This is a genomic window from Paraeggerthella sp. Marseille-Q4926 (genome assembly GCF_916618935.1).
Lineage (GTDB): Bacteria > Actinomycetota > Coriobacteriia > Coriobacteriales > Eggerthellaceae > Paraeggerthella > Paraeggerthella hominis.
Genome location: NZ_CAKAKF010000003.1, coordinates 172,086 through 285,335, shown reverse-complemented (window position 1 = coordinate 285,335; position 113,250 = coordinate 172,086). Strand labels below are relative to the sequence as shown.

The following is a 113,250-nucleotide window of genomic DNA, read 5'->3' as shown; positions in this document are numbered from 1 at the left end:
CGACGCAGGGGAGGAGCCGCGCCATGGTTCGCGAGAGGCAGCGTTACAGGGTGTTCGACCGCGGGGCCTTGATAGCCGAGGGGACCGCGAGCGAGTGCGCGGCGGCCGCGGGCCTCAAGCCGCGCACGGTCCAGGCGTACGCGGCCGATCCCCGGCGCTCGCCGAGGTGGCGCGTGGAGCACGTCAAGGGAGGCGGCGCTCTACCCGATGAAATGCGACAGGATTCCCAGTCCGAACACGTCTGCCGCCGAATGCGCGATGAAAAACGGCGCTAGGTTCTTGTCTTTCGACCGCCTGTAGATCAGGTAGACGGCTCCTCCGAACACGAGGCCGATTCCCAATGCAGGCATTAACCCTTGGTAGGTATGGAAGCTTGCGCGCACGAGCAACGAGAACGGCACGGCCCACTTCAGGTGCCTGGGCCTCACCGCGAGGCAGATGCCTAGGAAGTACAGCTCTTCGTACGCTCCGTTGAGCGCGGCGTGCAAGACCCTGGAAACGGGTTCGCTCCAGAAAAAAGATCCGATCGGGTTCGGGAACTGGATCGCCTCGCGGATCGACCCCGCAACGACCATGTAGGCATCGAAGGCGAGCGAGCCGATTAGAAACACGAACGCAGCGCAGAGGACCGCTCTGAGATCGAGCTTGATGCGCCATGCCTTGAAATCGAAGTTCCTGGCTCGCAGGTACAGCAGGGCGATCGCCAGCAACCCCGATTGGACGGCGATGGCGTTGTAGTTGTCCGCGACGGAGAACGAGATGTTGCCTTCGACCGTCGCCGTCCCTTGCGAAAGGCCCAAGAGCGACATAGTGGACGAGAGGATCGCCCAGCCGAATAGGATAACGGTGAGCGAGAGGATATCGAACCACTCGAGATAGCGAACTTTCTCCTTTTTCGTTTTGCGAATGAGCGTCAAGGCCGCCTCCTTCTGACTGCTTTGCATCGATGAGCTCGTCCGTTTTCCGGGAGAGGGGGATGATGATACCCGCCTATCGAATTTCGTCAAGGGGAGGCGACGTTTTTCGCATGTTCGTCGACAGTGATAATTTATGCGATAAAATATCAAGCACACTTGTTCGATCGGATTCCGGAGGCAGATTTGGACCACGACATATTCGTCATGCGGGCATGCGTCGCGTCTTACTTGCGGCATATAAAGACGATGGACGACGAGATACGCGAGATCGAGTCGAGGATAAGGGACGTGCGGTCGCGGCTCGTGTCCATGGGGGCGTCGTTCGAAGGCTCCCGATCCGGCGGATGCGGGGACAGGCTGGGCGAGGGCGTCGCGCGCATCATGGAGCTGGAGGCGGAGTGGTCGGACCGCGTGTCGGCATGCTATGCGGAGATAGCCGCCGCCCAGGACATGTGCGATCCGCACCACGTGGGCAGGTGGGCCATGTGGATGCACGTGGTCGAGGGGCGGACGTGGGCCTACGTCGGGCGCGTGATCGGATACAGCGAGCGCCAGGCTCGCACCATCGGCGACGCCGGGGCGCGCGACCTGTACCGCTTGATCCCGGAGACGTTCCGGCGCGACGAGTTCCCCAACGCCGCGCCGATAGAAACGCTGCCGCCCATTGCCGTCTGATCCTGATAGTCTGATATAAGCGAGACGCAACCGAACAGCCGTCCATTAGGGGCGGCTTTTTTATCGCCGAGACAGGGAGGCAGCAATGGTATCCGTCGAAGAGGTAATCGCAATCGCGTTGCAATACGACACCGCCATCAGCCGCGCCATGCTGCGGGCATGCGGCGTACCGGTTCCGCATGCCCGTCCGCGCATCGGCTCCATCGTCGCTGTCGACGCCTACGACGGCATGGGCGAGTGCTTCGCGAACAACGAGTCTCCGATGGACGGGCGATAGGGGATGGAGGTGCGCCGATGATAATTCACAGGGGTTTCCATACGATGAACGAGCGAGTCGATGCCATGGAAGCGACGGGGCATGTCGAAGCCTAACCCGCGCCGAGCCAACGGAGCCAGAAGGGACGCGCTGCGCAAGCGCGTGGCGGCGATGGGATTGCCGTGCCATATATGCGGGCTTCCCATCGACTACTCGCTCGCGACCTACGTCGATCCGACGGACGGGAAGACCAAGCGCCACCCGATGTCGTTCGAGCTTGACGAGCTCGTGCCGGTGTCCAAGGGCGGCAACCCGCTCGACATCTCGAACGTCGCTCCTGCGCATAGGATATGCAATCAAAAGAGAGGCAACAAGACGCTTAGGAAGCCTCCGGAGCCGACGGCCGACAGGCTCCCGAAGTCGAGGGAGTGGTGACCCAGGGGGGACCCCCTCCCCTTCGTCCGAAGCCACCCTAGCGGCACAGGGCTAATATCCCCCCGCGATTCTTTTCCGCACCAGGTTTTTGATCTTTTAGCCCGAAAGGAGGGGTTTCCGGATGCCAGAGGGCGGATGCATGACGCTTGCGGCCCTCGCAGAGGGTACTGACGACCTCGAGATGCTGAAATGCCTCCGACTAGGGATAGCAAGGCAGCTGGAGGAAACCCAGTCAGGACGCGACATAGCGGCTCTCTCAAAGCAATTCATGGATATTACCAAGGAGATACGCGCATTGGAGAAGGCGCAGCCGAAAAAAGACAGGAGGACGGCTTTGGATGAAGCGAGGAACAAGCGCAAGAAAGCGCCAGCTAAGAGGAAACCAAGATCCGCGAATTAGGGTTTCTGACGATTACGCCTACACGTACGGAGGCGATGCGGCGGAGATGGCCGGCGCCTACGGACTTACTCCCGACCCTTGGCAGCAAACCGTGCTGGATGACTGGCTCGCATACGACGATGACGGCACATACGCGCACGACACTTGCGGGCTGGCCGTTCCGCGCCAGAACGGGAAGAACGGCACTCTTGAAGTTCGTGAACTGTACGGGGCTGCTGTGGAGGGCGAGAAGATACTGCACACCGCACACGAGGTGAAGACGGCCCGCAAGGCATTCCTGCGCCTGTGCTCATTCTTCGAGAACGAGAGCGAATATCCAGAACTTGCCGAAATCGTGAAAGCCATCCGCAAGACGAACGGGCAGGAGGCCATCGAGTTGACGAACGGAGGCTCGATAGAGTTCTCTGCCCGCTCGAAGGGCGCAGCGCGCGGCTTCACCGTGGACGTAGTTGTGTGCGACGAGGCGCAGGAGCTCACCGACGACCAGTTGGAGGCTCTGATGCCAACCAGTTCGGCTGGCCCGTTGCAGAACTCGCAACTCATTCTTTTAGGAACGCCGCCCGGTCCAACCACCAATGGGGACGTATTCCCGCGAACGCGGAGAAACGCGCTGTCGAGCGAGCACGGCGGCACGAACTGGATCGAATGGTCGGTTGACGAAATCGGCGATGTATCCGACGAATCAAGGTGGGAGGAAACCAATCCCGCTCTCGGCTACCGGCTAACGCGAAAGGCGGTCGAAAAGGAGCTGAAAACGATGTCGCCAGACGGGTTCGCGCGCGAGAGGCTTGGTTGGTGGGCGAGCGACATGGCAAACGGGTGCTTCGACCCTTCCGAATGGGACGCGCTCAAAGTCGACTTCACCGACGAGGAGATAGCAGAGCAGGCTTCCTGGAAGCGAGCCTACGGCGTGAAGTTCTCGGCGGACGGAAAGCGCGCGGCAATCGCGATCGCGATATGGAAAAGGGGAGCCACGCCCCATGTAGAGGTGCTCGAGCATGGATCGACGGAGAACGGGATACAGTGGGCTGAAGATTGGCTGACGCCTCGGTGCGGGAAGGTCAGCACGACCGTCATAGACGGCAAGGCAAACGCGCTCGACCTGTACAACCGGCTCCTAGCCGGCGGCGTGGTCAAGAGAGCGCTGGACCCCGCGAAACCGGAAACGGTCACGGCGGCGTCGTCCATGTTCCTGAACGCCGTCACGGAAGGATCCATGACGCACATCGGGCAACCTGCGCTCGACGATGCGGTCAAGGCGGCGGAGAAGCGCGAGATAGGCAAAGGCGGAGGCTTCGGCTTCCAGCCGGGAAACGAGACCGACATCACCCCGCTCGAGGCCGCGTGCCTCGCTCTGTGGGGCGTGAGAACCACGAAAAGAGACCCTAGCAGAAAGGCGGTGGTCGGCTGATGGCTACGACGAGAGCGGCGTTCCAGAAGCCGCGATTCGCGCCCGATTTCCCGTACCAGGACGTGTTCGACGACCTATGGGGCATCTGGCGCAAGCACATCCTCGGCAACCAGAAGAAGAACAAGTACTACGAGGCGAAGAACACCCTGCAAGACCTGGGACTGTCGATCCCGCCTCCGCTCAAGGACGTGGAGACCGTCGTGGGATGGCCGCAGAAGGCCGTGGAGGCCCTCGCCGTGCGATCTCGCTTCGACGGGTTCGAGGCGAACGACGAGACGGCCGCCGCCATCCTCGACAGGGTGTCCGAGCAATCTGGGCTGAAACGAAAATACCGCATGGCCGTCACGTCCGAGCTGGTCTACTGCTTCTCGGCCGTAACCATATCGCGCGGCGACGTCGATGCTGGCGAGCCGGAGGTGATAATCGGGCTCCATTCGGCGGAATCGTCCGCTGCTCGCTGGGATTACCGCAAGAACCGCATCAAGTACGGCTTCACCATCGTGGATTACACTGACAAGGGAAAGGCGTGCGAGATCAACCTGTACGTCGACGACGCGATAGTCAACGCGAGGGCCACTCGGTCGGGCGTTTGGGATTACTCGGTTTCCGAGCACGAGATGGGACGGCCGCTCATGGAGGTCCTGGCGTACCGGCCGACCGAGGCGCGCCCGTTCGGGCAGTCGCGCATCACGCGCGCCGTGCGCTCGATCACCGACAGCGCCGTGCGCGAGGCGCTGCGCACCGAGGTGAGCGCCGAGTTCTTCACGGCTCCGCAAAAGTACCTGCTCGGCGTGAGCAAGGAGGAGGCTTTCGCAGAGGTTTCCAAGTGGGAGGCCTACATCGGATCGATCTTCACCATCGGCAGGGATTCGGAGGGCGACGTCCCGCAGTTCGGGCAGCTCGCACAAGGATCAATGCAGCCGCACGTCGACTACATGCGAAGCCTCGCCGCAAGGTTCAGCGGAGAGACGAACGTGGCGATAAGCCAGCTCGGCGTCATCCACGACAACCCGTCGAGCGCGGAGGCGATCTACGCGGCGAACGAGCCGCTCATCATGGAGGCGGACGACCTCAACGACGGAAACGGCGAGGCTCTGCGGAACATCGCCCGCATGGTGGTGGCAGCCGTGCTCGACAAGCCGCTCGAAAAGCTCACAGAGGACGAGCGCAGCATCACGCCGATATTCCGCAACCCGGCGATGCCGAGCATCGTCTCCCAGGCAGACGCTATGGTGAAGATCGCGTCCGTCGCGCCTTGGATCGCCGAAACCGACGTGTTCCTCGAACAGCTCGGGTTCGACGAGGGCACGCGTCGCCGCCTGATGGACGACAGGAACAAAGCTGCGTCGGCTAACGCGATCAGCGATATCTTCGCCGTCAATAAGCCGTCGCAGAACGAGCCTACGGTGGTGGAGTAAATGTATTCCATCCCGCTTTCGTACATTCAGGAGTTCTCCGACGCGGTCGACGAGGTGAGCTACAGGGCGAAGAGTCGGCTCGTCGCCGCGCTTGCAGCCGTTGACATGAGCGACCCGCAGGCAGCGCGCGCTCAAATCGCCGACATCATGGAGCGCATCGTTGGCGCGTCCGACGTGCTGGCATCAACTATGGCGGCTTCCTTCTACGACGGAATCCGCGAGTACCAGACAGGTGAGAAGCTTGGCGCTTCGACCGACAGCGGGCGCGACCCCGAGTCGACTAGGAACGCGACCTACGGCATCACCTCGAAGCTGGCGGAGACGCCTGAAATAAAAGTTGTGGAAGCCATTCTTCTGCAGCGCGTCGGATACGAGATACAGCGTTCCGTTGGCCGCACGATGTTCCTGAACGGAGAGCGCGACGCCAGGAAGCCGAAGTACGCTCGAATACCCTTGGGCGGCGATTCGTGCGAGTTCTGCCGAATGCTGGCATCGCGCGGCTTCGCGTACAGATCAGAGCTGACCGCCGGCAAGCTCGACCCCGACCACTACCACGACGGATGCAGGTGCCGCGTCGTGTGCTCATGGGACAAAGACCCCGCCATCGAGGGGTTCGACCCAGCAGAGTACGATGACAAGGCGTGGGGCCAGTACGGCGGCGACGCGGAATCGTTTGCGCGGAAGGACCATTCGCAGCATCGGCAGCACCAGAAGGAGAAGAGGCGCAACCGTTACACGGAAGACGGCAAGCTGAAAGCCGGATACTCCGGCCAGCGCATCGATAAGCAGGCCGCATATACCGAAGCCGACCGCAAGAAGACGGCGGTACGCGCAGCAGCCGAGCGAGGAAACGCGCAGCGCGTCAAGAAGCGCAAATAGCGACCGCCCTCGGCAAGGCGTTGAACTGCATCGGACATACCTAGGAATCAAGCACCCGCATGGGTGCTTTTTTCATGCCCTGAACCGGGCGACAGCAAAGCGGAGCCGCATGGCGACGCGAACCAAGCGCGCCGCATGGCGCAGGAAGGATGGTCATCATGGCCGAAGACAACATCACAACGATCGAACCGACAGAGCCGACGCAGAACGGCGACGGAGGCACCGAGCCGCAGGGCGCAGGCGCTCCGGCAGCCGACACGACCGACTGGAAGGCGGAGGCCCGCAAATGGGAGAAGAGGGCGAAGGCGAGCGCGAAGCAGCAGGACGGCAGCAAGACGACCGACGAGGAGCTTGCCAGCATCCGAGCCGAGCTCGACGCTATGAGGGCCGAGCGCGACCAGAAGGCGTGGCTCGCCGAAGTGTCCGAGGAAACCGGCGTCTCCGCAGACCTCGTCAGAGGAGCGACCAAGGAGGAGATGAAGGCGCACGCAGAGGCCATCGCGAAAGCGTACAAGAAGCCCTCCGCGCCGTCCGGCCAGTCCGACACCCGCAAGGGAGGCGACGGCAACGGCCCGAAGATGACCAAGCAGGAGATCCTTGCGATCAAGAACAGCAAGGAGAGAAAAGCCGCGATCGCGGAGAACATCGATTTGTTCAAATAAACCGAAAGGATGATGAAAAATGGCAGACGCAAACCTCAGCACCGCGTCCCGCGTCCTCGACATCGAGTTCGCCAGCAAGTTCGAGCAGGGCGTGACCGCGTTCATGACGGTGTTCGGCATCGAGACGCCGCAGACGCTCACCGCCGGGACCCAGATCCAGATGTACACCGTGGAGGGATCCCTGTCCGAAGCCGAGGTAACTCCCGGCGACGACATCCCTCTGTCCAAGTACGAGCACAAGAAGGTAGGAGATCCGTACGCTGTGAAGCTCAAGTCCTACCGCAAGGCCACCACCAAGCAGGACATCCTGAAGTACGGGTTCGACGCCGCCGTCGAGAAGACCGACAAGAAGATGATCCAGGACATCCAGGGCGGGCTGCGCAAGGACTTCTTCGCGTTCCTGAAGGCGGGGACCGGCACCGCGACCGGCAAGACGTTCCAGGCTGCGATCGCGAACACCTGGGGCGCGCTCACCAAAGCGCTCAACGAGAAGGACGAGAACGGCACGCCGGTGTTCTTCGTCAACCCGCTCGACGTCGCCGAGTACCTCGGAGCCTCGACGATCAACAACATCGAGACCGCGTTCGGCTTCACCTACCTCAAGAACTTCCTCGGCATCGGAGACTGCATCCTCGACGCGAACCAGGCGAAGGGAACCGTCTGCGCGACGCCTAAGGAGAACATCAACGTCTACGCCGTCGACTTCGCCGCGCTGGGCGAGGCTGGCTTCAGCTACCAGTTCGACGAGTCCGGCTTCATCGGCGTCCACCACGAGCCCAAGTACACCAACGGCACGGCCGAGACCTACGCCGACACCGGCGTGCTCCTGTTCCCGGAGGTAGCGAACTACATCGTCAAGGGCGCCATCGAGGCGGGCGTCTAATCATGGCCAAACTGCGAGTGATCAAGTGCTTCACCGACAATACCCTAAACGACAAGAAGGGCGGCGTCCGCTGGGAGGGCGAAGTGTTCGATGCGCCCGCCAACCGCGCTAAGGCGCTCATCGAAGCCGGCAAGGTCGAGGAGGTAAAAACCGAGCATGTCAACAAGCCCGACGAGAAGGTCGAGAAAGAGGAGTAAGGAGGTGCCGCTGGCATGGAGGCTTACGCGAGCGTAGAAGATCTCCAAGCGCGCTGGCGACCTCTTTCGAGCGGTGACGAGAAGGCGCGCGCGGAGCAGAAGCTGAAGGACGCGTCCCTCGTCGTCGCCGACGAGTGCCGGAGATTCGGCGTTGAGCTGGATATCGACGATGAGCTGACGAAGGACGCGCTCTCGCTCACCGTATGCGAGATGGTGAAGCGAGCGATGATGTCGCATGTCGACCAGGCTCCGATAACGCAGGGCGGCGTGACCGTTGGGCCGTTCAGCCAGTCCCTAACCTACGCGAACCCGACCGGCGACCTTTACCTGACGTCTGCGGAGAGGCGAAGGCTCGGCATCGGCCGCCAGAGCGCCGGATTCGTCCACCCGTGGGGTGATGCGTGATGCTCCATGGAACCACGGTGATCGTCGAAACCAAGGCGCAAGCAGGGAAAGACTCCCATGGGAACCCCGTCTACGACGTCGCGGTAGAGACCGTCGGCAACGTCCTGGCGGCCGTCGGCCCCACGTCCTCCATCGGAGAGTCAAACCGTCCGGAGGGCGTGTCCGTCGCCTACACGCTGTACTTCCCGAAATCCTACGGCGGCAGCTTGGAGAAGGCGCGGGTGTGGGTCTACGGAGAATGGTTCGATGTCATCGGCGACCCACGCCCGTGGCTCGACCCAGAGCCTCCCGGCGACTGGAACAGAGAAGTGGAGGTGACGGCGACCCATGGCTGATATAAGCGGCCTCAAGATCAACGGGCAAGCTGCGCGCGAGATCATGAAGATGCCGGCCGTGAGGGCGGACCTCGTGGCGAGAGGGCAGCGCATCGCGCGCAACGCCGAGGGCATGAGCGAGAGCGGGAACGCTCGCTACGGCGTCGTGGCGAAGAACCTGGAGGTTTCGGCGCACGTTTTCGTGCAGACCGCAGACGCCGCATCAATCGCGTCGAACGCGAAGCACAACTCCCTCGTGAAGTCAGTCGATGCGGGAAAGGGGTGATGCCATGCCTTACGACATCGAGGCTGCGCTCGTCGCATGGATAGCCGCGAACACCGGATGGGACGCTGCAACGGAGGTCCCGAACCCGCGCCCGGAGCGCTTCGTGTCGATCGAGCGCACCGGCGGAGGGGTGACAGGCGTCGTCTTGGACAACCCTGCCGTCGCCATCCAATGCTGGGCGCAGACGAGAGCGGAGGCGGCGGAGATGGCGTGCAGCATCCGCGACATGCTGCCGTCGTTCAAGCGCGAGGCGAACGTCAGGGCGGTTTCCATCAACTCGATTGCGAGCTTCCCGGCTGCCGATTCGCCACGTTACCAGATAGTCGCGGACATAAAAACGGTTTAGCCGCTCTCTTCGGGCGGCTTATCAGCATAGGAGGATGAGATATGGCGCAAAACGCTGAAAACGTGCACATTCCGAAGCCCAAAGTAGGAGGATCCGTGTACTCGGCCGACCGAGGGACAAATGTGCCGACCGACGCATCAACGGCGCTGCAGGAAGGGTTCAACAGCCTCGGCTACATCCACGAGGACGGCATCACGGAGGCCATCAACGGCGACACGGAGGGATTCAAAGCGTTCGGAGGAGACGAGGTCGCCGTCGTCAGGACCGATCACGAGGTGACGTACGCGTTCCACCCGATCGAGACGAACAAGCACGCGCTGGCAGAGCGGTACGGGCAGGACAACGTGACGGTCGACAGTAAAGGCAACATCGCCGTGCTGGTGAACAGCAAGCAGTCCGCCGCGCGATCCTACGTGTTCGAGGTGCTCCTTTCCGAGACCATGGTGGAGCGGACCGTCGTCCCTCGCGGGAAGGTCATCGAGGTCGGAGAGATGAAGTACTCCGGATCCGAGCCTCTCGGATCCGAGATCAAGATCAAGGCACTTCCGGACGAGCAGGGAAACAAGGCGTACAAGTACTACGCCGAAATCGAGGAGGAGAGCGCGTAATGGCGACGAACGGCAAAGCAAAGGCGAACGAAACGCCCGTAACCGTAAACGTAAAGGGAATCGACGTTACGGTCGACAAAGAGGTGATGAACGACATCGAGGTAGTGGAGCTTCTCGGAGAGATGCAGGACGGCAACATCTTCGCGTTCCCGAAGCTGTGCAAGCGCGTCTTCGGCGACCAGTACCCGAAGGTGAAGAACGCGCTCGCGAACAAGGCGGGAGTGACTACGGCCACGTCCATGACCGGGTTCTTCAACGAGCTCATGGCGAAGATGAACGAGGGAGAGGCAAAAAACTGATCTTCTTCGCCGAGGTGCGCCGCAAGTACCCGGACGAGCTTAGAGCCGACCTCCAGAGGTACTACGGCGTCTGCATCGACGACGTGGGAGGGAGCGTGTCGGTCAGGCATGCGGCGTCTCTGTCCCGCAGCCTGCCGAGAGGCTCGCTCACTTTGGCGAAGATCAACCCGGAAACGCAGTGGACGGACGCCGAGTGGATGCTCTTCAACCTGCTCAACTCGTGGCGCGACAAGGACGGCCAACTTGTCCCGCCTTGGAGGGAGGCTCCTAAGAAGCGCTCCGCGTCCATGACGCAGGAAGAGTACGAGAGAAGGCTGTCGATGCCGAGGAAGGAGGCTCGCGATGGCAAGCGAATTGGCTAGCGCGTACGTCGCGCTGTACCCGAAGCTGAAGAAGGCGAACATCGCCGCGCAGCTGAAATCAGTCGACGCGAGCAGCGCCGGGGACTCGGTCGGCAAGTCGTTCGGAGGAAGCTTCGGAGGAGCGGCGGCAACGGCGGCAAAAGCAGGGCTCGCAGCGCTCGTGGCAGCGGCTGCTGCCGCCGTCGCCGGCGTCGCAAAGGTTGCCGGATCCGCGCTCGAAAGCTACGCATCCTACGAGCAGCTGGTTGGAGGCGTCGACACGCTGTTCAAGGAGAGCAGCGGGAAGCTCCAGGCTTACGCTGCCGGCGCGTACAAGACGGCCGGCATGAGCGCGAACCAGTACATGGAGCAGGCTACGTCGTTCAGCGCGTCGCTGCTGCAGAGCCTCGGCGGCGACACCAACGCCGCCGTCGAGTACGCGAACATGGCGATCACCGACATGTCGGACAACGCGAACAAGGTGGGCACCGACATGGGGCGCATCACCGACGCGTACCAAGGCTTCGCGAAGCAGAACTTCACGATGCTCGACAACCTCAAGCTAGGCTACGGAGGAACAAAGGAGGAGATGCAGCGCCTGCTCGACGATGCCGAGAAGATATCGGGAATCAAGTACGACATCTCTTCCTACGCCGACATCGTGGAAGCCATCCACGTGGTGCAGCAGGAGATGGGCATCACAGGCACCACCGCGCAGGAGGCCGCAGCCACCATTGAAGGATCTGTTGCGATGGCGAAAGCCGCCTACTCGAACTGGCTCACCGGGCTTGCCGACGAGAACGCCGACCTCGAAGCGCTGACCGGCCAGCTTGTCGATTCCGTCGTCACGGCCGCTGGGAACATAATCCCGAGGCTCGGTCGCATCCTAGGGACGGCCTTGGGTTCGATACCGCAGCTCGTCGCAAAAGTAGGTCCGGAGCTTGCTGCGTCGCTGGGGACGATGTTCTCGACCGCGTTCGAGACCGTGAAGGGCTCGCTTCCGCAAGGAATGCAGGATTCCATCGCGGCGGCGACAGGGTCGCTGCAGGAAGCGTTCGGCCCGATCGTGTCGGAGATAGGCGAGAAACTCCCGTCGGCCATCGCGACGGCGCAAGAGTGGATAGGACGCCTCGTCGACGCGTTCGCCCCTGTAGCAGCTCAGTTCGCGGGGACGCTGGCGGCAGCGTTCTCGACCGCGTCGACGCTTCTCGAGAGCCTCGGAAGCGCCATAGGCCAGTGGGTGATCCCGGCATTGGAGCAGCTTGCTCCGATGATCGGCGACTTTCTCGGGGCAGCGCAGCGCATGTACGAGGCGCTTCAGCCTGTCGCCGACTTCCTCGGCACCGTGCTCGGGGCAGCCCTGTCGCTGGTCGTCGCCCTCTTCGGAGGAATCGTGCAGGCCGCCACATTCGCCATCGACGCGTTCACCGGGTTCGTCGAGTTCCTTGCAGGATTGCCTGAATCGGTGAACCAGTTCGTGACGAACGTCGGCGCTTTCTTCTCGCAGCTCCCTATGCTCGTCAAGTCGTGGCTCGACCAGGCGGTCGCAGACGCGGTCGCATGGGCGTCCTCGATGGCGGCGCAGGCCGTGGCGGCAGGATCATGGTTCGTGAGCAGCGTCGTGTCGTTCTTTGCCGGGCTTCCAGGATCGGTGTCGGGATTCCTCTCGTCTGCTGTATCTGCTGCAGCGTCGTGGGCGGCGTCGATGGCGAGCCAGGCGGCGACGGCAGGATCCCAGTTCGTCGGAAACGTGATCTCTTTCGTATCGAGCCTTCCTGGAAAGGTCGCCGGGTTCGCCGGGCAGATGGCGTCAGCAGCCGGCGACATGGTACGAGGGATGGTGTCGGGCGTCCGCGACGCAGCGGGTGCTGTTTGGGACGCCATCGTAAACGTGTGCTCCGGTGCGCTCGACGCCGTGAAGAGCTTCTTCGGCATCGCGTCGCCGTCAAAGGTCATGAAGGCGACCTTCAAATGGGTGCCGCTCGGAGCTGCGGATGGCATCGACGCCGCCGCCGGATCGGTCGCAAAGTCGATGGCCGCGATGGGAGTCGGTACCGTGAGCGCCGCTGCGAAAGTAGCAGACGCGATCGCTGCGCCGTTCTCGAACATGGCGATCTCGGCCCCGAGGCTGTCATCGCCCGGCTATGCGGCATCGAGCGGGATGGCAATCTCGGCAAACAAGAACGGCTCGCTCACGAAAGAAGACGTGTACGACGCGATGGTAGCCGCTATCGGCTCGGCAGGAGGCGGCGAGGTCGCCGTGTACGTCGACGGAAAGAAGCTGGCGTCTTCTATCGCCAAACCCATGGGCGTCGAGCTTGCCAGGGCGGAAAACCTGGGGAGGTGGTAGAGGATGGAGGCTATAAACCCTAAAAACAGAATCATAGTCGGAGGCGTCGACCTGTTCGAGCGGTTCGGCATGGTGATGTCCGACGACTGCACGCTGTCCCCTCCGGCTCCGAAGACCTACCTGGTCGACGTTCCGGGCGGCAGCGGGTCGATAGACCTCACCGAGGCGATGACGGGCGACGTCGCGTACGGGGCCAGGAAGCAGTCGTTCGTGTTCGGCGTCATCGAGCCGGAGATGTTCGAGCGGATCAAGACGGAGGCGTCGAACTTCCTCCACGGGCGGAGGCTCGATTACTCGCTGACGATGGACCCGGGGTACACCTACCATGGCCGCTTCTCGATAGACGAGTACTACAGCAAGGCGCATATCGGCTACTTCAAGGTCGACGTCGAGGCCGACCCGTGGAAAACCAAGGGGACGCAGACGTACCGCCTCGACGCGAGCGGAGGCAGGATGTTCCGCTTCGAGTGCGGGCGGCGTCCCGTGCGCCCGACGATCGAATGCTCGCATCCTTGCAGGATCGAGTTCGGCGGGAAGGCGCAGACCGTCCCGGCCGGGACGTGGAGGCTCAACGACGTGCTGTTCGAGCAAGGGTGGAACGAGATGTACGTCAACAGCTTCGAGGTGATCAACACGTGCTGGTTCGAGCTCGCCGAGGGAGAGGGGCACGCGACGACGTGGAACGCGGCCGGGTCGATGAGGTGGGACGAGCTGCGCGCGCTCAACGGGCAGGGCCTCATGCGCTCGAAGACGTGGGAGGACATGGCGGGGTCCCGCTGGAGCGACGAGAGCGGGACGAGATGGGCGGAGCTTCGCTACAAGACGCCGCTCGGAGACGAGACGGAGGCGTTCGTATCATACGATTGGAGTGATCTGTAAATGGCAACGGCCAATTTGGGATTAGAGGAGATAAACGGATCCGACTACATCGATCCGGCTGTTTTCAACCGAAACAGCAATAAGATCGACAAGCTCGGCAAGAAGTACGTCGTGGACAGCGGGAAGTCGGGCGAATGGGAATGGGAGAAGTGGAGCGACGGCACCGCCGTGTGCCGCATCCGCCGCAAGACGTTCCCGTCCCATGCGTTCGGCGGATGGGGCGAGCTGTGGGCGACGTCAGCCATGAGGTTCTCGGCGTACCCGTTCAACTTCGCCGAGGTGCCGTCCGTGAAGATAGAGTTCGAGGGCTGCGACAGCTCCGGCAACTGGCCGTTCGTCTCCAAGACGAGCGAGTCGACGACGAGCCAGTCGCCCGCGTTCTGCCTGTACTCCGCCATGCAGGAGACGGTGACGAACCCGAAGTTCTCCATCGAAGCGAGGGGCAGGGTCTAGATGTGGCGCGTCAAGTACGGCGGGCAGTACCTCCACGACCCCGTGGGGGACGAGCACGCGCTCACCGACATCCGCATGGGGATGGAGGCGAACGCGGCGGGATGGTGCGAGTTCACGATCCCCGAGGGCCATCCTCTGAAGAGCATGTTGAAGGACAGGGACAGGTCGAACCCCGTCGAGGTGTGGCTCGACGACGAGATGCTGTGGGCGGGGTTCGTCTACGAGAGGAGCAGCGACTTCCTGCTCTCGGGCAGGGTGTCGTGCAAAGGCGAGCTCGCCTACCTCGGCGACGTGCTGGTGCGACCGTACTCGACTGTCCCGGGAAAGCAGCCCCTCACGGCTCCGAGCTCCGTCGACGGGTACTTCTCATGGCTCATCGAACAGTACAACGAGCGCGTGGACTCATCGCGCCGGTTCGTCGTCGGGGTCAACAACGGGGCGGCGCTTGACAGGAACAACCACATACTTCGGGAATCCTCGCAGCTTCCCACGGTGTCGAGCGAGATACAGGACAAGCTGATCGAGCGGCTCGGAGGGTACCTGTTCGTCAGGCGAAGCGGAGGCGTCCGCTACATCGACTACCTGGCCGAGTGCTCAGACGTCAACGCCCAGGTGATCGACTTCGGGGAGAACCTGCTCGACTTCGCGCGCACCGACACGACCAATGGGCTGTTCACCGCCGTCCGGCCCGAGGGGAAAGACGGGCTGACGCTCGAGTCCATGCCGGACGGAACGTACCCGAAGGACGCCGCCTTCTGCAAGGAAGGAGACGTCCTGGTCCACAGGGAGGCGGCGGAGCGCTACGGCGTCATCGAGATGCAGTACTCGAACCCCGACGCCGGGACCGTGGAGGGGCTGTGCGATTCGGCGGCGACCGCGCTGCGCCCGCACGTGGAGCCGAAGACGACCATCGAGGCGAAGCTCGTCGACATGGCTATGATGGCGGTCGGGAGGTTCAAGCCGCTCAGGGTCGGGGAGCTCGTGCGCGTGAGGTCGAGGCCGCACGGGTTCGACGGGTACATGCTCGTGTCGAAGATCGAGCCTGACCTGCTCGACCCGTCGCGGTCGGTCTACACGCTCGGAACGACGTTCGACTCCCTCACCGGGGAGACGAACAGGCAGATACGCAGGCTCAACGCGTCCATCAACTCCGCGTACGACGCCATGGCCCCCATCGGGCAGGCGGCCAAGGACGCGGCCGAGAAGGCGGAGGCCGTCGACAAGATCGCCAAGGACGCGGCCGAGAAGGCGGAGGCCGTCGACAAGATCGCCAAGGACGCGGCCGGCTTGGCTCAAAGCGCCCTCGACGCTCTGGCGGACCTGCACGGCGCCTACGTGCACATCAGGTTCTCCGCAAGCCCAGACGGCGTCCCTATGACCGAGGCCCCGCAGGCCGACACCGCCTACATGGGCATATGCTCGAACGGATCTCCAGACGGCCCCGCGGACCCGGACGCCTACTCGTGGGCGCGCACGCTTGGATCCAGCGGCGAGGACGGCGTGCCCGGCGCTCCTGGAGCGGACGGCGCTCCGAGCTACCTGCACGTCAAGTGGTCGGAATCGCCCACGGGCGACCCCATGTCCGAGACGCCCGGCCCCTACATGGGCACGTGCGTGGATTCGACCGAGGCCGATCCGATCGACCCGGCGCTCTACACCTGGACCAGGATCAAGGGCGACAAGGGCGACCGTGGAGAGCGGGGGCTTCAAGGCTTGCAGGGCGAAGACGGCGCGCAGGGCATGCCTGGCAAGCCCGGTGCGGACGGCAAGCCTGGCGTGTCGAGCTATACCCATATAGCCTATTCGAACAGCGCGGACGGAACCGTTGATTTCAGCTTGAACGAAAGCGACCGCGCCTATATAGGAATGTACGTCGATAGCGTGCAGGAAGACAGCAGCACCCCATCCAAGTACGCATGGAGCAAGATAAAGGGCGCTGACGGCGCGAACGGAACGCCCGGAAAGCCGGGAGAGGACGGAAAGACGCCGTACCTCCATATAGCATACGCTAACAGCGCAGACGGCACGTCCGGCTTCTCGACGACGGACAGCACGGGAAAGCTGTATATAGGCCAGTACACGGACCATGCGCAAGCGGACAGCTCAACTCCGTCTATGTACGCATGGACTAAGATAAAGGGAGAGCAAGGCCCGCAGGGAAAGCCGGGAGCAAACGGGCAAGACGGAGCAGACGGAAAGACGCTGTACGGTACGTGTTCAACTGCTGCTGCGACGGCTGCGAAGGCGGTTTCCGACGTGGCGGGTTTCTCGCTGTACCCAGGGGCGGCCGTCGCCGTCACGTTCTCGCATTCCAACACGGCGAGCCTGCCGACGCTCGACGTGAACGGATCGGGCGCGAAGCGGATCATGATAAACGGAGCGAACGCTGCTTTCTGGGTTCCCGGCTCAACCGTGCCGTTCGTGTACGACGGAACCGCCTGGCAGGCGTGCAACGCGCCGATCTACGGATCGACCGCGACGATCGGCAGCCCGTCGGGCGGCAACGTGTACGTGGACGGAGACAGCGTCTCGGTGAGGCAGGGCACCACCGTGCTCGCGCGCCTCAAAGCGGGGCTCCTGGAGCTTGCGGCCAACTCTGCGAACGCGGTCATCAAGCTCTGCGGCGGCAAGGGGGCGATAGCCTACTACGCGGGCACCGACCAGCTGGCGGTCATGGCCCCAGGCTCGATCGCGCTCGCCGCCTGCCGGACGCTCTCCGACGGGACCGTGCAGCCCTACGACTCCGGCGTCTCGTGCAACAGAAGCGGCGTGCTCCTGAAGGGGGCCGTGGAGGCGTCGGGCACCTTCAGGCTCAACGGCGGCAACATGGCCGACTTCGTGGTGGCCCAGGGCACGAGCGGCATCTGGCGGTGGCGCAAGTGGGCGTCGGGGTTCGCCGAGTGCTGGGGCGCAACGTCCACGCCGACGTCCACGAACATGCAGTGGGGCGGCATGACGTACGACGGGACGATGCGCGGAGGCCACGCCCTCCCGTTCGCCCTTACGAATCTCGTGCATGCAGACGTCGTCATCGAGGACCCGGGCGGCGGAGCGTTCTGGCCCGGCGTGCACACGGTGTTCGGAGACAAAGCCCCGAAGTTCTTCGTCCTGAGCGTCGGCAACTACTCGAGAACGGTGTACCTGCACTACTACGTTACCGGAACATGGAGGTGATGGGCATGGCCGGCATGAGGATCGTCGACGAGAACGGGAACGAGATAGCCAACCCCGACCTGTCGGCCGGGACGCTGTCCCCGACCATAGTCGTCAGGAAGGGAGCCGTCCCGCCCGACGACGTGGAGAAGTTCGCGTGGGCGGACGACGACTACGAGGAGGTCGCGGTGTACGTCGAGCGGGCGGGCGCTCCAGGGCTGGCGAACGGCTCTGCGAGCATCGAGGACTTGATGGTTGCGGTCGCCGAGCTCGGCGCTCTCGTAGCGGGCGAATAAGCAGGAAAGGACAGGAGGAATCATCATGATCAAGGTTTACTACAGCCTGGTGAAGAACGGCAAGTGGGCAATCGAGAACGTCCCTGCGCTCTGGCGAGGCGGCGTGCAATCGCTCCTGGACGCAGACGAGGCCGCAGAGGACGAGGAAGCGGCCGGATAGGTCCTGTTCGCTCGAACGCAAAACCACACCGGAAAATCGACGAGGCAAGCCCTGCTGGGCTTTTCAAAGCAAAACGAGACAAGGAGAGACAAGCAATGGAGAATCTGCTGATAGCGACGGTCCTGTGCATGGCGCTGGACGTCGCGACCGGAGTGGCGGGGGCCGTCAAGGCCGGCGCGCTGAAAAGCGGGAAGATGCGGGAGGGGCTGTGGCACAAGGCCGGGTTCTTCGGCCTCATCGCGCTCGCGTACCTCTTGGAGTTCGCCGCGAGCGTGGCCGATCTCGGCATATCGGTTCCGGCTGTGAGCGCGGTGTGCGTGTTCGTCATCCTGACCGAAGTCGTGAGCATCGTCGAGAACCTGTGCGTGCTCAACCCCGACATCAGGGACAGCCCCGTCGGTAAGACGCTCGCATCGCCTGGCGGGGAGGCGGGAGAGAAGGAGGAGTAGGATGGACTGGGAAGGCCTGAACGCAGACGTGGAGATGATCCTGCCGCGCAGCTTCACCCGCGGCAGGCACGGCTCCATCCAGGCGGTCACGATCCACCACATGGCGGGCGACCTGAGCATCGAGGACTGCTACAGGACGTGGCTCGACAGCTCGACGTCGGCCCACTACGCCGTGCAGTCGGACGGCACGGTCGGTCAGCTCGTAAACGACTGGGACACCGCCTGGGCGTGCGGAAACGACTGGGCGAACCCGAACACGGTAAGCGTCGAGCACGCCAACGACGGCAGCTGGCCGTGGACGGTCGGCGAGGCAGCGCTGGAGGCTGGGGCGCACCTCGTGGCGGCTATATGCCGAAAGTACGGGCTCGGCCGCCCGGAGTGGATGGCCAACGTGTTCCCTCACAGCCACTGGTCGGCGACGCTCTGTCCCGGCGAGCTGGCCGGGTCGCAGAACGCGGAGTACATGCGCCGCGCCGGCGAGTGGTACGACAGGATGGCCGGGGCGTCCGGCGAATGGGTGCGCGACGGGAAGGGCTGGTGGTACAGGCGGGCGGACGGCTCCTGGCCTGCCGGAGAATGGCTCGCGCTCGACGCGTGGTACCGCTTCGGCGCGGACGGATACGCGCTCACCGGCTGGCAGCTTGTCGACGGCAAGTGGTACCTGTTCGGCGACGACTGCCGCATGCTAACCGGCTGGCAGAGCGTCGGCGGCAAGCGGTACTACCTGACCGGCTCCGGGGCCATGGCCACGGGATGGGCGGAGGTGGACGGAGCATGGTACTACCTGGACGCGTCGGGCGCGATGCGGACCGGATGGCTGCTCGACGGCGGCAAGTGGTACTGGCTCGACGAGTCGGGGGCGATGGCGCGCTCGACGTGCCGAAGCATCGACGGAGAATGGTACGCTTTCGGGGCATCCGGCGCGATGATCCAGGGAACCGTGAACGTCGAAGGGTCGGGCGCTCTCGATCTCGACCGATGACATCAATTACCAGTGTCCAGAGCATACGTTCGCATGGTAAGATGATGATGTCGGTATGACATCACGCTATTTTCTCTAAGGGCGCCGCGTAAACGGCGCTCGGTTTCCAAGACGTTATGGCCTTCCCGCACAAACGGGGAGGTGGGTTCCTTTCGGGCGCATCCTTCGTGGCGCGCCCTCTTTTTTTGCGTTTGGGGTTCGATTTACGGGCTTGATAAGCCCTGTGCGGCGGCCACCGGGCACGCCGCGACGCGGTCGCTCGGGTCGTCGGAACATGCAGCCGCCTCCATGTAATCGGCTAGAGCGTAGCAGCGTTTCTTCTTCATCTTCTTCATTTCGGTCTCCTTTTCGACGCTTTCCCATATCCTTCGCATATCCTAAGTTGGCGTTTTTGCGAGCTTTTCTAGCATTGGCGAATCTAAAACACCAGTTGGTAGCATACCTAGCGTATTGAGAATTAAAGAGTTATACTTCTCAATTCGTTGCATGCAACGACGGGAGCGAGGGGTAGCGCGCGGCGGGCGGGGGCCTGCATGCGAGCTCCCGTCCGCCGCGCCAAGGGCGCGGCTCCGTCGACACGATGAGAATGGAATGCCATGTCCCGGAGCGGGGATCAGAGCGCGAACGTAGAACCGAACGTTGAAGCGAAGCCGAATCAGGAGGGCGCGGAGGTTGCTGCACCCGCAGGCGCGCGCGGCCAAACGGGGTCGACCGATTCCGACGCGCCCGTGCAGTTGGCGGTGTTCGATTTCGACGGTACGAGCATTGACGGCAACTCCCCGGTCTTGCTGGTTGCCCATCTCATGAAGCTGGGCCTTCTGCGCAAGCGCGTGGTCTCGCGCATCCTGCTATGGGCGGCTGCCTACAAGCTGCGCCTTCCGCAGAACGAGGCGCGCGTGCGCGGGCTGGTGTTCACGGCTTTCGAGGGCTGGCCTGCCAAGAAAGTCGACGCGTTTCTGGCCGACTTCTACGACCACAGCATTGCGCCGATTTTCCGTCCGCAGGCCGATGCCGCCATGCGCGCCCATGCGGAAGCGGGCGACGTGGTGCTGGTGGTTTCCGCCACCTTCGAACCCATTATCCTGCGCGCCATGGAGCACCACCCCTTCGCGCACCAGGTGTCCACGCGCATGTGCGTTGCTCCTGACGGCACCTACGAGCGCCGCGTGGAGGGGCTTCCGGTCGAAGGCGAGGAGAAGCTGGCCGCGGTGCAGCGCTTCGGCGACGAGCATTTCGGCCCCGGCAAGTGGGAGCTGGCTGCCGCGTACGGCGACCATCATTCCGACCGCGTGGTTTTGGGCGCCGCGAAACAGGCGTTCGCCGTCACGCCGGACCGCCCGCTCACCCGTACGGCGCGCGCGTGCGGATGGAGCATCCTCGACTGGTAGCCTCTCGGGTTTCGGCATTTTCGGTTTGCCCGCCCCTTGATTCTCAGCCGCAGTGTTTTTGGGTTTTGAGTGCATGCCGCGCCGCATGCGTCTCTATCGGGTAAAATGTGACCTCAACATAGTCATTTTTGCGCACGATGTGCAGATACCATACGCAAAGGAGGTTGGGTACATGCTCGAGAACGACGCGAACAGCTCGCCCAGCCAAAACGACGAGCACGATAATTCATCCAGCGAGTACCTTCGCCGAGCCGCGCAGGCTTGCGCAGCGGGCGATGCGGTGCTGGGGATGCACCTGTACCTTGCCGCTTTCGAGCAGGCGCGCCGCACCGACGGCACGGCGCCCGACGAGGCGGCGCTCGAAGGCCTCAAGCAGGCGTGGGCGCTTGCCTGCGCGCTCAAGGAGCGCTCGATTGCCGAGTACGTGTTCGAGCGGCTGGAGCCGTACCTGTCTTCCGACGAAACGGTCTCCTGCGCCGAGCAGCTGCAGGGCCTGGCTCTCGACAAGCTGCAGGAGTTCGGCCTTTCACGCGAGGACTTGGAGGACATGACGGACCTCATCTCGCAGGACTTTCTGGGCCTTGACGGCGCGCGCTTGCTGCGCGTCGAGCACGTGACCGCCCCGGCGCAGCGCGCCGGGAAGGCGAAGGACGTTCCCGAAGCGGCCGTGCCCGCCGAAAAGGATGCGTCGGCGGGTTCCGAAGACGCATCTTCTTCCGGCGAGGCCGAAGCGGCGTCGGAGGAAAGCGCGGATGCGACCGGCCATGACGCCGACAGCGCGGCCGTTCTTTCCACGCTCGAGCGCATCACGTATCGAGAGCTGGTGGGATACGATCGAACAGTGGCGCTCATGCGCGATTTCGGGGTGGGTATGCAGGGCGACCCCCAGTTCCAAGAGCTGGTCAGGCAGCTGAACGCGCGGCACGGGCTGGATCGCATGCCTGCCGCCGACGCGCTGCTGTTCCGCTCGCCAGCGCGCGAGGACGCGAACCGGTTCATGGTTGCCACGCTAGGCGAGCTGGGCTTGCCTGCGCTGCGCATGCGCATGGAGGAGAACCTGCAGGGCATGCCCGTCCTGTGCGTGATGGCCCAGGCTGATCGCCAGCCTCAGTTGAACGCGGCTCGCAACGCCTTCGAAGGCGCGGGCGTTCTGCTGCTGGAGGATCTTGACCTGTGGGCGTCGCCGGTGTCCGAGCCTGCGGGGGACGATCTCGGCGGCTTCCTCATGGCAAGTTTGTCCCGCGGCGCGCGCGAGGCCATCAACCTCATACGCTCGGCTGTCGAGAACCCCGACGTGTTCGTGCTGGCGTCTGCGTCCGAAGCGGGGGAGATCGAACCGTTCTTCTACGATCTTCTAGAGCCGCTGTCCATCGTCGACATCGATTTTCCCACGGCGTCGGAGCGCGCGGACATCTGGATGGAGATCGCGCGCGAGCATCCTTCGCTGCGCGGCGTCGACCAGGCGGCCCTCGTGCGCTATTCGGCCCAGATGCCTCGCTACGACATCTACATGGCGGCGCGGGAGGCCGTGGAGGAAGCCTACAAGGCGAGCCTTATGGCGCGGCGCTACGTGCCGGTGACGGCGGACAATCTGTTCGACAAGATGGCGGCCTACCAGCCGCTCGATTCGGAGGAATACCGTGCGCTCGAAAACGCGGTGATCAGCGATTTTCGCCGCGACCTCGAGCACTTGGAGGACCTGCTGAAAGGGGAAGAGGGATAATCGATGGACATCACGCGACGCTGCGATTACGCTTGCAGGATACTTCGTGCCGCTTATAAAAGCGGCGACGCTTACGTGTCGGTGTCCGATATCGCCGAAGACGAGGACATCCCTTACGCGTTCGCGCGCAGCATTCAGCATGACTTGGTCAAGGGCGGGCTTATCAAAACGGTGCGCGGAGCGCGCGGCGGCCTGGCTCTCAATTGCGATCCTGCGGAGGTCACGCTGCTCGAGGTCCTGGAGGCTATCCAGGGTCCGGTGAGCGTGTCGTTGTGCGTGCTGGACCCCGAGTATTGCGAGAAGCAGAAATCCTGTGCGTACAACAAGCTGTGGCAGGGCGCGGATCGCCTGCTCAACGATTACTTCGGCTCCATTACGCTCAAGGATTTGATCGAGTTGGGGGCAACGCATCCCGTGGTGGAGGCGGCTCTTGCGAAGGCTCGCGGCAAGGAGGCTCCCGCGCATGCGCCCGCCGACGCTCGGCCCGAGGCGTGCAGGGTGGCAAGCTGCTCGGTTTCCTGCGCTCATCTGACCGTCGAGGCTCCGGACGACGCGAACCCGGAAAGCCCGCAGCCGTGCGCGTAGCGGGTTTCGATTCGCCTTCGTGGCCCGCCGATGCTCCCTTAGCTCGCGAGGCGTTCGAGGCCAAGGTTCGCGAAGAGGGCGCGCTGCGCTATCGGGAGCTGCCTTGGCGCTATCTGGACGATCCCTACGCGGTTTTGGTTTCGGAGGTCATGCTTCAACAGACGCAAGTGACGCGCGTGCTGAAGCATTGGGAGCGCTGGATGTCGCTGTTTCCCACGGTCGACGCGCTGGCTGCGGCCGGCACCGCCGATGTTCTGGCGCAATGGCAGGGGCTTGGCTACAACCGGCGCGCCCTTGCTCTCAAGCGCGCGTGCGAGGAATGCTCCGCCACCCATGGCGGCGCCCTTCCCGACACGGCCGAACAGCTGCAGCAGCTTCCCGGCATCGGCCCGGCTACGGCGGCCGGCGTCATGGCGTTCGCGTTCGGCAAGCCTTCGATCTACATTGAGACGAACGTGCGCACGGTGTTTCTGCATGAGGTGTTCCCCCAGCGCGACAAGGTGTCCGATCGGGAATTGACGCCGCTCGTGGCCGCTACGTGCCCGCAAGACGATGCGCGCGCCTGGTACTACGCGCTTCTGGATTACGGCGCGCATCTGAAAACGCTTGTCGCCAACCCCTCGCGGCGCAGCGCCCATTACGCGCGGCAATCGACGTTCGACGGGTCGCGCCGTCAGAAGCGCGCCGAGCTGGTGCGCGTGGTGTTGGCCGAGCCGGGCATCGGCTTCGACGATCTGGCCGCTCGCCTGGATGCGTTCGAGCGCGCGGCGGGCCGCGACGGCGTGGATGCCGAGACGTTCGAGTCTATCGTAAACGACCTGGTGCGAGAAGGGTTCTTCCGCCAAGAAGAAGGCGTCTTCCGGGCGTAGCGCGCGGTCCGCTAAAAGACGGGCGCGCGAGCGGGTCTCTGTGGTAAAATACCTCAATCCCGTGGGGGAGTAGTCGGCGCCGTACGGCGTGGCTGGGTCAACATACTGCTTCGGACGAAGCTGGCCAGCATTAAATGACAAGACTCGCGGTGTGACGAAGGCGTCGCACCGTGCATTTCCGCAACCGGCGCGCGCCGGTATTTTTATGCCCTGATGCGGGGAAGAGGCCGCACGGGGTTTGCTGGGGTCGAAGGCGGACGAGAGGATTGCGCTGTGGGTTTTGTCGAATTGCTGCTGGTGGGCGTAGGTTTGTCCATGGACGCGTTTGCGGTTTCCGTGTGCAAGGGGCTGTGCATGAAGCGCCTGAACATGCGTCAGGCGTTGGTGATCGCGTTGTTCTTCGGAGGGTTCCAGGCGCTCATGCCGCTGATCGGCTGGGCGTTGGGCACCCAGTTCGAGCAGTTCATCACGCCGGTCGATCATTGGATCGCGTTCGGGCTTTTGCTGATCATCGGCGCGAAGATGCTGTGGGACTCGTTTCACGGCGACGATGACGAGCAGCTGTCCTGCGCGGTGGACGGGCGGCTTGACCTGCGCGAACTAACGATGATGGCGGTGGCTACCAGCATCGATGCCTTGGCCGTGGGCATCACGTTCGCGTTTCTGCGCGTTGACATCGTGGCTTCGGTGGTCGTCATCGGCGTGACCACGTTCGCGCTTTCCCTTGTCGGCGTTGCCGTTGGGCACCGCTTCGGCGCGCGCTACGAAAAAACGGCCACCATCGCAGGCGGCGTGGTCCTCATTCTCATCGGCCTGAAAATCCTGCTCGAGCACCTGGGAATACTGGCGTTCTAGCCCCTAGGGCTAGCGAGGAGCCATCCTGGCGCCGCGCCGCAAAACGCCGGAGCGAGGGGACTGAGAGATCCTTGGAGCAAAGCGACGGTCTCTCAGCCCCTCGCTCCGGCGTTTCGCGGCAGCTATCCGATCGGGTAGCTGCCGAGCACCTTCACTTCGCGCAGCTTGAGGCGCAGGCAGTTGAGCGCGGTTTGCACGGGCAGGTCGTTCACGCTGCCTTCCAGGTCCACGAAGAACATGTATTCGCCAAGCGCCTGTTTGGTGGGCCGGGACTGGATCTTGGTCAGGTTGATGCCCGCGTAGGCGAACTCGGACAGGATCATGAGCAGCGCGCCCGCCTTGTCCGCTTGCAGAAACAGCGCGAGCGAGGTCTTGAAGCGCTCTCCCTCGAAAACCGGCGGATGCCCCTGGCGGCCGATGAGCGCGAACGAGGTTTGGTTGCCGTAGTGGTCCTCGATGCCCGCCTCGGCCACGCGCGCTCCGTACAGCTGCGCAGCGAACGAGTTGCCGATGCCGGCCACTTCGGGATCGGATGCGGCTAGGCGCGCGCTTTCCGCGGTGGAGGACGTGGTGATGGTGGCGCGCCCCGGAAGCTGCTCGTTCAGGTAGCGTCGGCATTGCGCGAGGCCTTGCGGATGCGAGGCAACCGTCTTGATGCGCGCAAGGTCGCTTTCGGGATGCACCAGCAAGCAGTGGTGGATGTCGAGCACTTCTTCGCCGAGGATCGTGGCCGAGCTGCGAAACGCGAAGTTGTCGAGCGTGGCCGTCACCGGACCTTCGAGGGCGTTTTCCATGGCTACGACGCCGTAGGTGCAGCGGCCACGATCCACGCAGTCGAACACCTCGCTGAAAGACGGGCATTCCACCAGGTTCGGCTCGTCGATTCCCAGGCGCGCGGCAAAGGACCGCGCGGCCTCGTCGCTGTACGTTCCGGCGGGTCCCAGGTAGGCGAAAGAAGCTTCTGTCAGCGTCATATTGAATCCTTCTAGTTCTCAGGCTCTCATTGCATATCGTGTGCTATCATACCCGTTTTGCGACGGGAGAAGTGGTGCACGACAAGAAACCGAACGGTCGCTTACATCGATTTACGGCTGGTTTCTTGCGTCGGACTGTTTGCATAGCGGGGGGCGAAACCCGGCAAATGCTGCATCAAAATGCAAGCATGAGCCGAAATGGTGAATACTGTTTGTTACGGCTTCGGACGGCGGTAACACTTTCGCGCCATTTGCGGGTTAAACGTTGCGCTCGCGCACCTTTTCTCCATTTTTGCATAACCGTCGTGGAGAATGCATAAGCAGGTAAGCAAGACGAGAAGCACCTGAGGAGGTGTGCACATGGGAAAAGAGGCCACCGTATCTGAGTTTCAGGATATGCTGGCGGCTCGAGGAGTAAGCCGCCGCGATTTCATGAAGCTTTGCGGCGCGGTCGCAGTTGCCGCCGGGCTGTCCGAACTGGCTGCTCCGAAGATAGCGCAGGCTCTCGAAAAATCCGTGATCGGCGCAACGAAGGGTAAGTTGTACCCGGTCATTTGGATCGAAGGCGCGTCGTGCACGGGTTGTACTGAGTCGTTCGCCCAGGTTGAGACGCCGAGCGCGGCTACGATCGTGCTCGAGATGATCTCGCTCAACTATTCCGAGACGCTTTCGGCCGCTGCCGGTCATTCCGTCGAAGAGGCGAAGGCGCAGACGATCGAAGCTGGCAACTACATCCTTATCTACGAGGGAGCTGTGCTGGAGGGATGGGGCGGCCAGGCTCTGCGCGTCGCCGATGCTCCGGGCACGCATCATCTGGAGGAGGCTGCCGCGAATGCCAACGCGGTCATCGCGCTGGGATCTTGCGCGGTCAACGGCGGCTGGATGGGCGCGCATCCCAATTCCGCGGGCGCCTTGGGCGTTCAGCAGTATCTGGAGAAGGCCGGCATCAACGTTCCGGTGGTGAACATCCCCGGCTGCCCGGCCAACCCCGAGTGGCTCGTGTCGGTTTTGGTGGACGTCGTCCTCATGGACAACACGCTGCCCGCGCTTGACAGCCAGAACAAGCCCGTCGGCATCTTCGGCCAGACCATTCACGACAACTGCGAGCGTCGCGGCCATTTCGAGAACGGCGAGTTCGTGTACCAGTTCGGTTCCAAGGAAGAAGCCATGGGCTACTGCCTGTACCCGCTGGGATGCCGTGGTCCCCAGACGAAGTCCAACTGCGGCGTCGTGCTGTGGAACGACCGTCGTAGCTGGTGCGTCCAGGCCGGTTCTCCCTGCATCGGATGCTGCGAGGCCAACCCCAACGATCCGGGCCAGAACTGGGTCGAGGTCAACACCCCGTTCTACAAGCGCCATCGCGACCTGCGCATCGGCGACTGGATGGTCCAGCCCGGCACCATCGCTTTGGGCATCACCTGCTTCCTGGCGGGCGCCCTGGTCGTGCACGGCTTCGGCATGAAGCTGTCCGGACGCATGGACGGCGGCGCGGACTTCGAGAAGGTGCGCGCTTGGGATGCCAAGCACCCCGACAAGTCCATCGGCAAGTACGACGATAAGGAAGGGAGGTAAGCCTACATGACCCGTTCAGTCATCGACCCGGTCACCCGTATCGAGGGCCATCTCCGCATCGAGATGGAAGTCGAGAACGGCAAGGTCTCCGACGCTTGGGTGTCCGGCGGCTGCTTCCGCGGTATGGAGCTCGTCGTGCAGAACCGCACGCCCGAAGATGCGGCGCAGATCGTGCAGCGCATCTGCGGCGTGTGCCCGGTGTCGCACGCTCACGCGTCCGCCATTGCCGCCGAAAAGGCTTACGGCATCAAGATCTCGAACAATGCGCGCATCATCCGCAACCTGATCGAGGGCGCGCAGTTCCTGCACAGCCACATCCTGTGGTTCTACAACCTGGCTGCGCTCGACTACGTGAACCCGCTCAACGCGCTCAAGGCCGATGCGGCCGACGCGTACGATTTGGCGCAGGCTGCCGGCACGTCCATCAACAGCGACTTCAACGTGTTGAAGGAGCGCCTGACGAACTTCGCCGACAACGGCCAGCTGTCCATCTTCTCGGGCAACTGGTTCGACGCCGAGGACGGCACCGCCTATCAGCTGCCGCCCGAGCTCGACCTCATCTGCACCGCCCATTATCTTGAGGCGCTGACCATGCAGGCGAAGGCTTCGCAGGTTTCCGCTTTGCTGGGCGGCAAGATGCCGCACGTCATGACGATCATCCCCGGCGGCACCGCATTCGTGCCCACCGATCAGAAGCTCGACGACCTCAAGGGCCTCGTCGACGAGATCTACACCTGGGTTGCCACCACCATGATCCCGGACACCTTGGCTATCGCTCCGTACTACATGGATGCGCTCACCTGGGGCAAGGGCTGCGGTCGCTACATCGCTTGGGGCGTGTTCGAGAACAAGAGCATGGAGATGGCGGATCGCTATCTGCCCATGGGCGTCGTCGACGACAAGCTCAACCTGTCCGACGTTCAGGAAAACCTCATCACCGAGTACATGGGCCGTTCCTGGTACAAGGGCGACGCGACCATGACGTCTCCGTACTTCGTTACGGAGCCGGAGTACACGTCCTACGACGTGAACGACCGCTACACGTGGGTCAAGTGCCCCGCGTACGACGGCAAGGCTTACGAGGCCGGCGGACTTTCCCGTATCTTGGCTGCGTACAAGCGCAACGTGCCGTTCGTCAAGGAGCACGTCGACGGTCTGCTCGAAGCGCTGGGCGCTCCCGGCCAGATCGGCGTTGCCCAGTCCACGCTCGGCCGTACCGCCGTTCGTCAGATCGAGACGCTCTACATCGCCGGCCTCATGAAGGAATGGACCGACGAGCTGGTCGAGGCCGTTAAGAGCGGCGACAGCGAGTACTTCCGCGAGCCCGCCACCATCACCGGCGCCGGCTCGGGCTTCTGGGAGGCTCCGCGCGGCGCGCTCTATCACAGCGAGACCGTCAAGGACGGCAAGATCGATGGTTACCAGATCATCATCCCGTCCACGTGGAACCTGGCTCCCATGAACGGCAACGGCGAGAAGGGCCCGCTGGAGCAGGCGCTTATCGGCGTGCCCGTGGGCGATGTGGAAAAGCCGATCAACGCTTTGCGCACGGTTCACAGCTTCGACCCCTGCACGGCATGCGCGGTGCACGTCACCGAGCCGGCCACGGGCAAGAGCTTCGAAACCGTCACGAGCCCGTGGGGGGTGAAGTAACATGGCGCACTTGGCACATTATCGCGAAGCGCATCCGATGCCCTTCGTCATCACGCACTGGATCAACCTGGTTGCGATGGTCCTGTTGATCGTCACCGGCTTCGCTATCCACTTCCCGTTCTGGCCGCTCTTCATGGGCATTGCCCGCGGCGTGCATGTGTTCTGCGGCTTCGTGCTGTTCATCAACTGCATCGTGCGCGTGCTGATGGCGTTCTTCGTCAAGTCCGCTCCGGACGGCGGTACGCGCTATCAGGTTACGGACTACAAGACGTGGCTGCCGCAGGCTGACAACCGTCACCAGTTGGGCGCGTGGATCAAGTACTACCTGTTCCTGAAGAAGGACCATCCGCTGGGCGCCAAGCTGGGCGTGCCGCAGAAGATCAGCTACCTGATGATCCCGATCCTTATCATCGTCATGTTCTACACAGGCCTTGCCCTGTGGGCTCCTACGATGAACCTCGGGTTCTTCGCGGCTGGCACCGACCTGGTGGGCGGCCTCATGTCGATGCGCATCATCCACTACTTCATGATGTACATCTTCATCTGCTTCATGCTCATCCACATGTACCTGGCCAACATCGAGGGTATTTCCCCGACGCTGCTCATGTTCTTCTGGAAAGAGCACGGCGGCTTGGTCTACGATCCCGAGAAGCATACGATCGTGGGCGAGGACGACCTGCATCACAAAGAGAAGGCGTAAGCGCTCTTTGTCGAAAGCGGTATGACGTACGAACCGGGCCGGATCCCTCGAGGGGTCCGGCCCGGTTTTTTCATCGGTGGCGGGCTTCTCGCGTGTGCGTGCTCGTCCTTGTGCTTGCGCTTACCGCGCGGCTTCGATGAAGCGGACGAAGGCGTCTGCCTGTCGTTCCAGGTAAGGAGCGGACGCGTCCAGCTTGAGGACGCCGTCTTGGGCTTGCGAGCCAACGTGCGGTATGCAGAGGCGGGGCTTGTTCATGACGCGCGCGTTGAGGTAGTTCAGCATGCCGGCAAGCTGCTCTTGCGCATGCTCGGCGCCGCTCATGCCGATGCTGGCTCCTGAAAGGGCTACGGGCTTGCCTACGATGACCGGCCCCTCCGTTGCGCTGACCGGCCGCGAGAGCCAATCGAGGAGGTTTTTGAGCGGCCCGGGAATAGCGTGGTTGTATTCGGGGCTGAACAGCCACACGCCGTCGGCGTCGCGAACGGCTTGCCGTACGCGAGCGATGGCAGGAGGCTCGGGGTGCTCGGAGTCTTCGTTCATAAAGGGGACGTCGTCCCAGTTCAGAATAGTGAACGTTACGTCGGGGCGTCGCTGTTTCAGCAGTTCGCCCGCCGCCTGCGCAACTTGGAGATTGTAGCTGCCCACGCGTCTCGACCCTACGATGGCAAGTACGTTCATGTGCTCTCCTTCCGCTTTGCCGGACCCTCCCGTAGAAGGGTGCTTCCTAGACTATAATGGCAGGGAATCATCGAGGTTTCGAAAAGGATACCGAACTGTGGCTGAATTAACCGAAGAGCAAATCGCGCAAGAAGAGAAGTTCTTGGAAGGCGTGCCCCGCGTCAACGTGGGCGCGTTGTTCCTTCCTCCCATCTGGGGGCCGGCGCACGGCATGTGGGCCACCATCCTGTTCTACCCCCTCTGGCTGTTCGCGGACAACACGTTCTATGCGGCGTTCGCGCAGCGCACGCCCTTGGCCATCGGCGTTGCGGTTCTGGTGCTGCTGACGTTGACGGCCGGGACGGTGGCGTTTTCCATCGTGGCTCAGCCGTTCGCTGCGCATCGGGCGGCCAAGCGGGGCGTCGACAAGGAAGCGTACTTGAAGCGCGAGCGCGTTTGGGCTGTTGCGAGCATGATCATTGGGCTGTGCATGCTGGCTGCGGCGACGTACTACAACCTGGTCGTGCGTCCGACGATAGGGGCGTGACGGCTGTGATGGCGGATGATGCTGCGAAGGGCTGCGACGACGCCCGCGCTTTACGTTCCATCGCGGTTCTGTGCGTGGGCAACAAGCTCATGCTCGACGACGGCGTGGGGCCTGCCGTATACGAGGAGCTGATCGAGCGCTACGAGATTCCCCAGAACGTGCAGCTGTTCGATTTAGGGTGCCTCAGCCTTGACATGCTCGATTCCGTTCGCGCGTTCGACATGATCATCACGGTGGACGCCGTGGACGGCACCGATGCCGAGCCGGGCACGGTGTTTCGCTTCGAGCCCGATGCCATGGCGCGCCGAAGCGGAGCCAGCGCATCGCTGCACGATCTCAAGTTGATCGACCTGTTCGATTCGGCTGCGCTGCTGGGATACCGGGCGGAAGGCCTGTGCTTGGGCATGCAGGTGGAGAACGCCTCGCCTGCCGTGGTGACCATCGGGCTGACGCCGCGCGTGCATGCGGCCCTGCCGCTTCTGGTGGAGACCGTGGCGGGGGAGCTTGCGCGCTTGGGCTCGCCGCTTTCCCCGAAGGCGTCCCGGTAACGCTCCTTTCTTGCGTGCATCGCTGCGGGGTGGCGGCGCGTCAACGCGGCATCTTCGATTCGGTGACGGTCGCCTGGTGCTTCTCCTGCGCGCAAGCATGCGCGCTATCGTTTTCGAGAAACGGTAGGATCGCGCGCTGCGCGGTTAGAAGGAGATGCACGTCTATGCTTATTCACACGATCAGCGCGTACGAAACTTCGGCAGAGGATTTTTTCGGTCGTTTGGCCGACTGGCGGGTCGATATGCTGCTTGATACGCGCCTGAAGAACACGAACCAGCTTTCCGGTTTCACTAAACGCGATGACTTGGCGTTTTTTGCTGACAAAGTGGCGCATGCGCAGTATGCGCACGACAAGCTGTTCGCTCCGGCTCCCACTATGCTCGAGCGCTACCTCAACGGCAACATAGGGTGGGAAGCTTACGCGAGCGCCTATCGAGCCGACATGGAAAAGCGTGCGGCGGTCGCGCGGTTCTTCGAGCGGTACGGCGATTTCGAATCGGTTGCGCTTGTCGGCACGGCTACGCGCAAGCGCCGCTCCCATGCCGAAGTGCTTGCGGACATGCTTCGGGAGGCTTTGGAATCGTAGGCGCCCATGCGCCGTTCGGTTTGGCGCGGAAAGGGTGCGGTTCTGGGGTCGGCGTGCGGATCGGTCCCGACGGCTGCACCCCTCTGCCGCTTCATCCAATCCGTCTTCTTGTAAAGCTAGCACTTGCTTGGTATTATACTAGCAAGTGCTAGTTTTACTTGAGGGGAGATCATCATGCCGGAAGGCAAGCGGGTCGCGCCGACGCGCGACCGGATACTCGACGAGGCGTTCGAGCTTTTCGCCGATCGCGGGTTCCATGCGGTTTCCGTTCGGGACATCGCGGCGGCCGCGGGCATCAAGGACGCGTCGCTGTACAACCATTTTCCTGGAAAGCAAGCCCTGTTCGACGCGATCATCGCGCGCGAGCTCGACCGTTTGCGCGCGATGTTCCAGCCGAAGGGCGTCCTGTTCGACGTCGAGGACGACCCGCGGGAATACGACCCGTCCGATCCCCGTGCGCTTGAGAGGCAGGTGCATGAATCCGTCAGGCCGTTTTTCGAAGATGCTTCGCTGCGGCAGCTGCGTCGCCTGCTCGTTATCAGCCAGTTCGAGAGCGAGGACGCTGCGCAGGCGTACCGCCTTGTGTTCATCGAGCGCCCGCTTGCCTTGCAGCGGTCGGCTTTCGAACATGGAATGGCAACGGGGACCCTGCTGCGCGACGACGCCGCACGGATGGCACTGGAGTTTCAAGGCCCGGTGTTTCTCATGCTGCATGCTGGCATGACCTGGGACGAAGCGAAACCGAAGGTGAGCGCGCTCCTGGCGTCGTTCCTGCGGCGCTACGGCGCGGCGGGGAAGGCTCCTGCGGGCGCCGCTGCGCCTTCGGGTTCTTCGGAAGCAGCTGATGAAAGAGGACGCTCATGACGTGCTTGGTGGCATACGCATCTCAAACCGGGTTCACGCGCGCGTACGCCGAGTGGATCGCGGACGATCTGGAATGCCGGGCCGTTGCGTACGGTCAGGCGACCGACGAAGACGTGGCGGCGTGCGACGTGGTGGTCATGGGAGGGTGGTTCCATGCGGCCTCGCTTGCCGGAGGATCGTGGCTGAAGCGCATGCGCAAGGCTCATCCGAACGTCCGCTTCGTCGTGTTTGGCGTGGGCGCGACTCCTGTAGAGTGGACCGATCAGGTGGAAGAGGGCTTGGCCCGCGCGCTGCCTTCGCCGGACTTCGACGACGTGCCGCGCTTCTACCTGCGCGGAGGCTTCGACTACGCCAAGCTGGGCCTACGCGACAAGCTTATGATGAAGCTGTTTCTCAAGGCTCAGGAGAAGGCGGCGCAAAGCGACGAGCGAGCCGCTGCGATGCTGGAGGGCATGCGCGAGGGCTTCGACGGCACCGATCGGGATGCCATCGTCCCCGTGGTTGCCTGCGCGAGGTCGCTGCTGGACGAGGCGGTGCGACCGTAGCGCCGCTCCGTGCGGTGCGCGCGCTGCACGCTGTGCCACGCCGACGCGGGATTGCCCATCGTGGCGCTTAGCCGGCCGCCGTACAATGGGTCGGACGGAAAGGAGCGCGCGACATGGTTCGATACGATGCGGCTATCGCGGATGCGATGATGGTGAACGTAACGGCTCAAAAAGAGCTCGAGAGCCTGGAGATATTCGAAGCCGAGCGGGGGCGCGTGGCGTTTCGGCTCGACGTGCCGCAGGAGGTGTTGAACTATCACGGCACCATCCACGGCGGCTTTTTGGCGACGTTGTGCGAGATCGCCGCAGGCATGGTCGCGTATTCGTGCCGCGTGAGCAACGTGGCGTTGACGAGCTCGGTCAACTTCGTCAAAGCGGTGGGGGCCGGCTCCCTTGTCGTAAGGGCGAAGACGTCCCACGAGGGTCGCAGCACGGTGATCGCGCATTGCCGGGCCGAAACGCCCGAGGGGCGGTTGGTGTGCGAGGCCACGTTCACGCTGTTCGTGCTCGGGCCGCTTGAGCGGGCATAGCGGTCCGAGCATCCGGGCGCTACCCCAAGAGGAGCGCGATCTTCTCCATGCGCTCGGCTATCGGCACGCCGAAGGGGCATCGGGGCTCGCAGGCGCGGCAGGCAATGCAGTCCGCAGCCGTGGCGTCGAGGGCATCGTAGTGCGCCTTGACCGATGCAGGGGCCTCGCCTTGGACGGTCGCCAGGTCGTAGAGCTTGTTCGCCATGGCTATGTCGATGCCGGAGGGGCAGGGGGCGCAATGCCCGCAGTAGGTGCACTGGCCGTAGTAGGCATGCTTGGGGGCGCTTGCCAGAACGGTCGCGTAATCCTTTTGGGCGTCGCTCGCGGTTTCGTAGCGCACGGCGTCGGCAACGTGCGCTGGCGTGTCGAATCCGGCTAGGATGCTGGCTGCGGCGGGTCGGGTGAGCGCGTAGTGGATGCACTGGATGGGCGTGAGGGCCACGCCGAACGGCGAAGCCTCGGCGCTGAACAGGCGCCCCCCTGCGTATCCTTTCATGATGGTAAGCCCCACGCCTTCCCGTTCGCAAAGCGCGTAGAGCTCGGCTCGAACGGGGTCCATGCCTTCGAGCGCGTCGTCGTAGTCGAAGGCGAATGCCGTTTCCAGGCTGGTCGTGGCTGGCAAAAGGTCGAAAGCCGGGTTCACGCTGAACATGATGACCTCGATCTTGCCCGAGCGCGCCGCCGCTTGCGCCACGTCGGGGCGATGCGTGGACAGGCCGATATGGCCGATGACGCCGCTTTCCTGGAGCTCGTGCACATAGGAGAAGAACGGTCCGTTCATGATCTGGTCGAACTCGGCAAGGTCGTCCACGTAATGGATCATGCCCACTTCCACGTGATCGGTTGCCAGGCGCGCGAGTAGGTCTTCGAAGGCGTTGCGCGCAAGGTCGAGGTCGCGCGTGCGCACGTACTGCCCGTTTTGCCAGGTGGATCCAATGTGACCTTGGATGATCCACCGATCCCGGTTGCCTGCGATGGCCTTTCCCAGGTTGCTGCGCACGGCGGGCTCGGCCATCCAGCAGTCCAGGATGTTGATGCCGGCCTGCATGCAGGCGTCGACGACGGCTTGCACCTCGCTGGCGGACTTGCGCTCCATCCACTCCGCTCCGAACCCGATCTCGCTCGCTTCCAAGCCGGTGTTGCCCAGTTTGCGATAGCGCATGTGGTTTCCCCCTTGTTGCTCGATTCCTTTTCGGGCGTCGTTTCCCGTCCGCCCGAGCCTACGCTTTGCCGCAGTTGGGGCACAGGTCGCAGATGAAGCACTCGCCGCATTTCGGCCGCCGTGCGATGCAGGTTTCGCGGCCGAACAGCACCCACTGGTGGTTGATGGGACCCCACCATTCGCGAGGATACAGCTTGAGCAGCGCGTCCTCGGTTTTCGCGGGCGTGTCGGCGGAGGGTCCTGCAAGCTTGAGCTTGTGCGCGATTCGGAACACGTGCGTGTCCACGGCGATGCCTTCGACAATGCCGAACGCCTCGTTGAGCACGACGTTCGCGGTTTTGCGGCCCACTCCGGGAAGCTTCTGCAGCTCGTCGATGTCGCGCGGGATCTGGCCGCCGTACTCGGACACCACCAGCTGCGCGCACTTGACCACGTTCGCAGCTTTCGTGCGGTAGAACCCGATGGTGCGGATGATCTCTTCGACGTCGGCTGGATTGGCGGACGCCAGGTCGGCTACGGTGGGGTAGCGTTCCCAAAGCGCCGGCGTTACCTTGTTGACGCCCTTGTCGGTGGTTTGGGCGGACAGCAGCACGGCGATGGTCAGCTTGAACGGGTCGCCCCAGTAATGCAGCGCGCATTCGGCGGCGGGGTAGTGCTCGTTCATGCGCTGCGCGATTTCGATGGCGCGCTCGCGTTTCGCTTTCACGGTTTCGCGGGGCAAGGGATCCTCCTTTGCAGGATGCGATTCGGATGCGGTCAAGTATAGTGAACTTTCGGGTTGGTGTCTGCTTGCAAGACGGGCTGCGGGTGTTTTCGGCTTCGCTGGCCGGCTGGTTTCGAGATCGTGTCAAATCGAACGAGTTTTGCTGGTCCTCAATCAAGAATAAAGCGAGTGCGCAAGTCTTTGACCAGGCATGATAAAAAACGTCCTTCGATCATTTTGCTCAGGAAGGCGAAAAACCGCCGCAAAACTCGCTCGATTTGGCAGCGGCTCGATCCGCCGGTGCAAACTGCCTGTTCGCGGAGCGGACGAATCGAAGGCGAGGGAGCGGCTTGCGGCTTGCGTCGATGTTCTTTGTTCGGTTGCGGCCGGTTGCCCGCGCCTTCCGCGCGGGCTTTAAGGTACACTGGTCGACGCTCGTGCGCGCGCTGTGCGACGGGCGCATACGCAACAAAGCTGCAAGCCGCCCATCGCGGCTTTTCGTGCTGCTCGGATAGAGAAAAGGGAACGACCATGCTCATCGACTCGCTCACGTTCGCATTGGAGAAATCCGGGTGCCTCGACGCGTTTTGGGACAAGCTGGACGCGGGCGAGGACGGCGCGCTCGGCGTGGCGAACTCGGCGCGCCCCTTCCTGATTGCCGCCCGTTTCGCGCACAAGCCGCAAACGACCCTGGTCGTGGTGGCGGGCGAAGACGCGGCGGTGTCGTTCGCGCGCAGCGTGGCGGCTTATCTGGGCGACGAGCGCGTCGTCCGCTTTCCCGAGCGAACCGACTATCCGTTCAATCCCAAGCCCAGCGACGCGAGCATCGTGGCGCGTCGCATGGAGGCCGTGCATGCGCTTTCGACCGGACGGCCGGTCGTGGTGGTGGCAAGCGCCCGTTCGCTCGTGCGCATGCTGGCTCCGGCCGGCTCGTCGGTTGCAACGCCGGTTGTGTTCGAGGCCGGGAAGGAACTGGGCGCTATGGAGGGCGCCGACGCGGCGGGCATCGCTTCCTTCGAGGACGTGGCGCTCGCTTTGGAGGAGCGCGGGTACCGCAACACCGGCGAGCTTGACGGGCCGGGCACCTTCGCCGTTCGCGGGGGCACGATCGACGTGTACCCGGGAAACCTGGTGTACCCGGTTCGGTTGGACTTCTTCGGCGACGAGCTGGACGAGGTGCGGCGCATCGTGCCCTCCACGGGCCAGACCATTCAGGCGCTTGCGCGCGTGGAGGCGTATCCCGTGATGGAGTTCTCGTGCTCGAAAAGCGCTCTTGCCCGAGCCCGCAAGAAGCTCGAACGCCCAGCTCAGATGAATGCCGCTTTACGCGATGCGCTGGAGAAGCTGGACGGGGGCCTGCGCTTCGACGGGTCGGACATGCTGCTGCCCTACCTGTACAACGAGACTGTGACGCTGGGCGCCTATCTTCGTCGCGACGCGCTTTCGGTGCTGGTGGAGCCGCGTTCCCTGTTCGACGACATGACGCATGCCTATGACGACATCGCGGGTTGCGCGAAGGGCACGGGCATCGCCCTCAAGGGGCTGTACGCCGAACCCGGCGCGGTCAGCTTCGGGGAGGGCCAGCGCGCAACCTACGTATCCATCATGCGCGTGGGCGGGCACGTGGACGACGAGCTTCCCGTGAAGCGCGTGGAGGTAGCGGGGCATCCCGACAAGCTGTTCGGGCGTTTGCGCAGCTTGGTGGACACCGACTACACGACGGTGTTCAGCGCGCCGAACTTCCGGGCGCGCCAGGACATGAAGCTGGCGTTCGTGGACCACGGCCTGCCGATCCAGGAGACGCTTGACGTCGAGCAGGATCCGAACGAGACGGAAGGCGCGGCCAAGCGACGGTTGCGCCGCGGCGTGGTGAACGTGGTGGACGTGGACGTGCCGCTGGGCATGATCATACCGAAGGCCAAGCTTGCGGTGATCAGCGTGTCCGATACGCAGGGCGCGTCGACGGCGCGTCCGAGCAGGCACGTCGACATCACGGAGATCACGTTTCCCTACAAGCCGGGCGATTACGTGGTGCATGCCGCCCACGGCGTAGCCCACTTCAAGGAGCTTGTGCGCCGCGACGTGGACGGCACGGCGCGCGACTACCTGCTGCTGGAGTATTCGGAAGGCGACAAGCTGTACGTGCCGGTGGAGCAGCTGGACCGCGTGACGCGCTACGTGGGTCCGGAGGGAGCGAGCCCGCGGCTTACTCGCCTGAACACGGCCGATTGGTCGCGCGCCATGAAGAAGGCGCGCGCCGCCACGAAGAAGCTCGCCTTCGATCTGGTGGACGTGTACGCGCGCCGCGCCACGGTGCAGGGCTACCGTTTCGAGGCCGACACGCTGGCGCAGCGCGAGATGGAGGAGGCGTTCCCGTACCAGGAGACTCCCGACCAGCTTGCCGCCATCGCCGACGTGAAGGCCGACATGCAGTCGGCCAAGCCGATGGATCGCTTAGTGTGCGGCGACGTGGGCTTCGGCAAGACCGAGGTGGCCCTGCGCGCCGCGTTCAAGGCGACTCAGGATTCGAAGCAGGTGATGGTGCTGTGCCCGACCACCATTTTGGCGCAGCAGCACTACACCAACTTCAAGGAGCGCTGCGAGCCGTTTGGCGTGACGGTGGAAGTGCTCTCGCGTTTCCGCACGCCGGCCCAGCAGGCGGCGGCGCTTGCGGGCTTCGCCGACGGCAGCGTGAACGTTTTGGTGGGAACGCATCGCCTGCTCTCCCGCGACGTGAACCCGCACGATCTGGGCCTGGTCATCATCGACGAGGAGCAGCGTTTCGGCGTGGGCCACAAAGAGCAGATGAAGAACCTGCGCGAATCCATCGACGTGCTGACGCTTTCGGCAACGCCCATTCCGCGCACCATGCAGATGTCGCTTTCAGGGGTTCGCGACATGAGCCTGATCCTCACGCCGCCCGATGAGCGGCGCGCCGTCGAGGTCCACGTGGGCGAATGGGACCCCGACGTGGTGAGCGCTGCTATTCGGCGCGAGCTGGCGCGCGGCGGGCAGGTGTACTACGTGTCGAACCGGGTGCGCTCGATCGACGAGGCCGTGCGCCGCGTGACGGCTGCCGCGGGCGAGGCGCGCGTGGGCGTGGCTCACGGCCAGATGACGCGCGAGCAGCTGGAGCGCGTCATGGAGGACTTCAGCGCTGGCGAGCTCGACGTGCTGGTGGCCACCACCATCATCGAGAGCGGCATCGACAACCCGCATACGAACACCCTCATCATCGAGGACTCGCAGCGCTTGGGTTTGGCGCAGATGTACCAGCTCAAGGGCCGTGTGGGCCGGTCGTCCACGCAGGCGTACGCCTTCTTCATGTTCCCCGAGCACATGGAGCTTACCGAGGAGGCTGCCGCGCGCTTGACGGCGTTGAACGAGCATACCGACTTGGGCAGCGGCATGCGCATCGCCATGCGCGATCTGGAGATACGCGGAGCGGGCAGCCTCATGGGCGCCGAGCAGTCGGGCAACATGTCCGCCGTCGGCTTCGACCTGTTCGCTCAGATGCTCGCTCAAGCCGTGACGGCTACGCGCGAGGGCGACCTGAAGGCCGTCGATCAGCTGCCGCCGGCCTTGTCCGACATCACGGTGAACGTGCCGGGCCATACCTACCTGCCCGAGGACTACGTGCCGGAGGCGGACGAGCGCGTGCTGTGGTACCGCAAGATCGCGTCGGCGGCGACCGAGCAGGCCGTCGAGGACGTGTACCAGGATATGGCCGACAAGCGGCCCGATATGCCGCAGGCCGCGAAGAACCTGTTCGAGAAGGCGCGCATCAAGGCATTTGCGAACGAGCATCACATCAAGACCGTTTCGGTGACGGCGGGTCGCTTGGTGGTGGAGCCGATCGACGTGTCGCGCGACCAGATGACGCCGCTGCGCCGTGCGGGCGGACGCTACCTGGCCGACAAGCGCAAGCTCCAACTGCCCCTGCGCTATTTTAAGCTTGACGAGGGCGATAACCTTCTGGGGCCGGTCGCCGAGTTTCTGAAAGAGCTGGCGAAGTGACGGGCGAGGCCGTGCGGGCGGGCGAGGCGTTTTTCCGCCAACGTTTCTGGCGCGGGATCGCGGCTGCTTTGGTGGGCGCGTCGCTGTGGGGGTTCTCGGGGGCGTGCGCGCAGTTTTTGATCGCGGGGTACGGGGCTTCTCCCGCGTTCATCACGGCGGCGCGCATGCTGGGGGCGGGCTTGCTGTTCTTGGCGGTGCTGCTGGTTCGCCAGCGCGCGCACGTTCTGGCGATGTTGCGCGATCGGGCGACTTTGGCGCGTTTGGCGGTGCTGGGCGTGGTGGGGCTGTATCCTTCTCAGATCACGTACACGATCGTCGTCGAGTACACGAATGCCGGCACGGCTACCGTGCTGCAATGCATGGGCATCGTGTTCGTCATGCTGTATGCGTGCTTGTCTACAAGGAAGCTGCCGCAGCGGCGCGAGCTGATCGGCTTGGTTTTGGCGATGGCGGCAACGTGGCTTATCGCCACGCAGGCCGATCCCGGAGCGTTCGCGGTGCCGGTTGAGGGCCTGCTGTGGAGCGTTGCAAACGGCTTGGCAGTCGCGTTCTACATCGTGTATCCGAAGCGCCTGTTCGCGCAGTGGGGAAGCTTGCCCGTAACGGGGCTGGGTATGTTCGCGGGCGGGTTGGCGGCGTTTGGAATGTGGCTGGCGGGCGCGGCCTGGGGCCAGCCGCCGGTCGTTCCCGGCTTCGACGCGGCCGGCTGGGCGGTGGTCGCGGCGATCATCGCGGTGGGCACGTTCGCGGCGTACGGTCTGTATTTGCATGGCGTGTCGGTGGTGGGCCCGGTGAAGGGCAGCCTGCTGGGGACGATGGAGCCGCTGGGCGCTACGGTGTTCGCGGCGCTTTGGCTGGGAACGGTGTTCACGGGCGCCGATTGGGCGGGCTTCGCGCTTATGGTTGCCATGGTGTTTCTGGTTACCGGGCAAGAAGCCGCAACCGAAGGGCAAGACCGCTAAACGCTGTCTTTCAGCATGAAGCTTGACGCGTTGCGCTACATCCCGGCCAGTTTCCTGACGGTGTTCGCCGTCCTGATCGTCAGCTTGCCGCCTATGCGCGCACTCGCGGTCTTCGACCACCAGTTGGTCTTGCGGTACTCTTTGCGATCGAACGACCAAAAGATAGCGTTCCGGTAATGCTCTATCCGCTCCAGCCCTTCTTTAGGTTCTCCTATTTCGTGGAGGACGTCGGAAAACGCGGCGGGCGGCATGATGAAGATCAGGTTATCGTAGATTTCTTTATCCGCGCCTCCCCACCAGGCAGGCGCGTTTTGCAGAATATCCTCGAGCGCTTCTTTGGGCATGCAAAGGACGGGGATAGCGAAGCCAAAGCAGCTGCGCATCATCGACTCGATCTTATCGGTGCATCTTTCTGCGCTGTCGCTGCTTGAGAACAATGCGTTACCGCTGTTCAAATACGTTTTGACTTCCTTGAAGCCAAGTTCTTCGAAGCGTTTCTTCAGCTCTTTCATAGGAATCGTGTTTTTACCGCCGACGTTCACGCCGCGAAGAAACGCAACATACCTTTTCACCGTGCCGCCTTTGCAAGAGTTTTGATTCGATTGTCACCTATTGAAAGCGTGCGCGCAAGGGGCTTTGCAGCGGTACAATAGCAAGGCTTTGATGCGATTCGCGAGAGAGGAGCGCGGCCGTGGGGCTGTTCATGACGTTGGGGGATGCTTCGCCTGAAGAGGCTGCCAAGCTGTGGGGAGACGATATCTTCTCTCGAGCGAAGGATGCGAATCCTGATCGCTTGCGCGTGTTCGACTTGCATTGCGATACGCTCGATCGCCTGGTTCTTTCGGGCGATCCTGGGGTCCCGGGCGGATTCGCCGAGCATGATGCGGCGATCCCTCGTTCGCGCATGAGTTCGCTGGTGGACAATGCCGCCCATGTTTCGCTTGCGCGCACCGCGTCGCTTTCCTGGTGCCAGTGCTTTGCAGTGTTCGTCCCCGACCAGCTGCAAGGCGATGCAGCGTGGGCGCTTTTCGAGCGTGTGGGAAGGTTTTGGGAGATGTCTTTGGAGCGTCATCGCGATGCGATCGCGCGCGTGCGCGACGTGCGCGAGATCGAGGACGCGTTCAAGGCGGGCAAGACCGCCGGGATGCTCACCGTGGAGGGTGCGTCGTTTCTTCAGGATGACGGAAAGGCGTCGGCGCGCCTTGACGCGTTGGCGGAAGCCGGGGTGCGCATGGTCACCCTTACCTGGAACGGCCGGAATGCGTTGGGAAGCGGCAACGAAACGCTCGACGGATTGACTTCGTTCGGGGGCGCGTGCGTGCGCGAATTGGAAGCGCGCGGTATCGTGGTGGACGTTTCCCATCTGAACGAGGCGGGTTTCAGGGACGTATGCGCGATAGCATCCCGACCCTTCGCCGCTTCGCACTCGAACGCGCGGGCGATATGCGACCATCCGCGCAACCTGGAGGATTGGCAGTTGCGCGAGATTGCCGACTGCCAAGGCATCGTCGGCTTGAATTTCTGCCGGGACTTCCTATCGGACCTGCATGCCGATCCTTCGCCTGACGACGTGCTGCGTCACGTCGATCGCATCTTGGAAACGGCAGGGGAGGACGTGCTTGCGCTCGGTAGCGACTACGACGGCTGCGACGTGCCCAGCTGGCTCGATCCATGCGATCGCGTCGCCGACTTGCACGCGCTGCTCGAGCGACAGTTCGGGCCGAACGTTGCCGACAAGGTGTTCTTCGAAAACGCGCGCGCCTTCTTCGACCGCATGGGGTAGCGGCCTCGCCCGAAACGCCGGTTCGATTATCTTCGGGTAAGTAGCGTTCTGGTGGTGCGCCCGAATCCCGAGCGCTCCCGTGGCTTCCGGTCGCGCTTGCTTACCGGTAGCACGTAACCGTCATGCGCGCGATCTGCTTGCCCAGGTCGTCCTCGACGACAACGGTGTAGAAGGCCAGGTGACTGCCTGGCTTGTCGCATGTGGCAGTCGCGGTCAGCTTCGACCCTTTCGTCGAGCGGAGGAAGCTGATGGCATGGTCTACGGAAACGGTGGGCTTTTCGCCGATGTTGCAGGCTATGGCCAAGGCGAAGTCCGCCAACGTGAAGATGGCTCCGCCCATGACGCTTCCCATTGCGTTTCGGTGCACGTCCGACAGTTTCATGTCGCACACGGCTCGTCCCCTGCATCCTTCGACCACGCGGCAGCCAGCTGCTTGGGTGGCGAAGCGATCGTTCTCGAACACGGCTGCGATTTCTTCAAGGGAAGGGTTTTCGGAAAGCATGGGCGTCTCCTTTTCCGGGTACTCGATGCGAACGCCCCGACGAAGCCGGGGCGTTGCGAGGTTGCGTCAATGTGCGGTCGGGTTTATTCCGCGGGAGTTGCAACGGCGGCGTACAGCTCCAGGTAATCGCCGTCCGTCACGGTAACGGTTTGGGATCCCCCTGCGATCACGTACTTCGTCTGCGTAATGGAATCGCTGTCGAAGTCGAGATCCTTCATGACGAACGCCGCGCTGTCCTGCGATGCGTTCGCGGACGCCTCGGCGCTCACCGTGACGGTGTACGTTCCGGCGGGGATATCGACTCCCACGCGATACAGCCCGTTCTCGTAGGGAGCCGCGGGGGCGAAGCTCGCCGCCTTGCTCGGGTACATGCGCAGCTCGTCTTTGCCGGGCAGGAAGGCGATCGCGTCGCCGGCCTCAAGCTGTGCGAAGTAGTTGCCGAAATACGAGACCGCCAGCTCAAGCGAATAGGTTCCCGTGTCGTCGTCGCGATCGAACACGTAGTAGGTGCCCTCGGCATCCGAGCTTCCTTCGAGGAAGTAGAGTCCCGGCTCGATGTCCTTTCCCGGGCCTATCTGGTACACGCCGGCTGTGCAGCGACCGTCCTCGACGGTGCTCGGAAGATCGCCCACCGCTTTCTCGATATCCTCGAGCGTAAGCCCTTCGTAGCGGCTGGTGCCGTAGTCGTCCGGGTTGCCATTTTCGTAGGAATGGTTGTACCCGTATCCCGGTCCGTCGTAGCGAGGGTCGAACGAATCGTTGTAGCTGCGATCGAAGTACAGGGCTCCGCACGCTACGCAGCCGACGCATCCGCCAACGCCCAAAACGAACGCCAGCAGGCACCCGCAGAGCACCCAAGGCCATACCTTCTTCTTTTGCGGTGGCTGCGCGGCGGCCGGGTAGGCCGGGTAGGGAGGCTGCACGGGGTACGGGGGCTGCGGCTGCGGCGGCTGGCCCGCCGACGCGTAGTGCGGCGAGGGCGCGCCGGCGTAGGGGGATTGCGGCTGCTGCGGCTGGGGGCCGCCGTATGTCGGGGGCTGCGGCAGCTGGCTCGTGCTGCTGTAGGGCTGCTGGCCGTAAGGCGGCGCGGGCTGGTCGTTTTGCTGGTCGCCCTCGGGGCGCTCGGGTTCGTTCATGTGACCCTCCTGAAACTCTTCGTTGCGGCGTGCGGTGACGTGTCGCGGGCTTTGCTAGGCTTGTTCGCACCCAGCTTCTTCGGTAAGGAAAACTTCGGCGCTTTCCTCGATCAATTGCACGGCTCCTTGCGCGCAGGCGCTTACGCACAGGCCGCAGCCTATGCAGTAGCGTGCATCGAAAGCAAGCGTCCCGTCTGCGGGGTCTGGGTAGCGCGCGCCGGTCGGGCAGACGGCCGCGCAGTCAAGCGCGTTCGTGCACAGCGCACGGTCGGTGCAGGATATGACAACCGGTATGTTCGGAGCGATGGCGGGCTCGCGGTCGATGGCTTCGAGCAGCATGCGCCGTTTGGGATGCATGGTCTGCTTCGTGTGTCCTTCGGGGGCGAAGTCGTTGAACTGCGGGCTTTCGTTGAGGTTGAGCCGCGCTCGCGCCCGTGCGCGCTCCTTGCGCTCGTAAAATTGCTGCAAAACGTCCGAGTTGCGCAGACGGCGCTTGCCCGAGGCGACGTCTGCCACGTCGGCCGCCAGATTCGTGAACGCGCTGCGTCGATCGACCCCTTCGGGATTCGCCAGATCTTTGACCAGGTTCTCCTTTTCAGGGATTGTTTCAAGGTAGCCCACCTTGCGTCCCGTCCACTGCTCCGCCGTGGCAATGGCGTGCGTGAACAGCATTTCGCCGAACTCTCCCGCCCGGTCGCAGTCTGCGCAGTAAGCTAGGTCCCCCGCGATGCTCACGGGGATGTTCTCGGCCAAAACGAGCGTCCAGAACTCCGGGGAAAGCGTGGCCAGGCAGGGCAGCACCACCACGTTGGCGGCAGGCTGGAATCCGGGGAAGATGTTCTCCTTGCAGGTGATCACCACGTCCTCGCCGCGCAGGGCGATGCGCCGCACGCGGGCGTGCAGGTCGATCATCGTCACGCGCGTAGAGGTGAACGCGTCGCAGATTCCCAGGCAGATGCCGCAGTTCGTGCAGGCTTGCGCATCGATGACGGGCAGTTCCTCGGAGTCGAATTCAATGGCGCCGTGGGGGCATGCGCGTGCGCAGCGGTCGCATGCCGAGCCCCGGAATCGCGTGCAGAAATCCCGCAGCACAAGAATGCGCTGCGGGTGCACGGTCCGCTCATCCTGCGTGTTGTCGGCGACTTCAGCCACCGAACGCCTCGCTTGCCACCTGGTCGATGCGCGCAAGCACGTCCTCGCGCGGCAGAAGCTCGATGCTCTCGAACAGCGGCGGCGACACCATGTTGCCGCATACGGCCACGCGCAGGGGCTGGAACAGCAGCTTCGGCTTCAGTTCCAGCTGCTCGCCCACGGCGCGGCATGCTTCCTGCAGCGCTTCGGCTTCCCAGGCCACGCTTTGGTCGGCAAGCACGCCGCGGCAGGCCGCCAGAGCTTCGTCGGCGCGAGCGCCCTCCTTCTTGAGCACCTTGTTGACGCTCTTTTCGTCAAGCTCGCGCACTTCGGGCCCCCAGAACATGAAGCCCAGCTTGGAAACCACGTCGTCGAGGCGCGCCAGGCGTTCCGCCACCAGGGGATACAGCCCCAGGTAGAACTCGGCGCGCGCAGAGATGTCCTCCGGCGTGGCGCCCAGCTCCAGCAGCCAGGGAAGCGACGCCTGCACCCAGGCGTTCGCGCCCATGTCCTTGATGTACTGGCCGTTCATCCAGTCCAGCTTCGTCTCGTCGAACACGGCGTCTTTCTTGGTCACGCGGTCCAGGCTGAAGCGCTCGCACAGGGTGGCGCGGTCGATGAGCGTCGTCTCGCCGTCGAGCGACCAGCCCAGAAGCGCCAGGAAGTTCACCATGGCGTCGGGCAGGTAGCCGCGCTCGCAGAACTCCTCGACCGAGGCCGCGCCGTGGCGCTTCGACAGCTTCTTGCCGTCCGGCCCCAGGATCATCGACAGGTGCGCGAACGTGGGCACGTCGAAGCCGAGCGCCTCGTAGATGAGGATCTGGCGCGGCGTGTTGGACAGGTGGTCGTCGCCGCGGATGACGTGAGTGACGCCCATGTTCGCGTCGTCGCACACCACAGCGAAGTTGTAGGTGGGGGAGCCGTCCGTGCGCACGACGATCATGTCGTCCATCACTTCGGCCGGGAAGCTCACGTGGCCGTACACGGCGTCGTCGAACTCGATGGGGCCGTGGTTCTCGGGCACGCGCAAACGCCACACATGCGGCTCGCCTGCGGCGATGCGCGCAGCTGCGTCAGCGGGGTCGATGCAGCGACAGGTGCGGTCGTAGCCGGCGTAGCCGCCTTCGTTCGCCTCGGCTGCGGCGCGCTTGGCGTCGAGCTCTTCTTTCGTGCAGAAGCAGGGGTACACGCTGCCGCGCTCTTTCATGAGTTCGAGCGCTGCGGCGTACGTGTCCATACGCTGGGTTTGGAAGTACGGTCCGGCCTGGCCGCCCACCTCGGGGCCTTCGTCCCAGTCAAGGCCGAGCCACTTCATGGCATTGAGGATGACCTGCACGTTTTCTTCGGTGGAGCGCTCGGGGTCGGTGTCTTCGATGCGCAGGATGAAGTCGCCGCCCATCGCGCGGGCGAACGCCCAGTTGTAGATGGCCGTACGGGCTCCGCCTACGTGCAGCCGCCCGGTGGGCGACGGGGCGAATCGAACGCGAACTTTCTTCTCGTCTGTCATAGCCGTGGTAATCCTCCAGTTGAATAACGTCATGTTCAAGCCGAAGCACGGGCTTCGGCGATACTTGCAAGTATAGACAACCCGAAGGCCGGAGCAAACCGCAGCCGACCCATCCTCACTCAAAATGCTCGACCGAGCAGCAGCAGGAAGCTGCTCGCGCACGGGTCGCGCAGCGCCGAGAACCTCGCCGTCCGCTTTCTTAACGGGGAAGGCTCCGGCGCCGCAGCGCCGTTCCCGTGAACGCGGCGATCAGGGACAGCGCGCCCGTGACCGTCAGCCAGACGGCCCCCATTCCCATCCAGAATGCGGGCGGGTACATGGTGATGAGCAGCGACTCGTACGAGAACGTCCAGGTTCCGTCGGCGAAGAACAGCGAGTGGAACGCGGCGAAAAAGCCGTTGAAGTCGACGACCACCCAGGCGGACAGCGCGGCGAACACGGCCAGCACGACGATCCCCGCGCAGGCCAGCGCGCCGCCCACAGCCCGTTTGCCAGCGCGTATGCCCAGGTAAACGCAGAACGCGACAGCGGCGAGGGCAACGGCGGCAAAAGCGACGCCCGCAGCCGCTATCACGCGGTGCACGTCGTCGAGGTGCGAGAGCGCTTCGGGGTTGAGCGTGTAGGCGTCGGGCGCGGCGGCAAGGGCTGTTTCGTCGGCTTCGGCGTAGGGCGTCTGCGCGTTGCGGTTGACGTCGCGCAGCATGGCGAACACGGCTTCCCGGTCGTTGGACCCCACGGTGTAGTCGCGCGTTGCGACGGCGGCTTGCACCAGATCGTCGTGCGAGAACGGCGTCGACGGGTTGTCCGCGCCGCTGAACATGCCGGCCAGCATGCCGGTGGTTTGCGGCAAGCAGCACGCGCCGAGCCCCGCCGCCACGAACGTGACGGCTAGGGCGATGGCGGCAATCCCCTGCGCAAGGCCGTGCTTTGCCCCGCGCCTTGTTTCGTGCGACGGCATCTTCGGCTCCCTTAGTCCTTGTCAACCCAGATGGTGGCGGCGGTCATGCCCTGCATGTCCTTCGAGATGGTGGGCAGGGGCCCCAAGCGGCTGAACACGCCCTGGAACACGCCGTCGTACAGGTACAGGCCGTTCAGGTTGTTGTACATCTGCGGATCGAAGGGCACCTGGTCGTCGGAAAGCCCGTCTATCCCCGTGTCCGGCGGCAGCGTGAGCGTCTTGAAGGGGCGGATGTAGCGCTGCACGATGAAGGGGTAGCCCGCGCGTCCGTTCGCGAAGCGGTCGACCAGCTCTTCCCAGCGTTCGGGCGAAACGGCGCAGCCTGCGTAGACATCGTCGGCCCCGTAGTGGTCGGTGGGCTTGATGATCCATTCGTCCTTGTTCGCGCGGATCTGATCGACGTTGACGTGGTCGTCGTCCAAGAACGCGGTCAGGGGCACGGTTCTCTCGACGAACGAGATCTCGTCGGCGTCCAAGAACTCGATGGTGCGCTTGTCGAACAGAGCTTTGAATATCTGCTTGTCGTGCACGATGTGCCCGGCGAAGCTGCCGATGAGCGCCACCTTCTCTGCGCGCACGGCGTTGATGAGCTGCTGCGAGTCGTCCCAATGGTCGATGACGTCGTTCGTGACGCAGCGGCGCCAGATGGCGTTGACGGGCTTGCCTTCGGCGTCGCGCAGCGTTTCGCCGTCGAAGCTCAGGTCGCGCACATCGGCCACGACGCAGTCCACGCCGCGGCGCTTGAACAGCTCGGTGTAGATGTGGAACTCGTCGACCACGCCGTTTTCCAGGTAGTCGCAGATGGCGAAGCGGGGGTTCTCCACCTTGTGCTCGTAGGTTTCGTAGATGGACAGAAACGCGTCGACCCAGGACTCGAACAGCTCGCAGCCTTCCACGCGGTGGTTGCGGGAGAACGCTTCGAATGCGGGAGAGCTCGCGATGGAGTTCGTGATCTCGCGGTTCTCGTTCATACCCGAGGACCCGTCGCCGTTGAACTCGCAGAACTCCATGCGGTAGTCGTCTTCGTTCAGGAAGGTGTCCACGCGCGCGAAGGGCAGCAGGGAGTCGTAGCCGCGCGGCAGCAGGATGAGCTCTTCAAGGCGCGGATCGAAGTCGAACACGCGGCGGTACTGGGGGTCTTCCAGGTAGCGCGCGATCACCTTGCACAGGATGCGGTGCGAGGTTTCGGCCGTTTCCTTCATAGTGCGGTACGTTTGCGCGTTGAACAGGCGCGGGACGTACGAGCAGGCCACAACGCGGTGGTGCACGATGGCGGTGGAGCTTTGCATGTAGTCGTACGCGGCGCGTCGGCCGGCTACGTCGCCGTCAAGGCGCTCGAGGATGTCGAAGTACTCGCGGGTGTATTCGGCGTTGGTTGGCATGGCGATCCTTTCGCAGACCCGCCCGTGGAAGCGTCGGGCAGGGGGTTCACGTTTGGAAAAAAGTGTAGCACGAGCCGATCGCCCGCATCGAGGCGGTTGCCGTATCGCCACAGGAACGGCGGCGGCGCGAGGCTGGGGCGGGTTCCGCCGGCCCGCACCCCGCCGACCGCCGACCCCTCCCATGGCCCCGCGCACGGGTCCCTCTCTCTCACTCTCTCATGGCCCCGCGCACGGGTCCCGCCGGTCCCTTCCCATAGCCTTGCGCACGAAAAACCGCGTTTGCTGGCAGGTTCTGACGGTTTGAGGTTGTCTCCGAAGCACGATGAGGCGCGCCCGAACACCCAGCATTTTTCTATAGCTTTCTGACCTGGTGCAATGCGGGACTGCTCGATTGCCGCTAAAGGCAAGGGGGTCTCCGACGACCTCAAACCGTCAGAACCTGCCACGGAGGGCGATATTTCGTGCGCAACGGGGCGAAGGGGCAGTTCGGGGACGGCGTTCGCGCGCCCGCGTGCGGCAAGGGCGCGGCTTCGGCGGTTCATTCCGTGGGGACTCCGCGGGGCGGGGTCTTCTCCTCTTGCGCGAATAGTGCTTTCAGGGTACCATCGGCAGGGTTTCACGGGGATTCCGGCTATGTGCGCGGTTCTCTGTTTTATCAAGAGTCGGGGGAGAGAGTTGGCTCTGAGATCCCGACACCAACCTGGCGGATACGCCAAGGTGGTCCGGCCTACAGCGATGAAGGAGGAACTTATGGCCGAAGAATGTTCTACGTACCTGTTCACGTCCGAGTCCGTCACCGAGGGTCATCCCGACAAGGTGTGCGACCAGATATCCGATGCCGTGCTCGACGCCATCCTGGCCAAGGAGATCGAGCTGGCGGCTCAGGGCTACATCGCCCCCAGCGGGCAGCCCGCCGATCCCGCGCAGGTGCGTTGCGCCTGCGAGACCATGGCCACCACCGGCATGGTCATCGTCACGGGCGAGATCCGCACGCAGGCGTACGTCGACGTGCCCGCCATCGTGCGCGAGGTGCTGCGCGACATCGGCTACGACCGCGCGAAGTACGGCTTCGACTGCGATACCTGCGGCGTGCTCAACGCCATCCACGACCAAAGCCCCGACATCGCCCAGGGCGTCGACGAAAGCTGGGAGGCCCAGCACGGCCTAGCCGAGGACGACCCTTACGAGCGCATCGGCGCGGGCGACCAGGGCATGATGTTCGGCTACGCGTGCGACGAGACGTCCACGCTCATGCCCATGCCCGTCTACCTGGCGCATCGCCTGGCCGAGCGCCTGACCGAGGTGCGCAAGAGCGGCGTCATGCCGCATCTGCGCCCCGACGGCAAGACCCAGGTGTCCGTGCGCTACGAGGACGGCCGTCCTGTGAACGTGGAGAAGGTGGTCGTGTCCACGCAGCACTCCGAGGCCATCGCCCATGACGAGCTGCGCGCGCAGATCATCGCGAACGTGGTGGAGCCGGTGTTCGCGCACGAGGGCGTGGAGCTGGCCGCCGACGCCGAGATCCACGTGAACCCCACCGGCCGCTTCGTCATCGGCGGCCCCATGGGAGACGCGGGCCTGACCGGCCGCAAGATCATCGTCGACACCTACGGCGGCATGGGCCGCCACGGCGGCGGCGCGTTCTCCGGCAAGGACTGCACGAAGGTGGACCGCTCGGCTGCCTACGCGGCGCGCTGGGTGGCCAAGAACGTGGTGGCCGCGGGCCTCGCGCGCCGCTGCGAGGTGCAGGTCGCCTACGCCATCGGCATGGCCAAGCCCGTTTCGGTGATGGTGGACACCTTCGACACCAACGCGGTGCCCGAGGCCGACATCATGGCCGCGATCGAGCAGACCTTCGACCTGCGCCCCGGCGCCATCGTGGACGCGCTCGACCTGCGCCGCCCCATCTACCGCAAGACGGCCGCCTACGGCCACTTCGGCCGCGAGCTTCCCGAGTTCACCTGGGAGCGCACCGATAAAGCCGACGAGCTGCGGAAAGCCTGCGGAGTGGCATAGCCTGCGCTTCGCTGATGGAAAGAGGTCGCCCGTTGCGCGGTTCGATGCGCGAGGGCGGCCTCTTCTTATTGTAAGAGGCGATCGAGCTATAAAAGGAGATCGAGCCGGTCGAGAGCGCATGGGCTAGCGAATGGGGAAGGGCGCAGGCGCGTTTCGGAGTGAACGAGGACATAGGATATACTGAAGATATGAAACTCGCATCGATCATCCTGGACATACCCACGCAAGCGCTCGACGCGTCCTACACGTACGCCGTGCCCGAGGACGAAAGCGGCGACCATCCCGTCGAGGTGGGCTGCGCCGTGCTCGTGCCGTTCGGCCATCGGCGTGCGATCGGCTTCGTGATCGGCATCGAGGAACGCGAAGACGGCGACTATCCCGAAGGGCTCGACCCCGCCAAGCTCAAGGTTATCGTGCGAGCGGTGAGCCGCCCGTATTTCGACGAAGAGGGCGCCGCCTGCGCCCAGTGGCTGGCGCAGCGCTACATCGCTCCGCTCTCGTCGTGCGTGCGCCTGTTCACCCCGCCGGGCGGGGTGCCGCGCATGGTGCGGTCGCGCGAGGGCTACTGGCGCCTGGAAGAGCCCGCCGTGGGGGAAGTGGACGATCGCTGGGTGCTGCCGGGTGCGGCCTTCGACACGTTCGAGCCTCGGAAGAACGCCGTCAAGCAGGCTTCCATCGTGGAGGCCCTGCGCGCGGGCGAGCTGCGCGTAGCCGAGCTGTCGGCCGAGTTCGGCGCGGTGTCGGCTCCGTTGAAGACGCTCGAGAAGCAAGGCGTCGTGCGCATCGAGCATCGTCGCCGCATGCGAGGCTTCGCAGCTCCGTCGGAGCCTGCGGGCGCTGCGAACGCTGCGAACGCCCTTGCCGACTCGCTGCGCCAACCTGCGGGCATACAGCCTGCAAGCGGCTTCGCCCCCTCTCTCAAGCCGCCGCTCACGCAGGGGCAGGCGGCGGCGCTCGCCGTCATCGATGCGGCGCGCGAGCGCGGCGCGGGCGAGGTCGTGCTGGTGGACGGCGTGACCGGGTCGGGCAAGACGGAAGTGTATCTCCAGGCCATCGAGGCGACGCTCGCCGCGGGGCGCACGGCGTGCGTGCTCGTGCCCGAGATCTCGCTCACTCCGCAGACGGTGGGCCGGTTCCGCGGCCGCTTCGGCGACACCGTGGCCGTCATGCACTCGCGCATGAGCCAGGGCGAGCGCTACGACCAGTGGGACTTCATTCGCTCGGGCGCGGCGCGCGTGGTGGTGGGCGCTCGAAGCGCCCTGTTCACGCCGCTTTCCAACCTGGGGCTCCTTGTCATCGACGAGGAGCACGAGGGCTCTTACAAGCAGGACAGCTCGCCGCGCTACCACGCGCGCGACGTGGCTGTATGGATGGCGCGCCGCGCGGGCGCGGCCGTGGTGCTCGGGTCGGCCACCCCTTCCATCGAGGCGCTTCACGCGTGCGCGAAGGATCCCCGATGGCATCATGTCGAGCTGCCCGAGCGCGCGAACGGCAAGCCCTTGCCCGCCGTTCGCGTCGTCGACATGGCGGTGGAATTCAGCGGAGGCTCCCGCTCCATGTTCTCGGGCGCGCTCTCCCGCGCGCTTGCCGAAGAGCTTTCCGCTGGTCGAAAGGCGGTCCTGCTGCTCAATCAGCGCGGATTCGCGAAGTTCTTGCTGTGCCGGGAGTGCGGGTTCGTGCCGGAATGCCCGTCCTGCTCCACATCGCTGACCTATCACGAGCGGGGAAGCTTCCTCATCTGCCATCACTGCGGCTACCGCATCGCGGTGCCCCCGGTCTGCCCCGAATGCGGCAGCCCCTATCTCAAGAAGTTCGGTGCCGGAACGCAGCGGGTCGAGGCCGATCTGCGGGTTTTGCTGGACGAGACCCCCGGTGTGGGCCCTGGGGTTCCCATCGTGCGCATGGACGCCGACACGACGTCGGGCAAGGGCGCCCACCAGCGGCTTTTAGAGGAGTTTGCCGCCGCCGACGCCGCTGTGCTTTTGGGCACGCAGATGATCGCGAAGGGCCTTGACTTCGAAGACGTCACGCTGGTGGGCGTCATCAACGCCGACACCATGCTGAAGCTTCCCGACTATCGAGCCGCCGAGCGCACGTTCGACCTTGTGGAGCAGGTGGCCGGACGCGCGGGGCGCGCCGAGCTGCCGGGGCGCGTGCTCGTGCAGACCTACGAGGCGGACGCCGCCCCCATCCGGGCCGCGGCGTCGTACGACCGCGCGCTGTTTCTGCGCGACGAGCTGCCGAAGCGGCGCCTGTTGGGGTACCCGCCGTACGTGCGCATGGCGAACGTGCTGATCTGGGGCAAGGACGAAGCGGCGGTGCGCGGGGCGGCCCAGCAGCTGCAGCAGGGGATCGAGCAGGTCGTGCGCGATTTCGGCGGTGACGACTGGACGGTCCTGCCCGCTACGCCGTGCGTTCTCGCGAAGCTGCGGGGCACGTATCGCTGGCACATCGTGGTGAAGTGCCCGCCGGAGGCCGACCTCTCGGCCGTGCTTCTTCCGTACTTCAGGCACCGCAAGCCCGACAAGGACGCGAACGTAGCGATCGACGTGGATCCCGACGATCTGCTGTAGGCGGCCTTTCGCAGCCGCGCGGCCCGTAGGTTTACAGTTTCAGCTGCGTCTTCCCTTGTCGTGGTATTCTGGGTGCCCTACAGCTGATTCGACTGGAAGCGGTACCGCAGGCGATGGAGGAGGTTCGAGCCGTGGGGAAATGGGCGAAGCGCATCGCGTGCGCACTGGTGCTCTCGGCGATGCTGGCCGTCGCGTTCGCTGCTCCTGCGGTTGCCGACGAGCGGGCTTCGTCGTCTCGCGGGCGCGTGGTGAAGGTGGCGTTTCCTCCGTCCGAGGGCTTGAGCATGGTGGACGACCAGGGGAATCGCAGCGGGGTGCTCTTCGACTGGCTCACCGAGATCGCGAAGTACACCGGTTGGGAATACGAATTCGTCGACGGAGACATCGACAACTTGATCGATCGGCTGCGCGATGGCGAAATCGACCTGGTGGGCGGCATGTTCGTGCGCGAGCAGCTTGCCGACTCCCTTGACTACTCGACCTACAGCATGGGCTCGAACCGCTCGCTGCTGGCGTGCGCGCAGGACAACGACGCCGTTGCAAGCTTCGACTTGAGCACCCTGGACGGCGCGACGATCGGCGTGTACGAGAAGGCCGTCGACAAGAACAAGCGGCTCGAGAGCTTCCTGAGCCTGAACGGCCTTTTCTGCACGCTTCTTCCGCTTGACTACGCTTCGTACAAAAGCTGCCTCGACGACGGCACGGCCGACGTCATGCTGACCGGGGACACGGATTTTCCCGGCAACTGCAAGGTCGTCGCGTCGTTCGGCGGCGAGCCGCAGTACTTCGCCCTTGCGAAGGGAAGCGACCTGCTGCCCGAGCTCGATGCCGCAATGGCCCAGGTGTACGCAGCCGACCCCGGGTTCGCCACCAAGCTTCACGACGCCTATTTTCCCCAGATGTACCGGTTCCCCCTTGAGCTTTCCGCCGACGACCGCGCGTACGTTGCGGGCCGGGGCGAGGTCAGGGTGGCCGTGGTGGCGGGGCAGTATCCTTTGTACTACGACCTTGAGGGATCGTACCGAGGCGTGGTGAAGGAGGTCTTGGGCCTGGTGTCCGAACGGACGGGCTTGACGTTTCGGTTCGTCCACGCAAGCACGTACGAAGCCGCGCTCGAGCTGGTGGCGTCGGGCGAAGCGGACGTGCTGGGCGGATTCCAGGGCGACGAGCGCACTGCATCCGAGCGCGGTCTGGCCCTGACGGCAAGCTATGCATCCTTGGACGGAGTGGTGCTCAGGAGCAAGGCGGGGTCCCAGCGAAGCGAGGGCCTGGTGTTCGCGCAGCTGGAGGGGCTTGCCGACCCGAAGGGCCTCGACGTGGCGCGCGTGGTGCGCTATGCGACGTACGAAGAGTGCTTGTCGGCCGTGAACGAGGGGCGCGCCGACCTAACCAGCATGCCCGCCTCGTGCGCCGAGAGCCTGTTCGTCGAGCGTTCGTACGCCAACGTTGCCCCGGCAACGTCGGAGCACGACGACGCCGTGTTCTCCGTGGCGTTGCCCAAGCCCGTGGACGCGTCTTTGTACGCCGTGCTGAACAAGGCCGTGAACAGCTTGTCGAGCGACGAGCTTGACGCCATCGTGTCCCGCAACTCCACGCCAGTGACCTCGCATCGCGCCACCATCGAGTCGTTCGTGGCGCAAAACCCCTTTCTCGTGGTCACCATGGTGCTTGTGTTCGCCTTGCTTTTGGGGGCCATCGGCGTTGTGGTGTCGCTGTCGAAGGTGCGCGCCCGCGTGATGGCGATCAAGCTGGAGAAAGCGGAGGAGTCCGGTCGCGAGAAGGCGGACTTCCTCTCGCGCATGTCGCACGAGATACGCACGCCCATGAACGCCATCATCGGGCTTTCCAGCGTGGCGTCGCTGTCGGGGGAGGCCACGCCCGCCATCCGCTCCAGCCTTGAGAAGATCAACACGTCGGCCCAGTTCCTGCTCTCGCTTGTCAACGACATCCTGGACATGTCGAAGATCGACAACAACAAGATGCGCATCGAGGTCGCTCCCATGCGCCTCCGCTGTCTGGCCGAGCGCCTGGAGAGCATGTTCTGCATGCAGGCCGAGGAGAAGGGCGTGCGCTTCGAGGTTAGCTGCGGCGTGGACGAGGGCGTGGTAGGAGACGACGTGCGTCTTCAGCAGGTGCTGGCGAACCTGCTGTCGAACGCGTTCAAGTTCACCGACAGCGGCGGCTTCGTCCAGCTTTCCATCAAGGAGCTGCGCCGAGACGACGCGAGCGTGCGCCTTCGCTTCAGCGTGAAAGACGACGGCGCGGGCATTCGCGAAGAGGATCTGGGCCGTATCTTCGATTCGTTCGAGCAGGCCGCCGAGAACCGTCGCAACGCTCAGGGAACCGGCCTGGGACTTGCCATCAGCAGCAGCCTCGTGCGCCTTATGGGCGGCTCGCTCGAGGTTCGAAGTAGCTTCGGACGGGGGTCGGAGTTCTTCTTCACGATCGATCTGCCGCTTGCCGAAGAGGGGCAGGCTCCGCTGGGCAAGGCTGTCCTGTCGCCTGAGAACGCCCCTGCTTTGAAGGGATCGCACGTCCTTTTGGCCGAGGACAACGATCTGAACGCCGAGATTGCGGCGGCTTTGCTTGAAATGCAGGGCGTGTCGGTGGATCGAGCGGCGGACGGGCGCGAGGCGATCGACCTGTTCGAGGCTTCGAAAACGGGAACGTACGATTTCGTGCTCATGGACGTGAGGATGCCGGTGCTCGACGGGCTGGCCGCCGCGCGCGCCATCCGGTCGCTTGACCGTGCCGACGCGCGGACGGTTCCCATCGTCGCCTTGACCGCCAACACGTTCCAGGAGGATCGGGAGGAGGCGCGCGCCGCCGGCATGGACGGCTTCGTGCCCAAGCCGTTCGACGCCAACCAGCTCTACGATGCGCTGCGCGTCTTCCTGAGCCGATAGGCATGCTTCGGTCCTGCGATTGCGCCTTGCACGCTGCGGCTCGCTTTGCAATAATGGGGAATTAGGTCAACGGAAGTTGCTAAGGCGCGCTCACTTGAATCCGGGGTCTTGCGAAGGCGCGCTTCACCGTTAAAAGGGGATATCGTGAAAGCAATCCTGCAAGGGAGCTACCTGCGCGTGTTCGCTGCCGTGTTCGCGGTTGTGGCGCTTGCGACGGGCGCGGTGTGCGCGATCACGCTCGTGCGCGGCGAGCAGGTGGTCATGGAGGAGACCGAAAGCTACCTTGCCGAGCTGTCCCAGCAAACTACGTACAAGATCAACCAGCGCATGAGCTTCAACGTGGAGCTTCTCGAGCATCTTGGCCGGCAGCTCAGCGTGATCGACGGCGACGACGAAAACCGCGCGGCCCTTACGGAGACGTTGGTCGACGGCGGGCCCTTCAGCTGGGTCGGGTACGCCGACCGAAGCGGGACCTTGACCGTTCCCGGCGCAGGCGCGGTCGACGCGCAAGGGTTCCGCGTGGTCATGGACGCAATCGAAGGGCAGGCTGGCGTCGAAGGCGATCTGGTCGAGGTGCCCGAGTTCAGCCCGGGCAAGGGCGCGCTGTACGCGGTTCCGGCCGTCGGCCCCAATGGCCTGGGGGCCGTGGTAGGGTGGGTCGCTCACGATTCGATGAAGCTGCTCTACAACACCGATACGGCCGACGGCGTGGGATTCGCCCATATCGTGTCGTCGGACGGGGATTTCATCTTGCGTTCCGAGAATGCGAACTCGCTCGGGGAGGACCGCAACTTCTTCGACGGCCTGCGCAACGAGGCCGTGGCATCCGAAGACGATATCGCTCGCATGGCGCAGGACATGCAGCGGGGGATGAGCGGTTGCTTGGGCTACACGGTGGACGGCCAGCTGCGCGAAGTGAACTACTACCCGCTCGATCTGGGAGGCTGGTACGCCATCTCGGTGGTTCCGCCTTCGCTGTACGCCACGTCCGTTTCGGATTATTCGACCTTGGCCATCATTGGAACGACGGTCTTGGCCCTGGTTTCCTTCGGCGCGTTCGGGGGCTGCCTGGCTTGGGCCACATCGCGCAAGAACCGCGAGATCAGCAGGCTGGCGTTCGTCGACCCGGTGACGGGCGGGCATACGGTTGCGCGGTTCGACATGCTGGTGACCGAGCGCATCAAGGATCGGTCGCCGTTTTCTTTGGTCGCGCTCGACATAGAGGACTTCCGCCTGGTCAACGACAGCTTCGGCAAAGCTCGCGGCGACGAGCTTCTGCGGTACCTGCACAAGGCCATTGCGGACGGCCTGCGCGAGGGCGAAGCCTCCGCTCGCGTGACGGCCGACCTGTTCAACGTCATGCTCGACGACACCGATCCGGAGCTTGTGCGCGCATGGCTCCACGAGCTGGCCGAGCGCCTCAACGCGTTCAACCGCGAGAACAACGCGCCGTACTTCGTCAAGCTCAACTGTGGGGCATGCGCCGTCGAGTGGCCGTGCGACATCGTCACCATCAGGGACCGGGCGAACACTGCCCGCAAAACCTCTGCTGCGGCGGGCGGGCACCTGTGCCGCTGCTCGTTTTTCAGCGACGTGGATCACGAACGGCTGATCCGCGAGAAAGAAATGGAAAACGAGATGGACCGAGCGCTCGAGCGCGGCGAGTTCATCTTGTTCCTGCAGCCCAAGATATGCCTGGAGTCGGGGCGGACCATCGGGGCCGAGGCGCTGGTTCGTTGGGATTCGCCGAAGCGCGGCCTGCTGCCTCCGGGCGAGTTCATTCCCTTCTTCGAGCGAAACGGCTTCGTGATAAAGATCGACCTTGCCGTGTTCGAGCAGTCGTGCAAGCTGATCCGCTCGTGGATCGATGCGGGCATCGAGCCTTTGCCGCTTTCGGTGAACCTGTCGCCGCTGCACCTGCACGACGATCGCTTCCTGGACGCGTTCGAGGAGATCCGCAAGCGCTACGACGTCCCTGCCGAGCTTTTGGAGTTCGAGCTTACCGAAAGCGTGGCGTTCGAGAGCCTTGACCTTCTGCGCGAAACCGTCCTGGGCATCCACTCCTTGGGTTTTCGCTGCTCGATGGACGATTTCGGCAGCGGGTACTCGTCGCTGAACGTCTTGAAGGACATTCCCGTCGACACGCTCAAGATCGACCGGCAGTTCTTCCTGGGCGACGAAAGCCGCTCCGAAGTGGTGGTGGGGTCGGTTATCGACTTGGCCAAGAAGCTCAACATGGGAACCATCGCCGAGGGCGTCGAGACCATTCCCCAAGTGGAGTTCTTGCGCAGCACCGAATGCGACGCCGTGCAGGGCTACGTGTTCTCCGCGCCGGTTCCCGTGGACCTGTTCGAGAAGATGACGTTCGGGCGCACGGGGTCGACGGGAGCGTCGGACGACGATGGCCCTGATCGTCCCGCGCGCTAGTTTGGTTGCGATTCGCCGACGTTTCTTGCTAAGCGCCAACACCTTGTGATATAGTGTTCGGCTGTATCTTTGCGCCTAGAGCGTGCATGTCTTCATGCCCTGTGCGCCATCCTGTTGGAAAGGAAGATCACGTGGCCCAAGCCTCTAAGAAACAGCCGGTACAAGCGAATGACCAAGCGAAAGCCCCGATTGAATCTGAGGAGATGCTTGACGACGACGCGCTCGACGTCGAACCGGACGTAAGCGCTACCGATACGCTCGAAGACGACAAACTCGAAACGCCCCTGTCCGAAGACGGCGAAGAGGACGAGGACCTGCTTGCGGGCATTCCCGAAGAAGAACTCAAGGCCGTCAGCGAAGTGCAGCTGCCGAAGGTGGGGGCCAAGAGCGGCCGCGTTCGCTCGTCGGTGCGCAAGCGCAACGCCGATGCGTCCGTGACCATGCTCACCGGCGACCCCGTGCGCATGTACCTCAAGGAAATCGGCAAGGTTCCGCTGCTCAACGCAGCCGAAGAGATCGACCTGGCCATGAAGATCGAGGCCGGCGTCGCTGCAAGCGAAGAGCTGGACAAGGCCGAAGACGAGGGCATCGAGCTCGAGCGCCGCGAGAAGCGCCGTCTCGGCCGCATCGAGCAGGTGGGCTTGGACGCCAAGCAGCAGCTCATCGAGGCGAACCTGCGCTTGGTCGTGTCCATTGCGAAGCGCTACGTCGGCCGCGGCATGCTGTTCCTGGACCTGATCCAGGAAGGCAACCTGGGCCTGATCCGCGCGGTCGAGAAGTTCGACTACACGAAGGGCTTCAAGTTCTCCACGTACGCCACGTGGTGGATCCGTCAGGCTATCACGCGCGCCATCGCCGACCAGGCGCGCACCATCCGCATCCCGGTGCACATGGTCGAGACCATCAACAAGCTGGTCCGCATTCAGCGCCAGCTTCTGCAAGAGCTCGGGCGCGAGCCAACGCCGGAGGAGATCGGCAAGGAGATGGGCCTGCCCGCCGAGCGCGTGCGCGAGATCCAGAAGATCTCGCAGGAGCCCGTGAGCCTGGAGACCCCCATCGGCGAAGAGGAAGACTCCCAGCTGGGCGATTTCATCGAGGATGACGCCGCCGTGGTGCCGCCCGACGCTGCATCGTTCAGTATGCTGCAGGAGCAGCTGTCGAAGGTGCTCGACGGGCTGGCGGAGCGCGAGCGCAAGGTCATCGCTTTGCGTTTCGGGCTGGAAGACGGCCATCCTCGCACGCTCGAGGAGGTCGGACGCGAGTTCGGCGTTACGCGCGAGCGCATTCGCCAGATCGAGAGCAAGACGCTGGCGAAGCTGCGCCATCCGTCCCGCTCCTCGAAGCTCAAGGATTACCTGGAAGACTAAGGGCTCGGGCGGCTCGAGCGCCGCCCGAGACGTTCGACGCCGTAGCGCGGACCGGTTTTGCCGACGAGGCCCCGCGATGTCCGAGTTTTCGCCTTGTTGCCCTTTCCGCATGTCGCACGGCATGCGGGCTGCGGGGCGGAAGGCGACGGGCGTCGCGGGGCCTCTTTGCCGGCGCGCTGCTCCAACCTGCGATTTTACGATGGGACGTCACGTATGGAAAAATACAACCTCGAGTTGTTCGCAAGCTGCCTTTCCGGATTGGAAAAGCCGTTGGCCGACGAGCTGAAGTCGCTTGGAGCTAAGCGCGTGCGCCCCCTTGGCGGGGGCGTTGCCTTTTTCTGCGATATGCGCGGCGCGCTCAAAGCGTGCTTGTGGTCGCGGCTTGCCTCGCGCGTGACGCTCGTGGTCGGTCGCGTGAACGCATCCGATGCCAACCTGCTGTACGAGGGCGCGCGTCGCTTGCCGTGGGAGCGGGTCATCGCTTCGGGGGCGAGCATGGCCGTGCAGGCGCACGGCATGAACGACCAGCTGCGCAATACCCGCTTTACCGCGCTCAAGGTGAAGGACGCGGTGTGCGATCGCTTGCGTGAGATGCGCGGCGAGCGTCCCGATGTGGACACCGATCAGCCCGACGTCGTGCTCGACGTGCGCATTCGCGAAAGGCGAGCGACTATTTCGCTCGATTTGTCGGGAGAGTCCCTGTATCGGCGCACGTACTTGACGGCCGACGACGGGCCAGACGCTCCTTTGGAGTGCGCGCAGGCTGCGGGCCTGCTGGCCTTGGCCGGCTGGCACGACATAGCGGCATCGGGCGCCGCATGCGTTGATCCGACGTGCTCGGACGGCTCGCTCGTCATCGAGGCCGCGTCGGTCGCATGCGACCTCGCGCCCGGCCTTGCTCGCTCGCGCTGGGGGTTCTTCGGCTGGGCGGAGGCGGACGAGGATGCGTGGGGCGATCTTCTTGCCGAGGCCGACGAGCGCTTCGAAGCGGGGCTGGCGCGCGTAGCGGCGTGCGATACGCAGGATCCTTCGGCGCCGCCCGATTTGGCGTACGTGCGCTTCGCCGGGGCGACCACGTCGTCGCCCGCTATCGCGCGCGCCCGTCAGCGCGCTAAGCGCGCAGGGCTGCGCCAGGTTGTGAGCATCGAGTTGGGCGATGCCCAAAGCGCTCCCGACCTGGTGGAACGCGTGGGATCGGCGGCGGCGCGCGCACTGCGCGAAGCGATGGCCGACAGCGGCGCGGACGGCATGCAGGCTTCCGGGTTCTTGGTGGCAAGCGTGCTGCCCACCGGCGATCGCGCGCAATCGGAGGCGCGGCAGCAGGCCGAATCGGCCGCCTTCTCGCGCGCGTCTTCGGCGGCGGGTTCGGGCGCGACGTTCGCAGTGGCGGGCGGCGAGGGCATCGAGTCCCGGTTCGGCGTGGAGCCTTTCGAGCGGGCGACGCTCGGCGCGGGTCGGGTGTCGGTCGAGGTGCTCGTGTTCGACGAGCCCCCGGTGGAGCCCGTGATCGTGACGGTGCCTGACTCCGCAGGCGGGGCCGAGCATCGCGTCGAGGTGTTCGAGTCCGCGTCCGAGCAGTTCGCTTCGCGTCTTCGCAAGGTGGCGAAAGAGCGTCGCAAATGGGCGAAGCGCGAGGGCGTGTCGTGCTATCGCATCTACGATGCCGACCTGCCCGACTACGCGGTCGCCATCGACCTGTACACGGGCGCGGGCCAGGCGTCGGGCAACACGTATGTGCATATAGCCGAATACGCTGCGCCCTCCACGATCGACCCCTCGAAGGCGCAACGGCGCTTCGACGACGTTCTGTCCCTGGCTCCCGTGGTGCTGGGCGTGCGTCCCGACCACGTGTTCTCGAAGGTTCGCTGCCGCGACAAGGGGGGCAGCCAGTACCGCGGGGCGGGAAGGCGCTCGTACGTGACCCACGTACAGGAGGACGGGTACCTGCTCGAAGTCGATCTGTCCGGCTATTTGGATACGGGCATGTTCCTGGATCATCGCCTGACGCGCGAGCTGGTGGGCGCGCGGGCCGCGCGCAAACGGTTCCTCAACCTGTTCGCGTACACGGGCACGGCTACCGTGCACGCTGCGGGCGGGCAGGCGGAGTCCACGTGCACGGTCGACCTTTCCCAAACGTACCTGGATTGGGCCGCGCGCAACATGGAGCAGAACGGCTTTACGGGCGAAGCGCATGCGTTCGAGCGTGCGGACGTCATGACGTGGATAACGGAGTGCCGCCGCACGCCGCGCAGGTTCGATTTGATCTTCGTCGATCCGCCCACGTTCTCGAATTCCAAGGCCATGGGCAAGCGCACGTGGGACGTCCAGCGCGATCATGTGGAGCTGCTTATCGGCGTGACCCGCCTGCTGGCCGAAGAGGGCGAGGCCGTGTTCTCGTGCAACCTGCGCAATTTCAAGCCCGACGAGGAGGCGCTTGCGAAGTACGGCGTGATCATCGAGGACATCACCGCGCAAACCATCCCGCACGACTTCGAGCGCAACCCGCGCATCCACAAGTGCTACCTGGTGCGCCGCGCGTAACGGCGCCGCTCGCATTGCTCGCTTGCAGCCGCTTGCCCACTCGGCAAGCGGCTTTTTTGCGCGGTGGGGAAGGGACGGGTCGGGCGGTTGCGCGCGCTACCGCCCGGTTCGATGCTGCGGCGCTTCTTCGAGCACCGTGTCGGATAGCCCGATGGCCCATAGCATGTAGGCGTTCATGATGCGGGGCGAAGCTTCCGCCAGCGCGGTGGAGCCGCTTGCGGCGGCCACGGCAAGGGGGTCGGACGCTTCGCGGGGCAGGTAGCGTTTGCGGGGCGCAAAGCCACGCTGCTTGGCGATGAGCAGCGTGGGAAACGTGCGCCCCGCGTTGCCGTACATGGTGACGCGGTTGTTGTAGAGTCCCTTATGGGTTGTCATACGATCTTCAAGCTTTCCCAGCTCTTCTAGGAGAAGCGCGAACGGCGCGCGCTCGAGCAGGGCGGGTGCGTGCCCTTCGATAAGGTCGAGCAGGTTGCGATGCGCCACGTAGAGCGCATCGTCGGCTTCTGCGGCGCGCGTCGGGTCTTCGGCGGCCTGCGCATCGGCAAAGGCGCGCTCGACGGCTTGCAGGGCGAAGGGGTCGTCCACGCCGTTTGCCCGTGCGGCGTCGGCTATCCGCGCCATGACGTCGTTTCGGCTGCGGCGGGTCGCTTGCAGCTGCTCCCACATGGCGTCCGACTCTCGACCAAGGCTGGCAAGGTTGCGCGCCAGGATGGTCATGACGGCGAAGGTGCCGGCAAGAAGGAAGGCGATGGGGATAAGCAACGTCAAGGCGTGCTCCTTCGGTTGGAGGGCCGCAGCGGGAACCGTCCTTATTGTAGGGTCGCTCGACTGCTCTGTTCCATACCGCAGGAAGTATGGTTTCGGGTGCGCACCTCCCTCGGAAGGTGGTAGAGGCATGCGTGCAGCGCCGCGTTTGCGGGCTGCTTCGGACGCTGCGCTGGGAAGGGGGAGCGGGTGGGCGTGCGGCAGCCTCTGGATGGGCGGCTTCATGCGGGCATGGAAAAGGCTGCACCGAAACCGATGCAGCCTTTGCGTGTTTGCTGGTGGGCCCAGCAGGGCTCGAACCTGCAACCAAGGGATTATGAGTCCCCTGCTCCACCATTGAGCTATAGGCCCGTAAAGCGTCCCGCTATTCTATCCCAAAATGCTCGCTTGTGCAAAGAGGGAAACGGGTAGTTTGCGCAAGCCGCTTAGAATCCTTGCCGCGAATCCTCGCAAACCCGTCGGCAACGCTATTCTCAAAAAATTGAAAATAGGGGCTTGCGCGCGCCTAAAACTACCGGTACAATATTTCAGCGTTGCGAACGAAGCAACAAGCACGGTCGCTTGGCTCAGCGGGAGAGCATCGCCTTCACACGGCGGGGGTCACAGGTTCAAATCCTGTAGCGACCACCATGAATTCAAAAGCCTTCCTTCGGGAAGGCTTTTTCGCTGTCCTAGGCGTTCAACGTGAATTTCCAAGCGCAGTTGCAGGTGCTGTCCACGATGTCGGGGAAGCAGCTCAGGCATTCGCAAACGATGCGGTCGTCGATAGCGGTTGCGAACACCGCATACTCCACTACTCCCACGTTCTTGCACGGATGGAACCCCATGCCCTTTCGCTCGCGGGCGTTCTGCACGCGGCAATCGACGATGCGGTACGTCAGCTCGTTGCCGTTCACGGTTATCTCGTCGACGTTCGCGGCCGATTGGCAGCGCAGCGAAAGCGCCTTCGCCAGCCCTTCGATGCCCGGATGCTCGTCCAGTCCGAGAAACGCCTTGATGCGGCGGCCCTCAGAAACGCTGAACCGTCGCCATGCTTCCACGTCATGGTGCATGGCTGCGTCCATGCCGTCGTCCTTCTCGATCGATTGGAACCACGTTCCGTCGAGCGCGATCAGGTTCTTCGCGTATATCTCGAGCAGTTCGAGCAGCTCTTCTTTCGTCAGGTTTTTCAGCGCGTCGTTCATGAATCCTCCTCAGGGTGCGATACGGTTCACGATTATAGCGCGCGGCAAAGCGGCCCGATGTGCCGTGCGCACCCCAAAACGGCTATACTGTTGCGATGCGCGTGCGATTCAAGGCTTGGCCGTCAACGCATGCGCGGTGCCCGGCTTGGCTCGCGGCGCCGAACGGTCCGACACAACGATTTCGCGATAGGAACATCATGAGCACCGATAGCTTTGAAGCCAGCAAGAAGCGCAGCGACGAGATCCGCGCAGATCTGCCCGTCCATCCCGAGAACTACACCATGCTCACCGGCGACCGTCCGACCGGCCGCTTGCACCTGGGCCATTACTTCGGCACCATTCGCGAGCGCGTGGCTCTGCAGAACCTGGGCGTGACGACGCGCGTCATCATCGCCGACTATCAGGTGATCACCGACCGCGACACCACCGAGCATATTCGCGACAACGTGTACAACATGGTGATCGACTACCTGGCATGCGGCCTCGACCCGGCGAAGACCATGATCTTCACGCACTCGGCCGTTCCCGCGCTCAACCAGCTGATGCTTCCGTTCCTCTCGCTCGTGACCGAAGCCGAGCTGCAGCGCAACCCCACGGTGAAGTCCGAAATGGAGGCTTCCGGCCACGCGCTCACCGGCCTTCTGCTTACGTATCCCGTGCATCAGGCGTGCGACATCCTGTTCTGCAAGGGCAACATCGTGCCGGTGGGCAAGGACCAGCTGCCGCACATCGAGCAGACGCGCTTGATCGCCCGCCGTTTCAACGAACGGTTCGGTCAGGTGTTCCCCGAGCCCGAGGGCGTGCTCAACGACGCCGTGGAGATTCCCGGCCTTGACGGGCGCAAGATGTCGAAGAGCTACGGCAACGCCATCAGCCTGTCGCTTACCGACGAAGAGACGGCGAAGCTCATCAAGAAGTCCAAGACCGACGCCGACCGCGTTATCACGTACGACAAGGAGAACCGCCCCGGCGTGTCCGCGCTGCTGACGACGGCCGCGCTTTGCACGGGCCGCACCGAGCTCGAGATTGCCGCCGAAATCGGCGACGGGGGATCGGGAGCGCTCAAGAAGTACGTGACCGAAAGCGTGAACGGCTTCTTGGCTCCCATTCGCGAACGCCGTCAAGAGCTCATGCAGGACATGGACTACATCAAGGACGTCTTGCACGACGGGAACCGTCAGGCGAACGAAATTGCCGAGGCCACGCTTGCGCAAGTGCGCGAAACGATGGGCATGGTGTACTAACGCACCAGGTGGATTGCTGGAACCGGCGCTGCGGAGAACAATTTTCGGGCACGTGCCCAAATTTTGAAAAAACGGTCTTGCGCAAAGTTTTGGTTCCGGTATAATACTTACTCGCGCAACGGAGCGCTCCTCATTCCTCGGTAGCTCAACGGCAGAGCATCCGGCTGTTAACCGGAGGGTTGTAGGTTCGAATCCTACCCGGGGAGCCATGAAACGCCAGGCCGCCAGTCAAACGACTGGCGGCCTTTTTTTGATGTGATGCGGACGGCGCTTGTCCAGGGTCCTTCCCGATCTTCGCAGCGCGATCTCAGCGCAGCTTCTTCTCGGCTTGCACGATAGTCTGCTCGTAGTGTTCTATCTTGTAGTCAAGGCGGTCGAGGCCTGCCTGCATTTCGGCGATGCGCTTCCGCACCAGGTCTCGCTGCTCTTCGAGCAGCGCCTTGCGCGCCGCAATCGTGTCGTCGCCTTGCTCGAACAGGCGCATGTACTCGATGAGCGCTTCAATGGACACGCCCGCTTTGCGCATGCACTTGACGAACTGCACCCGCGCGCAATCCTGGTCGCTGTAGTCCCGTATGCCGCTTGCGTTGCGCGTTATGTTGGAAAGCAGCCCGATGCGCTCGTAGTAGCGCAACGTGTCGGCTGAAAGGTCGTATAGCTTGCTTACTTCGGCTATCTTCATGAGGGATCCTTTCGTCTTGCGGCTTGCATGCGCATGCCGTCTTGCATTGAAGCACGTGGAGTGCGCTCCAAGTCAAGTTTTTAGGCAAGGGATCCTGACGTTTGGGCCCGGTCGGCTCTTCGGGCGGGGCTTCGCTCGAGGCTATTCGTAGAACGTGCGGGCGATGAACGTGACCACGATGATGAAGGCCGCGGCGAAAAGCGAGCCGATCGTGGCGGTTTCGGCCCGACGGAGAATGAGCGACTTCTCGTCGGCATGGATGTCCGACACGCGCGTGTTGGGGTTCATGGTCATGGCGATCGTCCTCCTTGTCGACGTGGTTTCGTTCGGCTTCAGTATAGGCGTTGGCTCGCGATCCAGGAAGCGCATCGCCGTAAACGGCATCTTCGGTTATCATAGACGGTTGGCGTTCGCGATGAGCGCGCGCCGTTTTTTGCCAGCACGAGAACCGAAGGCGCGTTCGCATTATGATCATGCAGCTTGAGCACATATCGAAATCGTTCGGGGGGCGTCAGCTTTTCCATGACGTGACGTTTCGCTTGGAGGAATACGAGCGCTTGGCGCTTGTCGGCCCGAACGGGGCGGGCAAGACCACGCTTTTGAACATCGTCTCCGGTCAGGAGGACGCCGACGAGGGGCGCGTTTTGTTTGCGAAGGGTGCGCGCGTCGGCTACCTGGAGCAGGAGGCCATCGAGATGGAGGATCGCTCCATTTTCGAAGAGGTCATGTCCTCGCAGGTGGAAGTGCTCGAAGCGGAGCGCCGGCTGCACAAGCTGGAGGCCGAGCTGGGCGATAATCCGACCGATCAGCAGCTGGCGGCCGCCGGGCGCGCCCGCGATGCCTACGAGGTGCTGGGCGGCTACACCATCGAGGCGAAAGTGCGCAGCGTGCTTTTCGGCCTGGGCTTCAAAGAGGCGGATCTTGCTCGCTCCACCACCGAGTTCTCCGGCGGTTGGCAGATGCGCATCGCGTTGGCGAAGCTGCTCATCCGCAACCCCGAGGTGCTGCTGCTCGACGAGCCCACCAACCACCTTGACCTGGAGAGCGTCAAGTGGCTAGAGGGTTTTCTGCGCGGCTACGCCGGGACCGTCGTCGTGGTCAGCCACGACCGCGCGTTCATGGACAACATGGTCGATCGCGTTGCCGAAGTGGACAACGGGCAGGTGAACATCTACAAGGGCAACTACTCCGCCTACCTCAAGTCGCGCGAAGAGCGGCTCGAGCGCCTGCGCGCCGAGGCGGCGAAGCAAGCCGAGGAGATCGCCCACATGGAGGCGTTCATCGAGAAGTTCCGCTACAAGCCCACCAAGGCCAAGCAGGTGCAGGATCGCGTCAAGAAGCTTGAGAAGATCAAGCGCATCGAGCTTCCCGAAGAGAAGAAGACCGTCAAGTTCAACTTCAAGCAGCCGCCGCGCACGGGCGACGAGGTGGTGCGCGCTCGCGGCCTCGTGAAGCGCTACGGCAGCAAGACCGTTTACGACGGCTTCGACTTCACCATGTACCGGGGCGACAAGATTGCCCTGGTGGGACCCAACGGCGCGGGCAAGTCGACGTTGCTGAAGATGATCGCGGGGGCCACCAGTCCCGATGCGGGCAGCATCGACTACGGCGTTCACGTTTCCAAAACCTATTACGCCCAGCACCAGCTTGACGAGCTGCATCCCGGCAACACGGTGTTCGAAGAGCTCGACCACGTGGCTCCGGGCTGGTCGATATCGCAGGTTCGCACGCTGCTCGGCGCGTTCCTGTTCACGGGCGACGCGGTGGATAAAAAGGTGAGCGTGCTGTCGGGTGGCGAGAAGAGCCGCCTGGCTTTGGCGAAGATGCTGGTGGCGCCGCGCCCGCTCCTCTGTCTGGACGAGCCGACGAACCACCTGGACATCGCCAGCGCCGACATCCTGGAGCAAGCTCTGAAAACCTTCGAGGGCACCATCTTGTTCATCACCCACGACCGGCACTTGATTCGGGGCGTGGCGAACCGCATCGTGGAGATCGAGCCGGGCAAGGTGACGAGCTACGACGGCGACTACGACTACTACCTGTTCAAGAGCGGTCAGTTGGACGGCCCGGCGCCAGAGGACCGTTCGCTGGTCGACGAGGTGATGGGCGAGGACGCGCCGCGAGGGAAGGGCGCTCAGAAGGGAAAGGGCGGCTCTCATGCGGCGTCCGGCGCCGAGCATCGGCCGGACAAGGCGGGTTCCGCGTCCGGTGTCGCGCAGACCGAGCTTACGGCGCCGCGCGCGAGCGCGCCGAAGTCCAAGGAGCAGAAGCGCCGCGAGGCGGAGGCGCGCAACCGCGCGTACGCCGCGCTCAAGAACCACCGCAAGCGCATAGCCGAGTTGGACAAGCAGATGGAGCGCGACAACGCGCGCATGGCCGAACTGCTCGAGCTCATGGCCGACCCGGGCTTCTACGTGAACGAGGACGCTTCCTCGGACGCCGTGGCCGAGCACGCCAAGCTCAAGCAGCGCCTTGCCGCCGCCGAGGAGGAGTGGTTCCTGCTCACCGAGGAGTTGGAAGAGGAAATGGCGAAACAGGCGGAGGCGCTGTGAGCGAGCAGCTGAACATCGTGCTCGTGGAGCCTGAGATCCCGCAGAACACCGGCAACATCGCCCGCACGTGCGCATGCGTGGGCGCGCGCCTGCACCTGGTGGAGCCGATGGGCTTTCGCTTGACGCAGAAGAACCTGTCGCGTGCCGGATGCGACTACTGGGACGAGGTGGACATCGTGCGCTGGCCGTGCGCCGATGCGTTTTTCGAGGCGCACGGAAACGACGAGCTGCATCTGTTCACGGGACAGGCGCGCCGCAGCTTCGCCGAGGCTTCGTACGGCGAGGGCGCCTTTCTCGTGTTCGGTCGCGAAAGTCGCGGGCTCGACCTGCGCTTCATCGAGGCTTACGCAAGCCGCTGCGTTCGGATCCCCATGCGCGAGGGGCTGCGCAGCTTGAACCTGAGCAACGCCGTAGCCGTGGCCTCCTACGAGGCCCTGCGCCAGCAAGGGTATCCGGGGCTGGGCTAGCTTGCCCTTTGGCATCGGGTCTGAAGCGGCCGAAGCGTATCCGCCTCTGCCGTCCGGGAGCCTATTCGCCGCTTTAGCGGGATAAAGCGGCCTGCGCGCGCTGCGAGCGTGTATACTGGGCCGCATTGTCTGAAAGAACGTCAAGGAGGTCCCCATGGCTCGTGTGTACAATTTCTCGGCCGGTCCGGCGGTTCTGCCGGAGGAAGTGCTTGCCGAGGCGGCATCCGAAATGCTCGACTACCAGGGCAGCGGCATGTCCGTCATGGAGATGAGCCATCGTTCCAAGCCGTTCGCGTCCATCATCGAAACGGCCGAGCAGGATCTGCGCGACCTCATGGGCATCCCCGACAACTACCGCGTGCTGTTCCTGCAGGGCGGCGCGTCCACGCAGTTCGCCATGATTCCCATGAACCTGATGCGCAACAAGGTCGCCGACTACGTGGTAAGCGGCTCTTGGTCGAAGAAGGCATGGAAGGAAGCGAAGCTCTACGGCGACGCGCGCTGCATCGCCAACAGCGACGACGAGAACTTCAGCTATGTGCCCGACGTGAAGAAGCTCGAGATCTCCGAAGACGCCGACTACGTCTACATCTGCCAGAACGAGACCATCTACGGCACCGTGTACCACGAGCTGCCCGACACGCAGGGAAAGCCGCTTGTGGCCGACGTGTCCTCGTGCTTCTTGTCCGAGCCCGTCAACGTGTCCGATTACGGCTTGATCTACGGCGGTGTGCAGAAGAACGTCGGCCCGGCCGGTGTGACCATCGTCATCATCCGTGAAGATCTGATCAGCGACGACGTGTTCCCCGGAACGCCCACCATGCTGCGCTACGACACGCACGCTGACGCGAAGAGCCTGTACAACACGCCGCCGTGCTACGGTATCTACATGTGCGGCAAGGTGTTCAAGTGGCTGAAGGCCCAGGGCGGCCTGGAGGCCATGAAGGAGCGCAACGTGGAGAAGGCGCAGCTCCTTTACGATTACCTGGATCAGAGCGCGCTCTTCAGCGGCACGGCGCGCAAGGAGGACCGTTCCATCATGAACGTGCCGTTCGTGACCGGTAACGACGAGCTGGACGCCAAGTTCGTGGCCGAAGCCAAGAAGGCCGGCATTGAGAGCATCAAGGGCCACCGCAGCGTCGGCGGCATGCGCGCGAGCATCTACAACGCCATGCCTCGCGAGGGCGTGGAGGCGCTCGTCGCCTTCATGAAGCAGTTCGAAGCCGACAACGCGTAGTCTCTTGCGCGCTGCTCGATGAACCCGAAGGGGCCGCGGTTGAGTCGCGGCCCCTTTTTCGCGTGCGGGATCGGCTTGCCCGCGGTGCAGGTTAACAGCGGACATGCGTTTTTGGCAGAGATTAGGAGGTTTGTGGCTCCTGAACGCGAGATATTCCATTTATAGCGAACAAGTGATCGCATAATGCCTGGTCGCAGATTTCATCTTCCCTTTTCGTGCGCGACGTCACGAGCCAAAAGCCGCAAACCTCGGAATCTCTGCCATTTTCGAGCCCTTCGCGGGCAGGTTGCGGTAGCGCCTCGGGTTTTTGGGCGCATGAGTTCTCCAAGAAAACTGCCGCACCCTTCCTGTGGCAGAGAGCGGGCTGCCGAATGCAGGTTTCGGCAGCGCCTTGTCGGCAAAAGGCATGGTCGCGTTTTGGGATGAGGCCGATCGGCGGCTTCGCGCGCTCGCGAAAGTGTCGCAGGCCCCGATTCGCGCCCAAAAAAATCCTCGCTCGACCCCTTTCGACGCTCTTCGAGATTCCTCGAGATTCCACGAGATTCCTCGTCGCTGCGAGTTTATGAAGTTTTCCCTCTTGGGGCGGGCGGGCCGAGTGCTTGCGGTAGACTGATCAGCATTATGTCTATATCGCTGCCTTACCTTATATGCTCCATCCTGAGCTTCGTGCCCGCCATCGTTTGCCACGAGGCGTGCCACGGTTTTGCCGCCTATAAGTTGGGCGATCCTACCGCCAAGCGAGCCGGACGGCTTTCGTTCAACCCGCTCAAGCACGTGGATCCTTTCGGCACGGTCATCATGCCGCTCATGCTCATGGCCATGAACATGCCGGTGTTCGGCTACGCGAAGCCGGTGCCGTACAACCCGGCGTACTTCAAAGATCCTCGCAAGGGCGACCTCATCGTGGGCTTGGCTGGCCCTGCGGCGAACTTGGCGCTGGCTGTTCTGGGTGCGGCGGTGTACGCGGTTATCCTGTTCGTCCTGCCGGTTGCCCAGCTGGCTCAAAGCATGGTGTTCTACTACTTCTTCACCTTGTTCTTGCCCATGTTCTCGCTGATCAACCTGTATCTTATGTTCTTCAACTTGCTGCCCATTCCGCCGCTGGACGGATCGTCCATCTTCGCGTTCCTGCTTCCGGCCAAGTATTTGCCGCGGTACTACAAGGTGCAGCAGTACGCGTTCCCCATCTTCATGATCGCCGTTATCCTGGTGCCGTACATTCTGCATTTCAATCCCATCGGCATTTATCTGGACGCGACGGCCGGAAACGTGTTCAACCTGCTGTATCCGTTCAGGTAGGCGGGGCCGCGCATGGCGTACAAGGTTCGCATAGACAGCTTCGAGGGGCCGTTCGACTTGCTGCTGCATTTGGTCAGCCGCCAGAAAGTGGACATCGGAGCCATCTCCATCACCCAGATCGCCGACCAGTATCTGGCCGAAGTGTCCAGGATGGACAACCTTGACCTGGACGTTGCGAGCGACTTTCTGCTGGTGGCGTCTACGCTTTTGGAAATCAAAGCCGAAAGCCTGCTGCCGCGCGAGCGCGATGCGGTGCAAGAGGAGCTGGAGGAGCTTGCGCCCAGCGAGGCTCGCGACATTCTGGTCGAGCGGCTTCTGGCGTACAAGCAGTACAAGAACGCCGCGAGCGCGCTGCACATGCGGTTCGTGGCGGAAGGCCGCATGCATGCGCGCCCCTTCGGTTCCGACGCGTGTTTCTTGAACCTCATGCCCGACTACCTGAAGGACGTCACGCTTGACGGGCTGGCGCTTTTGGCGGCGCGCGCGCTTGCTCGGCGCGACGTGTTTCTGCTGGAATCGGAGCATATTGCAGCAAAGCCCATTCCCGTCGAGGTGCACGTGCGCGCCATTCATCAGCGCATCCGCAACAAGAAGGAGATCCGCTTTTCGGAGCTGGTCAACGCGCAAACGCCCACGCCCGTGGTGGTGGTCACGTTCTTGGCGGTGCTCGAGCTGTACAAGCGCGCCATGGTGAAGATCGAGCAGGCCGAGCTGTTCGGCGACATCGACATCCGCTACATCGAAGGGTCCGGCGATCTTTCGCTGGAAGGCGAGGACGCCCTTACGTCGGTCGAGGAAGGTTGACATGTTCCAAGGTTTGCAGGAAGGCCAGATCAAAGGCGCTATCGAAGCCATGCTCTTCGTAACCGACGAGCCGGTGGGCACGCTTGCCCTGGCCGACATGCTGGAGGTTGCACCGGGCGAGGTCGAGCGTGCGCTCGTGGAGCTGCGCGATCAGCTGGAGCGGGAGGACCGCGGCATCCAGCTGCGCGAGGTCGCCGGCGGATGGCGTTTGTACACGCACCCCGCGTACCACGAGCTGATCGAGAAGTACGTGCTGTCATGGGATACCCGCAAGCTTTCCCAGGCTGCCATGGAAACGCTTTCCATCGTGGCGTACCTGCAGCCGGTAACGCGCAGCGGGGTTGCCAGCGTGCGCGGCGTCAACTCGGACAGCTCCATCAACTCGCTGGTGGAGAAGGGCTTGGTGCGCGAGGCGGGCGTGGCCGACGCGCCCGGGAACCCCACGCTGTACGCGACCACGCGCGCCTTCCTGGAGAAGTTCGGTCTGCGCTCGGTGGCCGACCTGCCCGATCTGGACCAGTTCGCGCCCGACGACGATACGCGCGCGTTCATTCGCGAGCGATTGTCCGCTACGCGCGACGACGTGCGCATCGCGCAAGCTGCGGAAGCGGCCGCGGGGGAGGGGCCGGACGAAGTCGACCCCTTGGCGGGCATGCAGTTCGACCTCGACGACGAAGACGGCGTCATCGTGGCCGAGAGCCCGCGCGAGGAAGCCGCGTCGGACGCCGCCCAGCGCATGCTGGCCGAGGCCATGGCTTCCGGCTTCGGCCTGGTGGAGAAAATAGACTTTGACGAGCTGACGTTTGAAACCGATGACGAGTAAGCGGGTCCGCCGTTCTGTCGAACGGCGGAAGCCCTCGCCGACCCTGGAGGATCTGTGACCGAAGAAACCAACGAAGCACCCCGCATCGTCCCCATGCGCTTGCAGAAGTTCCTTGCGCGAGCGGGGGCTGCAAGCCGCCGTGGATCCGAGAACCTTATGACGGCCGGTCGTGTGACGGTGAACGGCCAGGTGGTGACCGAGTTGGGCAGCAAGGTGGATCCGCTTGTGGACCAGGTTGCCGTGGACGGGGTGGCGGTTCGGCTGGCCGACGGCCCCGTGACCGTCATGTTGCACAAGCCGGCGGGATTCGTGACGACCATGTCCGATCCGCAGGGGCGTCCCACCGTGGCGCAGCTCGTCCCCGTCGATCGGTATCCGGGGCTGTTCCCCATCGGGCGGCTCGACGCCGACACCACGGGTTTGCTGCTGTTCTCGACCGACGGCGACCTGGGCAACGGCCTGCTGCATCCCAAGCATCATGTGGCGAAGCGCTACCTGGCATGCGTCGAGGGCCGGCCCGCCGAACGCGACCTTGCGCGCTTGCGCCGCGGGGTGGAACTTGACGACGGGTTTACGGCCCCTGCCGACGCCCGCCTTGTGGAAGGTCCGGCGGCTCGCCGCGCCGAGCGCGTTCTCGAAGCGCCTCCGGCCGTGCCCGCCCGGGCGTCGCGCGAGTACGCCGTCGAGTGCAGACAGCGCGCGGCGTGCCGCTCCATCGTTCGGGTGGTTCTTCGCGAGGGAAGAAAGCGCCAGGTGAAGCGTATGCTGGCTGCAATCGGCCATCCAGTGCTGGCACTTCATCGCGATTCGTTCGGCCCGCTTGAACTGGGCGACCTCGAACGCGGCTCGTGGCGGATGCTTTCGCCCGAAGAGGTTGCGGCTTTGAAGCGAGCCGTGGAGGACGGTTCGTAGCGACGCGCGGCGCGGGCGGCCGATCCTTCGGCCGATAATGCTAGAATACGCACGTCGGCATTGTCTGTCGGCGCACGTCAATATGTTTGCAACAGGGAGAGTGTTTCCGTTTCATGTCACATCAACAAGTTGACCATATCGCGGAGCCGGGGTTCGATCGCGTTGCGGTCGTGGGCTTCGGCCTGGTGGGCGCGTCCTTCGCCGCGGCGTTTCGCTCCGCGCACCCCGATGCGCGGGTGCTCGCGGTCGACGTCGACCAGCGCACGCTTGCGCAGGCCCTCGAGCGCGGCTGGGCGACCGAGGGCGCGCTTCCGGCCGATCCTGCGTTTCGGCGGTTCGTGGACGAAGGTTGCGACCTGGTGGTTCTGGCTACGCCGGTAGGAGCGGTCGAAGCCTACCTGAAAGACCTGGCTGCATGGGATTTTCAAGGCATCGTCACCGACACCGCGTCCACGAAGAGCCGTATCGTGGAGCTTGCCTGCGCGCATCTTGCCCATCCTGAAAACTACGTTCCCGGCCATCCTATGGCGGGTTCGGAGAAAAACGGCATCGAAGGAGCGCGGGCGGACCTGTTCAAGGGCGCTCACTGGATTCTGTGCCCCGATGCGAACACGCCCGCCGAGCACTTTCCGCGTCTGCACGAGCTGATCACCTCGCTGGGCGCGCGCGTTATCGTGCTGCCGCGCGAAGATCATGACGAGGCGGTTGCAGTGGTGAGCCATGTTCCGCATATCGTCGCCTCGTCGCTCATGCAGCTGGCGAGTCGTCATGCGGATGACCAGCAGGCCCTTATGCGGCTGGCCGCGGGCGGGTTCAAGGACTCGACGCGCATCGCTGCCGGCTCGCCGGAGCTGTGGTGCGGCATCGCGTTCGACAACAAGGACGCGCTCGTCGACGGGCTGTCGGAGATGCAGGAGATCATCGCGTCGTTTTCCGGCGCGCTCGAATCGGGGAATCGCGCGCAGCTGACGGATCTTCTTGCCTCCGCAGCGGAAGCTCGCCGGGCCCTGCCCGTTGCCTGGGTGCCTTCGACCGAGCGTTTGCTCGAGGTTCGCATTCCCATGGAGAACCGCACGGGCGTGGTGGCCGAGGTGACCACCGTCACCAGCTCGGTCGGTTGCAACATCCAGTCCATCGAGATAGACCACGTCACCGAGGACAGCGCCGTGCTCAGCTTGGTGCTGACCGACGAAGGCGACGTCGGCCAGCTGTCTGCGCAGCTCATCAACGCGGGTTTTTCGGTTTCGTTCAGTCCTCTGGCGGCAAAGGAGCATATACATGTCGATTGAATCAGCAGCGACCATCATCGAGCCTCTGCGCGCGCCGTTGCGGGGCAAGGCCACCGTGCCGGGCGACAAGTCCATCTCGCATCGAGCGGTGCTGTTCGCGGCTATGGCCGAGGGCGTCTCGAAGCTGACCGGCGTTCTTGATTCCGAGGACGTGCGCTCGTCCATGGCGGCGGTGCGCCAGCTGGGCGCGCGGGTAGAGCTTGAGCTGCAGCCCGACAAAAGCCTGGCTGGCGTGGTGGAGGGCTGGGGAGCGAAGGGGCCGTCCCAACCCGAGGGTCCCATCGATTGCGGGAACTCCGGCACCACGGCGCGCCTGCTCATGGGCGTGCTCGCCCCGTGGGACGTGCGCGTGGAGCTGACCGGCGACGAGTCCCTGGTGAAGCGCCCCATGCGCCGCATCACCGCGCCGCTCATGAAGATGGGGGTTCGCTTTCAGCCCGAAGGCCGCGAAACGCTGCCGCTCGTCGTGTGCGGAACGCGCGGCCTGCATCCTCTTGTCTACGATGCCCCTATGGCGTCGGCCCAGCTGAAGACCGCAGTGCTGCTTGCCGGCGTGTACGCGCGCGGCACCACCACCGTGAACGAACCCGCGCCTTCGCGCAACCACACCGAGCTCATGCTCCCGGAGTTCGGCGTAGACACCACGGCTGCGGATCGAACGGCCAGCGTCACGGGGCCCGCCGCGCTCAAGGCTTGCGAAGTGCAGGTTCCGGGCGATCCTTCGTCCGCTGCGTTCCTCGCGTGCGCCGCGGCGCTCAAGCCCGGCAGCTCCGTGCAGATCGAGAACGTCAGCCTGAACCCGGCGCGCATCGGCTTCACCCGCACGCTCGAGCGCATGGGCGCGTGCGTGAACCTGCGTCGCACGGGATCTGCGGGCAAGGAGCCCTACGGGACCGTTTCCGTCGATTACACGCCGAACCTGCGAGGCTGCGAGGTTCCCGCCGACAAGATCGCGTCCATCGTCGACGAGATTCCCGTGCTGTCGCTCGTGGCGGCGCATGCGCGCGGCGTCACGGTGTTTCGCGAAGTGGGGGAGCTGCGCGTGAAGGAGACCGATCGCCTGGAGGCCGTGGTGGAAGGCCTGTCCTCTTTGGGCGTGGACACGTGGGTCGAAGGCAACGACCTGTTCATCGAGGGGCAGCCGGATCTGGTCGTGCCGGATGCGGCGTCCTTCGACTCGAAGGGCGACCATCGTCTGGCTATGACGTGGGCGCTCGTCGGCCTGACAGGCGGTTCGTCCGTGAGCGTGGCGAGCTTCGATTCCGTGAAGATCAGCTATCCTCAATTTCTGTCCGATATCGAAAGGTTGGCACGATGATCATCGCCATTGACGGCCCGAGCGGGGCCGGTAAATCTACTGTTGCGAAAGCTGTTGCGCGCGAACTGGGCTTTTCCTGCCTGGACACCGGTGCGATGTACCGAGCCGTTGCATGGCGCGCCCTGCAAGACGGCGTGGCGCTCGACGACTGCGACGCGCTGGGGAGCCTTGCGCGCACCTACGACATCGCGTTTGCTCACGAGGCGGGCGAGCCGGTTCCGCGCCGCGTCTCCATCGGCGGCGTCGACGTAACCGACGCCATCCGAACCGCCGAGATCGACCGCGCCGTGAGCCCTGTCTCCGCTGCGCCGACCGTCCGTGCGGCTTTGGTGAAGCAGCAGCAGCGCATCGGCCGTGCGGGCGACTACGTGGTGGAGGGGCGCGACATAGGCACCACGGTGTTCCCGGAGGCCCCGGTCAAGGTGTTCCTGACCGCTTCGGCTGAAGAGCGGGCCCATCGTCGGGTTCGTCAAAACGTCGACCGTGCCGTAGGCTCCATCGACTTCGACGAGGTGCTTGCCGACATTCGCCGACGCGACGAGCTGGACTCCTCGCGCGCCACGTCGCCGTTGCGGCCTGCAGACGATGCCGTGCATTTGGATTCGACCGGGCACTACATCGAAGACGTGATCGACGAGATCTGCGCGCTTGCCCGTCAGAGGGGCGCGAACGGCGGCGAAGGCGAGCGCGCATGAGCCTGATTCTGCCTTACGAGAAGATCTGGGATATGCCCTACGGCGGCGCTTCCGACGAGAAGCAGGCTCCGCGCCTGGTCGGCAACGTCATCTACGGGTTCTTGGCCTTCGTGTTCAAGATCTGCTTCCGCTACCGCGTGGACAACCGGCAAAGCCTGCGGGGCTTCGACGGCGAAAGCGGCGTGGTGGTGGTGGCGAACCATACGTCGTTTCTGGACGTGGTGTTCATGTACCTGTCTTCGCGCCCTTCCCAGTGGATACGCTTCTTGGGGCGCGAGAACCTGTTCGGCAACGCGCACGGCCTGGCGGGCCATATCCTGTCGCGCGTGGGCGCGTTTCCCATCAAGCGCGATTCTGCCGATAGAACGGCCATCAAGCGCGCGACCCGCATGCTGAAAAACGACGAGATCGTGGGCATTCTTCCCGAGGGAACGCGCCGGGGCAAAAGCGATCGCACGCCCGAGATCCATTCGGGGGCGGCGTTCATCGCGAAGATGGGTCATGCGCCCATCCTGCCCATGACCGTGCGCAACGCCGAGCATATCAAGGAGAAGGGGAAGTTCTTCCGCTTCCCCAAGGTGACCATCGAGTACGGGGACCCCTTGCTGGTGAGCGATTTCGACTTTCTTCCGAAAGAAGACCGCTTGGACGGCTGCACCTGGTACGCGATGCGCGAGTGCTTCGCGCTGTCGCTGAACGTGCCGGCCGATCAGGTGGACATGCCGGCGCTGTTCCCGGAGGGCCGTGATTTCACGGCGGCGTTCGCCGAGCATCGCGTGGCGCGACACACGACCGAGGAGCTGGTGGCCGCCATCAGGGAGAAGAAGGCCGCCAAGGAACGCCGCGCTTCCAAGGAAGCACCTGCGGAAGGAGCATGCGCATGAGGGTGGTGAAGGCCAAGCACGCGGGCGCCTGCTACGGCGTGCAGCGGGCGCTCGACATGGCGCTCGAGGCGGCCGAGCGCACCGAGGGCGCCTCTACGCTCGGGCCGCTCATCCACAATCCGCAGGTGGTGGGCGAACTGGCCGATCGCGGCATACGCGCGGTCGAGAGCGCTGACGCGGTGGATCACGGGTCGGTCATCATCCGCAGCCACGGCGTGACGCCGGGCGTGCGCCGCAGCGTGGAGGAGCGCGGGCTGCCCATCATCGACGCTACGTGCCCGCATGTGGCGCGCGCTCAAAAGGCGGCTGCGGAGCTTGCGCGGCAGTGCGGGCGCGTGGTGGTGGTGGGCGAGGCGGGGCATCCCGAGGTGGAAGGGCTGGTTGCCTGCGCGCGCGAGGCAGGCGGCCAGGTGGCCGTGGTCACCGAGCCCGCCGATCTGCCGGATGGTCTTCCGGCTCCCGTCGGCATCGTCGTGCAGACCACGCAGACGCGCGAGTCGCTTGACGCCGTGGTGGACGCGCTTGTTGCGCGCGGCATCGAGCCGCAGGTCAAGAACACTATCTGCTTCGCCACGCGTCAGCGGCAGGAAGCAGCCGCAGCGCTTGCGGACGAGGTGGACGCCATCGTGGTGATCGGCGGGCGCAACTCGTCGAACACGACGCGCCTGGCCGAGATCTGCGCGGCCGCGTGCCCGCGCACGCATCACGTGGAAGCGCCCGACGAGCTGGATCCCGCCTGGTTCGAGGGCTGCGAGAGCGTGGGCGTCACCGCGGGGGCGAGCACGCCCGAGGCCCAGATAGCCGCCGTCGTCGAGCGCCTGGAGGCTTGGTAGGCCAACGGCTGGATGGGGTTTTGGCGACGGGCCCGCGCATGGTCTTCTGCGAGGGTCTGCTTCTATATGCGGTATACTGAGTCGCAGGGTGGAATGCGGAGATTTATTCTATGCGACGGAGGCTTGTTATGGGCAATGCTTCGGGGGGCGTCGGACGTGGAGGATTTAGATGCACGGAGGTGCGGATCAACCCATTTTGCTCTGATGTATCCACAGGAACGCGGGAGATGCTTTGCTCGTCGGCGAGGCATGTTTCTATAACGAAGGGCTCAACCGTTTCTGCGGTTTCCTTTTCAAAGGAAGTGCTCGTGGTGAAGTCGGGGGTGCTTGCTGTTGCCCTATCGACTGAGAAAGGCGGTAGCCAGGGGCTCTTCGTTGCGGATTCCGGATGTCTGATAAACGCGATGAAGATCGCTGGAGCGACGAGACATTTCGATGAAGGGTTCAACGATAGTCACCTTGGGTATGCGCTAACCGATCTTCGAGGATGTGCGATCCCCTTGTCTCTCATGAGGCGGGCGTTTGAAGATGATCCGGCGTTTGCGCGTGTCGTTCTATCCGAGATTACGGATCGGTATCGAGGTGCGCTTCAGAATATGGCTTTGATGGCCGAATCGTCAGGGGTCGATCGTATTGTCTGGCTACTTGACGAGTTGGAACGCACGGGGGTTGGAATAAACGGCATAACCCATGATCTTATCGGGCGTCTTTTATGCATGAATCGAGTTAGCGTGACGCGCTTGATGAGCAAAGCGCTTGAAAGGTACGGAAGTGCAGCAAGGTGAGATCCAGGTATGGCTGAAAAGTGCGAGTCAAGGCTTGCGAGCCAGCAAGTTGTGCTTGCGAATGACCATGGAGCGCTCTACTGATCGTTCGAGCGAAACTGCATGGCGGCCATACGAAGAAAGGCCGGGCAAGGACACCGGCCTTTCTTCGTAATTACGTCGGAAAACCGAACGTTGCTTTCGACGCTAGACGAATCAGTTTAAAGCTGCATTTCACAGACGCCCATGATGGTCTCCAGCTTGGCTGCGTCTCCCTTGACGGTGATATCTCCGGCTTTGAGGCATTCGTCGAACGATTTCACACCGAGGACAATGTCGAGCATGACGGTGTAAGCGAGCACTATTTCAACACTGGGGTTTTCGATAGCACCCTGCTTGACTTGTCCAATGCAGTTGCGAACGATCATCGAAGTCGATGCGTTCTCGTCGGAGTAGGTGACTACCAGCGACTCATTCATTCCTTCGGCTTTTTCGGGAACGATGCTCACGCGCAGCATGTCGAGCACGAGCGTGCGAGGCGCGGCCATGAGCTTATCTTTAGTGATCACGGCTGGAACCATGCTCTTGTCGAGGTTTCCTTCCAGTTTCCAAGCTTCGGTGTGGTACCAGTGGCGCGTGTTGGAGGCCTGCGAAACCTGTCCCATCTTTCGGTACGCTTGAGCCTTGACGGTTTTTGCGGAGTTGTGTTCGGGGCTTGCGTTCAAGACGTGCGTGGCAAGCGTTGCTGCCCATGCGTACTGATTGTCGTCAAGTGCTTTTTGCGCTTCCGCAGTGAGCGCATCGGCGCCTCCTGCAAGTTGCACGAAGTATGCGGATTCGTATTCTTTGGATACCGGATGCAGTTCCAGAGGGTCGCCGCTAAACCAGCCGATGAGTCCGCTGTATACGCCGCGTACGTAGTGCTCGAACTCGCCGTAAAGCGGCTTGGTGATGTCGCCGCTTGCCATGAATTCGGGAATTCTAACGGCTGCAACAATTTGATCAGGCGTATATCCCTTGTTCAGGTAACGGATGGTTTGATCGTAGACGAACTGAATGGCATCGCGTTGCAAGGTGAGCTCTTCAGCGACTTTGTCAGAACCAAGGAGCGGCAGCGCGTGCACTGGCACCATGTTGTCGGCTTTGAGATCGCGCAGTACGTCTAATGCGGCAAGCATGGTCACGGGGTTGCGGTACTTCTCGCCCCGCAGCGTGTACATATTGTACATAACGCCCCATGCTTGGTTCGTGACGATGGTGTTTTCTTCTTCGATGAAAATGTTGATGTTGTCGGCGCTGTCGGAGGTCGTGGGATAGAAGTGGAAAGTAAGCCCGTCGATTTTCTCCACGACTTCCTTTTCGGCGGCCGGAATGAGTTTGTTGGGGGGAATGAAGCCCGGGGTGAAGGATTTGACGTAAGGATTGCTGTAGAAGGGTCCGATTCCGCAGCTCGTGCGTCCATCTTCCCCCTCGATGGGCAGGTAATCGCCGAACATCGTATGCGCTCGGTCGACATAGCTGGTTGCGGTCTCGGTGAACGGAGAAAGAAGCGCTTCCATGAATCTTTCTTGCGCGATGATGGGCACGTTGTCGGGGTTGTTTGCCGGCAGGTAGGCGGTGGTGCCTCCTGTGTAGTGGCAGTGCGTGTAGATGACGGCGACAACCGGCTTGTCGGTGACGGTGCGGAACATTTCGTAGTCGAGTTCAGCGGTCTCCCTGCACTCGCCCGTGTCTATGACGATGATTCCTGTGTCGCCGATTACCATGGTGGAGTTGGAGAGTGCGTTTCCGATGGCGCTGTACACGCGATCAGTGACCTTCACCATATGTGCGGGCAAATAATGGGCTTGTTGGTCGAGCAGGGCTTGGTTGGCGGCTTCGCCGTTTTCGCCGGTGCCGATCTTTATTTCCTGGCCGCAGAAGTTCGTCTTGCCTCCCATGTAGGATGGGTCAGGCGTTACTGCCGCGCGCTCTTCTTCAGTGAGTCCTGTTTTGATCGAGACGTTGGCTGCGCTGGCCCACTGCGAAGAGCAGCCGGTCATGATTCCAAGCGGAAGCGCTGCGGCGGCGGTGGCGGCGAGTGCTCCTCTGAGGAACGTACGACGTTCCAAGGTGATCTGATCTGGCATAAGTACCCCTCCTTTGCTTGTCCGCGCATTGGCGCGCGGCGTTGACGCGTGGAAGTATAGGCATCCGTGCAAGCAGGAATCGGTAACCCGAGTTACAAATACCTCCTCGCTGTAGCCCAGGTTACAGCGAGGAGGTATTTGTAACCTAGGCTACAGCGAGGGGAGTTCCCTGCATCCTATAGTGACGGCAGTGCTGTTCAGGACGAGTTGAAAAGGAAAGGGGGATCTTATGTCCGAGGAGAGTTTTGTCTATACCGCGTGCCCTGGGTGGGGTGACCATGAGTACTGCGCGTTGAAGACTATTGTCAAGGACGGGAAGATCATCCGTACGGAACCGGCCGAGTACACCGGCGCCGAAGTGGGAGAGGCCCATATATGCCAAAAGGGCGTCATGGCATGTCGACAGCCTTACAACAAGGATCGTCTGACAACGCCTCTTAAGCGTGCCGGCGAGCGCGGCGAAGGCAAATGGGAGGAAATCAGTTGGGACCAGGCGCTCGATGAGATTGCCGAAAAGCTAGCCGAACAGCGTGACAAGTACGGTCCGCAGTCGCTCGCCCTGTGGTATCTAACTGCAAGCTATCCGCCCTCGATGGGTCTTGCCGGTGTGCTGCACACGCGCTTTGGCGGTCTGTACGGCGCAACGTTCCCCATGGAGGCATACGGCCTCGACAACGGCCCTCTGTTTGCGGCGTACTATGACTTGGGTAACACGTATCGTTACTACAATACCGATCCTCGCAACATCGATCACTCCGATTACGTTATCGTATGGGGCGCGAACCCTGTTGAAAACCAGCACCGTTTCGCAAAGCATGTCGTTGAGGCTAAGAGCAACGGTGCCAAGATCGTCGACATCGGTCTGCTCTTCGACGGCACTGCTGGTTATGCGGACGAATTCGTTCCGGTAAAACCCGGCTCTGATGCTGCTCTTTCGCTGGCTATGGCAAACCACATTGTGAAGAACGATCTTTATAAAGTGGACTTCCTGCTTGATCATACGGTGGCACCGTTCCTGGTTCGTAGCGATACGGGCGAATTCATGCGCGACGGCGACGGCAACTGCATGGTAATCGACAAGACGCATGGCGTTATCGCCGTGGAGCCTGGCGTGAAGGAGATTGCGGGCGCTACGGAGCTCGAGCTCAAGGCGGAGCTCGACGTGTTCGGCGTTCCTTGCAAAACCGTGTTCTGCGTTCTCGAAGACCATCTTGCCAAGTACACGCCTGAGTACCAGGAGTCCATCACGGGCGTGCCTGCAGCTGACGCTGTGCGCATTGCCGAGGAATATGCAGCTGCTCCCGACGCTTACATCTTGGGCGCTTTGGGTATTCGCTACCAAAACCAGGGTGATATTTATCGCTCGTTCTATCTGCTCGGTTCGCTGACCGGTAATCTGGGTCGCCCCGGTGCCGGTGTCACTTCCGAGCTCCTAGGCGGTGCATGGCCCGTGCTCTTTAACGACGCCCCCATTGTCGCCCCTAACGGTATCGAGGGCTTCAAGGGCGTGCCTGCTCGTCAAGCCGACTTCTTCGAAGCTATCGAGAATTCCGAAAGCGTGGAAGAATGTCCCTACAAGGCGCTTATGGTCATCTCGGGCAATCCGGTGCATAACTGCCCGAACCGTTCCCGTTGGATTGAGCGCGTGTTCCCGAAGCTCGAGCTTATCGTTGACTTCGACATTTGGATTACCGACACGGGCGAGTATGCCGACTACATCCTGCCGGACTGCATGCCGTTCGAGCGCTATGACATCATCAATATGGCCGCTTACAACCATATCGTGTTGCAGGAGCCTGCAATCGAGCCGCCGGCGGAGGTTCATGATCCTACCGATCTGTTTACGGGTCTTGCCCAGCGCTTGGGACTGGGCGAGTACTTTGATAAGACTGCTGAAGAGTGGTGCGGCGTGCGCATCGACTCTGACTATCCGTTCATCGCGGGTATCGAGGGCGGTGTGAGCATGGAGCGGCTCAAGAAGGAGAAGATGGTTCGCTTGGCAACGCCGCCGTTCCATTGGGACCCGTTCTTGGGTTTGGATTTCAGCACGCCTTCCGGTCGCCTCGAATTTTATTGCGAGCGCCTGCTTCCTACGGGTCATCAGATTGCCATGTATACCGAGCCTATGGAGGTTCCCACCGAGGCGAGCAAGGCCGAAGGTAAGAACGAAGAGTATCCTTACCAGTTCTTCAGCGGCCGACAGCGCTTCTTCATGCAGTCGTTGTACACCGACGATCCCGTCATGGTGAAGCTTTCCGGCGGCAAGCCGAGCGCTCGCATCAACCCGGTTGATGCCGCGCGCGAGGGTATCAAGGATGGCGACAAGGTGGAAGTCTACAACCAGCGCGGTCACGTAATTGCTCCGTGCCGTCTTGATGAAGTGATTCCTCCGGGAACCATTCAGGTGTGGTTCGGTTGGCGCAAGCGCCAATTCGAGGAGGGCACCTATTCCGAGTTGCTGGTGCCGCTGGGTAGTCGCGAGACGCTCGACGATCTGTCTGAGCACTGGTGGAACGAGATGCTGGGCAAAAATCAGGTTAAGTGCGGCTTCTTTACTGGCTCCGAAGGCTGCATCGCCGGTGCTTGGGATACCATTTGGGACTGCGCTTGCAACATTCGCAAGATCGCTGACGCAGCCGATCTCGACGAAGACGGAAAGGAAGTGAAGTAGCCATGGCTCAAGACACTCGGATCCTGGTGAATTTGCAGCGCTGCACCGGCTGCTGGACCTGCTCGCTTGCCTGCAAAGTGGTCAACGAGCTTCCCGACGACGAGTACTGGGCAACCGTGCGTACGCTTGGCTCGGGCGAGGGCATCGATCGTCCGGCCGGCACGTGGCCGAACCTGAGCATGTCGTGGATGCCCGTGTGGTCCAAGAAGTGCATCAAGTGCGCGCCACGCTTGGCCGAGGGGCAGGAGCCCTTCTGCGTGAAGTGCTGCCCCAACAGCGCGCTGACCACCGGCGAAGCCGTCGATGCTGAGGTCGAGGCCCTGCGCGAGAAGGGATTCCGCATCTTCTCGCTGCCTGCATGGGAAAGCACTCGCGAAGGCATCGTTTACGCTTCTAAGGAATAACGATCCCCGACCCTTTTCCGGCTGGCCCTCGGACGTGCTGCAACGTTTGAGGGCCAGCGTTCCGATCTGAATTCGAAAGGAATGACCATGTGCTTCCGTCCCTCATCTGCTGTAATCGGCGGAGATATCGAGTGTCCTAAGTGTGGCACCAAGAACCCCGCTAGCGCTGATGTCTGCTCCGGTTGCGGTGCCACTGCTGCCGATTTTGCATCTGCGGCCCCGAAGGCCCCTGCGGCCCCCAAGCCTCCTGCAGCCCCGAAGCCCCCTGCGGCTCCGAAGCCTCCGGTGGCGTAAAGCGCAAAGATGCTATGAACGGAAACGGCCGGCCATGCTCGCATGGCCGGCCGTTTCCGTTCGCTGCGGTGAAACGTAAGGGAAGCGCCGGATTATTGATTGATGGGGTGTGGGATGGCTATGGGATCGTTGATCACTTATCTTGAGACCGAACAGCGTTTGTTCTCGGAGTTCCCCTTCAATGAGGTTGACAGTCTCGTGCTGTCGACGCTGTGCTACTTCAGGTTCGAGAAGGCTGGTGTTGTGGTGCCCTGTGGCTCTGAACGCGTGTTGCTCCACGATGCGGTGGCCTTGAGCGATTGGTGCGACTTGTTTGCGGGATGTTGGCTTGAGGATCAAGGAGGGAGTTCTGATTTCGCGCATGCGATCATGGCGTCTCGAAGGTATCGATATGTGGAGATCGGCTTCTTCGTGGACGAATTCTCGTCGGCTGTTGAAAAGCAGTTTAGTGCGATCACCTTCTTTCTGGATTCTGGAGCATGCTACCTTGCCTTTCGCGGAACCGACGGAACGATAGTCGGATGGAAAGAGGATTTCAACATGAGTTTTCTTCCGGTGATTCCTTCCCAGCGTTCTGCGGCCTCGTATGTTTCGGGAGTTGCGTCCGGTACAACAGGCCCCCTGTTTCTCGGCGGCCACTCGAAGGGCGGGCACTTGGCTGAGTTTGCCGCGCTCGATGCCGACCAGCCAGTGTACGAACGCATCTTCTCCGTATACAACCATGATGGCCCTTCATTCGCCGAAGACCCTTCTCCTCGCATGCGAACCGATGAATACGCCTGCAAATTGCATAAAACCGTTCCGGTTGATTCTCTGTTTGGAATGGTATACGAGGATCGAGAGTCGTTTTGCGTCGTGGATGCAGAATCGTTTTCTGTGTTTCAGCACAATCCCTTTAGTTGGATCGTGGAAGAGGGGAGGTTCAAGCATCTCGAAGATCTCAGCACGGGCGCGATGTTGATTGATGATGTGTTCTCGAATTGGATTCGAACAAAGGACAAGGAGGAGTGCGAGCGGTTTGTGGAGGCGGCGTTCGTCATGCTTTGCGCGACCGAGGCTAGTACCTGGGCTGAGTTCCAATCGCAGCTTGTCGCGAATATCGCCACTATGGTGGGGGAGGGCGGCCGTCTCGATTCCGACACGAAGCGTTTCTTGCTGGGGACGCTTGCTTCCCTTGGGGATGCTGCGGGGCGAGAGTTGGCTGGCAGGTTGCAGTTTGCTCGAGAATTTTTGACGACGTCGCATCCGAAGAAGTCATGAATTGCTCGAAGCCGGGGTTCATGGGCAAGGAGTGCGGCTGCTGTTGAAAGTCGGAACGAGAACCATTGAATATATGTTGCGTAGTAGCTCGGATACGGTGGGGCTCCTTCCAGGACGTCGAGCGACGCCGCCGTCGAGAACGGCGCTCCGATCCCGATCCCTCTCGTTGCGATAACTCCCCGAGACTGGTGCTTGTTGCAAGTTCCTGGTCGTCTGCTTGGGGTCTGTTTAGCGGTCTCGCCCTCTCCTGTTGATTGCGATACGGATACCTAACGGGTAGAATGCTCAAGACGATAAGGGACGATATGTCGACCCTGGATTTTTCGAGATCCAAACAAAGGCCCATTCTGACAGAGAAGGCGACAGGTGAGCACGTACCCATCGAAGGACATCGCGCGCGAGGCGGAAAGCTCCGTTTCGTCCGCTGCGCGCGGGTTCAGCGCCGCGACGGCGAACGGGTGCCGCCGGAAAGGCGATCCTCCGCGCGCCCTGGTGGCGGCCGTCGCGCCCGAAAGCCCGGCCGACGACGCGGGATTCGAGCCGGGCTGCTACGTGACTTCCGTGAACGGCGATCCCGTGCGCGACGTGATCGACTGGCGCTGGCTCACGTCCGACGACGTCATCGAGCTGGGCTACATCGACCTCGACGGCGAAGCGGGCGAGGTGGAGCTCGAGCGCGAACCGGGGGAGGACTGGGGCTTCGAGTTCGACGGCGTGGTGTTCGACGGCGTCAAGCAGTGCCGCAACGCCTGCACGTTCTGCTTCATGCGCCAGCTTCCCGACGACATGCGCTCTTCGCTCACGCTGCGCGACGACGACTTCCGCCTGAGCTTCCTGGCGGGCACGTTCGTCACCTTCACCAATCTTTCGCCCGAAGACGAGGCGCGCATCGTGGAGCAGCATATCTCGCCGCTGCGCCTGTCCTTGCACGTGGCCGATCCGCAGGTGCGTCGCCGCATGATCGGCAAGCACGCGCAGCACGGCATCGACGTGCTCGAGCGCCTGCTCGCGGCCGGCATCGAGTTCCATGCGCAGATCGTGCTCGTGCCCGATCAGAACGACGGGGCCGTGCTGGAGGGCACGCTTTCCTGGGCGTACGAGCGTCCGGGCATCCTGGACGTCTGCATCGTGCCGCTTGGGTTTACCAAGCACCAGACGTGCTTCGACCGCAGCTTCAACGACCCGGTGTCGTCGCGCGCGGTCATGGACCTGGTCGTGCCGTTCCAGGCGCGCGCGCTCGCCGAACGCGGCACCATGTGGGCGTTCGCCGCCGACGAGTTCTACCACAACGCGTACGGCTCCGAGCTGCTGCAGAACCTTCCTCCGTCGCGGCACTACGGCGATTTCGGCATGTTCGAGGACGGCGTGGGCATCATCCGGTCGTTCGTGGACGACTGGGAGCAGGCCGAGCGCGACGGGACGGTTGCTCGTGCTGCGGACGCGCTCGGGCGGGCCGGCCTGCGCGTGCGCTACGTCGCCGGTTTCGCAACCCGCCAGTTCCTCGGGCCGTTGGCTGCGCGCAGCGCCGTCGCGCCCTGGTTCGAGCCTCTGTTCGTGAAGAACGACTTCTTCGGGGGCAACGTGGACGTCACGGGCCTGCTGTGCGGGTGCGACATCGCTTCTGCGATCCAGGCGTGCGACGACGGCGATCTGTTCGTGGTTCCGAGCGTCGTGTTCAACGACGACGGGGTGACCCTCGATGACCTGACTTTGGAGGATATGGGAAAGCGCGCGGGCGCGCCGCTTGCCGTGGTATCCTGTAACGCGTCGGGTTTTCTTTCCGAGATCATCGACCTTGCCGGGCAAAACGCGCCGGCTTCAAGCTAACGAACCAATCTGAAAGGTTGCACCATGCCTTTGCCAATCGTGGCGGTGGTGGGACGGCCGAACGTCGGCAAGTCCACCTTCGTCAACCGCATAGCCCAGGCCAACGAGGCCATCGTACATGAAATGCGCGGCGTCACGCGCGACCGATCCTATCACGAAGCCGACTGGAACGGGTGCGACTTCAAGCTGATCGACACCGGCGGCATCGAGATGGGCGACGACGACGCCTTCCAGGGGTCCATTCGCTCCCAAGCCTTCGCCGGCGCGAACGAAGCCGACGTCATCGTGTTCTTGGTCGACGGCAAGACCGGCATCAACGCCGACGACGAAGAGGTGGCTCGCGTTCTGCGCAGAACCTCCAAGCCGGTGTTTCTGGCCGTGAACAAGATGGACACGCCCGGCAGCGAAGACGAGCTGTGGGAGTTCTACCAGCTGGGAGTGGGAGACCCGTGGCCCGTTTCGGCCACGCACGGCCACGGTACCGGAGATCTGCTGGACGCCATCGTGGAAGAGCTGCGCAAGGTCGAGGTGCCGGACGTCGAGGACGATCCGGGCATCAACGTGGCCATCATCGGGCGCCCCAACGCGGGCAAGAGCTCGCTGACGAACCGGATGACCAAGGGGGACCGCTCCATCGTTTCCGACGTGGCGGGAACCACGCGCGACGCCATCGACACGCTGGTCGAGCACGAGGGCAAGCACTACACCATCGTGGATACGGCGGGCTTGCGCCGCAAGAGCCAGATCGACGAGGACGTGGAGTACTACGGGTTCGTGCGCGCCATGCGCGCCATCGATCGCGCCCAGGTGGCGCTTCTGGTCATCGACTCCACGCTGGGCTTGACCGACCAGGATCAGCGCGTCGCCGGATTCGCGGCGGATCGCGGGTGCGCCATGATCATCGTCCTCAACAAGTGGGATCTCGTCGAGGGCCCCGAGGCCAAGGCCGAGATCCGCGAGCGCATAGCCGACCGCCTGGGATTCGTGGGCTACGCTCCCGTCATCGCCATCTCCGCGCTTACGGGCAAGAAGGTCGACCGCATCTGGGGCGCCATCGATTCCGCGTTCGAGAACTACAGCCAGACCATTCCCACGAACAAGCTCAACACCTGGCTTACGGGCATTCGGGAGACGGGCCATACGGTGAGCAACGGCAAGGCGGTGCTGCGCATGAAGTACGTGACGCAGACGTCCACCTGCCCGCCGCGCTTCACGTTCTTCGCGAACCGTCCGGACCTCGTGAACGACAACTACGAGCGGTTCCTCGAGAACCGCCTGCGCGAGAGCTTCGATCTGACGGGCACGCCGGTCGGTTTCAAATTCAAGAAGAAGGATTAAGCATACGATGCAGGATTTGCTGGTTGCAGGAGCGCTGTTCGTCGCGGCGTTTCTTTTGGGCTCCATTCCCTTCGGGCTGATCATCTCGAAGGTGTTCTACCATACCGACATCCGCGAGCACGGCAGCGGCAACATCGGGACCACGAACGCCATCCGCACGATGGGCAAGGTGGGCGGCTATTCGGTGTTCGTGCTGGATTTCGGCAAGGGCCTTTTGTCGGGCGTGCTGGCCTGGGCGTTCTCGTGGTACCTGCTGCCGGGCGGCGGCTTGGAGCCTGGCTCGCTCGTGTCGTACGACACCATGCTGACCGTGGCGTTTCTGGGCTGCGTGTGGGGCCACATCTTCAGCCCCTGGCTCAAGTTCAAGGGCGGCAAGGGCATCGCAGTGGCCGTGGGCTGCCTGTTCGTCGTGTTCGGCTGGGTGGGCGCATGGCTCGAGCTTGCCATCTTCATCGTGCTGGTGGTTGCCACGAAGTACGTGTCGGTCGGCTCGATCGCGGCGGCGGTGGCCTGCCCGTTCTTCTCCCTGTACTATTTCTGGGGCGACTGGGCTGCGGTCGCCCTGTGCACGATAGCTGGCCTGACCGTGGTGTGGGCGCATCGTGAGAACATCGCGCGTCTGCGCGCGGGTACGGAAAGCCGCATCGGCGACAAGAAGAAGGCGTAAGGTTGCGTCGCTCCGTCGAACGACGGAGCGCGCCGACGCCTCTCGCTGGCGTTGCGAACGACAGGGAAGTTCGAAGGGAGTCCTACGTGAAAATCGCGGTTATCGGGGCGGGGTCGTGGGGGACGGCGCTGGCTCAGGTTCTTGCCGAGAACGGCCACAACGTGGGCTTGTGGGCAAGAAAGCCCGAAGTGGTGCAGACGATCAACGCCGAGCATCGCAATCCTCGCTACTTGAGCGACGTGGAGCTGTCCGAGAACATCGTGGCCACTGTGTCGTACCAAGACGCGCTGCTGCGCGCGAAAGCCGCGGTCATCGTAACGCCGTCGAACCTCATGCGCGGCGTGGCGCGTGCGCTCGCCGACGTGGTGGACGCGGACTTCCCCGTCATCATCTGCTCGAAAGGCGTGGAGGAGGGAAGCGGCCTGCTTCCCGTCGAGGTGTTCGAGGCCGAGATGGGAAACGCCAGCCGTCTGGCCGTTCTCTCGGGCCCGAACCACGCCGAAGAGGTTATCAAGGGCATCCCCTCCGGCACGGTCATCGCCAGCTCCGACGAGCATACCGCCACGTTTTTCCAGGAGCTGTTCGCGTCGGAGAGCTTCCGCACGTACGTGAGCGACGACGTGTGCGGCGTGGAGCTGTGCGCTGCGTTCAAGAACGTCATCGCCATCGCGGTGGGCGTGTCCTACGGGCTGGGCTACGGCGACAACACCGCCGCCATGCTCATGACGCGCGGCCTGGCGGAGATGAGCCGCTTGACCGTGCGCTGCGGCGGGCAGGCCATCACGTGCATGGGGCTGGCGGGCACGGGCGACCTGATCGCCACGTGCACGTCCGAGCATTCGCGCAACCGCCGCTTCGGCAAGCTGCTGGCCGAAGGGTCCACGCTCGACGACTTCACCGCGCAGACGCATATGGTGGCCGAGGGCGCCTTGGCGTGCAGGACCCTCAAGACGCTCGGCGACGCGTACCGGGTGGAGCTGCCCATCACCGACGTGGTGCGCAGCGTCGTGTGGGAGGGGGCCGACCCCCACGATGTGGCCCATACGCTGACGAACCGGCCTTTGACCACGGAGTTCTACGGGCTGTAGAGCGCGTTGTAGTTTTGGTCGCATGATCAAAACTACAGTTGATTAACGAAGCGATGACCGAGGGTTCACCGAACGCCCAAGTTCGTTGCGCTCGCTCGGCGTCGGGGGTAGTCTTTGCCGTGCGCCTTCGTGCAAGGCTTTGACAACCGATTCGAGACCCGCCGCTTCGTCACTCGCGTGAACCTCATCTCTCTCAACTTCGCGACGGGTCGCAGAACATGCGCACCTTCCCCTTCTCCTTGGTGCGCATTGCGCAGCCCCTCTTCGATTCCCCCGGTTGAAGAGGGGCTTTTTCATGCGTGCCGGGCTTTGGGAGGGCTTTCGGTATAATGGTCGAACGCTACATGCGAATCGAGCAGGGAAGGACGTGGCTGGTATGAGTGCATCGAGGCAGGGGCGGGGACGGCTTGCCGTCGCGTTGACGCTTGCGGCGGCGCTGCTTGCGTGCGCGCTGCTTACGGCATGTTCGCAGCCCGACGCGCAGGTTGAGAAGGGCCTGCCGTCATGGGCGACCGAGGAGGGCGTGACCGTCTGGGCCCATGAAGTGGTCGACGAGTTCAATGCGCGCGACTACGAGGCGCTTGCCGCGCGCTATCAGGACGCGGGCGTGACGGCCGAGCAGCTCTCCCAGAACCTGAGCGCCGCGCAAGACGAGTACGGCGCGTTCGTCGAGTACGGCGACAAGACGTTTCTGCACGGCGAGAGCAAGGGTCGCTCGTACGCAACCGTTATCGAGCAGGCGTCCTACGAGAACGGCTCCGCCGAGTTCCGCATCAGCTTCTTCGAGGACGGATCGCTGGCCGGTTTCTACTTCCTGAAAGCTAAAGAGTAGGGGGCGCAGGTTTCGGCTCTGCATCAAAGAGCCGAAGCTTCTCCAGGTAAGGACGCGTGTCCACAAGCTTCGCAAGGGCGACGATACCGGTCCATCGCCGGGCTCCGGGCGCGATGAGTCCTGGCTTGTAAGCCAACATGGTCACGGTCATGTCGGCGGCGAAGCAGGGGGCGGCCGCGGCTCCCGTTTGGGCCGATAGGCCGCTTGGGGCGTCGATCGACACGGCGAAGGGCGCTCCTTTGGCCTTCGTGGGAAGGCTGTAGGGCAGCCGGGCGTGGTCGCCCTGCTCGTAGACGCGCTTACGATGCCGTCCGCGACCCCGTTCGCGCGGTCCCTCGAAGCGCTTGCGGTTGGCCGCCTTGATCCACGTCGCGTACGGCTCGCGCACTTCGGCTCCCGCGAACCCGGTTCCCAGAAGCGCGTCCACGACGACGTCCGCCCGCTCGATCGCATCGGTCAGGATGTCGGCATCGGGCGCGATGAGCACGTTAAGGGGAAGGCCCTGCTTGGCAGCCTGCGAGAATACGCTCATGGCAACCGTTCGCGCAGGTTCGGCATGCAGACGCTCTGCCAGGTCGGGCGCTATCAGCGTCACAGGGTACCCGGCTTCCGCAAGCGCTTGCGCCGCAACCCATCCGTCGCCACCGTTGTTGCCCGATCCCGCCAAGACCGCAACGGGAACCGGATCGGGCGCCCAATCGTGCACCGCTTCCGCCACGGCGATCCCCGCTTGCTCCATGAGTGCGGAAAGGGGCGTGCCGTCTTCGGCTATCATCTGCTCGAGCCGCGCCACGTCGGCCACGTTCAGCGCGCGCCGCCGCTCGCGCTCGATCTCAACGCCCTGCTCGGTCATGACGCGCGTGTTGCTCATCAATCCGTTGAGCATGACGAAGGGGGTGCCTGCGCGCACGGCGTGTCTTGCCCTCATGACAAGCGAGATCGCCCATGCCAGCATGAGCGCGGCCCAGGCGCCCGTGAAGTACTCGCGCTGTGCGGCAACGAATCTGCCGACCGCTCCAGCCTCTCCGCCTTGCGACGCGCCCGCACCGATGACCAGCATCAACGCGAACAGCGGGAGCGCTGCGAACAGGAACAGCAGGCCGTAGCGCGCTGCGTACTGATACCAGCGGGCAGGGGAGGCGTCGGGCCGCACAACGCGCAGCCGCAGGAGCTTTTGGGCTGGCGTCTGGCCGTGGGCGAGCACGGGAATCGCGCCGAACACCACCAGGCAGGCGCACGTCAGGATGGCCGCCGCAACGCCGTCGTCTGCGCCGGGCGCGGCGACGGCGGCAAGGACGCCCGTGCTGCGCAGCGCGAACATGCAAGCCGAGGTCGATGCGAGCGCCAGCGCGAAGTCCATCGCGAACGAAAGCGCGCGCCGCAGGGCTCCGGCGTGCAACCCGGCTTGGCGCGCCTCCTCGTTGACAAGACGGATATCGGGCAACGCGCGCATGAGCGGGCCGACCAGCCAAAACCCCGTCATAGCGCCCAGCGTGTTCGTGATCAGGTCGTCCACGTCGAACAGTCGGTACGGGTGCTCGTACAAACCCCAAAGGCCCGTGAGCTGCGAAAGCTCGAACGACAGCGTCACGGCGAAGCCGATGAGCAAGGTCTGCCACCACGTGCGGCGGAAGTAGTAGCGCAGGTACATGCCAAGGGGCACCAGCAGCAACACGTTGAACAGCGCCTCGTAGATGTAAGGGCTGCGTATCGCGGCGATCCACGAGGCCGGGTCGGCGGGCGAGAACGCGGTATGCGCCAAGAACTGCCGCAGGAAGTTGAAGGGAGCCAGTTGGGGCGCGGCGGCGTAGGGGACCACGGCGGAGCGGTCGGCCGGCAGCGGGAGCAGTACAAGAACGTACGCGCACATCAAGTAGAAGACGAACGAGTACACGATAAGGGTCCTCAGCCAGGGGATCGAGCCGAATCGCCGGTACTGGTAGATAAGGTAAGGCAGCGTGATCAGGAAGGCGGCCAGCGGGAATGCGGTGGCCGCGAAGATGATGTTCGAAGCGTACGTGCTCACGTCAGGCGTTTCCGTTCCATGTCGAGCAGCGCCCTCTTGAGACGCGCGGATGCATCGGCGCCGACCGGGCGGCCGTCGCTTCCCACCACGCGGTGGTCGGGAACCAAGATGGCAAGCGGGTTCTTCTTGACCGCCGTCCCGACCGATCGGTAGGAGCCCGGCTTCCCCATGAGCGCGGCCACTTCGGCCGTCGTGCGCGATGCTCCGTAGGGGATGCGGGCAAGCTCGGACCATACGGCGCGCTGAAACGCGCTTCCCTCGGCGTCGATCGGGATGTCGAAGAAGGTGCGCTTTCCGGCGAAGTACTCCAGAAGCTCGTTGGCCGTGCGGGTGGCAAGCTGGCTGGGGTGGCGAACGCCGGGCAGGGCCACGTCGCCGAACGCCACGTGCGTGACGCCGCGGTCGCTCGTGCGTATGGTGATGGGTCCGTGCGGGGTGCGGTACGCGAAGTACATCCCGGTGCTTGAAGCCATCTTGCCTTCTTCCGGTCGGTTTCGCCTCATTATAATGCAGTCCCGCTCGGACGATCCTCGATGTTACGGTTCGGCAACCAAGGAATCGCGCAAGAGGTCGGCGCAGCTTGCGGCTGCGTGTTGTTTTTCGCCTGCCGCGCGTCGGTTGCAAGCGTGCGCGCGTCGGTTGCGCTAGAATGACGGCAGCAAGCGACGAGGAAGGAACGCAGCCATGTTCGAACCGGTGAAGATCGCACCGTCCATCCTATCAGCCGATTTCATGAACTTGGGGCGCGATGTGGCGCTCTTGGAGAAAGCCGGTGCGGGATACGTGCACGTAGACGTCATGGACGGGCATTTCGTCCCGAACCTGACCATGGGAGTGCCCGTGCTCAAGCAGCTCAAGCGCGCGACCGAGCTGCCGTTGGACGTTCACCTCATGATCTCGAACCCGCTCGAGCAGCTGCCGTGGTTCCTCGACGCGGGCGCGGACATCGTGACCGTCCACGCCGAAGCGCTAGGGGCCGACGAGCTGTCGCGCGCCGTGGCAGCCATCCATGCGGGCGGCGCGAAGGCCGCGGTCAGCTTGAAGCCGAACACGCCCACCGGCGCGCTGGCGCCGGTTCTCGCCGATCTGGACATGGTCCTCATCATGAGCGTGGAGCCGGGCTTTTCAGGCCAAAGCTACATCGAAGGCAGCGAGAAGAAGGTCGAGCGCGTGGTGGAGATGGCGCGCGCGCTGGGCGTTTCCCCGCTTGTGCAGGTGGACGGCGGGATAGGCTTGAAAACGGCTCCGCTGGTGGCGGCGGCCGGCGCCGACGTCCTGGTGTGCGGCAACGCCGTGTGCGGGGCCGAGGACTCCGCGCAGGCCATCGCCGATATCACCGCCGTCGCCGAAGAGGCGCGCGCGGCCGCCCTTGCCGCGAAGGGGGCGTAGGTTCATGCGCTCGGTGCCCGAAGACTACGTGTACCTGGACTACGCGGCTACGGCGCCCCTGTGCGAAGAGGCTGCGGCGGCCATGGCACCCTACCAGGTTCCCGGACGCGCCAACCTTGCCGTGGGAGGCAACGCCAACTCGCTCCACGCCCCCGGACGCGCGGCGTTCAAAGCGCTCGAGGACGCGCGCAGGTCGCTCGCTGCCGATTTGGGCGCGCGCCGGCCTGACGAGATCGTGATCACCTCGGGCGCTACGGAAGCGGACAACGCCGCTCTCGTGGGGTTGGCGCATGCGGCCGCCGACGCGCGCAGGCGCGCGGGCAAGGGGTCGGCTGCGCTTCACGTGATCGTCACGGCAGTGGAGCACGACGCCGTGCTGGCTCCGGCGAAGCGCCTGGAGGCGGAGGGCTTTCGCGTTACCAAGCTCGCGCCGAACCGCCAAGGGTTTATCGAGGTCGAGGCGCTTGAGCGCGCGCTCGACCAGGACACGGTGCTCGTTTCCGTGCAGGCGGCGAACAGCGAGGTGGGCAGCATCCAGCCGATAGCCGATCTTGCGCGCGTCGCGCATGCAGCAGGCGCGCTCTTCCATACCGACGCCGTGCAGGCGCTGGGCAAGACGTTCGTGAACCTGGAGGCGTGGGGCGTCGACGCCGCTTCGTTTTCCGCGCACAAGGTGGGCGGCCCTAAGGGGATCGGCGCTTTGTACCTGAAAACCCGCACGCCGTTCGAACCCTACCAGACGGGCGGCGGACAGGAAAGCGGTCGGCGCAGCGGCACGCAGAACGTCGCCGCTGCGGCAGGGTTCGCCGCGGCCGTGCGCGCGGTGCAGCCCGAATGGCAGACCGAGGCGGCGCGCTTGCGGGCGCTGCGCGACAAGCTGTACGCTTGCCTTGGGACTCTGGAGGGCGTGTGCGCTACGGTTCAGGTCGAGCCGGGCGACGACGCGTTTCTGCCCAACATCGTGCACGTGCTGGTAGACGGACTTGAGAGCGAAACCCTCATCCTGCGCTTGGACATGCAGGGCTTCGGCGTGTCGGGCGGCTCGGCGTGCTCGTCGCATTCCCTCGAGCCGAGCCACGTGCTGCGCTCTTTGGGAATCGACGCCGATCGCGCTCATGGCGCGCTGCGCGTGTCGATGGGCCGCTACACCACCGAAGCGGACGTCGACGCGTTCGTCGAAGCGATGCGCAAAAGCCTGGATTGGAACTGATACGACCCTCCGGGTTTTCGAACCCGATCGCGTTAAGGAGCTTGTGAACAGCATGGAACTCGTTACCACGCATACGCATACGTGCTTTACGAACCACGGGGAGGGCACGGTGGAGGAGCTGGTGTCCGCGGCTGCGGCGGCAGGCATTTCCACCATCGCCGTGACGGAGCACTTTCCGCTGACCGATGCGTTCGATCCGCAGAGCTACCTGGCCATGCCCGCCGATCGGGTGGGCGAGTACCTGGCCGCCATCGAGGCCGCCCGCGCAGCCCATCCGGAGATGGAGATCATCGCGGGCTGCGAGCTGGACTGGTTGGGCGACGACGAGGACCGCGTGCTTTCCGAAGACGATTTCGCGCCGTTCGACCTGGTGCTGGGGTCGGTGCACTTCGTGGATCGCTGGCCGTTCGACGACCCCGCCCAGCGCGGTCGCTGGGACGAGGTGGGCGCGGACGCCATTTGGCGGCGCTACTTCGAGGTGTGGTGCGAGGCCGTGTCGTCGACCATGCCGTTCCACGTGATGTCCCATCCCGATCTGGCCAAGAAGTTCGGGTTCTATCCCAGCTTCGACCCGCAGCCGCTTTACGAGCAGGCTGCGCAGGCGTGCGCGGCAGCGGGCCGCATGATCGAGGTGAACACGTCGGGTTCGTACTACGCCTGCAAAGAGATGTTCCCCGCGCCTGCGTTGCTCGAGGCGTTCTGCCGCGCGGGCGTTCCGTGCACTGTGGGCACCGACGCGCACAAGCCCCAAAACGTTGCGCGCGATATCGAGCAGGCGTACCGCCTCATGGCCCGAGCCGGTTACAGAACGGTTACGGTGCCGACAGCCGACGGGGACCGTCGCGAAATACCCATCGAGTAATCTGGATGCAGTCGTTTCTTGCAATTCGAGCAAAGGAGCAGCGTCATGGTTGCAGCTAAGAAGAACCAAAAGGACGGTAAGAAGCAGAAGGGCCTCGCCTGCCGTGCGTCCGGCCCGCTTTCTAAGCCGGTGGCAACCCTTACGATCGGCGCGCTCGAGCGCGCCCTTCTTGCCGAGTTCCCGCCCGCGGACGCCGAGTCGTGGGACCGCACCGGCATGACGGTGGGGGATCCCGCGCGCGTGGTGACCGGGGTGGCCGTTGCCCTCGATCCCACGGTGGCGGCCATCGACGCTGCGGCCGACGCCGGAGCGAACGTGCTGGTGACGCACCATCCGGCGTTTCTTGCTCCGCCGGACTCCTTCAAGCCGGCATCGTCGGTGGCGGCGTGCTCGGGCGCGGGCGTGTGGCGCGCGGTGGAGCGCGGCGTGGCGATCATGTCCTACCATACGGCCCTCGACGTGAGCCCGCGTGCCCGCTGCGTGCTTCCGGGCATGTTGAGCCTGGTGTTCCATCGCGTCTTGCTGCCTATCCCCGGAGCTCAGGGCAAGGGATACGGGCAGGTGTGCGGGCTTGGCGAAGGCGATGCGCTCACCCTGGGCCAGCTGGCCGCGCGCTGTACTTCGGTGTTCGCGCGCGCTCCTCGCGTATGGGGCGATTTCTCGCGCGACTTGGACCGCGTGGTCACCTGCACCGGCGCAACCGGCGACGTGGGCCGCGCTGCCTTGCGCGCCCAGGCCGACTGCTTGGTGTGCGGCGAGATCAAGTACCACGAAGCGCTCGACCTTTCCCAAGCGGGCTTGGGCGTGATCGAGCTGGGGCACGACACCAGCGAGCTTCCGCTTGTGCCGGTGCTTGCGGCGGCCGTCAAAAGCGCGGGCATTCCCGATGAGCTTGTGATGATGGTCGATCAACGGGATAACTGGACGTACCCCGAAACGGTACGGGTATAATGGTCGCAACGTCGCGTGCGCGGCGCTGAGACGCAGACAAAGGAAACGCATGCATGTAGATACCGATGATCTTGCAACGCTGCTCCAAATGCAGCATATCGATTTGGAGGCCATGCGCGCGCGAAAGCAGCTTGAAGAGCTTCCCCAGCGTCGCATCATCCTTGACGCGCGAACCAAGCGCAAGGCGGTCGACCAGAAGCGCGCGCAGCTCGATGCGCTCCATGCCGAAGCCGACGCGAAACTCGCGCGCATCACCGACGAGGACGCGTCCTTGGCCGAGAAGCAGCGCAAGGTCCAAGGCGAGATCGACGGTGCGCGCGGAGACTACCGTGCCGTCGAGGCTCGGACGAAGGAGCTCAACGGCTTCGCGAAGCGCCGCAACTTCCTGGAAGGCGAACTGACCTCCGTAGGCGAAGAGCTGGCGAAGATAGAGGCCGTGCAGGCCCAGGTGGAGAAGGCGCTTGCCGACATCGATTCCCAAGAAGCAGCGGCCACCCAGGTGTTCGTGAAGGAAGGCGGCGCGCTCAAGGACGGCCTTGCCCGATTGGAGGCCGAGCGCGCATCGTTGGCGGCGGCGTTGCCGGAGGAGCTGTTCGAGGCGTACGCGAAAACGCTTTCCCGTACGGGGGGCGTTGCGGTCGCGCGCTTGCAGGGGTCCAACTGCGGGGCGTGCCGCATGGGAATCGAGCACGGCCGGCTCATCGACATGCGCGCGCAGGGAAACATGGCCGCATGCCCCCATTGCGGCCGTCTGCTCATCTTAGAGTAAATCGGTTCCGATTCGCATCAGAGCCAGGGCTTTCGCCGTCGAGCGTGCTGCCCAACGAGAAAAAGCCCGCAGCGATGCGGGCTTTTTTACTCGATGCATGCGCGACGAGCGGTCGCGCGAAGCGCGAACTTACGCGCGCTCGACCTTGCCGGCCTTCATGCACTTCGTGCACACGTTGGCCTTGCGGACACGGCCCTTGTTGTCCTTGATCGTGATCTTCTGCACGTTCGGACGGAACCAGCGATTGCTCACGCGGTGCGAGTGGCTAATGCTGCGACCCGCCACGGGAGCCTTACCGCAAACTTCACAAATCTTCGACATCGTTCATCACTCCATGTACGTTGGTTGCTCGTCGGCGCAAGCCGTTGATGACAAAAAAGCCTTCACACTATAGCACATAAACTCAAACGGCCACAAGAATTTTTCGTGTAATATACTTTCAGTTGCAATTGGGCACGTCGCACGGGCGCAAGGCCTTGCGCTATACTGCTGAAGCAGGTTTTGCAGCGCGCGGTCCGTCCGCGCTCGGAAAGGAACGCCATGAACGATACGATACCTGGCAACCTCCATGTTGCCAACGATGTCTTGGCCGATATGGTCGGCAATGCCGCGCTCGAATGCTACGGCGTGGTCGGCATGGCTGCGCCCTCCGCTGCCGACGGCATCGCGAAGATACTCCCGGCCTCCCGGCTTCGTCGCGGCGTGGTGGTGACCGCGACCGACGGCGGCGTGCACGTCGAACTGTACGTGGTCATCGAATACGGCACGAACATCAACACGGTGTCGCAGAACCTCATCGACCAGGTAACGTTCGCCTTGACCGAGTACGCTCGCGTCCCGCTCGACGGGGTAGAGGTGCACGTGCAGGGCGTGAAGGTGCGCAAGTAGCACCGCCGCCTGTCTTTGACGAACCGCTGCGCACCGCGCAAGGACGACGCGCGCGGCGGGCTAATTTGAAGGAGAATAGAACCACCATGTCAGAATCCTATACCGCGAACGACCTGCTCAACGCCATTGCGGCGGCGAGCAAGACCTTGAGCGAGCGCAAAGACGAGATCAACCGTCTCAACGTCTTTCCCGTGCCCGACGGAGACACCGGCACGAACATGTCGCTGACGCTCGAGACGGTTGTCGAGAACCTTGCCGCGCTTCCCATCGGGGCCAGCGGCGCGGAAATTCGCAAGGCGATCACGACCGGCGCGCTCATGGGCGCTCGCGGTAACTCCGGTGTCATCACCTCGCAAATTTTGCGCGGTCTGTGCGAGGGCAGCGTTGGTCACGACGAGCTGAACGCCGACAGCATCGAAGCGGCGTTCTCCAAGTCCCAGGAAGTGGCCTTCCAGGCTGTGCGCAAGCCGGTCGAGGGAACCATCCTCACGGTGCTGAAGGACTCGGCCTCCGCCGCCAAGCGCGCGCGCAAGAAGAAGCTCTCGTGCGACGAAGCGCTGGCCGCCGTGGTGGAGGAAGCCTACGCTTCCGTGCAGCGCACGCCCGACCTGCTTCCCGTTCTCAAGGAGAACGGCGTGGTGGACGCCGGCGGCTTCGGCCTGGCCATCTTCTTCGACGCGTTCGTGGCCGCGCTGACCGGCAAGGAGGGTCCGCTGCGCGACGAGCTGGCCTTCGCCCGCAACGCCGCGCCGAAGGTCGAGATCGAGCAGGTCAACGACTGGGAGGGCTCGGCGTTTCGCTACTGCACCGAGTTCTTGGTGCATTCGGATACGGTCGACGTGGACGCCGCGCGCGAGTTTCTGCCCACGATGGGCGACTGCGACCTGATGGTGGGCATGCACCCCAACTTCAAGGTGCACGTGCACTCCAACCGTCCCGACGAGGTGCTCGGCTGGTTCTTGACGCACGATTCCCAGATCTCCGAGGTGCATATCCATAACATGCAGCTTCAGAGCGCGGCGCGCACCGACGCGCTGGCCGCCGAGGAAGCCGCCGTTTCCAAGCCGCTCGGCTTCGTGGCGGTTGCCGCGGGCGAGGGCAATGCGAAGATACTCAAGAGCTTGGGCGTCGACGTGGTTGTTTCCGGCGGGCAGACCATGAACCCGTCCACGAAGGACCTTTTGGACGCTGCGGGCGAGGTCAACGCCGACGCCGTGATCTTCTTGCCGAACAACAAGAACATCATCATGGCGGCCCAGAGCGCCTGTGAGCTGGCTGACAAGCCGTGCGCCGTGGTTCCGACGCGCAGCGTACCCGAGGCGTTTGCGGCTCTGTTCGGCTTCGACGAGGACGCCAGCTTGGACGACAACGTCGAGTCCATGACCGAGGCGTACGCCGACGTGAAGACTGGCGAGGTCACTACCGCCATCAAGGATTCCAAGGATGCGCACGACAATCCCATCAAGGAAGGCGACGTCATCGGCATCGCCGACGGCTCCATCGAGTCCGTCGGTTCTTCGACCGAGGAGGTTGTCATGGCGCTTTTGTCCGTCATGGACGCCGACGACGCGGACACGCTGACCATCCTGGCGGGCGAGGACATCGACGACGATGCGTTCGACGCTTTGGTGGCGCGCATCGAAGAGGCCCACGAGGATCTTGAGATCGACGCCCATCGCGGCGACCAGCCCCTGTATCCCATCGTGATGTCCGTTGAGTAACGGCCAGCCCGACAGACTTGCAGCCACTCTCGCGCTCGACGAATCCGTCGAGCGCGTCCGTTTGGTGAGCCCCGGTCGCGCCAAGGCGCTGGCGGGGCTCGGCATTCGCACGGTGCGGGACCTGGTGACCCATTTCCCGCGCAGGTACGTCGACCTATCCGCCAAAGAGACGGTGGCCTCGGCGGTCATCGGCAGCTCCTGCACCATCGAGGGATCGGTCCACGAGATCAAGCTCAAGCGTCCCAAGCCCCGGCTTTCCCTGGTGGAGATCTCGCTCGTGGATTCCACGGGGCTGCTCATGGTGACGTGCTTTCGTCAACCGTGGCTCATGGACCAGGTCAAGCCCGGCATGAGGATTGCAGTGGCGGGGAAGCTGGAGTTCAACTACGGCTTCAAGCGCATGACCAACCCGTACCTTGAAGTCCTTGAAGGCCCCAACGCGGCGGAGGGCATGATCATTCCCGTGCATCCGGCGTGCGAGAAGGTGTCGGCTGCATGGATGCGTCGGCTCGTCGGCAACGCGCTTGACGCGTGCGCGGGCCTGTACGATCCGCTTCCTCTTGAGATTCGAGCGAAATACCGCTTGATGAGCAGAGGCGTTGCATTATCGAGCATCCATGCCCCCCATTCGATGGAGGAGGTTGCCGAGGCGCGGCGCCGCTTGGTCTACGAGGAGCTGCTGTTCCTGGAGCTCATGCTCATGAGCCAGGGCCGTGAGCGCAGCGCCGGTCGCCAGGCCGTGCGCCATCGGACGGACGGTCCTCGGATAGGCGCGCTTGCCGCCGCACTGCCCTTCGAGTTGACGGCAGAGCAGAAGCGGGCGAAGGCGGACATCTTGGGGCAGCTGGCCGCGCCGACGGTCGCCAACCACATGCTGTTGGGCGACGTGGGCACCGGCAAGACCGTCGTGGCCGCGTTCGCGCTGGCGGCGGCGGCCGACACCCAAGCGCAAGCGCTGCTCATGGCGCCTACCGAGGTGCTTGCCCGCCAGCATGGGAAAAGCCTTGGCCCTTTGCTTGACGCCGCGGGCGTGTCGTGGGACGTCTTGACCGGATCGACGTCCGCTGCGGAGCGCGAGGCGATCCTGCAACGGCTTGCGGAGGGCTCGTTGGACGTGCTTATCGGAACGCATGCACTTTTAGAGGACGACGTGGCTCCGAAGCGCCTGAGCCTTGTGGTGATCGACGAGCAGCAGCGCTTCGGCGTGGAGCAGCGCGCGAAGCTGCTGTCGAAAGGCGAGGCGCCCGACGCCTTGTTCCTTACGGCCACGCCCATCCCGCGCACCCTTGCGCTGGCGCTGTTCGGCGGGTTGACGCTGTCCTATATCAAGCAGCGGCCGAACGACACGGCGCAGCGGACCACGTTCGTGCATCAAAAGGCCGATCGCGGCCACGCTTACGATGCCGCGCGCGAAGCGCTTTCGCGCGGCGAGCAGGTGTACGTGGTGTGTCCGCTTATCGGGCAGAGCGGCGAGGAGCGGGACGCGAAGGCATCCGACGGGGGATCGGGCGGACGTCGCCGCGAGGCCGACGAAGAGGCGTACGAGTACGCCGCCATCAGCATCGAAAGCGACGACGACCTGGCCGGAGACGACGTGGCCGCCGCTGCGAAAGAGGCAACCTACTTGCAAGCGACCGTGTTCGCCGACTGGAACGTGGAACTTCTGCATGGGCGCATGCGCTCTGCGGAGAAGCAGGCCGTCATGGACCGCTTCCGGTCAGGGGAGACGCAGGTTCTCGTGGCTACTACGGTCATAGAGGTGGGCGTGGACGTTCCCAACGCCACGATCATGATCGTGGAGGACGCCGATCGCTTCGGCCTTTCGCAGCTGCACCAGCTGCGCGGACGCGTGGGGCGCGGCCGCCTTGCGGCGCAGGTTCACTTGATCTCGGCTTCCAAATCGGACGCAGCGCTCACGCGCCTGGCGGCCATGGAGCGCACCGACGACGGCTTCGAGCTTGCCAGCTACGACTTGTCGCTTCGTCGCGAAGGCGATATCCTGGGCAACCGGCAGCACGGCGCGAGCGGCCTCAAGCTGGTGAACGTGGTGCGGGACGGCAAGATCATCGAGGCGGCGCATGCCGATGCGGCCGCGATCATAGACGAGGACCCGGCGCTCGAGGATGCGGCCCATCGCCCGCTCGCGCGCGAGATGAGGCGCATGTTCGCGGGCGAGCATGCCGTGCAGGGAGGATAGCATGAGAATCATTGCAGGCGAGTACCGCGGGCGCACGCTCAAGGCGCCGAAAGGGGAGGGCACCCGCCCCACCACCGACCGGGTTCGGGAATCCATGATGAGCGTGGTGAACAGCGCACGCGGAGGTTTCGAGGGAGCGGTCGTGCTCGACGCGTTCGCGGGATCGGGCGCGCTGGGGTTCGAGGCGCTGTCGCGCGGCGCGCGATGCGCCCATTTCTACGAGTGCGGCGGCGAGGCCATGCGCGCGCTGTGCGCGAACGCCAAAACGCTGGGGCTTGAGCCGCGCGACGCGCGCATTCATCGTGCGGACGTGCTCAAGGAGCCCCCGACGTATGCGCGTCCCCCGTTCGATCTCGTGTTCCTGGATCCTCCGTACGCCTACCAGGCGGAGGCTGTCCTGGATTTGGTGGCGGCGCTCGGGCTACGCGGCGCGCTTGCGCAGGACGCCCTGGTGGTGTACGAGCACGACGCCGCTTCGGTTTCGTTGGTGGACGAAGCGGCAAAAGCGCGCGATTTGTCCCTTGCGCAGCGAAAGAAGTACGGCGATACTGTCGTGGACGTGCTGCTGCTTGACGAGTCCAGCCGCACTGTGTGACCAAACGAGAGGAAACGTGACCCATTCATGAAACGTGCATTGACGCCCGGAACCTTCGACCCTATCACGAGCGGGCATCTTGACGTCATAACCCGCGCAGCCCAGCTGGTGGACGAGATCATCGTGGCCGTGGCGGCGTCGCCGAAAAAGCAGCCCCTGTTCACGCTGGAGGAACGCGTCGAGCTGGTGCGCAAGGCCACCAGCCATCTGCCCAACGTGCGCGTGGAGCCCTTCGACGATCTGCTGGTCGAGTTCGCTGCCAAGATGGATGCGACCGTGGTCGTGAAAGGCTTGCGCGCTATTACCGACTTCGAGTACGAGTTCCAGATGACGGCCCTCAACTACCAGTTGAACCAAGAGCTTGAAACGCTGTTCATCATGTCGCCTCCGCAGTACATGTATCTCTCGTCGTCCATCGTTCGCGAGATAGCCAGCCTGCACGGCAAGGTGGAGCAGTTCGTTCCCCCTTGCGTGCACGAGGCGTTGCTGAAGAAGTTCGGCGACGCGTAAGGGAACTGTAACGTACGTTCCGACCGGGTGAAATGTGCTTGCTTTGTGCATTGGAAGTCGGTTTCCCGACCATACGTGCTAGAATATTGCGACGCATGCGCGCGATGGTGCCCGTGCGCGCCAACGCAGATGAAACGCAGCACGCCAGGGTGGAAGGACAATCATGGACGAAACAGGAGTCTTGGGGCTGTTAGAAGAGCTCTCGATTCTGCTTGAGGACTCTAAGCCGGTTTTCGGCAAAGGCAACATGCGCCAGGTTGACATCGCCGCGGCGTTCGAGATCATGGATGAAATTCGCGACACGTTCCCGAGCGAGTTCGCTCAGGCTCGTCAGATCGTACGCGAGCGGCAAAGCCTGCTCGATGACGCAGAGGCCGAGGCCAACCGCATGATCGAGGATGCACGCAGCCAGGCTATGACCATCGCCAGCGAGCAGGAGATCGTTCGCATCTCCCAGCAGCAGGCCGATCAGGTGCTCGCCGATGCGCGCGAGCTGGAGCGTCAGACCCGCGCCGGTGCCGAAGATTACGCCGACGAGGTGTTCGGCCACGTCGAGCAGAGCCTCGATACGCTGTTGGGCAACGTGCGCCGTTGCCGCGATCGCTTGAACGCCAACTCTCTTGCTTCGGGGCGCTAATGGACGCGACGCGCATCCACGTACCCCTTGAGCTTTTCACGCCTGCCGAAAGCGCTCATTTCGAAGGCGAGCTTACGGTGCCCGTCGTCAAGTCGGGCCCTGATCTGTACGACTTCTCGGCTCCTTTGAGCTGGCAGATCGATATATCCAACACAGGTGACGCCCTGCTGGTGACCGGCACGGTGGAGGGCGAGGCCAAAACGGCGTGCGCCCGCTGCCTCGAGACCATCGCGTTTCCCGTTACGGGCGAGATAGAGGGCTATTTCCTGCTGAATTCCGAGGAAGCCGCGCCCGAGGATATGGACGAGGACGAATTCGACGTGCTGTCCGAAGACAAGGTCATCGACGTCGAACCGCTTGCCACGGCTGCGCTGTTGCTGGAGTTTCCGCTGGTGCCGTTGTGCGACGACGAGTGCAAGGGCCTGTGCTCAACCTGCGGAGCGAACCTCAACGAAGGTCCCTGCGGTTGCGAGCCGGCATCCGACGAAGACGACGTGCCGCCGAACCCCTTCGCAGTCCTGAAAGATTTCCCCTTCGAGGAGAAGTAAATTCCCCCTTTGGTTTCGATGGGACGATGCAACGGGGTCAGTGATCCGTTTTCCGGCTTGTTGCCGAACACGAGACATTGACCCCGTTGTCTTATGCTGCGCGCTTCAGGAGCGCTACAATGGGCGGTATGGATACTACGACCAAACCTCAAAGCGACCCGAAGGTCTCTGCGCGCACGGTGTTCGCCCGATTCGCAAGCTACTACAAGCCGTATAAGTTCCTGTTCTTCTTCGACTTGGCGTGCGCCACTGTGCTCGCAGCGGTCGATCTGGCGTTTCCTCAGCTTTTGAACTTCTTTACCAGGGACTTTTTCGCCAGATCGGCCGACGTCGTTTTGGCATCGCTCGGGTGGATCGCCCTTCTGTTTGCCGCATTGTACTCGGTGCGCACGGCGTGCCAGTACTTCATCACCAGCTGGGGCCACATCATGGGCGTGCGCATGGAGGCGGACATGCGCATGGACCTGTTCAAGCAGTATCAACGCTTGAGTTTCGGCTATTACGACCGCAACAATACCGGCGAGATGATGAGCAAGCTGGTAACCGACCTGTTCGACGTGTCGGAGCTGGCTCATCACGGGCCGGAGAACCTGTTCATCTGCATCTTGAAGATCGTGGGATCGTTCGCGCTGCTGTTCTTCATCAACGTGCCGCTGACCGCCATCATGCTGGGAGCGACCGTCTTGCTGGCTGCCTACGCCGCATGGCGCAACTACCGCAAACGCCTCATCTTCACCGAGAACCGCAAGAAAATGGCCGACATCAATGCTCGATTGCAGGATTCCCTCGGCGGCATTCGCGTGGTGAAGTCGTTTGGAAACGAGTCCGTGGAGATCGGCAAGTTCAGTCGCGTGAACGATCGGTTCGTGGGGACCAAGGAAAGCTCGTACCGGTTCATGGGATCGTTCCATGCCGTGAACTCGCTGTTCATCGGCGTGTTGTACGCGGTTACCGTAGTGGGCGGCGGGTACTTCGTGGCTCAGGGCGAACTGGCGGTGACGGATCTGGCCATCTACGCTTTGTACATCGGCATCTTCATTTCTCCTATCGAGCAGCTGATCAACTTCGTGGAGACGTTCCAGAAGGGCTACGCCGGCTTTCGCCGGTTCATGGAGGTTCTGGCCGTGCGGCCCGACATCCAGGATGTGCCGGGGGCCTTGGACCTGCGCGTTGCCCGGACGGCGCACGGTTTCGATGCGGCCGCTTGCGGCGAGGCGGGAACGTGCGGCGCGCGTGCGCGGGGAGCGGTTCGCTATCGCGACGTGCGGTTCAGCTACGATGGTAGGCGCGACGTTCTGCGGGGGTTCGACCTGGCCGTGCCTGCAGGTGTCACCGTGGCGTTGGTAGGGCCTTCGGGCGGCGGGAAGACCACCGCATGTTCGCTGCTCCCTCGGTTCTACGATCCCCAGTCGGGTTCGGTCGAAGTCGACGGCATCGACATCCGTACGATTACGGCATCGTCGCTTCGCGAGGCGATCGGCATCGTGCAGCAGGACGTGTACCTGTTCGGCGGCAGCATTTCCGAGAACATTGCGTACGGACGGCCCGATGCGACGGCGTCGGAGATAGAGGAGGCCGCACGGCGCGCGAACATCCACGAGTTCGTTGAGAGCCTGCCCGACGGCTACGATACGTTCGTGGGCGAGCGCGGAGCTCGCTTGTCCGGCGGCCAAAAGCAGCGCATCGCCATCGCGCGGGTGTTTCTGCGCGACCCGAGCATTCTCATCTTGGACGAAGCCACGAGCGCCCTTGACAATGAGAGCGAGCGCGCCGTGCAGCGCTCGCTCGACGAGCTGTCGGCCGGACGCACCACGCTCATCATCGCGCATCGCCTGTCCACCATTCGCGGGGCGGACTTCATCGCCGTGGTGGACGACGGGCGCGTGGCGGAGCTGGGCACCCATGAGGACTTGCTGGCTTTGGGCGGCACGTACGCCGCTTACTACCGCATGCAGTTCGGAGCCTCCTAGGTTCAGCTTCCTGCACGCGTGCTCTTCTCTCGCATCTTGGCGCTTTTCGAGCACGTAGGGCTGGTTTTGCGCTATGATCAACGATGCGTTTGTCGTGAAAGTGCCAGTGGTTTATGAATCCTGCATGCCGTTTGCAAAAATGACCTCGCAGGACCCTTGCGGGACCCACAAACCTTTGGTACCATACCACTTCGCGTGTTTACTAAGCGAAAGCGAGCGAGCGTACCGCTCGGCAAAAAGCAAGGAGATAGAGATCATGGCAGTACCTAAGCGCAAAATGGGCCGTGCCCGCACTCATGCCCGTCGCAGCACCAACGACAAGATCGCGGCGCCTTCCCGCTCCGTGTGCCCCCAGTGCGGCGAAGCCAAGCTTCCGCACCGCGTGTGCCCGAACTGCGGCTTCTACAAGAACCGCGAGGTCATCGAGACGGACTAACCGTCTCCTGCGCGCGAGCGCTTACGTCCGCGCCTTGACAAGCCTCCCCGCACATCACGCTTTTTGCGTGACGAGCCGGGAGGCTTTTTTGCATGTTCGTCTATACTGTTGAAGGAAGCTATGCGCTGCGCGCATGCGCCCGCTCGCGCGATTGCGGTCGGACGCATGCGTCCACGCGACTCCACCGAGGAATGCGAGGACACCATGCCCGATAAAGTTACCATCACCGTCGACGCCATGGGGGGCGACAACGCTCCGGCCGTCGTGCTCGAAGGCGTTGCCGATGCGCTATCGACCGATTCCGACCTGACCGTTATCCTGTGCGGTCCGGCCGAGGTGGTCGAGCCCTTCGCCTCTCAGCACGAGCGTTGCGTAGCTCAGCCTACCACCGAGGTTATCGGCATGGCCGAGCATCCGGCAAACGCCGTGCGCAAGAAGAAGGACTCGTCTATCGTGGTGGGTTGCCGCCTGGTGAAAGAGGGCGCGGCGCAAGGGTTTTTCTCTGCGGGCTCTACGGGGGCCTGTCTGGCGGCCGGGACGTTGGTCATGGGCCGCATCAAAGGCATAGCGCGCCCTGCGCTTGCGACGGTCATCCCGTCGCCGGTTCGTCCCGTGGTCATGTGCGACGTGGGGGCGAATGCGGACTGCAAGCCGGAATACCTGGTGCAGTTCGGCCGCATGGCGTCGGTGTATGCCGAGAAGATCCTCGGGATCGAGAACCCTCGCGCCGCCCTGCTGAACATCGGCGAGGAGGACACGAAGGGGTCCCAGTTCGCCCAGGAGGCTCACGAGCTGCTGAAAGAGCAGCTTTCCAACTTCGCGGGCAATGCCGAAGGCGGCGACATCCTGGCCGCCACCTACGACGTGATCGTCACCGACGGCTTCACGGGCAACGTGTGCTTGAAGACCATCGAGGGCACGTCCAAGGTGCTGTTCAAAACGCTCAAGGACGTCATGATGGCGACGCCGGTTACCAAGCTGGGCGCCTTGACCATCAAGGGCGGCTTGAAGCAGCTTATGGCGCAGGTCAGTCCCGATACGTACGGCGGCGCGCCGCTTCTTGGCGTGAAGGGCGCATGCATCGTGGGGCATGGCTCGTCGAACGCCTATGCGATAAAGAGCGGCGTTCTGACCACGGCGAACTTCGTACGTGCGGGCATTACGGATATAATCGCGCAGACGGCTACGGGCGTCCAGGCGGGCGCTCCGGGAAACGGCGGTCAAGAATGACGCTTGAGAACCTGTTCGATTCCAACGAGCCTTCGGTTTCGAATCTTGACAAGAGGTTTGAAACTCCCATGATGCTGACCGACGAGCAGCGCGGCAAGCTCGATCGGGCCCAGAGCATCCTGGGGTACCGGTTCAATCAAGAGCAACTGCTCCTTTCGGCTATAACCCACCCTTCGGCTACCGAAGGCAAGGCCGTCAAGTACTCCTACGAGCGGCTCGAGTTTTTGGGCGACAGCATTTTGGGCGCCATCGTGGCCACCATCGCGTTCGATCGCTTTCACGACCTGGACGAAGGCGGCTTGACGCGCATCAAGGTGGCTCTCGTCTCGGGCGCGAGCTTGTCGGAGGTAGCTGAGCGCCTGGGGTTCACGGACGTGATCGTGTTCGGGTCTTCCGAGACGGGAACGGGTCGGCGCGGGCTGCATTCTGCGCTCGAGAACGTATACGAGGCCGTGGTGGCTGCGCTGTTTCTGGACGGCGGCATGGGCGCTGCCGTGAGCTTCGTGCGCGAAACGCTTATTCCGCGCATGTCGGTGGACATGGCGAAGGAGCCGGAGAACCCGAAGAGCGCGCTGCAGGAAAAGCTGCAAGAAGACGGCATCACGCCTACGTACAAGCTGGTGGAAACGCAGGGGCCGCCGCATGACCGCACGTTCGTGGCGCAGGTGTTCGCCGGGTCGCAGGGGCTTGCCCGTGGCACCGGGCGCACGAAAAAGGAAGCCGAGAGCCAGGCTGCCAAAAGCACGCTCGCTCGTTTGGGCGAGTTCTTCGGCCTGGGCGTCGACGAGGGCGTGCGCGCGGAGAAAGCCGCCGCAGCTAAGCAGGCCAAGGAAGAGAAGGCTGCTGCACGCGCCGAGCAGAAGGCCCGCAAGAAGTCCGAACGAGAGCGCGCGAAGCAGCGCAAGCAAGGGTAGCCTCACATGCACTTGAAGTCACTGGTCCTCAAAGGGTTCAAGTCGTTCGCCGACCGCAGCGTCCTGGCCATGGAGCCGGGTATCACTGCCGTGGTCGGCCCGAACGGATCGGGAAAGTCCAACATTTCCGATGCCGTGCTGTGGGTGCTGGGCGAGCGCAATGCCAAGCACCTGCGCGGACAGGCCATGGAGGACGTGATCTTCGCGGGGTCCTCGGCGCGCAAGAGCGTGGGCGTTGCGGAAGTGGACCTGGTGCTGGACAATTCGGACGGCACGCTTCCGGTCGATTACAGCGAGGTGGCCATCACGCGGCGCATGTACCGCTCCGGCGAGAGCGAGTACCTGATCAACGGCACGGTCGCGCGGCGCATGGACGTGCTCGACATCCTGCACGATTCGGGGTTGGGCACGGGCACGCATTCCATCATCTCCCAGGGAAGCCTGGATTCCATTCTGCAATCGAAGCCGGAGGACCGTCGCGCGCTCATCGAAGAGGCGGCCGGCGTTCTCAAGCACAAGCAGCGCAAGGCGAAAAGCGAGCGCAAGCTGGCGGCCATGGACGCCCACCTGGCGCGCGTAAAGGACGTTGCAGTCGAGGTGGAGCGTCAGCTGGGTCCGCTCGAGCGCAAGGCGAAACGCGCCCGCACCTATCAGGGGCTGGCAGCCGAGTTGTCCGATTTGAGCTTGTCGCTGGCCGTTGACGACCTGCGCACGCTGCGCCGAGCATGGGACGGCGCGCAAACCCGCGAGCAGGCCCTTCAGGCCGAGCTTGAAGAGAAGCGGGCTGCCATCGGCAAGGCCGAGGCGCATGCGGAAGAGCTGCAGGAAAAGATTCGGCGCGAAAGCGTGGACGCGGGAGACCTGGCCCGTCGGCATCGACGCGCGTCTTCGGCTGTCGAGCGGTTCGACGGCGCGGTGCTTTTGCTGCACGAGAAGCGCCGCGCTGCGCAAAGCTACGAAGCCGACCTGCGCGTTACGCTGGAATCGAACAAGGTCAAGCGCGCTCAGGCG

General features: G+C 63.5%; 109 protein-coding genes, 3 tRNA genes and 1 riboswitch (1 of these 113 cut by a window edge). Of the genes, 89 read left to right on the top strand and 23 right to left on the bottom strand.

Annotation, left to right across the window (positions count from 1 at the left end; all coding sequences use genetic code 11):
• Nucleotides 1–200: 200 nt before the first annotated feature.
• Nucleotides 201–917: a type II CAAX prenyl endopeptidase Rce1 family protein gene (locus tag LG373_RS06400; protein ID WP_114565912.1), complete on the bottom strand. Its 717-nt coding sequence runs from the start codon at nt 915–917 to the stop codon at nt 201–203.
• A 183-nt stretch (nt 918–1,100) separates the two neighbouring features.
• Between LG373_RS06400 and LG373_RS06395 the strand changes: the two genes are divergently transcribed.
• From LG373_RS06395 to LG373_RS06280, 25 genes are all read left to right on the top strand, one after another.
• Nucleotides 1,101–1,592, top strand: coding sequence for a hypothetical protein (locus LG373_RS06395; protein WP_147269841.1), 492 nt, complete (start codon nt 1,101–1,103; stop codon nt 1,590–1,592).
• A gap of 85 nt (nt 1,593–1,677) precedes the next feature.
• On the top strand, nt 1,678–1,869 hold the full coding sequence (locus tag LG373_RS06390; protein ID WP_114565910.1) for a hypothetical protein: 192 nt from the start codon (nt 1,678–1,680) through the stop codon (nt 1,867–1,869).
• An 81-nt stretch (nt 1,870–1,950) separates the two neighbouring features.
• Entirely contained in the window at nt 1,951–2,283 is a 333-nt protein-coding gene (locus tag LG373_RS06385) for an HNH endonuclease signature motif containing protein (RefSeq protein WP_114565909.1), read from the top strand.
• Nucleotides 2,284–2,404: 121 nt separating this feature from the next.
• Nucleotides 2,405–2,683 (top strand): hypothetical protein, encoded by a 279-nt coding sequence (locus LG373_RS06380; RefSeq protein WP_225749334.1) that lies wholly within the window; start codon nt 2,405–2,407, stop codon nt 2,681–2,683.
• Nucleotides 2,622–4,094 (top strand): phage terminase family protein, encoded by a 1,473-nt coding sequence (locus tag LG373_RS06375; RefSeq protein ID WP_225749333.1) that lies wholly within the window; start codon nt 2,622–2,624, stop codon nt 4,092–4,094. Before LG373_RS06380 ends, LG373_RS06375 begins: the two co-directional genes overlap by 62 nt.
• The gene (locus tag LG373_RS06370; protein ID WP_225749332.1) at nt 4,094–5,512 is read left to right on the top strand and encodes a phage portal protein; all 1,419 of its coding nucleotides are present in this window, start codon (nt 4,094–4,096) and stop codon (nt 5,510–5,512) included. Before LG373_RS06375 ends, LG373_RS06370 begins: the two co-directional genes overlap by 1 nt.
• A complete protein-coding gene (locus tag LG373_RS06365; protein WP_114565905.1) occupies nt 5,513–6,391 on the top strand; it encodes a hypothetical protein in 879 nt (292 codons plus the stop codon).
• Nucleotides 6,392–6,549: 158 nt separating this feature from the next.
• Entirely contained in the window at nt 6,550–7,053 is a 504-nt protein-coding gene (locus LG373_RS06360; protein ID WP_114565904.1) for a hypothetical protein, read from the top strand.
• Nucleotides 7,054–7,072: 19 nt separating this feature from the next.
• Nucleotides 7,073–7,936 carry a hypothetical protein gene (locus LG373_RS06355; RefSeq protein WP_225749331.1) on the top strand — a complete coding sequence of 288 codons (864 nt, stop codon included), beginning with the start codon at nt 7,073–7,075 and terminating at the stop codon, nt 7,934–7,936.
• A 2-nt stretch (nt 7,937–7,938) separates the two neighbouring features.
• A complete protein-coding gene (locus LG373_RS06350) occupies nt 7,939–8,133 on the top strand; it encodes a hypothetical protein (RefSeq protein WP_114565902.1) in 195 nt (64 codons plus the stop codon).
• Nucleotides 8,134–8,148: 15 nt separating this feature from the next.
• Nucleotides 8,149–8,538, top strand: a complete 390-nt coding sequence (locus LG373_RS06345; protein ID WP_114565901.1) for a Gp19/Gp15/Gp42 family protein — start codon at nt 8,149–8,151, stop codon at nt 8,536–8,538.
• 17 nt (nt 8,539–8,555) lie between these two features.
• Nucleotides 8,556–8,873 (top strand): hypothetical protein, encoded by a 318-nt coding sequence (locus tag LG373_RS06340; protein WP_114565900.1) that lies wholly within the window; start codon nt 8,556–8,558, stop codon nt 8,871–8,873.
• The gene (locus LG373_RS06335; RefSeq protein WP_114565899.1) at nt 8,866–9,138 is read left to right on the top strand and encodes a hypothetical protein; all 273 of its coding nucleotides are present in this window, start codon (nt 8,866–8,868) and stop codon (nt 9,136–9,138) included. The genes LG373_RS06340 and LG373_RS06335 overlap by 8 nt, the downstream gene beginning before the upstream one ends.
• 4 nt (nt 9,139–9,142) lie before the next feature.
• Nucleotides 9,143–9,484: a hypothetical protein gene (locus tag LG373_RS06330; protein WP_216528649.1), complete on the top strand. Its 342-nt coding sequence runs from the start codon at nt 9,143–9,145 to the stop codon at nt 9,482–9,484.
• Between the two features lie 41 nt (nt 9,485–9,525).
• Nucleotides 9,526–10,092, top strand: a complete 567-nt coding sequence (locus tag LG373_RS06325; RefSeq protein WP_114565898.1) for a phage tail protein — start codon at nt 9,526–9,528, stop codon at nt 10,090–10,092.
• Nucleotides 10,092–10,391 (top strand): hypothetical protein, encoded by a 300-nt coding sequence (locus LG373_RS06320; RefSeq protein ID WP_225749330.1) that lies wholly within the window; start codon nt 10,092–10,094, stop codon nt 10,389–10,391. The genes LG373_RS06325 and LG373_RS06320 overlap by 1 nt, the downstream gene beginning before the upstream one ends.
• A 152-nt stretch (nt 10,392–10,543) precedes the next feature.
• A complete protein-coding gene (locus tag LG373_RS06315; RefSeq protein WP_147269840.1) occupies nt 10,544–10,753 on the top strand; it encodes a hypothetical protein in 210 nt (69 codons plus the stop codon).
• Entirely contained in the window at nt 10,734–13,082 is a 2,349-nt protein-coding gene (locus LG373_RS06310) for a hypothetical protein (RefSeq protein ID WP_225749329.1), read from the top strand. Before LG373_RS06315 ends, LG373_RS06310 begins: the two co-directional genes overlap by 20 nt.
• A gap of 3 nt (nt 13,083–13,085) precedes the next feature.
• Entirely contained in the window at nt 13,086–13,961 is an 876-nt protein-coding gene (locus LG373_RS06305) for a hypothetical protein (protein ID WP_114565894.1), read from the top strand.
• A complete protein-coding gene (locus LG373_RS06300; RefSeq protein WP_225749328.1) occupies nt 13,962–14,414 on the top strand; it encodes a hypothetical protein in 453 nt (150 codons plus the stop codon).
• Nucleotides 14,415–17,588, top strand: a complete 3,174-nt coding sequence (locus tag LG373_RS06295) for a phage tail protein (protein ID WP_225749327.1) — start codon at nt 14,415–14,417, stop codon at nt 17,586–17,588.
• Nucleotides 17,589–17,593: 5 nt separating this feature from the next.
• Nucleotides 17,594–17,863, top strand: a complete 270-nt coding sequence (locus LG373_RS06290; protein WP_225749326.1) for a hypothetical protein — start codon at nt 17,594–17,596, stop codon at nt 17,861–17,863.
• Between the two features lie 25 nt (nt 17,864–17,888).
• Nucleotides 17,889–18,023 (top strand): CD1375 family protein, encoded by a 135-nt coding sequence (locus LG373_RS12255; protein ID WP_255616278.1) that lies wholly within the window; start codon nt 17,889–17,891, stop codon nt 18,021–18,023.
• Nucleotides 18,024–18,118: 95 nt separating this feature from the next.
• Complete coding sequence (locus LG373_RS06285; RefSeq protein WP_225749325.1) at nt 18,119–18,472, top strand: phage holin family protein; 354 nt, start codon at nt 18,119–18,121, stop codon at nt 18,470–18,472.
• A 1-nt stretch (nt 18,473) separates the two neighbouring features.
• Nucleotides 18,474–19,454: a peptidoglycan recognition family protein gene (locus tag LG373_RS06280; protein ID WP_225749324.1), complete on the top strand. Its 981-nt coding sequence runs from the start codon at nt 18,474–18,476 to the stop codon at nt 19,452–19,454.
• Between the two features lie 203 nt (nt 19,455–19,657).
• Here the strand turns inward: LG373_RS06280 and LG373_RS12250 are convergent, their stop codons facing one another.
• Entirely contained in the window at nt 19,658–19,789 is a 132-nt protein-coding gene (locus LG373_RS12250) for a hypothetical protein (protein ID WP_255616277.1), read from the bottom strand.
• 261 nt (nt 19,790–20,050) lie between these two features.
• On the opposite strand from LG373_RS12250, the gene LG373_RS06275 reads away from it, so the two are divergent.
• The 5 genes from LG373_RS06275 (at nt 20,051) to LG373_RS06255 (ending at nt 24,874) form a co-directional block, all read left to right on the top strand.
• Nucleotides 20,051–20,842, top strand: a complete 792-nt coding sequence (locus tag LG373_RS06275) for an HAD family phosphatase (protein WP_225749323.1) — start codon at nt 20,051–20,053, stop codon at nt 20,840–20,842.
• Between the two features lie 172 nt (nt 20,843–21,014).
• Nucleotides 21,015–22,565: a ribonucleotide reductase subunit alpha gene (locus tag LG373_RS06270; RefSeq protein WP_225749322.1), complete on the top strand. Its 1,551-nt coding sequence runs from the start codon at nt 21,015–21,017 to the stop codon at nt 22,563–22,565.
• A 3-nt stretch (nt 22,566–22,568) separates the two neighbouring features.
• Nucleotides 22,569–23,150, top strand: a complete 582-nt coding sequence (locus LG373_RS06265) for an Rrf2 family transcriptional regulator (protein WP_225749321.1) — start codon at nt 22,569–22,571, stop codon at nt 23,148–23,150.
• Entirely contained in the window at nt 23,141–24,019 is an 879-nt protein-coding gene (locus LG373_RS06260) for an adenine glycosylase (RefSeq protein WP_225749320.1), read from the top strand. The genes LG373_RS06265 and LG373_RS06260 overlap by 10 nt, the downstream gene beginning before the upstream one ends.
• 273 nt (nt 24,020–24,292) lie before the next feature.
• Nucleotides 24,293–24,874: a manganese efflux pump MntP family protein gene (locus tag LG373_RS06255; RefSeq protein ID WP_114565884.1), complete on the top strand. Its 582-nt coding sequence runs from the start codon at nt 24,293–24,295 to the stop codon at nt 24,872–24,874.
• Nucleotides 24,875–24,996: 122 nt separating this feature from the next.
• Here LG373_RS06255 and pheA read toward each other — a convergent pair whose 3' ends face one another.
• Nucleotides 24,997–25,848, bottom strand: a complete 852-nt coding sequence (pheA, locus tag LG373_RS06250; RefSeq protein WP_114565883.1) for a prephenate dehydratase — start codon at nt 25,846–25,848, stop codon at nt 24,997–24,999.
• 360 nt (nt 25,849–26,208) lie between these two features.
• Between pheA and LG373_RS06245 the strand changes: the two genes are divergently transcribed.
• From LG373_RS06245 to LG373_RS06235, 3 genes are read left to right on the top strand one after another with little or no spacing between them, the layout of a single operon-like run.
• The gene (locus tag LG373_RS06245) at nt 26,209–27,420 is read left to right on the top strand and encodes a hydrogenase small subunit (protein WP_114565882.1); all 1,212 of its coding nucleotides are present in this window, start codon (nt 26,209–26,211) and stop codon (nt 27,418–27,420) included.
• 6 nt (nt 27,421–27,426) lie between these two features.
• Nucleotides 27,427–29,073 carry a nickel-dependent hydrogenase large subunit gene (locus LG373_RS06240; RefSeq protein ID WP_114565881.1) on the top strand — a complete coding sequence of 549 codons (1,647 nt, stop codon included), beginning with the start codon at nt 27,427–27,429 and terminating at the stop codon, nt 29,071–29,073.
• Nucleotide 29,074: 1 nt separating this feature from the next.
• Nucleotides 29,075–29,773, top strand: coding sequence for a cytochrome b/b6 domain-containing protein (locus tag LG373_RS06235; RefSeq protein WP_114565880.1), 699 nt, complete (start codon nt 29,075–29,077; stop codon nt 29,771–29,773).
• A 120-nt stretch (nt 29,774–29,893) separates the two neighbouring features.
• Here the strand turns inward: LG373_RS06235 and LG373_RS06230 are convergent, their stop codons facing one another.
• Entirely contained in the window at nt 29,894–30,451 is a 558-nt protein-coding gene (locus LG373_RS06230; RefSeq protein WP_114565879.1) for an NADPH-dependent FMN reductase, read from the bottom strand.
• 97 nt (nt 30,452–30,548) lie between these two features.
• Between LG373_RS06230 and LG373_RS06225 the strand changes: the two genes are divergently transcribed.
• From LG373_RS06225 to LG373_RS06200, 6 genes are all read left to right on the top strand, one after another.
• On the top strand, nt 30,549–30,977 hold the full coding sequence (locus tag LG373_RS06225) for a viscotoxin-A3 (RefSeq protein ID WP_225749319.1): 429 nt from the start codon (nt 30,549–30,551) through the stop codon (nt 30,975–30,977).
• The gene (locus LG373_RS06220; RefSeq protein WP_225749318.1) at nt 30,974–31,525 is read left to right on the top strand and encodes a hydrogenase maturation protease; all 552 of its coding nucleotides are present in this window, start codon (nt 30,974–30,976) and stop codon (nt 31,523–31,525) included. The genes LG373_RS06225 and LG373_RS06220 overlap by 4 nt, the downstream gene beginning before the upstream one ends.
• Before the next feature lie 164 nt (nt 31,526–31,689).
• Nucleotides 31,690–32,112: a DUF488 family protein gene (locus tag LG373_RS06215; protein WP_216528632.1), complete on the top strand. Its 423-nt coding sequence runs from the start codon at nt 31,690–31,692 to the stop codon at nt 32,110–32,112.
• A gap of 174 nt (nt 32,113–32,286) precedes the next feature.
• Nucleotides 32,287–32,976 carry a TetR/AcrR family transcriptional regulator gene (locus LG373_RS06210; protein WP_225749317.1) on the top strand — a complete coding sequence of 230 codons (690 nt, stop codon included), beginning with the start codon at nt 32,287–32,289 and terminating at the stop codon, nt 32,974–32,976.
• Nucleotides 32,973–33,521, top strand: coding sequence for a flavodoxin domain-containing protein (locus LG373_RS06205; RefSeq protein WP_114565875.1), 549 nt, complete (start codon nt 32,973–32,975; stop codon nt 33,519–33,521). Before LG373_RS06210 ends, LG373_RS06205 begins: the two co-directional genes overlap by 4 nt.
• Before the next feature lie 113 nt (nt 33,522–33,634).
• On the top strand, nt 33,635–34,051 hold the full coding sequence (locus tag LG373_RS06200; RefSeq protein ID WP_225749316.1) for a PaaI family thioesterase: 417 nt from the start codon (nt 33,635–33,637) through the stop codon (nt 34,049–34,051).
• A gap of 19 nt (nt 34,052–34,070) precedes the next feature.
• Here LG373_RS06200 and LG373_RS06195 read toward each other — a convergent pair whose 3' ends face one another.
• The 3 genes from LG373_RS06195 to LG373_RS06185 form a co-directional block, all read right to left on the bottom strand.
• Nucleotides 34,071–35,213: an aldo/keto reductase gene (locus LG373_RS06195; RefSeq protein ID WP_225749315.1), complete on the bottom strand. Its 1,143-nt coding sequence runs from the start codon at nt 35,211–35,213 to the stop codon at nt 34,071–34,073.
• Nucleotides 35,214–35,271: 58 nt separating this feature from the next.
• Nucleotides 35,272–35,934 carry an endonuclease III gene (nth, locus tag LG373_RS06190; RefSeq protein WP_225749314.1) on the bottom strand — a complete coding sequence of 221 codons (663 nt, stop codon included), beginning with the start codon at nt 35,932–35,934 and terminating at the stop codon, nt 35,272–35,274.
• Nucleotides 35,935–36,086: 152 nt separating this feature from the next.
• Nucleotides 36,087–36,455, bottom strand: coding sequence for a hypothetical protein (locus tag LG373_RS06185; protein ID WP_225749313.1), 369 nt, complete (start codon nt 36,453–36,455; stop codon nt 36,087–36,089).
• Here LG373_RS06185 and mfd point away from each other — a divergent pair.
• The gene (mfd, locus tag LG373_RS06180; RefSeq protein WP_225749312.1) at nt 36,448–39,933 is read left to right on the top strand and encodes a transcription-repair coupling factor; all 3,486 of its coding nucleotides are present in this window, start codon (nt 36,448–36,450) and stop codon (nt 39,931–39,933) included. The two genes, LG373_RS06185 and mfd, sit on opposite strands and share 8 nt — an antisense overlap.
• Nucleotides 39,930–40,895 carry a DMT family transporter gene (locus tag LG373_RS06175; protein ID WP_225749311.1) on the top strand — a complete coding sequence of 322 codons (966 nt, stop codon included), beginning with the start codon at nt 39,930–39,932 and terminating at the stop codon, nt 40,893–40,895. The genes mfd and LG373_RS06175 overlap by 4 nt, the downstream gene beginning before the upstream one ends.
• 35 nt (nt 40,896–40,930) lie before the next feature.
• On the opposite strand, the gene LG373_RS06170 is transcribed toward LG373_RS06175, so the two are convergent.
• Nucleotides 40,931–41,467: a DUF1697 domain-containing protein gene (locus LG373_RS06170; protein ID WP_225749310.1), complete on the bottom strand. Its 537-nt coding sequence runs from the start codon at nt 41,465–41,467 to the stop codon at nt 40,931–40,933.
• A gap of 119 nt (nt 41,468–41,586) precedes the next feature.
• Here LG373_RS06170 and LG373_RS06165 point away from each other — a divergent pair, with 119 nt between their 5' ends.
• A complete protein-coding gene (locus tag LG373_RS06165) occupies nt 41,587–42,678 on the top strand; it encodes a dipeptidase (protein ID WP_225749309.1) in 1,092 nt (363 codons plus the stop codon).
• A 100-nt stretch (nt 42,679–42,778) separates the two neighbouring features.
• Here LG373_RS06165 and LG373_RS06160 read toward each other — a convergent pair whose 3' ends face one another.
• The 6 genes from LG373_RS06160 to LG373_RS06135 all read right to left on the bottom strand — a co-directional run bounded on the left by LG373_RS06160 (nt 42,779) and on the right by LG373_RS06135 (nt 49,294).
• On the bottom strand, nt 42,779–43,180 hold the full coding sequence (locus LG373_RS06160) for a PaaI family thioesterase (protein WP_216528625.1): 402 nt from the start codon (nt 43,178–43,180) through the stop codon (nt 42,779–42,781).
• Between the two features lie 83 nt (nt 43,181–43,263).
• Nucleotides 43,264–44,316: a hypothetical protein gene (locus LG373_RS06155; protein WP_225749308.1), complete on the bottom strand. Its 1,053-nt coding sequence runs from the start codon at nt 44,314–44,316 to the stop codon at nt 43,264–43,266.
• A 54-nt stretch (nt 44,317–44,370) separates the two neighbouring features.
• Nucleotides 44,371–45,468, bottom strand: a complete 1,098-nt coding sequence (locus LG373_RS06150) for a 4Fe-4S dicluster domain-containing protein (RefSeq protein ID WP_225749307.1) — start codon at nt 45,466–45,468, stop codon at nt 44,371–44,373.
• Complete coding sequence (gene gltX, locus LG373_RS06145) at nt 45,461–46,954, bottom strand: glutamate--tRNA ligase (RefSeq protein ID WP_225749306.1); 1,494 nt, start codon at nt 46,952–46,954, stop codon at nt 45,461–45,463. The genes LG373_RS06150 and gltX overlap by 8 nt, the downstream gene beginning before the upstream one ends.
• A 199-nt stretch (nt 46,955–47,153) precedes the next feature.
• Nucleotides 47,154–47,912: a DUF1461 domain-containing protein gene (locus tag LG373_RS06140; RefSeq protein ID WP_216528621.1), complete on the bottom strand. Its 759-nt coding sequence runs from the start codon at nt 47,910–47,912 to the stop codon at nt 47,154–47,156.
• 11 nt (nt 47,913–47,923) lie between these two features.
• The gene (locus LG373_RS06135) at nt 47,924–49,294 is read right to left on the bottom strand and encodes a carboxylate--amine ligase (protein ID WP_216528620.1); all 1,371 of its coding nucleotides are present in this window, start codon (nt 49,292–49,294) and stop codon (nt 47,924–47,926) included.
• A 649-nt stretch (nt 49,295–49,943) separates the two neighbouring features.
• A riboswitch (SAM riboswitch) is annotated at nt 49,944–50,036 on the top strand.
• An 8-nt stretch (nt 50,037–50,044) separates the two neighbouring features.
• Between LG373_RS06135 and metK the strand changes: the two genes are divergently transcribed.
• From metK to rlmKL, 6 genes are all read left to right on the top strand, one after another.
• On the top strand, nt 50,045–51,310 hold the full coding sequence (gene metK / locus LG373_RS06130) for a methionine adenosyltransferase (RefSeq protein WP_225749305.1): 1,266 nt from the start codon (nt 50,045–50,047) through the stop codon (nt 51,308–51,310).
• Nucleotides 51,311–51,498: 188 nt separating this feature from the next.
• A complete protein-coding gene (priA, locus tag LG373_RS06125; RefSeq protein ID WP_225749304.1) occupies nt 51,499–53,883 on the top strand; it encodes a primosomal protein N' in 2,385 nt (794 codons plus the stop codon).
• 113 nt (nt 53,884–53,996) lie between these two features.
• Complete coding sequence (locus LG373_RS06120) at nt 53,997–56,789, top strand: transporter substrate-binding domain-containing protein (protein ID WP_225749303.1); 2,793 nt, start codon at nt 53,997–53,999, stop codon at nt 56,787–56,789.
• 144 nt (nt 56,790–56,933) lie between these two features.
• The gene (locus tag LG373_RS06115; protein WP_225749302.1) at nt 56,934–59,216 is read left to right on the top strand and encodes an EAL domain-containing protein; all 2,283 of its coding nucleotides are present in this window, start codon (nt 56,934–56,936) and stop codon (nt 59,214–59,216) included.
• 131 nt (nt 59,217–59,347) lie between these two features.
• Complete coding sequence (gene rpoD, locus LG373_RS06110; RefSeq protein ID WP_114565859.1) at nt 59,348–60,583, top strand: RNA polymerase sigma factor RpoD; 1,236 nt, start codon at nt 59,348–59,350, stop codon at nt 60,581–60,583.
• A gap of 213 nt (nt 60,584–60,796) precedes the next feature.
• The gene (gene rlmKL, locus LG373_RS06105; RefSeq protein ID WP_225749301.1) at nt 60,797–63,124 is read left to right on the top strand and encodes a bifunctional 23S rRNA (guanine(2069)-N(7))-methyltransferase RlmK/23S rRNA (guanine(2445)-N(2))-methyltransferase RlmL; all 2,328 of its coding nucleotides are present in this window, start codon (nt 60,797–60,799) and stop codon (nt 63,122–63,124) included.
• A 96-nt stretch (nt 63,125–63,220) separates the two neighbouring features.
• Here the strand turns inward: rlmKL and LG373_RS06100 are convergent, their stop codons facing one another.
• Both LG373_RS06100 and LG373_RS06095 read right to left on the bottom strand, forming a co-directional pair.
• The gene (locus tag LG373_RS06100; RefSeq protein ID WP_225749300.1) at nt 63,221–63,892 is read right to left on the bottom strand and encodes a LemA family protein; all 672 of its coding nucleotides are present in this window, start codon (nt 63,890–63,892) and stop codon (nt 63,221–63,223) included.
• Nucleotides 63,893–64,165: 273 nt separating this feature from the next.
• Nucleotides 64,166–64,240 (bottom strand) — tRNA-Ile (locus LG373_RS06095).
• A 204-nt stretch (nt 64,241–64,444) separates the two neighbouring features.
• Between LG373_RS06095 and LG373_RS06090 the strand changes: the two genes are divergently transcribed.
• Nucleotides 64,445–64,519: transfer RNA gene (locus tag LG373_RS06090), tRNA-Val, on the top strand.
• Between the two features lie 41 nt (nt 64,520–64,560).
• On the opposite strand, the gene LG373_RS06085 is transcribed toward LG373_RS06090, so the two are convergent.
• A complete protein-coding gene (locus LG373_RS06085; protein ID WP_225749299.1) occupies nt 64,561–65,073 on the bottom strand; it encodes a DUF6125 family protein in 513 nt (170 codons plus the stop codon).
• 197 nt (nt 65,074–65,270) lie between these two features.
• On the opposite strand from LG373_RS06085, the gene trpS reads away from it, so the two are divergent.
• Nucleotides 65,271–66,317 (top strand): tryptophan--tRNA ligase, encoded by a 1,047-nt coding sequence (gene trpS / locus LG373_RS06080; protein ID WP_225749298.1) that lies wholly within the window; start codon nt 65,271–65,273, stop codon nt 66,315–66,317.
• Between the two features lie 134 nt (nt 66,318–66,451).
• A tRNA-Asn gene (locus LG373_RS06075) sits at nt 66,452–66,526 on the top strand.
• A 98-nt stretch (nt 66,527–66,624) separates the two neighbouring features.
• On the opposite strand, the gene LG373_RS06070 is transcribed toward LG373_RS06075, so the two are convergent.
• Together LG373_RS06070 and LG373_RS06065 are read right to left on the bottom strand one after the other, a co-directional pair.
• A complete protein-coding gene (locus LG373_RS06070) occupies nt 66,625–66,999 on the bottom strand; it encodes a MerR family transcriptional regulator (RefSeq protein ID WP_114565855.1) in 375 nt (124 codons plus the stop codon).
• Between the two features lie 141 nt (nt 67,000–67,140).
• Nucleotides 67,141–67,293: a hypothetical protein gene (locus LG373_RS06065; RefSeq protein ID WP_181792503.1), complete on the bottom strand. Its 153-nt coding sequence runs from the start codon at nt 67,291–67,293 to the stop codon at nt 67,141–67,143.
• 173 nt (nt 67,294–67,466) lie between these two features.
• Here LG373_RS06065 and LG373_RS06060 point away from each other — a divergent pair, with 173 nt between their 5' ends.
• The 13 genes from LG373_RS06060 to LG373_RS06000 all read left to right on the top strand — a co-directional run bounded on the left by LG373_RS06060 (nt 67,467) and on the right by LG373_RS06000 (nt 80,897).
• A complete protein-coding gene (locus LG373_RS06060) occupies nt 67,467–69,551 on the top strand; it encodes an ABC-F family ATP-binding cassette domain-containing protein (RefSeq protein ID WP_225749297.1) in 2,085 nt (694 codons plus the stop codon).
• On the top strand, nt 69,548–70,018 hold the full coding sequence (locus tag LG373_RS06055) for a tRNA (cytidine(34)-2'-O)-methyltransferase (protein WP_216528613.1): 471 nt from the start codon (nt 69,548–69,550) through the stop codon (nt 70,016–70,018). The genes LG373_RS06060 and LG373_RS06055 overlap by 4 nt, the downstream gene beginning before the upstream one ends.
• A gap of 154 nt (nt 70,019–70,172) precedes the next feature.
• The gene (serC, locus tag LG373_RS06050) at nt 70,173–71,255 is read left to right on the top strand and encodes a 3-phosphoserine/phosphohydroxythreonine transaminase (protein WP_114565852.1); all 1,083 of its coding nucleotides are present in this window, start codon (nt 70,173–70,175) and stop codon (nt 71,253–71,255) included.
• A 621-nt stretch (nt 71,256–71,876) separates the two neighbouring features.
• A complete protein-coding gene (locus tag LG373_RS06045) occupies nt 71,877–72,554 on the top strand; it encodes a site-2 protease family protein (RefSeq protein ID WP_114565850.1) in 678 nt (225 codons plus the stop codon).
• Between the two features lie 12 nt (nt 72,555–72,566).
• The gene (locus LG373_RS06040; RefSeq protein WP_225749296.1) at nt 72,567–73,358 is read left to right on the top strand and encodes a ScpA family protein; all 792 of its coding nucleotides are present in this window, start codon (nt 72,567–72,569) and stop codon (nt 73,356–73,358) included.
• Between the two features lies 1 nt (nt 73,359).
• Nucleotides 73,360–74,181 (top strand): SMC-Scp complex subunit ScpB, encoded by an 822-nt coding sequence (gene scpB, locus LG373_RS06035; protein ID WP_225749295.1) that lies wholly within the window; start codon nt 73,360–73,362, stop codon nt 74,179–74,181.
• A 93-nt stretch (nt 74,182–74,274) separates the two neighbouring features.
• The gene (locus LG373_RS06030) at nt 74,275–75,093 is read left to right on the top strand and encodes a pseudouridine synthase (RefSeq protein WP_225749556.1); all 819 of its coding nucleotides are present in this window, start codon (nt 74,275–74,277) and stop codon (nt 75,091–75,093) included.
• Nucleotides 75,094–75,206: 113 nt separating this feature from the next.
• Nucleotides 75,207–76,382, top strand: a complete 1,176-nt coding sequence (locus tag LG373_RS06025; RefSeq protein ID WP_114565847.1) for a prephenate dehydrogenase/arogenate dehydrogenase family protein — start codon at nt 75,207–75,209, stop codon at nt 76,380–76,382.
• Nucleotides 76,372–77,700 carry a 3-phosphoshikimate 1-carboxyvinyltransferase gene (aroA, locus tag LG373_RS06020; protein ID WP_216528611.1) on the top strand — a complete coding sequence of 443 codons (1,329 nt, stop codon included), beginning with the start codon at nt 76,372–76,374 and terminating at the stop codon, nt 77,698–77,700. The genes LG373_RS06025 and aroA overlap by 11 nt, the downstream gene beginning before the upstream one ends.
• Entirely contained in the window at nt 77,697–78,395 is a 699-nt protein-coding gene (gene cmk, locus LG373_RS06015) for a (d)CMP kinase (protein WP_216528610.1), read from the top strand. The genes aroA and cmk overlap by 4 nt, the downstream gene beginning before the upstream one ends.
• Entirely contained in the window at nt 78,392–79,279 is an 888-nt protein-coding gene (locus LG373_RS06010; protein ID WP_225749294.1) for a 1-acyl-sn-glycerol-3-phosphate acyltransferase, read from the top strand. Before cmk ends, LG373_RS06010 begins: the two co-directional genes overlap by 4 nt.
• Nucleotides 79,276–80,112: a 4-hydroxy-3-methylbut-2-enyl diphosphate reductase gene (gene ispH / locus LG373_RS06005; protein WP_216528609.1), complete on the top strand. Its 837-nt coding sequence runs from the start codon at nt 79,276–79,278 to the stop codon at nt 80,110–80,112. Before LG373_RS06010 ends, ispH begins: the two co-directional genes overlap by 4 nt.
• A 308-nt stretch (nt 80,113–80,420) precedes the next feature.
• Nucleotides 80,421–80,897: a Crp/Fnr family transcriptional regulator gene (locus LG373_RS06000; RefSeq protein ID WP_225749293.1), complete on the top strand. Its 477-nt coding sequence runs from the start codon at nt 80,421–80,423 to the stop codon at nt 80,895–80,897.
• A gap of 200 nt (nt 80,898–81,097) precedes the next feature.
• Here the strand turns inward: LG373_RS06000 and LG373_RS05995 are convergent, their stop codons facing one another.
• Entirely contained in the window at nt 81,098–83,005 is a 1,908-nt protein-coding gene (locus LG373_RS05995) for an alkyl sulfatase dimerization domain-containing protein (protein ID WP_225749292.1), read from the bottom strand.
• A 229-nt stretch (nt 83,006–83,234) separates the two neighbouring features.
• On the opposite strand from LG373_RS05995, the gene LG373_RS05990 reads away from it, so the two are divergent.
• The 8 genes from LG373_RS05990 (at nt 83,235) to LG373_RS05955 (ending at nt 93,386) form a co-directional block, all read left to right on the top strand.
• On the top strand, nt 83,235–85,676 hold the full coding sequence (locus LG373_RS05990; protein WP_225749291.1) for a molybdopterin-dependent oxidoreductase: 2,442 nt from the start codon (nt 83,235–83,237) through the stop codon (nt 85,674–85,676).
• Between the two features lie 2 nt (nt 85,677–85,678).
• Nucleotides 85,679–86,080, top strand: coding sequence for a hypothetical protein (locus LG373_RS05985; protein ID WP_225749290.1), 402 nt, complete (start codon nt 85,679–85,681; stop codon nt 86,078–86,080).
• A gap of 396 nt (nt 86,081–86,476) precedes the next feature.
• On the top strand, nt 86,477–87,634 hold the full coding sequence (locus LG373_RS05980; RefSeq protein WP_370632868.1) for an Mbeg1-like protein: 1,158 nt from the start codon (nt 86,477–86,479) through the stop codon (nt 87,632–87,634).
• A gap of 489 nt (nt 87,635–88,123) precedes the next feature.
• Nucleotides 88,124–89,461, top strand: coding sequence for a DUF512 domain-containing protein (locus LG373_RS05975; RefSeq protein WP_370632886.1), 1,338 nt, complete (start codon nt 88,124–88,126; stop codon nt 89,459–89,461).
• Nucleotides 89,462–89,485: 24 nt separating this feature from the next.
• Nucleotides 89,486–90,799, top strand: a complete 1,314-nt coding sequence (gene der / locus LG373_RS05970; protein WP_225749288.1) for a ribosome biogenesis GTPase Der — start codon at nt 89,486–89,488, stop codon at nt 90,797–90,799.
• A gap of 7 nt (nt 90,800–90,806) precedes the next feature.
• Nucleotides 90,807–91,466 carry a glycerol-3-phosphate 1-O-acyltransferase PlsY gene (gene plsY, locus LG373_RS05965; protein ID WP_114565841.1) on the top strand — a complete coding sequence of 220 codons (660 nt, stop codon included), beginning with the start codon at nt 90,807–90,809 and terminating at the stop codon, nt 91,464–91,466.
• 86 nt (nt 91,467–91,552) lie between these two features.
• Nucleotides 91,553–92,554, top strand: coding sequence for an NAD(P)H-dependent glycerol-3-phosphate dehydrogenase (locus tag LG373_RS05960; protein WP_225749287.1), 1,002 nt, complete (start codon nt 91,553–91,555; stop codon nt 92,552–92,554).
• A gap of 376 nt (nt 92,555–92,930) precedes the next feature.
• Complete coding sequence (locus LG373_RS05955; RefSeq protein ID WP_225749286.1) at nt 92,931–93,386, top strand: DUF3887 domain-containing protein; 456 nt, start codon at nt 92,931–92,933, stop codon at nt 93,384–93,386.
• Here LG373_RS05955 and LG373_RS05950 read toward each other — a convergent pair.
• On the bottom strand, nt 93,376–95,412 hold the full coding sequence (locus LG373_RS05950; protein WP_225749285.1) for an NAD(P)H-hydrate epimerase: 2,037 nt from the start codon (nt 95,410–95,412) through the stop codon (nt 93,376–93,378). The two genes, LG373_RS05955 and LG373_RS05950, sit on opposite strands and share 11 nt — an antisense overlap.
• Nucleotides 95,409–95,885: a methylated-DNA--[protein]-cysteine S-methyltransferase gene (locus tag LG373_RS05945; RefSeq protein WP_114565837.1), complete on the bottom strand. Its 477-nt coding sequence runs from the start codon at nt 95,883–95,885 to the stop codon at nt 95,409–95,411. The genes LG373_RS05950 and LG373_RS05945 overlap by 4 nt, the downstream gene beginning before the upstream one ends.
• A gap of 211 nt (nt 95,886–96,096) precedes the next feature.
• Here LG373_RS05945 and rpe point away from each other — a divergent pair, with 211 nt between their 5' ends.
• Genes rpe through LG373_RS05920 form a run of 5 tightly spaced genes read left to right on the top strand, consistent with a single transcriptional unit; the run spans nt 96,097 to nt 100,593 of the window.
• Nucleotides 96,097–96,801: a ribulose-phosphate 3-epimerase gene (gene rpe, locus LG373_RS05940; protein WP_225749284.1), complete on the top strand. Its 705-nt coding sequence runs from the start codon at nt 96,097–96,099 to the stop codon at nt 96,799–96,801.
• Between the two features lie 4 nt (nt 96,802–96,805).
• On the top strand, nt 96,806–98,011 hold the full coding sequence (locus tag LG373_RS05935; protein WP_225749283.1) for a cysteine desulfurase family protein: 1,206 nt from the start codon (nt 96,806–96,808) through the stop codon (nt 98,009–98,011).
• A gap of 52 nt (nt 98,012–98,063) precedes the next feature.
• Entirely contained in the window at nt 98,064–98,873 is an 810-nt protein-coding gene (locus LG373_RS05930; protein ID WP_114565834.1) for a histidinol-phosphatase HisJ family protein, read from the top strand.
• Between the two features lie 45 nt (nt 98,874–98,918).
• Nucleotides 98,919–99,824 (top strand): Nif3-like dinuclear metal center hexameric protein, encoded by a 906-nt coding sequence (locus LG373_RS05925; protein ID WP_114565833.1) that lies wholly within the window; start codon nt 98,919–98,921, stop codon nt 99,822–99,824.
• Between the two features lie 49 nt (nt 99,825–99,873).
• The gene (locus LG373_RS05920) at nt 99,874–100,593 is read left to right on the top strand and encodes a zinc ribbon domain-containing protein (protein WP_216528604.1); all 720 of its coding nucleotides are present in this window, start codon (nt 99,874–99,876) and stop codon (nt 100,591–100,593) included.
• Nucleotides 100,594–100,722: 129 nt separating this feature from the next.
• Here the strand turns inward: LG373_RS05920 and rpmB are convergent, their stop codons facing one another.
• The gene (gene rpmB / locus LG373_RS05915) at nt 100,723–100,914 is read right to left on the bottom strand and encodes a 50S ribosomal protein L28 (protein WP_114565831.1); all 192 of its coding nucleotides are present in this window, start codon (nt 100,912–100,914) and stop codon (nt 100,723–100,725) included.
• Nucleotides 100,915–101,133: 219 nt separating this feature from the next.
• Here rpmB and LG373_RS05910 point away from each other — a divergent pair, with 219 nt between their 5' ends.
• The 12 genes from LG373_RS05910 to smc form a co-directional block, all read left to right on the top strand.
• Nucleotides 101,134–101,481, top strand: a complete 348-nt coding sequence (locus LG373_RS05910; RefSeq protein ID WP_114565830.1) for an Asp23/Gls24 family envelope stress response protein — start codon at nt 101,134–101,136, stop codon at nt 101,479–101,481.
• Between the two features lie 86 nt (nt 101,482–101,567).
• Entirely contained in the window at nt 101,568–103,202 is a 1,635-nt protein-coding gene (locus tag LG373_RS05905; RefSeq protein ID WP_114565829.1) for a DAK2 domain-containing protein, read from the top strand.
• Nucleotides 103,195–105,399, top strand: a complete 2,205-nt coding sequence (locus tag LG373_RS05900) for an ATP-dependent DNA helicase RecG (RefSeq protein ID WP_225749282.1) — start codon at nt 103,195–103,197, stop codon at nt 105,397–105,399. Before LG373_RS05905 ends, LG373_RS05900 begins: the two co-directional genes overlap by 8 nt.
• A 1-nt stretch (nt 105,400) precedes the next feature.
• Nucleotides 105,401–105,994 (top strand): 16S rRNA (guanine(966)-N(2))-methyltransferase RsmD, encoded by a 594-nt coding sequence (rsmD, locus tag LG373_RS05895; protein WP_255616276.1) that lies wholly within the window; start codon nt 105,401–105,403, stop codon nt 105,992–105,994.
• A gap of 27 nt (nt 105,995–106,021) precedes the next feature.
• On the top strand, nt 106,022–106,504 hold the full coding sequence (coaD, locus tag LG373_RS05890; protein WP_114565826.1) for a pantetheine-phosphate adenylyltransferase: 483 nt from the start codon (nt 106,022–106,024) through the stop codon (nt 106,502–106,504).
• Between the two features lie 163 nt (nt 106,505–106,667).
• Nucleotides 106,668–107,141 (top strand): ATPase, encoded by a 474-nt coding sequence (locus tag LG373_RS05885; protein ID WP_103265837.1) that lies wholly within the window; start codon nt 106,668–106,670, stop codon nt 107,139–107,141.
• Nucleotides 107,141–107,689, top strand: a complete 549-nt coding sequence (locus LG373_RS05880; RefSeq protein WP_225749280.1) for a DUF177 domain-containing protein — start codon at nt 107,141–107,143, stop codon at nt 107,687–107,689. The genes LG373_RS05885 and LG373_RS05880 overlap by 1 nt, the downstream gene beginning before the upstream one ends.
• A 119-nt stretch (nt 107,690–107,808) precedes the next feature.
• Nucleotides 107,809–109,659, top strand: a complete 1,851-nt coding sequence (locus LG373_RS05875; RefSeq protein WP_370632867.1) for an ABC transporter ATP-binding protein — start codon at nt 107,809–107,811, stop codon at nt 109,657–109,659.
• A 256-nt stretch (nt 109,660–109,915) separates the two neighbouring features.
• Nucleotides 109,916–110,095 carry a 50S ribosomal protein L32 gene (rpmF, locus tag LG373_RS05870; protein ID WP_114565823.1) on the top strand — a complete coding sequence of 60 codons (180 nt, stop codon included), beginning with the start codon at nt 109,916–109,918 and terminating at the stop codon, nt 110,093–110,095.
• A gap of 204 nt (nt 110,096–110,299) precedes the next feature.
• The gene (gene plsX, locus LG373_RS05865) at nt 110,300–111,325 is read left to right on the top strand and encodes a phosphate acyltransferase PlsX (RefSeq protein WP_114565952.1); all 1,026 of its coding nucleotides are present in this window, start codon (nt 110,300–110,302) and stop codon (nt 111,323–111,325) included.
• 68 nt (nt 111,326–111,393) lie between these two features.
• Nucleotides 111,394–112,239, top strand: coding sequence for a ribonuclease III (gene rnc / locus LG373_RS05860; RefSeq protein ID WP_114565951.1), 846 nt, complete (start codon nt 111,394–111,396; stop codon nt 112,237–112,239).
• Nucleotides 112,240–112,245: 6 nt separating this feature from the next.
• Nucleotides 112,246–113,250: the start of a chromosome segregation protein SMC gene (smc, locus tag LG373_RS05855; RefSeq protein WP_225749278.1), read on the top strand. 2,556 nt of this gene lie beyond the right edge of the window; only the first 1,005 of its 3,561 coding nucleotides appear in the window; its start codon is at nt 112,246–112,248; its stop codon lies off the right edge, out of view.

What these genes read in the sequence shown, in the direction of transcription:
- LG373_RS06390 (WP_114565910.1), top strand. Translation starts at nt 1,678, where the DNA reads ATGGTATCCGTCGAAGAGGTAATCGCAATCGCGTTGCAATACGACACC.
- LG373_RS06385 (WP_114565909.1), top strand. Translation starts at nt 1,951, where the DNA reads ATGTCGAAGCCTAACCCGCGCCGAGCCAACGGAGCCAGAAGGGACGCG.
- LG373_RS06380 (WP_225749334.1), top strand. Translation starts at nt 2,405, where the DNA reads ATGCCAGAGGGCGGATGCATGACGCTTGCGGCCCTCGCAGAGGGTACT.
- LG373_RS06375 (WP_225749333.1), top strand. Translation starts at nt 2,622, where the DNA reads ATGAAGCGAGGAACAAGCGCAAGAAAGCGCCAGCTAAGAGGAAACCAA.
- LG373_RS06370 (WP_225749332.1), top strand. Translation starts at nt 4,094, where the DNA reads ATGGCTACGACGAGAGCGGCGTTCCAGAAGCCGCGATTCGCGCCCGAT.
- LG373_RS06365 (WP_114565905.1), top strand. Translation starts at nt 5,513, where the DNA reads ATGTATTCCATCCCGCTTTCGTACATTCAGGAGTTCTCCGACGCGGTC.
- LG373_RS06360 (WP_114565904.1), top strand. Translation starts at nt 6,550, where the DNA reads ATGGCCGAAGACAACATCACAACGATCGAACCGACAGAGCCGACGCAG.
- LG373_RS06355 (WP_225749331.1), top strand. Translation starts at nt 7,073, where the DNA reads ATGGCAGACGCAAACCTCAGCACCGCGTCCCGCGTCCTCGACATCGAG.
- LG373_RS06350 (WP_114565902.1), top strand. Translation starts at nt 7,939, where the DNA reads ATGGCCAAACTGCGAGTGATCAAGTGCTTCACCGACAATACCCTAAAC.
- LG373_RS06345 (WP_114565901.1), top strand. Translation starts at nt 8,149, where the DNA reads ATGGAGGCTTACGCGAGCGTAGAAGATCTCCAAGCGCGCTGGCGACCT.
- LG373_RS06335 (WP_114565899.1), top strand. Translation starts at nt 8,866, where the DNA reads ATGGCTGATATAAGCGGCCTCAAGATCAACGGGCAAGCTGCGCGCGAG.
- LG373_RS06330 (WP_216528649.1), top strand. Translation starts at nt 9,143, where the DNA reads ATGCCTTACGACATCGAGGCTGCGCTCGTCGCATGGATAGCCGCGAAC.
- LG373_RS06325 (WP_114565898.1), top strand. Translation starts at nt 9,526, where the DNA reads ATGGCGCAAAACGCTGAAAACGTGCACATTCCGAAGCCCAAAGTAGGA.
- LG373_RS06320 (WP_225749330.1), top strand. Translation starts at nt 10,092, where the DNA reads ATGGCGACGAACGGCAAAGCAAAGGCGAACGAAACGCCCGTAACCGTA.
- LG373_RS06310 (WP_225749329.1), top strand. Translation starts at nt 10,734, where the DNA reads ATGGCAAGCGAATTGGCTAGCGCGTACGTCGCGCTGTACCCGAAGCTG.
- LG373_RS06305 (WP_114565894.1), top strand. Translation starts at nt 13,086, where the DNA reads ATGGAGGCTATAAACCCTAAAAACAGAATCATAGTCGGAGGCGTCGAC.
- LG373_RS06300 (WP_225749328.1), top strand. Translation starts at nt 13,962, where the DNA reads ATGGCAACGGCCAATTTGGGATTAGAGGAGATAAACGGATCCGACTAC.
- LG373_RS06295 (WP_225749327.1), top strand. Translation starts at nt 14,415, where the DNA reads ATGTGGCGCGTCAAGTACGGCGGGCAGTACCTCCACGACCCCGTGGGG.
- LG373_RS06290 (WP_225749326.1), top strand. Translation starts at nt 17,594, where the DNA reads ATGGCCGGCATGAGGATCGTCGACGAGAACGGGAACGAGATAGCCAAC.
- LG373_RS12255 (WP_255616278.1), top strand. Translation starts at nt 17,889, where the DNA reads ATGATCAAGGTTTACTACAGCCTGGTGAAGAACGGCAAGTGGGCAATC.
- LG373_RS06285 (WP_225749325.1), top strand. Translation starts at nt 18,119, where the DNA reads ATGGAGAATCTGCTGATAGCGACGGTCCTGTGCATGGCGCTGGACGTC.
- LG373_RS06280 (WP_225749324.1), top strand. Translation starts at nt 18,474, where the DNA reads ATGGACTGGGAAGGCCTGAACGCAGACGTGGAGATGATCCTGCCGCGC.
- LG373_RS12250 (WP_255616277.1), bottom strand. Translation starts at nt 19,789, where the DNA reads ATGAAGAAGATGAAGAAGAAACGCTGCTACGCTCTAGCCGATTACATG.
- LG373_RS06275 (WP_225749323.1), top strand. Translation starts at nt 20,051, where the DNA reads ATGTCCCGGAGCGGGGATCAGAGCGCGAACGTAGAACCGAACGTTGAA.
- LG373_RS06270 (WP_225749322.1), top strand. Translation starts at nt 21,015, where the DNA reads ATGCTCGAGAACGACGCGAACAGCTCGCCCAGCCAAAACGACGAGCAC.
- LG373_RS06265 (WP_225749321.1), top strand. Translation starts at nt 22,569, where the DNA reads ATGGACATCACGCGACGCTGCGATTACGCTTGCAGGATACTTCGTGCC.
- pheA (WP_114565883.1), bottom strand. Translation starts at nt 25,848, where the DNA reads ATGACGCTGACAGAAGCTTCTTTCGCCTACCTGGGACCCGCCGGAACG.
- LG373_RS06245 (WP_114565882.1), top strand. Translation starts at nt 26,209, where the DNA reads ATGGGAAAAGAGGCCACCGTATCTGAGTTTCAGGATATGCTGGCGGCT.
- LG373_RS06240 (WP_114565881.1), top strand. Translation starts at nt 27,427, where the DNA reads ATGACCCGTTCAGTCATCGACCCGGTCACCCGTATCGAGGGCCATCTC.
- LG373_RS06235 (WP_114565880.1), top strand. Translation starts at nt 29,075, where the DNA reads ATGGCGCACTTGGCACATTATCGCGAAGCGCATCCGATGCCCTTCGTC.
- LG373_RS06230 (WP_114565879.1), bottom strand. Translation starts at nt 30,451, where the DNA reads ATGAACGTACTTGCCATCGTAGGGTCGAGACGCGTGGGCAGCTACAAT.
- LG373_RS06215 (WP_216528632.1), top strand. Translation starts at nt 31,690, where the DNA reads ATGCTTATTCACACGATCAGCGCGTACGAAACTTCGGCAGAGGATTTT.
- LG373_RS06210 (WP_225749317.1), top strand. Translation starts at nt 32,287, where the DNA reads ATGCCGGAAGGCAAGCGGGTCGCGCCGACGCGCGACCGGATACTCGAC.
- LG373_RS06205 (WP_114565875.1), top strand. Translation starts at nt 32,973, where the DNA reads ATGACGTGCTTGGTGGCATACGCATCTCAAACCGGGTTCACGCGCGCG.
- LG373_RS06200 (WP_225749316.1), top strand. Translation starts at nt 33,635, where the DNA reads ATGGTTCGATACGATGCGGCTATCGCGGATGCGATGATGGTGAACGTA.
- LG373_RS06195 (WP_225749315.1), bottom strand. Translation starts at nt 35,213, where the DNA reads ATGCGCTATCGCAAACTGGGCAACACCGGCTTGGAAGCGAGCGAGATC.
- mfd (WP_225749312.1), top strand. Translation starts at nt 36,448, where the DNA reads ATGCTCATCGACTCGCTCACGTTCGCATTGGAGAAATCCGGGTGCCTC.
- LG373_RS06185 (WP_225749313.1), bottom strand. Translation starts at nt 36,455, where the DNA reads ATGAGCATGGTCGTTCCCTTTTCTCTATCCGAGCAGCACGAAAAGCCG.
- LG373_RS06160 (WP_216528625.1), bottom strand. Translation starts at nt 43,180, where the DNA reads ATGCTTTCCGAAAACCCTTCCCTTGAAGAAATCGCAGCCGTGTTCGAG.
- LG373_RS06155 (WP_225749308.1), bottom strand. Translation starts at nt 44,316, where the DNA reads ATGAACGAACCCGAGCGCCCCGAGGGCGACCAGCAAAACGACCAGCCC.
- gltX (WP_225749306.1), bottom strand. Translation starts at nt 46,954, where the DNA reads ATGACAGACGAGAAGAAAGTTCGCGTTCGATTCGCCCCGTCGCCCACC.
- LG373_RS06140 (WP_216528621.1), bottom strand. Translation starts at nt 47,912, where the DNA reads ATGCCGTCGCACGAAACAAGGCGCGGGGCAAAGCACGGCCTTGCGCAG.
- LG373_RS06135 (WP_216528620.1), bottom strand. Translation starts at nt 49,294, where the DNA reads ATGCCAACCAACGCCGAATACACCCGCGAGTACTTCGACATCCTCGAG.
- metK (WP_225749305.1), top strand. Translation starts at nt 50,045, where the DNA reads ATGGCCGAAGAATGTTCTACGTACCTGTTCACGTCCGAGTCCGTCACC.
- priA (WP_225749304.1), top strand. Translation starts at nt 51,499, where the DNA reads ATGAAACTCGCATCGATCATCCTGGACATACCCACGCAAGCGCTCGAC.
- LG373_RS06120 (WP_225749303.1), top strand. Translation starts at nt 53,997, where the DNA reads ATGGAGGAGGTTCGAGCCGTGGGGAAATGGGCGAAGCGCATCGCGTGC.
- rlmKL (WP_225749301.1), top strand. Translation starts at nt 60,797, where the DNA reads ATGGAAAAATACAACCTCGAGTTGTTCGCAAGCTGCCTTTCCGGATTG.
- LG373_RS06085 (WP_225749299.1), bottom strand. Translation starts at nt 65,073, where the DNA reads ATGAACGACGCGCTGAAAAACCTGACGAAAGAAGAGCTGCTCGAACTG.
- trpS (WP_225749298.1), top strand. Translation starts at nt 65,271, where the DNA reads ATGAGCACCGATAGCTTTGAAGCCAGCAAGAAGCGCAGCGACGAGATC.
- LG373_RS06070 (WP_114565855.1), bottom strand. Translation starts at nt 66,999, where the DNA reads ATGAAGATAGCCGAAGTAAGCAAGCTATACGACCTTTCAGCCGACACG.
- LG373_RS06065 (WP_181792503.1), bottom strand. Translation starts at nt 67,293, where the DNA reads ATGACCATGAACCCCAACACGCGCGTGTCGGACATCCATGCCGACGAG.
- LG373_RS06060 (WP_225749297.1), top strand. Translation starts at nt 67,467, where the DNA reads ATGATCATGCAGCTTGAGCACATATCGAAATCGTTCGGGGGGCGTCAG.
- serC (WP_114565852.1), top strand. Translation starts at nt 70,173, where the DNA reads ATGGCTCGTGTGTACAATTTCTCGGCCGGTCCGGCGGTTCTGCCGGAG.
- LG373_RS06045 (WP_114565850.1), top strand. Translation starts at nt 71,877, where the DNA reads ATGTCTATATCGCTGCCTTACCTTATATGCTCCATCCTGAGCTTCGTG.
- LG373_RS06040 (WP_225749296.1), top strand. Translation starts at nt 72,567, where the DNA reads ATGGCGTACAAGGTTCGCATAGACAGCTTCGAGGGGCCGTTCGACTTG.
- scpB (WP_225749295.1), top strand. Translation starts at nt 73,360, where the DNA reads ATGTTCCAAGGTTTGCAGGAAGGCCAGATCAAAGGCGCTATCGAAGCC.
- LG373_RS06030 (WP_225749556.1), top strand. Translation starts at nt 74,275, where the DNA reads ATGCGCTTGCAGAAGTTCCTTGCGCGAGCGGGGGCTGCAAGCCGCCGT.
- LG373_RS06025 (WP_114565847.1), top strand. Translation starts at nt 75,207, where the DNA reads ATGTCACATCAACAAGTTGACCATATCGCGGAGCCGGGGTTCGATCGC.
- aroA (WP_216528611.1), top strand. Translation starts at nt 76,372, where the DNA reads ATGTCGATTGAATCAGCAGCGACCATCATCGAGCCTCTGCGCGCGCCG.
- cmk (WP_216528610.1), top strand. Translation starts at nt 77,697, where the DNA reads ATGATCATCGCCATTGACGGCCCGAGCGGGGCCGGTAAATCTACTGTT.
- LG373_RS06010 (WP_225749294.1), top strand. Translation starts at nt 78,392, where the DNA reads ATGAGCCTGATTCTGCCTTACGAGAAGATCTGGGATATGCCCTACGGC.
- ispH (WP_216528609.1), top strand. Translation starts at nt 79,276, where the DNA reads ATGAGGGTGGTGAAGGCCAAGCACGCGGGCGCCTGCTACGGCGTGCAG.
- LG373_RS05995 (WP_225749292.1), bottom strand. Translation starts at nt 83,005, where the DNA reads ATGCCAGATCAGATCACCTTGGAACGTCGTACGTTCCTCAGAGGAGCA.
- LG373_RS05990 (WP_225749291.1), top strand. Translation starts at nt 83,235, where the DNA reads ATGTCCGAGGAGAGTTTTGTCTATACCGCGTGCCCTGGGTGGGGTGAC.
- LG373_RS05985 (WP_225749290.1), top strand. Translation starts at nt 85,679, where the DNA reads ATGGCTCAAGACACTCGGATCCTGGTGAATTTGCAGCGCTGCACCGGC.
- LG373_RS05980 (WP_370632868.1), top strand. Translation starts at nt 86,477, where the DNA reads ATGGGGTGTGGGATGGCTATGGGATCGTTGATCACTTATCTTGAGACC.
- der (WP_225749288.1), top strand. Translation starts at nt 89,486, where the DNA reads ATGCCTTTGCCAATCGTGGCGGTGGTGGGACGGCCGAACGTCGGCAAG.
- plsY (WP_114565841.1), top strand. Translation starts at nt 90,807, where the DNA reads ATGCAGGATTTGCTGGTTGCAGGAGCGCTGTTCGTCGCGGCGTTTCTT.
- LG373_RS05955 (WP_225749286.1), top strand. Translation starts at nt 92,931, where the DNA reads ATGAGTGCATCGAGGCAGGGGCGGGGACGGCTTGCCGTCGCGTTGACG.
- LG373_RS05945 (WP_114565837.1), bottom strand. Translation starts at nt 95,885, where the DNA reads ATGGCTTCAAGCACCGGGATGTACTTCGCGTACCGCACCCCGCACGGA.
- rpe (WP_225749284.1), top strand. Translation starts at nt 96,097, where the DNA reads ATGTTCGAACCGGTGAAGATCGCACCGTCCATCCTATCAGCCGATTTC.
- LG373_RS05935 (WP_225749283.1), top strand. Translation starts at nt 96,806, where the DNA reads ATGCGCTCGGTGCCCGAAGACTACGTGTACCTGGACTACGCGGCTACG.
- LG373_RS05930 (WP_114565834.1), top strand. Translation starts at nt 98,064, where the DNA reads ATGGAACTCGTTACCACGCATACGCATACGTGCTTTACGAACCACGGG.
- LG373_RS05925 (WP_114565833.1), top strand. Translation starts at nt 98,919, where the DNA reads ATGGTTGCAGCTAAGAAGAACCAAAAGGACGGTAAGAAGCAGAAGGGC.
- LG373_RS05920 (WP_216528604.1), top strand. Translation starts at nt 99,874, where the DNA reads ATGCATGTAGATACCGATGATCTTGCAACGCTGCTCCAAATGCAGCAT.
- rpmB (WP_114565831.1), bottom strand. Translation starts at nt 100,914, where the DNA reads ATGTCGAAGATTTGTGAAGTTTGCGGTAAGGCTCCCGTGGCGGGTCGC.
- LG373_RS05910 (WP_114565830.1), top strand. Translation starts at nt 101,134, where the DNA reads ATGAACGATACGATACCTGGCAACCTCCATGTTGCCAACGATGTCTTG.
- LG373_RS05905 (WP_114565829.1), top strand. Translation starts at nt 101,568, where the DNA reads ATGTCAGAATCCTATACCGCGAACGACCTGCTCAACGCCATTGCGGCG.
- rsmD (WP_255616276.1), top strand. Translation starts at nt 105,401, where the DNA reads ATGAGAATCATTGCAGGCGAGTACCGCGGGCGCACGCTCAAGGCGCCG.
- coaD (WP_114565826.1), top strand. Translation starts at nt 106,022, where the DNA reads ATGAAACGTGCATTGACGCCCGGAACCTTCGACCCTATCACGAGCGGG.
- LG373_RS05885 (WP_103265837.1), top strand. Translation starts at nt 106,668, where the DNA reads ATGGACGAAACAGGAGTCTTGGGGCTGTTAGAAGAGCTCTCGATTCTG.
- LG373_RS05880 (WP_225749280.1), top strand. Translation starts at nt 107,141, where the DNA reads ATGGACGCGACGCGCATCCACGTACCCCTTGAGCTTTTCACGCCTGCC.
- LG373_RS05875 (WP_370632867.1), top strand. Translation starts at nt 107,809, where the DNA reads ATGGGCGGTATGGATACTACGACCAAACCTCAAAGCGACCCGAAGGTC.
- rpmF (WP_114565823.1), top strand. Translation starts at nt 109,916, where the DNA reads ATGGCAGTACCTAAGCGCAAAATGGGCCGTGCCCGCACTCATGCCCGT.
- plsX (WP_114565952.1), top strand. Translation starts at nt 110,300, where the DNA reads ATGCCCGATAAAGTTACCATCACCGTCGACGCCATGGGGGGCGACAAC.
- rnc (WP_114565951.1), top strand. Translation starts at nt 111,394, where the DNA reads ATGATGCTGACCGACGAGCAGCGCGGCAAGCTCGATCGGGCCCAGAGC.